This window comes from Bacillus sp. FSL R5-0286, assembly GCF_038593245.1.
In the GTDB taxonomy this organism is placed as follows: domain Bacteria; phylum Bacillota; class Bacilli; order Bacillales; family Bacillaceae; genus Bacillus; species Bacillus altitudinis.
Genome location: NZ_CP151977.1, coordinates 1955538 through 2069819 on the forward strand (window position 1 = coordinate 1955538; position 114282 = coordinate 2069819).

Here is a 114282-nt window from a genome sequence, read left to right on the forward strand (position 1 = left end):
ATTTGGGTTTTTGTTTAAGTTTACCCCTGTTGCAGTGATACCTGAGATGCCACCATCATTTGCTGTATAAGCCGTAGCCGTTACAGTCATTTCTTTTTGAACACTTTGACTAGCAGAAGATGATTCTGCTTTAGCTGTTTCCTTTTTAGGAGCAGCTTTTTTCGTTGTTTGCTCTTTTTGGACAGGTGCCTGTTTTTGAACAGGTTCTGAGCTTACCGGAGCTGAGCTTTGACCAGCAACACTTAATGTTGAACCAATCATAATTATATCTGAGTTTAAGTTATTCCAAGACTTAATATCGCTAATTGACACATTGAATTTTTGAGCGATTTTCCAGAGGCTGTCCCCCTTCTGGACTTTGTACTGCTCCTGAGTTTTCTCTTTTGAAGAGATTGTCAATTTATCTCCTACATAGATCATGTCTGTAGATAAATTGTTCCAACCCTTTAGGTCCTTTAGAGACACATCATTTTTTTGAGAGATTCCCCAAAGTGTATCACCTTTCTGTACAGTGATTTCCTTTGCAGAAGCTTGCTGTGCTCCTAATGCTGTTGTTGAGATTGCTGCAACAGCAACCAAGGACATAATAGTCTTCTTCATAAAGTAAATCCTCCCTTGTTAGCTTTTTATGGCGGCTAACGAGTGCTATCGTAACATATGTAAATGTCATTTCAATAACAAAACGATATGTTTTAGATTACAGTTCCTTTACATGAAACATCTCTCTCCATTGGTAAATCAGCCCACTAAATGGCTCAATTCCGCATCATATCAAGGTTTTGTAGGGATGGAAATCATCATGATGAAAACGCGTCCAAGTGAAACGAAAAAAATTTATTTTCCTTCTTCAAACTCTTTATTTTTTCTCTTTTTCTATAAATAAACGTATTTCTTCTAAAAAAACATCTCCATATTTCTCTCTTTTTTGTGCGCCGACACCTTTAATATTTAAAAGTTCTTCTTCTGTTTTAGGCTCTACTGCTGACATTTCCTTCAATGTTTGATCAGAAAAGACAACAAATGGCGGAACACCCTGCTCTCTTGCCAACTTCATTCTGACCATTCTTAACTGCTCAAATAATGCATCATTTTCTTGAATAGCCTCTGCCTTTATCGCCTGCTTTTTATAGACGGTCTCTTGCCCCACTAGCACTTTCTTTCCTTTTTGTGTCACTTTTAGTGTTGGAAAAGCTCCTTCAGACATGTGTAAATACTCTTCTGTAATTAAAAATTCAATGAAATCACTGATATGTTGGGCTGAATGCTGTTTCATTAAAGCATAAGTAGGCAGCCGGTCGAAACCAAAACCAAGCACTTTTTTATTTTTAGAGCCGGCTAATACTTGAGCTATCATCATTTTTCCGAATCGTTCGTTCATTCTAACGGTACACGACAAAACCATTTGTGCTTCTCTCGTGACGTCTTCACGCTCTCTCTCGTCTAGACAGTTGCTGCATTTTTGACAAGGGGCACTTGATGATTGGTCAAAGTAATCCATCACAAATTGCTGAAGGCACTGTTCCGTATGACAGTAGTCTACCATTTGTCTCAACTTGAGCAATTCATGCTGATACCGCAATTCATCTTCTGTTGATTGTTCAATGAGAAAGCGCTGCACGCGTACGCCTTGCGGTGAAAACAGTAAAATGCATTCACTTTCAAGCCCGTCTCTCCCGGCACGTCCTGCTTCTTGGTAGTAACTTTCAATATCTCTTGGAATTTGATGATGAATGACAAAACGTACATTAGACTTATTAATCCCCATACCAAATGCAGATGTAGCTACCATTACTTGAATATCATCATTTAAAAAAAGATTTTGCTGTTCTTCTCTCACTTCATCATCTAATCCTCCGTGATAAACACCCGCTTTGATCTTTTGCTTTATTAGACGATGATAAATTTGATCTGCTTCTTTTCGTGTGGCTGTATAAATAATGCCTGACTCAAGACTGTTTTTCTTCATATATTGTGTGATGAATTGGTCGCTGTTTTGCCCTTTCACCACTTGAAAAGACAAATTTTCTCTAGCAAAACCAGTAAAGATTGTTTCTTCTTCGTCCATTCCAAGTTGCTCACATATATCCTGTTGGACCTTCTTTGTAGCAGTGGCTGTTAATGCTACAATAACAGGCCTTTTTGAAAGCTTATTTACACATTCTTGTATAAAGCGATAGCTCGGTCTAAAATCATGTCCCCACTCAGATATACAGTGCGCTTCATCAATAGCCATTAAAGGAATCGTCAATCGATCAAGCAGCTGAAAAAAACGTTCATTTTGTAAGCGTTCAGGGGTGATATAAAGCAAATCATACTCCCCCTGTTCACATTTTTTCAGCCTTGTATTCATTTCACCTGCTGAAAGTGTACTATTTAAAAAGGACGATCGTATTCCCATCTCATTTAACGCATCAACCTGATCTTTCATTAAAGAAATAAGCGGAGATACAACGATTGTCGTTCCTTCCATCATAAGGGCAGGAATCTGGTAGCAAACCGATTTCCCTCCGCCTGTCGGCATAATGCAGACCGTATCCTTCCGTTTATTCACAATCGATTCAATGGCTTGTTTTTGTCCTTGTCTAAAAGCATCAAAGCCATAATATTGTTTAAGAAGTGCTTCTGCTTGTTGTAACATCCAATTCCCTCTCCGTCGTTTGTTTTGTCTATTTTAACATACATTTGTACATCCACATTCGGTCTGTTCAAAATCGTATTTCGGACAAAATAAAAAGCCATTTTCCAAAAATGGAAAATGGCTTGAATCATCCTAGGAAAAGCTGCAGATGCCGTAATCTAAGTAAGAAAGTTTTAAACCACCACTCCTCAAAGTGGGTGTTTGCAGAAACGTTCCTGTCTTCCTCTCGAAGGAGGCGTGACATTCCGGCTTCAATATAAAACTCCCTATTACAGCTTAAAGGTTAAAACTTAATTAACATTACGCGCATCGCAGCCTTTAAACTATACTACACGAAAGTTTATTAAATTTCAAGATATGTTTTTTCTAAAAAAATACTCATGTATACAAGATTTTTGTCCATGTAGACGTGGGAAAACATTATGGTGAGAAAACATAAATTCCTCTCATCATGTTATTTTTCCTCATCTACATCAACATCTTGCTCTTCTTCTAGCCTTTCATACGTATCTGAATGTAATTGATCCATTGTTTCTCTATTTGTTAAATCACGCATTTGCTCAGAGAACGAACGGTCAAATTCATTTGGATCTTGATTGGTTTCTTCATTTATTTTTGCATCAATCGAATAACGAGTATAGGGTACTGCTTTCAAACGTTCATATGGAATGTCTTTTCCTGTTTTTTCACAAATTCCATATGTTCCGTCTTCCATCCGCTTAAGCGCCGCATCAATTTCACCTTCGATCTGATCATCGACTTGATCCAGCGTCTGTTCGGTCATGCGATCTAAATAGATGCTTCCGTGATCTGCGATATGGTTTCCAACACCATTTGAAATCTCATTCGATTCGACCAGCATGGATTCTTCTTTCTTTTTTGATCCTTTCACATCTTCTTTTAATTGAATAAGTCTTTCATATAAATCAGCTTTTTGCTCTTTCGTTAAGCTCACGGTCAATCACTCCTTTCTCTTTACCTTCCCGCTCCATGCGAAATGAAAACATCAAAAAAGCCGCCGCCTCTTTGGCAGCAGCTTTCTTCATTTAAAGATTGCGAAGTGCTTCTTCTACTGGTGTATCACCTTTGATTAAGTCAAAGGCTTTATTTTTCAAATTGGATTCCGTTAAGCTTTCCACTAAGACAGTGGCTACATCTTCTCTGGAAATCTCAATGTCACGATCGTCTGGAATATGAGCAGCCGCTTCTATTTTCCCTGTCTTCTCCTCATGCAGCAGTGCTCCTGGCCGCACAATGGTGTAAGAAAGACCAGACTGTTTTAAATGTTCATCGGCTTTTCTTTTCGCTTCATAATAAATCTCCATACTGCCTTGTCCTTTTCCTTGATGAGGATCGTCAGCATTATAAGAACTCAGCATCACAAAATGCTGAATATTTTCTTTTTTGGCTGTATCAACGAGGCGTTTTGCCCCCTCTTGATCAACAGCGATGGTTTTATCTGCACCTGTTTTTGAGCCTGAACCAGCTGCAAAGATGACAGCTTCTGCTTGCTTCACAGCATCTGTCAAATCCTTTTCAAGATCACCGATGACAGGCGCTGCCCCAAGTTCTTTTAGCGCATCTGCTTGTTTTTCATCTCGAATGAGAGCAAGCGGCTCATGTCCTTTTTCTTTTAAATATCGAATGACAAGTCTCCCTGTATGTCCGTTTGCTCCAGCAACTAATACTTTCATTGTTCATTCTCCTTTCTGTATCTGTTTCATCTTTATCCTTTTTTGTTGTGATTCAAACACATGAATAGAAAAAAGCCTTCCCCACTGTAGTGGGAAAAGCTCAAGAGATGTGCGATAGATAAAAATAAGAACAAAGAATGAGAAAAGTGCATGTGATCTATGTAATCGCATCGTTGATCAGCAAAGATGTTTTGTTAAAATGGCCTGCACGTCACTCAAATCTGTATCTTTAGAAAAATCGAGTTCAAATACTTTTGAGCTTGTAACAAGCAGCATACCAGTGTCCTGATCAAACACGCCAGCTTCTTGAATGGCAAAACTTTCAATTGATCGATACGGCAAGGAGACCCTGACTTTCTTTTTAGAAAATACGCGGTTATCGCCAAAGATCAGTCGTTTATTGGTGAAACAAATTTGGTCGTGACGCAGTCTGTAAACAGCCTCAATTCTTTCTCCTTCAATTAATAAGGATTCGAATTTTTTATGATCATTTTGTTTACTGACAGAAAAAATACCCACGTAAACCCCCTCTTCCTGCATCAAATTCCTTTATGACAAAACGGCCACACGGCTCTGTGGGTACGTTTTATTCTCACTTATAGAATACGCTATAAATCGTCGTTATTCCATTACGAATAGATTAAATTTCATTTAACTTTTTCTTTTTGATCCGATGCTCTTTCCTCTACTTATTTAGACTGTTAAAGCAGGAAAAAAGTTTCAGTTTTTTCAAGAAATCATTCGTTATGAGACCATAAAAAAACAGTGATTATGTAAAATCACTGTTTTAAATGACTATTCATCTTTCGGGGTATCAATCGTTCCTTCGGCATACACATCAGAAATCTGCTCAAGCGTAATCGCCATATCAGCATCTTCATTGTCATGCCAAGCATTTTGATGTTTCTGCTCTTCTTGCTGCTGCTTTTTCATCATCATCACCCTTTACTGTTTTTCTTAGTATGAGTGATGACCATCAAAATCATTCAGCAGAATTGTCTTCGAAATACTCTTTGTAATACCCGCCTACTTTACCCGTATTATCAACGACAAAGAGAAATTCCTCTGTTTCATTTTTCACATCATATGTGTGTCCAACCGTTAATGCCCGGTCAACCATATATTTTTTCGCATTTGTATGTACACATTTTACTTGTTTTACCGTTTCAGCCGTTTGCCAGTTTTGATGGATCATGATTTAAAAACTCCTTTTTTCATCTATACATTTATTGTAGCCAATTTTTCGTGAAATGCAATGAGTGTTATCGATTGCTTTCAAAGATGTCGTGTAATATGATAAATGTATACGTTTACATATGTGTGCGTATAAAATTGCTTCATGTCCACTTTTTCCACCTAGAACTCGCAGAACAACCCATATCTTTAAGGAGGTTTGTTTATTTATGAGCTCTACAACACTTCAAATCAGTTCAAAACTCGAATCTTTTCTCCAAGGGACGAAAAAACTCTACATTAACGGTCAGTTTGTCACAAGTCATGATAACAAAACATTCTCTACACCTAACCCTGCCACAGGAGAAACCCTTATTGATGTATATGAAGCAGGTGCAGCCGACATTGATGAGGCAGTAAAAGCTGCTAAAAAGGCGTTCCATGGACCTTGGCGTTCTATGTCTGCAGCCGAACGTGCCCGCTTGATGTTTAAGCTGGCAGATTTAATGGAAGAACACCAAGAAGAACTGGCTCAGCTGGAAACACTTGATAATGGAAAACCAATTAATGAAACAACCAATGCGGATATCCCTCTTGCCATTGAGCACATGCGCTATTATGCAGGGTGGACCACCAAAATGACTGGACAAACCCTTCCTGTCAGCCAGGGATATTTTAATTATACCCGCCATGAGCCTGTTGGCGTTGTGGGACAAATCATTCCTTGGAACTTCCCGCTGCTCATGGCCATGTGGAAAATGGGTGCTGCACTAGCAACAGGCTGCACCATCGTTTTAAAGCCAGCCGAACAAACGCCACTATCTGCTTTATATTTAGCTGAATTAGTGGATAAAGCCGGATTTCCAGAAGGCGTGATTAACATCGTTCCTGGATTCGGTGAAACAGCCGGTGAAGCATTAACCGATCACCCTGATGTCAATAAGCTGGCTTTCACTGGATCAACAAGTGTTGGGAAATTGATCATGGAGAAAGCAGCCAAATCCATCAAGCGTGTTACTTTAGAGCTTGGCGGAAAATCGCCGAATATTATTTTACCAGATGCCGATTTAAAGAAAGCCATTCCAGGTGCATTAAACGGCGTGATGTTTAACCAAGGCCAAGTGTGCTGTGCAGGATCAAGGGTCTTTGTGCACCGGAGCCAATATGATGAAGTCGTCGATCAAATGGCTAAATATGCGACATCATTAAAACAAGGAGCTGGTCTTCATCATGATACCCAGATTGGGCCTCTAGTGAGTAAAGAGCAGCATGAACGTGTGTTAGGTTATATCGAAAAAGGGAAGTCAGAAGGTGCAACAGCCGTAGTCGGTGGTGACTGCCCTTATGAAGCAGGCTATTTCGTCTCCCCTACTGTCTTTAGAGATGTAGAAGATGAAATGACAATCGCAAAAGAAGAGATCTTCGGTCCAGTTCTATCTGCGATTCCTTACGATTCCATTGATGAAGTGGTCGAACGGGCCAATCAATCTGACTATGGGTTAGCGGCAGGACTGTGGACAGAAAACTTAAAGCATGCTCACGATATCGCTGCACGCCTAGAAGCAGGAACCATTTGGGTCAACTGCTATAATGTCTTTGATGCCGCCTCCCCGTTTGGCGGATATAAACAGTCAGGCCTTGGCAGAGAAATGGGATCATATGCCCTTAACAACTATACAGAAGTCAAAAGCGTGTGGATTAATCTGCAAGACTAATCATTTAAGAAAGCCGATGACGATGTCATCGGCTCAGATTGTTGACAAAGGGCTAAAATGAACTTGATTTTAGCCTTTTGTCTTCTTTTCAGCGTGATAGAAAACCTTTGCAGTCTAGGAAGGACGAGTACTGGAGCGGAGCGAATTTGACATTCGTGAGCACCAGCACACAGGACTGACAACGAATGCGAGGGTTTGTCTACACGCTGAGCCGGTGACGATGTCATCGGCTTTTTTTGTGCTGGCATGTGACAGGCCGACTCCTGAATATAGTGATAAAGGAAAGGAGCATGGCCGAATGCAAGATTTTAAAACGAGAGTCAACGAATATATCTATGAACTTCACATGCAGGTAGAACGCAGACAAAGAGAAGATGGCGCATTTATTTTCTGCTTTGAAGGACCTATGATGACAAATGCTTTTTTCATTATGCTGTTAAAAGCCGTTGGTGACCCTGATCAGCAATTGATCCATCAATTGGCCGAAGCAATACATGCCAAACAAAATGAAGATGGTTCCTTTTCTTTGTATCATGACCAGTCGGGACATCTCACAGCTACAGTACAAGGTTATTGCGGCATGCTCGCATCTGGCAGATTTCAAAAAGACGAGCCCCATATGGAAAAAGCAGCACAATATATTCGCTCAAAAGGTGGACTAAAGAGCGTTCATTTTATGACAAAGTGGATGCTTGCCGTAAATGGCATGCACCCTTGGCCCTACTTCTATGCACCTCTTTCTCTTTTACTCATCCCTACGTCTTTTCCGCTGCACTTCTACCACCTTAGTGCCTATGCAAGGATTCATTTTGTACCCATGATGATCGCACTGAACAAACGGTACACCTCTCATGCTGCGTTTCCATCATTAGCCCATCTTGATGAAAACATGTCTAAAAATCCATTTGACTGGTTTATGGCAAGAGAAGAACGTTCGACTGATGACTTCCTCATGTATATGCGGTCATATACAGCCCTCGACAGCCGGCTCGACTTTTTCGGATATGAAGCGGCAAAGCGATACATGTTTGACCGTCTTGAAACAGATGGGACGCTGTACAGTTACTTAAGTGCAACCATCTTTATGGTCTATGCCCTCATGAGCCTTGGGTACTCCCCTGGACATCATCTCATCCAAAAAGCAGTCAGAGGTATGAAAAAGCTCGTCACCTCCTGTCAAGGCAAGATATATGCTGAGAATTCCACCTCGACTGTGTGGGATACAGCGCTTGTCAGTTACGCTTCTCAAAGAACAGGAAGAAAACGAGAAGATCCCATGATCATGAATTCCTTCACCTATTTGCTGGACCGGCAGCAAATGAAGAAAGCGGATTGGGCAGTTCATAACCGGCATGCTGCTCCCGGGGGCTTTGGTTTCTCACATATCAATACGAATAATCCTGATTGTGATGACACGCAAATTGTGTTAAAAGCGATCCCAAAAGAATACGCTCCACTTCAGTGGAAACGAGGATATGACTGGCTTCTCTCCATGCAAAACCGTGATGGCGGCTTTTCTGCTTTTGAAAAAAATCAAGATCACTTTCTACTTCGTCACCTTCCGCTTGAATCTGCGGAGGATGCAGCGATTGATCCGTCAACTCCTGATATTACTGGTCGTGTGCTCCATTTGATTGGTTTAGAAGAAAAAGATACTGCTTCACCCTCGATTCTCAGGCAAAAAGATCGATGTGTAAAATGGCTCATTGACCACCAAGAGAAAAACGGATCATGGTTTGGCAGATGGGGTGTTTGTTATATTTATGGAACTTGGGCAGCGTTAACAGGACTGAAAGCGGCCGGCGTTCCCTCCTCACACCCTGCTGTGCAAAAAGCGTGCCGTTTTCTAAAGCAGATTCAGCTTGAAGATGGCAGTTTCGGAGAATCGTGTAAAAGTGCAGAACTGAAAACCTATGTCCCGCTTCCCTTTGGCACAGTGGTTCAAACCGCATGGGCGACCGAGGCGCTCCTCCAATATGAGAAAGCAAATACCGCAGCCATTTTGAAAGCTGTCTCCTTTTTAGTGAACCATCACCATACTGAAGAAGCCATGTACTATCCAGTCGGCATTGGACTGCCAAAACAATTTTACATCACCTATCATAGCTACCCATTTGTGTTTCCGATGATGGCTTGTTCTACATTTTTAAACGAAATGAGGCGTATACATGAATAAAGAAGAATATCGCTCACAGCTCAAAGAGTGGCTTAGCACGATTCAACATGTGTGGCAAGATGATAAAATTCATCGAAAAGTGGAAAATTTACGACTCAAAATGGAGGATGATCATTCGAGTGAACAAGAATGGTACGAACTAGCCGAAAGGATTGCAGAAGACATGCAGCCACACGAAGAAGTGCGCGATGTAGCAGCTGGAAATCATCAGTTACCACCACTGCCTTACCGGTATGACGCGCTCGAACCTTATATTTCAAAAGAAATTATGTACTTGCACCATCAAAAGCATCATCAAACTTATGTTGATGGTCTAAATCAAGCTGAACTTGCGCTAAAAAAAGCAAGAAAAACCAATGACTTTACGATGATCAAGCATTGGGAACGTGAGCTTGCCTTTCATGGGGCAGGACACTATTTACATTGTATCTTTTGGTTTTCAATGAGCCCTTCAGGAAAAAGAAAACCTACTGGTCAAATGCTTCGTCTCATTGATCAATCATTTGGCAGCTATGAGGCGTTCAAGTCACATTTTTCAGCTGCTGCCAAACAAGTAGAAGGTGTGGGATGGGCGATTCTTGTATGGTCCCCGCGATCTCAGCGTTTAGACATTTTACAAGCAGAGCGCCATCAGTTCCTCTCGCAGTGGGACATCATCCCCCTTCTTGCTCTTGATGTGTGGGAGCATGCCTATTACCTCCAATATCGAAACGAAAAGACGCAATATGTAGACCAGTGGTGGAATGTCGTTGACTGGCGTGAGCCAGAAGCAAGACTAAAACAGGCTCAACAAGTGAAATGGACACCTTTTTGATCGCGTACTCCACATAGTTCATATACTATGTGGGTTTTTATTAGTTTACATAATAATATTATGAACACCCAATACAAAATCATAGGTTGTTTTTTCAGAAAATTCATTTAAAATAGAAAAGATATGAAAAGAAAGAGAGTTGAATCATAGTATGAACACCCTTTTACACATTAGTCACTTTGCAGGAAGAACATTTGCTATATGGGTCATTGTCTTTGCTTGTCTAGGTTTTACTTTTCCTGCGGCATTTTCTTTGATTGGACCTTATATCCCTTTTTTACTTGGCATTATTATGTTTGGCATGGGGCTGACGCTGTCTTCTGAAGATTTTAAAGAGCTTTTTAGAAAGCCTCTTTATGTATTGATCGGGGTTTTAGCGCAGTATACACTGATGCCACTCATTGCATTTTTATTGGCCTATGGGTTACATTTGCCTTCTGAAATCGCTGTCGGTGTCATTCTCGTCGGCTGCTGTCCAGGCGGGACTGCATCCAATGTAATGACCTTTTTGGCGAAAGGAAATACGGCCTTATCCCTTGCCGTGACAACGATCTCGACACTACTTGCTCCCATTTTGACCCCTGTTTTTATTTATATTTTTGCAAAATCTTGGTTATCTGTATCACCGGGTGCTTTGTTTTTGTCGATTGTCCAAGTTGTCTTAATTCCGATTATTTTAGGGGTCATCGTCAAATTGTTTTTTAAAAAACAAGTGACCTATGCTGTACAAGCACTCCCTCTTGTATCTGTTACTGGCATTGTCGCCATCATCGCAGCTGTTGTCAGCGCAAATAAAGAACAGATTCTGCAATCTGGACTGCTTATTTTTGCCGTTGTTGTTTTACATAATGCCCTCGGCCTATTATTGGGTTACCTCATTGCAAAATGGTGTAAAATGGACATTCCTTCTCAACGAGCAATTTCAATAGAAGTAGGGATGCAAAATTCTGGACTTGGCGCAGCCCTTGCAACCGCACATTTTTCTCCACTTGCCGCCGTTCCCAGTGCCATTTTTAGCGTATGGCATAATTTATCTGGCTCTTGGCTGGCAACATTTTGGTCAAAAAGAGGCTACCCAGAAAATAAAGACCAAAAAAGCTAGTACCCTCATCGGTACTAGCTTTTTCTTTCGATTATCCTTCAAGCAATAGCTGTTCAGGATCTTCAAGTAGATTTTTAATCGTGACAAGGAACCCAACAGCTTCTTTACCATCGACAATACGGTGGTCGTATGAAAGAGCTAAATACATCATTGGACGGTTTTCAAAGCGTTCTTCATCAATTGCAACAGGACGAAGCTGAATTTTATGCATACCTAAAATTCCAACTTGAGGACTGTTTAAAATTGGTGTTGAAAGCAGAGAACCAAATGTTCCTCCGTTTGTGATCGTGAATGATCCACCTTGTAATTCATTGAGCGATAATTTGTTATCTCTTGCTTTTTTCGCAAGATGACCGATTTCTTTTTCAATTCCAGCAAATGATAGTCTGTCTGCATCACGGACAACTGGTACCACAAGCCCTTCATTGGCGGCTACAGCAATACCGATGTCATAGAATTTTTTAATGACAAGCTCATCACCTTGAATTTCTGCGTTGAGAAGTGGATATTTTTTAAGTGCTGCTACCACTGCTTTTGTGAAGAAGGACATGAAGCCCAGTTTCACATCGTTTTGTTCAAGGAAGGCATCTTTGCGACGCTTTCTTAGATCCATGACAGCTGTCATATCGACTTCATTAAATGTTGTCAGCATCGCTGCCGTTTGTTGAACTTCAACTAAACGTTTTGCAATGGTTTGTCTGCGGCGTGACATTTTTTCACGCTCAACTGGTTTCCCTGCTTGATCATTTTGCACCGCAGCATTTGCTTTTGGCGCGGCTTTCGGTGCACTTGCAGGAGCTTCATTCTTTTGGTAAGAAGCTACATCCTGCTTTCGTACCCTGCCCAGCGGATCTGCGGTTGGAATCTCAGATAAGTCTAACCCCTTCTCTCTTGCTAGTTTTCTAGCTGCTGGAGAAGCGATCGTTCTGCCATTACCAGATTTCGGCTCTTCTTTTGCTGCCTCTTCTTTTTGTTCAGCTGCTGGTTCTTCTTTCGAAGCTGGTGCAGAATCTTGCTCAGGTGCTGGAGCTGCGGACTCGCTTCCGCCAGCTTCACCTGCTGCAATCGTTCCGATGACTTCTCCAACTTGGACAGTGTCACCAGAATCTTTCAGTACTTCTTTTAGAACACCAGATTCTTCAGCTGTCAATTCGACATTGACTTTATCTGTTTCAAGTTCTAACAGGTATTCCCCCTGCTCAACATAATCGCCCGGCTGTTTTAGCCACTGAGCAATTGTTCCTTCCGAGATTGATTCCGCTAGTTCAGGTACTTTAATTTCCGCCATTTTTCATTTCCCCCTTAGTTTTTGCGAGTCAAGCTATCAGATACAATTCGTTCTTGTTCTTTTTTATGAACAGTTGGATCACCCTCAGCCGTACTTGAACGTCTTCTGCGGCCGATGTAACGTACTTTTACTTTTTCAGATGCAATTTCACGTAAATATGGCTCAATATATCCCCAAGCGCCCATATTTTGCGGTTCTTCTTGCACCCATACGATTTCTTCTAAGTTCGTCAGTTTTGATAAAATGGCTTTAATATCTTTGGCCGGGAATGGATATAATTGTTCCACTCTCGCAATATGAAGCCAATCTTTTGAGTCTTCCATTTGAGTAAAACGATCACTAATATCGATCGATACCTTCCCGCTCGATAGCACAAGGCGTGTTACTTTTTCATGATCATGCACAAGGCCCGGCTGTTCAAGAACTGGACGGAACTGTCCATCTGTTAGTTCTTGGACTTCGGATAATGTGTTCGGGTTACGAAGCAGACTCTTCGGTGTCATGATGACAAGAGGACGAATCTCTTCACGAAGTAGCATTTTCGCCTGTCTTCTAAGAATATGGAAGTATTGAGCTGCACTTGTCAGGTTCGCAACTGTCCAGTTATTCTCAGCAGCTGATTGCAAGAAGCGTTCTGTTCTTCCACTAGAATGTTCTGGACCTTGTCCTTCATATCCATGTGGCAAGAGCATCACAAGCCCTGACTTTTGTCCCCACTTGGCGCGGCCTGCTGAAATAAATTGATCAAAATACACTTGAGCCGCATTTGCGAAGTCTCCAAATTGAGCTTCCCAAATCACTAATGTTTCAGGAGAATAGACATTATAACCATATTCAAACCCGATAACAGAGCCTTCTGACAGTGGACTATTATGGACTGTAAATGATGCATTTGCATCACTCAGTTCATGAAGAGCAATGAATTCATCTCCCGTTTGACTGTCGTGAAGAACAAGGTTTCTTTGAGCAAATGTGCCTCGCTCAGAATCCTGTCCGGTCATTCGAATCGGCGTACCGTCTTTTAATATAGATGCAAATGCCAGTGCTTCACCAAGTGACCATTCCACTTTGCGATCATCTGTAAACACTTTTGCACGTTTTTCAAGGATCCGCTTTAGCTTACCGAATACTTGGAAGTCTTTCGGCCAGCTAATTAATTCTTCATTCAGCTTTCTTAATACATCAAACTCTACAGATGTATCAACTGCAGGGAAGCCGTTAGATACAGGCTCTGGCAGTTCGATTTCTTGAATCGTATGTTCTTTCTTTGAAGGCACTTTTTTATAAGCTTCTTCAATTTTTGCCGTGACAGCCTGCTCAATTTCTTCTCTTTGTTCTTTTGACAGAAGGCCCTCAGTGACAAGCTTATCTGCGAAGATATTCTTGACCGTTTTGTGCTTTCTGACCGCATCGTACAGCATTGGCTGAGTAGTAGATGGCTCATCCATTTCGTTATGGCCATATCTGCGGTAGCCAATCAAATCAATTAAGAAATCCTTTTTAAACCGTTTACGGTATTCTACCGCCAGCTGAACAGCTGCTAAACAAGCTTCTGGATCGTCTGCATTGACGTGAACAATTGGAATCTCGAAACCTTTTGCAAGGTCACTAGCGTATTTCGTTGAACGAGATTCATTGCTTTCTGTGGTAAATCCAATCATATTGTTGGCAATGATATGGATCGTTCCTCCCACTTGATAGCCGACTAATTGACTTAAATTTAATGTTTCTGCGACAATTCCTTCACCAGGAAATGCAGCATCCCCATGAATTAAGATGGCTAACGCTTTTTCAACGTCTTGAACTGGATAGCCTTTTTGAGTACGCGATTCTTGAGCTGCACGAGTGCTTCCTTCAATAATCGGGTCAATAAATTCCAAGTGACTTGGGTTATTGGCAAGTGTGACTCTTGCACTCTTTGTATCTTCATCTTTGATTTGGCGGTCAGCACCGAGATGATATTTTACATCCCCTGTCCATCCGTAGCTGATGCCGATAGAGCCTTCTGATGGTACAAGCTCTTTATTAGGCGCATGCTGGAATTCTGAGAAAATGATCTCATATGGCTTTCCTAACACATGTGCTAATACATTTAAACGGCCTCTATGTGCCATTCCAATGTTAATATTTGAAGTCCCTTGTGTAACAGACTCGGATATAATTTCATCAAGTACTGGAACAAGTGCGTCTAATCCTTCAATAGAAAAACGCTTTTGTCCAACAAATGTTTTATGAAGGAACTGCTCAAATTGCTCGACTTCTGTTAATCTTTTGAATACAGAAACTAGTTTATCTGCTGGTTTTTTCTTAAATAATTCACCAGACTCAATAGATTTAGAGAGCCAGTTGCGCTCTTCGAAGTCATGTACGTGATCAAACTCAAATGAAATGGTACGCTTATACGTATTTCTCAAATGGTTAATGGCTTCTATGCCGTTTGAAATGTGTTTAGGTGCATCTGGACTAATAATTGATATTGGAATATTCTTAACGTCTTCTTCAGTTAAACCGTATTCCTTTAATGGAAACAGCTCTTGTAATTCCTTTTCTTTGCGAAGAGGATTGACGGAAGCATTTAAATGGCCATACGTTCTGATGTCTTCTGCCAGTTTAACGACTGATGCTATCTTTTGGATTTGTTCAGAAGTAACTACGCTATTTTCTTTTTTCCCAATTTCCTCCTTCATTTCACTCGGTGGTGCACCAAGTTCATCAAATATGCCTCTTATGTCTTCATCAACACTAGTAGGATCCTGGACATATTGATCGTAGAGCTCGAGCACGTAGCCGAGGTTCGGACCATGAAATTCTTCCCAACTCAACGGTTGTTTCACATCATTTTGAAACATTTTGAACACTACCCCCAACTTTGATCATCAAGTGATTGAACACTATCTCGATATAACTTCCAGAACACAATGACCAAATTTATGTAATAAAACGCTTCCAATCATATTCTACCACTGTTTCGGATTACTTTCTACATTCTTTGTTCAATTAAAGATAAAAAATTCAAAGAAAAACAAAAAATTTAAATCATTCCGAAAAATATTTTAAAGAAAGGGGCAAAACCTTATGCCCCAATGCTTTTATGCAGCAATTTCTTGAGTAATGGATATAGCACATCTGGCAATGTATCGACATCCGGTACAAAAATGCTGAACTTGCCATACATATCTTGGATCGTTTTCATCTGCGCCTCTTCAATCGGAGAATTGGATAAAAACACATTGATCACTTCAATTCCCTTTTTTCTCGCTTCGAGAACCGCTTCATGTGTATCCACGATCCCATTTTGTTCGTAGCTGAATGCAGCCGGCTCTCCGTCTGAGAAAACAATGAGGAACTTTTGCTCTTCTCTTCGTTTTAAAATCATTTTTGTCATTTGGCGAATCGCATAGCCGTCCCGGTTATCCTCTTCTGGCTCAAGTGACATAATGGATGGTCCTGCGTCAAATAAGGAATCTTTGAACGATACGACGGTGTTAAAGTAGTTCGGCTGACTTGTTTCAGTTGCATCATTTGTATCTTCCCAGAACCCTACAATTTGATGAGGTACCTGCACTGATTTTAAAGCTTCATGAAACAGAACAATCCCTTTTTTTGTCTCATCCATCTTGTCAAACATACTCGCAGAACAGTCAACTAATAAAGTGAACACAGCATCAATTTGAGAAGATGGCGCTTGTTTTTTATAAAATAGTCGAGGATTGGACTCTGTAAAATAACGAATGATCTTTTTACTGAGACGTCCTGCATGAAGATCTGTTTTTGGCCATGATTTTTTATGCTCAAGTGTTTTTTGAATCATTTGTTTTAAGCGTTTCTGATAAGGCTCGATTGCCTTTGCGTGCTGCTTGTACACATCTATTTGCTCTGGTGAAGGAGGTTCTGGTGAAATCATGACTGGAAACGCATATTTGTTTTCTTTTCCATTCTCATGCGCATCTGCCCCGCTTTCTTCTCCTTCTGCCTCTTCTAGTGCTTCAAGCTTTGAATAGTCTTTTCGATGGGTTTGTTTGGCTGAACCTTGAACCGTTCCAAGCGCCTGATCTCCATCGTCACCTTCTCTTGCCGCATCTTTACCGAGATCGCTTTTACCACCGTGTTCTAAATCAAATTGAAGGAAACTTTTAGATGGTGCTTCCGTTTCTCTATGCCATACTTCCATATATTCATTATGGATGTCTTCATCCCCCTCTTTTTCCCGATCGACTTTTATATCCTCACTTAATTTAGGCTTTCTTTTGAGGTCATGGAAAAGCGGTTCTTTTGCCGCTTTTTCATAGTCCAATTCTGGGAAGAAAAAGTATGTGTTCAGCATATCCTTTTCAAGGAGCTCATCGAAGCCTTCTGTCAATTCCTTCACAATGATGGCGATATCAGATGTCGAGCGTGCGTCATATACACGTTCAAGACTTGACTCAATAAACGGAATCATTGGATCTATCCGCTCATGAAGGGGTGGAATTTCTTCAAGCGGAGATTCGGCTGTCAGCTTCACGTATATCGCACAAAAGAGTGCATCTGTTAAAATACTGCGCTCTTGGTTAATCGTTAATTGTGTTTTAAAGTGACGTCTGTAAAGCTCTCTTCTCCGTTTAAACACCTTTTTTGTTCCTGGGCGGTCACGTTTAATCCGCTCTTCAATGCGGATATCTTCAAACAGCATAAACAATTGTTTGCACACATCAGGAATGGATAATGTGTGGGCATAGCGAATGATGTCTTCAAATACTGTAAGATCGCTATACACCGTCCCTACTGCTCGCAGGAACACATCACTTTTTAGGCCTGCCATCATATCCTCTTGATGACGATCATCCCAAAAATGGCTGATGAAAATTTTCTTTTCAAACGGTTCATAGTACGACTGAACACCGTATTCAAGCTCCACATCATCACTTTTGGCAAGTGTTTTGGCTAAATCCGTTAATTCCATAAATAGAAATGAATCGATTCTGCTGTCATTAAATTTGATGAATTTCAAAAGTCAGAACCTCACTCGAATAATGTTTGAGCGATATTTCTTACCGCTGCTTTTTCCCGGTCATCTTCTAGCTTCTCTACAATTCCTCGTTCAATTGCACGAAGCGGCGGGATATATTGCGCAAGATCACATGTATCTAACAGTGCGCGAATGGATGCGGCTTCTTCACTGACCTGTCCATTGTGTGCTTGGACGATGAGATCTGATGAGAGCTGTACGAATTGATCGATTAACCGCTCATCCTTTAATACGGATTGAGTGTGCAGTACTTCTTTTAAAATGCCACCGCCAATGTAAGGAACTTCAATGACGACAAAACGGTTTTTCAGCGCTTCATTGAGCGGCACTGTCCCCACATATCCCTCATTGATTGCTGCAATCACGCCAAAACCTTCTTCTGCTCTAACGACTTCACCTGTAAATGGGTTTGTCATCATTTTTCTGTAATCAAGCACACCGTTTAAAATAGGTAGTGTTTCTGGTTTTGCCATGTTGATTTCATCAATATATAAAAGGTGTCCTTTTTTCATTGCTTTTGTAACGGGTCCTTCAATGAATTCTATAGAAGCAACTTGTCCATCATTATGGATGGTTTTATAACCAATTAGACTTTCTGCATCAAGGTCAACTGAGCAGTTTACACTGTGCATCGGCTGTTGAAAGAACGCGGATAAAGTTTCTGCTAGTTTTGTTTTACCTGAGCCCGTCGGTCCTTTTAACAGAACATTTTTTCCTAGGGCAAGTGCAATCATGGCATCTTGAATAATAGACGTATCTTGTGATTCATAGCCGCCTGTTCCGATAAGCGGACGAAATTCTTCTTCGAGAACTTTTCCTTTTGCTTCGATCATTGCTTGAATTTCTTCTGGGAGTGCTGGTTGGTTAAACATATATGATTAATTCCTCTCTTCGATCATTTTCCTCACCAAGTATACTAAAAAAACCTTTATGCACTCAATACATAAAGGTTCGTCTTCTGTTATTTTACCATTTCTTTTGTGATGGCTCCGCAAGCAATGCGTTTCCCTGAGTTGCCAGAAGGGTTGCTTAAGTAATCATCTGCTTCTGCATGGATGATGAAACTTCGCCCGTTTTGATCAACCAATTGATTCGGGCCTCCTTTGACCGTCACATTCGGAACATTCACAACGACGTCAATTTGACCATCTGCCCCTACTTCTAAATTAGGCATATCTCCAGCATGATGCCCTTTTGGGTTGTCGAAGCCATGCTCTCTATGGGTCGGATTAAAGTGAGCCCCCGCCGTTTCAAAATCTGGCGTTTCACATATTCCTGTTTCATGAATATGAAAGCCGTGAGGACCTGGCGGCAGCCCTTTCGCTTTCACATGCAGATCCAGCCCATTTTCTGAGGACTCTCTTATTTCAATGCTCCCTATTTTTTGCCCGCTTTCGTTTATGAGTGACGTTGTGACTGGTGCTTGTTTAGGTGCGGCAACTTCTCTTGTTTCTTCTGTCGTTTCTTTTTTCGGCGGTGCATGACATGCTGATGCGGTAAAGATCAAACATATCATGATCATCCACACTGACTTTTTCATTTATGACTGCCCCCTTTTGCTATCAGTATGGACAAACTGATGAGAAGGCAAACAAAAAAAGCCGAAAATCGGCTTTTTTAGAAGAAACGTTTCGCACCTAGGTAGGCTTTTTTCCAATAAGGATTGCTTAAGTTTGAAATTCCTACTCCACTGTCACTTGCATGAAGGAAATCTCCTCCACCTAGGTATAGTCCCATATGAGAAGGACCTGCTTTGTACGTTGTGAAATAAACAAAATCTCCAACTTGTGGTGTGCTGACAGGCGTCATCATATTCCAGTATCCTGCTGTACTCAATCTAGATACTGATGAAACCTTATTAATGAGATAGTAAACAAAGCCGCTACAATCAAATCCAGCTGGTGTATTGCCGCCCCATCTGTAAGGTATGCCTGTGAGCTTTTTACCTTCTTGAATCATTGTCGTGATTTTTGCATTCATTGGAACGTCATTTTTATTATTGTTGACCGGTGTTGTTGAACCATTTGACGTAGAACCATTAGATCCAGTTGAACCGGAAGCTGTTCCGTTGATTTTTAATACTTGTCCAATTCTCAGCACATCACTTTTCAAGCTGTTTGCTGTGCGGATTGATTGAACCTGCACCTTAAACTGATTCGCAATTTTCCATAATGAATCACCTGATTTAACCGTATAAGATGTGGTTTTACTACTTGAAGACTGATTGCTGTTTGAAGGCGTGCTAGGTTGAGCAGGTGCTTTCGGCTGACTTGGTTTTGACGTCACCGTTCCTTTTACCTTCAATACTTGATTTGGATAAATCGTATCAGATTTTAGCGAGTTCAATGTTTTAATTTCACCAATCGACATATTTAACGAATTGGCAATTTTCCAAAGTGAATCGCCTAATTTCACTTTATATGTACTAGATGCTGACGACGAACTATTAGAATTCGTTGATTTGTTACTTGAGCTAGAATTAGATGTTGAGTTTGAGGACTGGCTGCCGCTCGTTTTCGCTGTTCCAGACACTTTCAGCTTTTGTCCAGGACGAATGAGGTCACTGTTTAAGCTGTTCAAACTTTTCAAACTTGCAACTGACATTTTGTGATTCTTCGCAATCAGCCATAATGAATCCCCAAGCTTGACTGTATAGCTAGATATTGTTGAAGCACTTGATTTCGTTGCTTTTGAACTTGTTGATGAGCTGGATTTTGAACTTTTTGCACCAGGAATCTTTAAGCTTTGTCCTGCAAAAATCATCGTCGTTTTTAATTGATTAAGAGATTGAAGTTCCGAAATACTTGTGTTGTACTGTTCGGCAATCTTCCAAAGTGAGTCACCGCTTTTCACCTTGATCGTCTGTGCTTCTGCCGGTGCAGCAATAACAGCTGAGCCTGCGATCGCTGAAACTGTGAGGCCGGTTACTACTTTTTTCTTCATAGATGAATCTCCGCCTTTCATGATTTCGTGCCATAAGACTTATGTACTAGTTTTGAGTTTAGCATTTAATGGTTCTGCTTCTCTTGCACTATTTTATCTTTATTTCTATTATATTACTCGACATGAAGACGTTGGGCAATACTAAATAGGTTAGAGCAGCAAACTCAAAATGCTAAAACAAAGCCATATCGTTTCTATCGGCTGTTTGCTGTATTTATAAACATTCTTTAAGGAATTTTTAAGTTGACGTTTAGAAATTTGTCAAAACAAGCACGTTGCTAGTTTCATAGTTCTATTCTACATGACAAATTTTTCTGTATCAAATGACTTTTTACTTAATTGCCTGTTTTTTCTCCTCAATAAAAAAAGCACCCTTCCCAATGAAGAATGCTGTGTTCATGCTTACTTTCTGATTTCTTGATCTTTTACAGTTAACGGATAGAGGACGCCTTCTTTTGCAAACGACATTTTCCCTGTTTCTTCTGATACCACAAGAACAAGGGCATCAGTCATGCCAGAAAGTCCAATGGCTGCCCGGTGTCTTGTGCCTAGAGAAGGGCTGACTTTTTTTGAGGTGAGCGGTAGGACGTTTGCAGCGGAAACAAGCGTATTTTCTTTTACTAAAAGGGCGCCATCATGAAGTGGGTTTCCAGGATAGAAAATGCTTTCTATTAATGATGCGCTAATTTTCGCATGGAGGTTTGTCCCTTTTTGTATATAATCCTCCACCTCATCTCTCCTTTGAATCACAATCAGTGCGCCATGCTTTTGTTTTGATAAGTTCTCAATGGCTAAAGAAAATTGAGCAAAACCTGGTGTGAATTCTTCCATATATGCTTGTAAATAAAATGAGGAAGCCTCTGCATGCATTTCATTAAACTGATCATGCAATGATTCGAGTTCACAAAGAAGGCATTGTTCCGTCTGGTCAAGCGAATCGACGATTTTCCTTGCATCCATCATAATTTGCGTTAAATGAGATTTCATTTCTAACTTAAACATCGCTTCTTCATTTGTGCGATTGATCATCTCACCATGTCCCTCCTTCATTCGCTTGTGTCATAAAATAACAAATTGTGCACATTCTATTTGTATGGAGGTGAATTCAATATGACCATTCAAAAAGTGATTCAATATGCTTGCAGCATTTTAGGTGTTGTCAGTCTTTCTTTTATTTATGCCCAAATGTTCAAAAAAACGAAGCCCTCAAAGAAAAATAATCCGACGGAGAATTGATTTTTTTACATAGCGTGATATAATTCCTCTCGTTATTTCTGTTCAGAGAGGAACTTATGATGAGAGAAACGAATAGCATTCGAGCAAAGTTGGCACAATTTTTAACCATATTGATTCCGATTTTAATTACACAAGCAGGTCTTTCGCTCATCACATTTTTAGACACGGTGATGTCTGGAAAAGTGAGTGCAGAAGACCTGGCAGGTGTAGCGATCGGTTCGAGCATTTGGACACCTGTTTATACTGGTCTCGCTGGTATTTTAATGGCTGTTACCCCTATAGTGGCTCAGCTGATGGGCGGCGGCCGCAGGGAAGACGTTCCTCGTGCAGTCTTCCAGGCCATTTATTTATCTTTTCTTTTAAGTATCGTGGTGATTGTCATTGGATCGTTGTGTGTTCCTTTTATTTTAGGGAGACTTGGGCTTGAACCATCCGTAGAAATCATTGCCCGTCATTTTCTCAGCTTCCTTGCTATTGGAATCATCCCGCTTTTTGGTTATTCAGTCATGAGATCGTTCATTGATGCATTAGGAAAAACACGTGTGACGATGTTCATTACGTTAACCGCACTTCCTATTAATTTTGTTTTAAATTATCTCTTTATTTTTGGAAACTTTGGGTTTCCAAAGCTAGGCGGTGCAGGGGCAGGTCTTGCATCTGCGCTGACGTATTGGGCGATTTTCATCATGAGTATTTGTATTGTCATCAAAGCCGAACCGTTTGCGTCCTTTCGGTTGTTTCAGACATTACCTCGCTTTAACGTCTCCCGAATGGGTCAAATACTGAAAATCGGTATCCCTATAGGGTTTGCGATCTTTTTTGAAACAAGTATTTTTGCAGCTGTCACGCTCTTAATGGGTCACTTTGATACCGTGACAATCGCCAGTCACCAAGCAGCGATGAACTTTGCTTCTATTTTATATATCCTGCCGCTTAGTATCTCAATGGCTTTAACGATTGTTGTAGGTTTTGAAGCCGGTGCCATGCGGTATAAAGACGCAAAAAGCTACAGCTATATTGGCATTGCAACAGCTGTTTTGTTCTCATTATGTACCGCAGCCCTCATCTTGTTATTTAGACCTGAGATCGCTAGTTTATATACAACTGAATCAGCTGTTTTACAAATGACACAGCACTTTTTGATGTATGCGATCTTTTTCCAGCTGTCAGATGCGATCGCCGCACCAATTCAGGGAGCTCTACGCGGGTATAAAGATGTGAATTATACACTGATTGCTGCGTTTGTCTCTTACTGGGTCATCGGCCTTCCAGCTGGCTACTTGATTGGCACGTATACCTCATTTGGAGCGTTTGGTTATTGGATTGGGCTGATTACTGGGCTTGCGGCAGGTGCCATCGTCCTATTTGTTCGTCTTAGGTTGATTGAAAGACGTATGCATTCTGATACAACAGGAAAAGGCAGCTGACTGAAGTCAGCTGCCTTTCATTTAGTCATTCCATTGATACGTCCAAAAAATTTCTTCATCAAACCATTTTTGAACGACTGGTTCTTTGTTTTTCAGCTTTTGTTCAAGCTCTCTTAGCATGCCTTCTGTTTGTGTTCTATGCGCTCTTAGTGCATTTAATTTGATACCGGCTACATCCGTAATATCAATCACAATATCGGCATTTCCTAGCACTTCTTCTCGATTTTTCGTAATGGCCATACAGTATGTGACGGGACGGTCTTCTTTTTTCTTTCGGTATAGAGCACGAATGACCGCTTCACCTGTCGCGTCATGATCAGGGTGTACACCATGACCTGGATAAAATGTGACAATAAGGGTTGGTTTCACTTCATCAATAATACTTTCCATCACATCCGCTAAATACTCATCATCTTCAAATTCCAACGTTTTATCCCGAAGACCAAGCATTCGCAAGTCTGTGACATCCATTTCTTTACATGCATTGATTAATTCCTGTTTTCTTAATTCAGGAAGTGTCTCACGGTTAGCATATGTTGGACTTCCCATATTTCTTCCCATTTCTCCAAGTGTCCCGCATGCATACGTCACTGGAATTCCACGTTTTCTGCTTTGCGCGATGAGCCCTGCGACCCCGAAGGATTCATCGTCGGGGTGAGGCAGCATCACAAGTACATGTTCGTTCATCACTGTTCCCCTCTCTCCTACACCTGAAATGGTGTTTCACTAATTTGTAATGAGATCGCTAGTTTTCCGTCTGGCAGGTGTCCTGCTAACAGCAGGCGGCCTTGTTCATCAAACACGTAATCGGTTAAACCTTCTGCGTAAATCCAGCCATCTTCTGTTTTCATCCCGACACGGTATGGACCTTGTCCTTTTATTTTTGCCTGTGAATAGACGACTTTTGCGTTGCGGATATACGCCACGACCGTCATATTTTGCTCATTCACATGAGCTGAATAAGAACCAGTTGTCGTTTCAAGATGAACGAAGACTGGCCGATTTAAAAACGATTCAAGATGCGCTGTGACATCTTCCGTTTGAATTGGTTTCATGAGTGGTTCCTTCCTCCATTTTGAATTAGTTCTCGCAGCTTTTTTGTATGTAAGCTGATCAGCTGTAGTTGATGACCCTGTTCAATCGTGCTTTCTAAAATTCTTTCCACAGCGAGTACATACTTTTGATGTAATGACTTTCTTGCGCGAGGATGGGTGCGTGCATCAAGCAAATCATCTTGTATCGCCTCGTGTAATGAAGTCATATCCACTACATCAAGCTGCCGATTTTTCCATAAAGATTGATAAGCGTGTGCAAGCTCATCGACTGATGACATGTGATCACCTCTACAGTTTTGGTAACAACTTATTATGACATGATCCGCCTGCAAAAAAAAGCAAACTGCTTCGTCTCTTTAATGAGAATTCGCTGTTTTTTTCATACGGAGTTGAGAGGTTGTAAATAGTAAAATCGCCACCCAAATACAGAGGAATGTCACGATTTTTGCTGCAGATAAGTGTTCGTGATACACAAACAGCCCCAAAAAGAGTGTAATGGTCGGTGCAATATACTGCAAAATACCAACTTGGTATAAAGGAATTCTTTTGGCCCCTTCAGAAAATAAAAGAAGCGGTACAGCTGTAAAGACACCTGCAAAAAATAATAGCCCAAGAGAGCCGAAGCTGCTCGGATTCATCGTGACAACAGGTTCTTTTAAGAAGAAGAATAAGTAAACAAGTGCAGCTGGTGCAAGAAGCAGTGTTTCAATGGTTAATCCAATGGCACTCGTAAAACTCATTCTTTTTTTAATCAGTCCATAAAACCCAAAACTAAAAGCCAATACGAAAGCCACGACAGGAAATGAGCCGTACTGAACAGTTGAGATGATGACCCCAGCGGCGGCAATGAGAATGGCGGTGGTTTGCATTTTATTCAGTCGTTCTTTTAAGAAAATGATGCCTAGTAAAACTGATACAAGCGGATTAATATAATACCCTAAACTCGCTTCCAGCATAAGATCGTGATTTACCGCCCAAATGTATACATACCAATTGACCGAAATTAAAATAGCCGATAAAAGTAATGAAAAAAGTGCTTTTCCATCTATCATCAGACCTTTCACAGTCTGCATCGCTGGACGGACTTGCTTTAAATATAAAAGAATACCGCACATAAAAACAAAGGACCATACTATTCTGTGCGCTAAAATTTCGCCTGACGAAATATGCTCCATCAGTTTCCAATATAATGGGAACAATCCCCATAATGTAAAAGATGCAGCCGTATATAAGACACCTTTTGATTGTTGTTCGTTCAATCTAACCATTCCTTTCTAAACCTATCGTATATTATAGCACGCACATCACTTTATGGGCATATACTAATTCAGGGCATTTAGAAAGGATGATTTGCATGTTTGACTGGAACCGATTATTCCCTTTTCAAAAGCAATTTTCAAAAGAAGCGTTAAAAAATTCAGATCCCAAAGACGTTGAGCAATATGTCAATCAAGTCATGGAAAGTGTTTTCGGCTCCAATTATTCTGCTCAATTCCCCTTTCAGGATCCGCTGTCTCAGCAGCAGAAAACAAGAAAGACAGACGATAAAAAAAAGAAAGAGCCGAATGTTGAAGTATTTGAGACGACAGATCACGTGTTTGTCAAAATAGAGCTCGATCGTCCGAACACGGAAAAAGTAAAAATCAAACATACAGCCAATCTGCTGTTTATTGATCATTTTCCTGAAGAGAATAAACAAAAGAAGGTTGTCCTGCCTGCTGCTGTGAAAAGAAAAGGAACGAAGGCTTCGTATCAAGATGGTATTTTAGAAATTATGTTTTTAAAGCATGATGATCCAGGCATTTCTGAAATTGATATCCCATTATAAAAAGCCTGCTTTGAAATGGAAGCAGGCTTACTCTTTTTTCTTAATAATATGGTGGATATCCGCCGCCATAAGGTGGTGGAACAGGCGGTGGTGGTGGCGGGTAATATGGACGAGGATAATTAAAAATCGCACTTCCTAGAAATCCGCCAAGCAGTCCGCCGACTAAAGGAGCGCCAAAACCAAAAAACAAAGGGACTCTAGATTCATATGGCGGAATACCAGGGGCACCGCCTCGAAAATACGGAGTATGAGGGTACATGCTTTTCTCCTCCTTTGTCATGTGCCTAACATCAGCATATTCATTAGGAGACAAAACGTTTGGGCAAACCTAAAACTAGGCTTGCTCCTTTTTTACATGAGATCCAGCATACTCCCCTGCCCAGCGCGATACTTCTCCGAACACACCATGTAATGCACTCCCTTTTTCGGTTAGACAATAGATGACTTTGACTGGCGTTTCAGGAAGTACAGTGCGCTTTATGATTCCTTCTTGCTCAAGCTCTTTTAAGCGTTCTGCGAGCATTTTTTGACTGATGGATGGAATAATGTCCGTCAGGTCTTTAAACCGCTTCGGACCATCAAGCAATACATGAATGATGAGACCATTCCATCTTTTGCCAAGAAGCAAAAAAGCTTGCTGAATGTTTGGACATAATTGAAATTCCATATATTTCAGCCTTTCTTTTCATAATCGTTTGACAAACTAACGGTATACAATTTAAAATATATCTCTAGTTACAATAAGTAAGTTTCTCACTTTTTTATTTATTGTACCATACTATTTGCAAAAACGGGAGGAAATATCCATATGGCGAGCGATCAAAAAACGATTGACATTTTAAAAGAAAGAGCTTCAGTAAAAGAGTATGATACAACTCATGAAATGACAAAAGAAGAGTTAAAAGAGCTTCTTGATATCACAACAAAAGCACCATCTGCTTGGAACCTTCAGCATTGGCATTTCACTGTTTTCCATAGTGCTGAATCAAAAGCAAAGCTTCTTCCAATTGCTTACAACCAAAAACAAGTCTCTCAAGCATCAGCTGTGATTGCTGTGCTAGGTGACCTTGAAGCCAATCTAAAGGGTGAAAAAATCTACAGTGAGCTAGCAGAACAAGGCTTCATCACAGAAGATATTAAAGAAACACTGATGACGCAAATCAATGGTGCTTACCAAAGCGAGCAATATGCACGTGAAGCTGCGTATTCAAACGCTTCGTTAGCTGCTATGCAGTTAATGATTGCGGCTAAAGCAATGGGATATGATACATGCGCAATGGGCGGTTTCAGCAAAGAAGCGTACGTGAAAGAATTCAATGTGAGTGGTCGATACGAACCAGTGATGTTGATTTCTGTCGGGAAAGCAGCAAAAGAAGCTCACAAAAGCAATCGTTTTGACATCGAAGAAGTATCTGATTTTCTATAAAAAACGGCACAGTCTCAGCGTCATGCTGGGGCTTTTTTATTTGCTCTAAATATTATTTTTCCATACTTATTTTCAAGTCTTCCTTTCTCATTCATCAGTATTTACCTCTTTTTAAAAATGAAAGCGTTATATTAGTATGATATTCATAAAAATGATTGTTTTTTCTGAAAATGGTCTTGTGATCTAATCTGACAACTGCTATTATTATGAAATTACAAAATATTAGAGGAGGAAAACATGAACAAAAAACTGATACTGGCGCTACTCATCGCGATTCCATTCATAGGACAGCTTGCACTGCTCCCCTTTGTGAATCGTATTCATCCATTTGTCATCGGGCTGCCTTTTTTCCACTTCTGGCTCTTACTATGGATTGTACTCACACCCGTTTGCACATTTATCATTTACAGGATGCAACATTCAAATGGAGGAACTGACGAATGCAAGGAAACTTAACAGCTTTATTGATTACTGCAAGTATCATTTTCATCGTCGTGGTCATCGGTTTTGCCGCTGGTCGTGATAAATCATCAAGACAATCAGTAGAAGAATGGTCTGTTGGCGGGAGAAAATTTGGCGGGCTTCTCGTCTGGTTCCTTGTTGGCGCAGACTTATATACTGCTTATACCTTTTTAGGGCTCACAAGTACAGCTTATACAGCAGGAAGTGTTGCTTTTTTCGCTATCCCCTATTCCGTTCTTGCTTATTTTATTGCGTATTTCTTCTTACCAAAACTTTGGACGGTTGCAAAAAATCACAAGCTGACAACACTTGCTGATTATGCACGTGAGCGATTTGACAGTAAACTGTTATCTAGTTTGATTGCCATTGTTGGTGTACTCATGCTCATTCCATACATTTGTCTTCAGCTAAGCGGGATTCAAGATACGTTAACTGTCGCTGGAACGAGTTATATCAATGTGAATGCAGTTGTTATGATTTCATTTATTTTAGTTGCACTTTATACATTTTTCAGTGGTATTAAAGGTCCTACATATACAGCCATTATTAAAGATATTCTTGTTTGGGTGATCATGCTCTTTATGGTCGTTTCCCTCCCGATTATTCATTTTAACGGCTGGACACCAATGATGAATACGCTAGCTAAGGAAGCCCCACAGCTTCTGACGATTCCTGAAAGCGGCCCTAAAGGCATTTTGTGGTTTATTACCGCATCAGGTGTTTCTGCACTCGCATTATTTATGTGGGCTCATGCAGCAACTGGTGTTTTCACAGCCAAAAGCGCAGATGCCATCCGTAAAAACAGTATGTTTTTACCTCTTTACAACATTGTATTGATTTTGGTCATCTTCCTTGGCTTCATTGCCTTTTTAGTCTTACCGGAAGATACAAATCCAAGATTTGCTCTTCTTCATTTAATTCAGACGTCATATGGCGGCGTGATGCAGGGGCTTGCGTATTCGACGATTGCACTTGCTTCTCTCATTCCATGTTCGATCATGGCCATTGGGGCATCGAATTTATTTGCCAATAATTTGTACCGTGATTTAATCCATCCAAATGTGTCACCTAAACGGTTAACGATCATTACACGTTCGATGGTATTTATCGTGATCGGGCTTGCTCTTTTATTCGGTATGCTGTTCCCGACTGCGCTTGTCACGCTTCAGCTGATCGGTGTTTCTGGAATGGTTCAAATTTTCCCAGCCATTGCCATCAGCTTGTTCTGGAAAAAACAATCGAGAGAAGCAACGATTGCGGGGCTCATCGTAGGAATTATCGTGACCTTTACAGCGAATATGACACAAATGACATTCGGCCTTTATGAAGGCTTTCTCGGTTTACTAGCAAACGTTGTGGTCATCTTGATATTGAATCCATTCTTCCAGAAAAATGTCACATCTAATTCTGTGACAAGTGATTTGTTTGAAAAGAATGGGAAAACAACGGAACCTGTGGCTAACAAAGCGTAACACAAGAAAAAAAGCAGTCCCCTGATGAGGACTGCTTTTTCTATTTCATTTCTTTTTTCAACACTTCAATGGCTTTTTTCATTTGCGTATCATTTTTCTTGAGCTTATCTTGGATGTTTGTCATCAGTACCGTCGTTGTGTCCCCTGTCAGAATACCATCAGCCTTTAGATCGTGATCTGATTGGAACCTTTTCACGACCGACTGGAATGCTTGATCATATTCTCCATTGGCTTTTGCTTTGTAGCCAAGCGCTTGGAACATTTTTTGAGCCGCTTTGACTTCATCTCCATCATCATTCAGTTGATACGTCTTTTTCGGACTTAAGTATGGCAGCTTCGCATAACTCGGCAGAGATGCTTTCACCTGTGGCTCAATTCCTTTTTTGTGAATCCAAGATCCGTCTGGTGTCAGCCACTTGGCAATGGTTAATTTCACACTAGAACCATCATTGTAGCTTTGGGCATTTTGAACAGTCCCTTTACCAAATGTCTTTTCTCCAACAAGTTGAATGCTAGAGGATTGGTGCAGAGCTGCCGCCATGATTTCAGCAGCACTCGCTGAACCGCCGTTTACAAGAACAACTGCCGGCTGATGAACTTTGCGTTCTTTTTCCGCTTTGTACACTTGTTTCTTTCCTTTTTCCTCAACCTGCATAATGACTTTTCCTTTATCGATAAAGTCATTGCTCATTTCAATTGCTTCTGTCATAATGCCGCCTGGATTATCTCTCAGATCAATGACAAAACCTTTTGCCCCTTTTTTCTCGAGGTCATCAATCGCTTTATCTAACTCTTTAGACGTCGTTTCAGCAAAAGACGTGATTTGGATTTCGCCAATTTTATCTTTTGTTAATTTAGCATACACCGTTTCAAGCGGGATGGTATCTCTTGTGATTGTCACATCCACATTTCCAACACCTTGTCGGTTCAAATGCAGTTTGACATCCGTTCCTTTTTTCCCTCTGATAAGAGAAACGGCTTTATTCACTGACATGCCTTTTGTACTTTTACCATCCACTTTTAAAATACGATCATGAGGTTTCAAACCAGCTTTTTCAGCAGGAGAGCCTTTAATCGGTGCGACAATTAAAATTTGTCCATCCTTCTCTTCTACTTGTGCACCAATTCCTTCAAATGAAGATGAAATGGTGTTGTTAAACCCTTCGGCTTCCTCCTGATCCATATATGTAGAGTATGGATCATCAAGTGATGTGATCATGCCTTGAATCGCACCGTCTACTAGTTTTTGATCATCCGTTTTTTCGTAATACTCGTTTTTTACCTTCGTATATGCAGCCATGAGTTTACTAAACTTCTCATCTCCTGAAACGCTAACAGCACCTTGTTTTGTGATCACAAATGTAATCGCTGAGGAAAGCGCTGCTGTCACCAGAATGGCTATCACGAACTTGAATTGTTTTTTCAAAAAAACACCACCTTTATCTCCTTTCATTATTATCAAGGACGATTCTTCATCCGTCAACCAAAGGATCAAACTTCTATTTGAAAAGATAAGCCATTTAGCCCTGCAATGCATAATCTTTAGAGAGAAACATGATAAAGAAAGAAGGGATTCCATGAGTGACTATGTAGAAATGCTTGCCTATTTTGGTGTATCAGGTGCCCATCCTGGTGGAATTGAGCTAACTAAAACGATGATTGAGCATCTCAACCTGGCGTCTGACGATCGTATACTGGATGTTGGATGCGGCACAGGTCAAACAGCAGCCTATTTAGGACATTTAGGTTATGAAGTAGAGGCGATTGATACACACCCTTTGATGATTGAAAAAGCCAATCTGCGATTCGAGCGGGAACAACTACCTTTCCGTGCACAGCAAGCATCGATTGAACACCTGCCATTTGCAGATGACTCGTTCTCTCTACTGATCAGTGAATCTGTTTTAAGCTTCACCCATTTACCTGCTGCGATTGCTGAGATAAAACGGGTGCTTGCTCCTGGAAAACAATTGATCGCAAATGAGCCTGTGTTAAAAGTGCCGCTTTCCTCAGAAGAACAGGCAGCCATTCGGGAGTTTTATGGGTTTCACTCCCTCTTTTCATTTTCTGAATGGAAAAAACAGTTAGCGTCCGCAGGATTCCGTGACATTCAGATTCTCTCATTCGATGAGCACATGGTGCAGGAGGAGCCGACCGAAATGGAATTATCAGATCAAATACCACCTTCTCTTTATGATACATTGCAGACACACTATGACCTAATTCAAACACACCGAGAACATCTGAGTCACCTTGTATTTGAATGTACAGTATAAAATGAGCGAATCTCCTATATGTTTTGTCCAAACTCTATGAAGTCTTTCGCATAGGATAAGAGTGAAAAGAGTTTGTCATAAGGAGGAAAAACATGGAGCGCTACTACAAACTTTGTCAGCAGCATATGGGGAAAGTAGCTAGAATTACTGATCGTCATGGCAGAGTACATGTTGGACGTATTGAGCGGGTGACAAACCGCAAAGTTTATATCCGACCAGTCGGCGGGTCCCGCGGGGGCTTAGGATTTGGCTATTACGGAGGTTATTACGGAGGTTATTACGGAGGTTATTATGGCTGGGGTCCAGCTTATGGCATTGGACTCGGTTTTATTACCGGCTTCGCATTAGCAGGTTTGCTCTTTTTTTAAAACGGCGTATAAAAGAAGGCCTCCCAGCTTCGGGAGGCCTTTTATTTGTTTATATTTTCTTCACTTTGTTCATGTACTCTTCGAATGTTAAATCATGATCATGCATCGCTTTTGCAGCTTCTTTCCCTACATAGCGCAGGTGCCACGGCTCATATTCATATTTCGTGATGTCTTCTTTCCCTTTTGGATAACGGATGATAAAGCCATATTTGTAAGCATTTTTGGCTACCCATTTACCATCAGGTGTTTCACCAAATTTTTCAGAGATTTCAAAGCCGGCACTTTTTGAGGAAATATCCATAGCTAGACCTGTTTGATGTTCACTTTCGCCTGGTAAGGCTACGGCTTCTTGGGCTTTTTCTTTCCCTTTTAGTTTCACTTCACTATCAAAAATGACTTTTTGACGATCATAGGAACGATAGCCAGATACTGCAGCAAGCTCAAAGTTTTCCTTTTTAGCACCTTTGAATAACTTCGCAAGTGCCTCCGCTGCTTCTTTTCGAATATATCGTTTTTCAATATCCTCTGAAAAAGAGAATTCCACTTTTGGTACAACGAGATCAGAAGGTTTATAGGTTCCTGGCAGTGCATATTCTTTGTTCACTAAAGCAAGCACATTTTCAGGGTTTTGAATGGTCTTCAGTCCGCTCACTACCTTGATGTCATTGAAATATTCACTCTTTAACGTCAGCTCTTGATTAGATGAATCTGCCGTATCGTTTGAGTTTTGCTGGGGTGATGAACTTGCTGCGTTCTTTTGTTCGTTTGTTTTGTTAGATTCAGTGGTACCGCTTTTCTGATCCAGCAACTGGCAGCCTGATAATGCGGCCGTCAAACCAAGAATCGATGCGATTGAGAGTATTTTATAGCTTTTCTTCATGACATACCTTCCTTTTGCTCTACTAAAAAAATAAAGATGCGCTACATCGTAGCACACCCATTATACTATTATAAAACAGAATCTAGTGCAATTAAGATCATTTCGTCAAATGTCGTTTGACGCTCTTCAGCAGTTGTTTCTTCTCCTGTTAGCACATGATCACTCACTGTCAGAATCGACAACGCTTTTCTGCCAAATTTTGCAGCAAGCGTATAAAGAGCCGTTGTCTCCATTTCGATCGCTAGAATTCCATATTGGTCCATCAGCTCAAGTGGTTTTTCATTATAAAATTGGTCTGCTGTAAATACATTCCCAACACGCACAGCTACATTTTTCGCTTCTGCTGTGTCGTAGGCTTTTTTCAGTAAACCAAAATCAGCACATGGTGCGTAATCAATCGGTCCAAATGCCACACGGTTCATTTGAGAATCTGTTGATGATGTTTGAGCTAAGATGACGTCACGTACATTGACATCTTTTTTGATCGCTCCGCAAGAACCGACACGGATTAAGTTTTGAACATCATAGCTTTGGATCAGCTCATTCACATAGATCGAAATAGACGGTACGCCCATTCCAGTACCTTGTACAGAAATGCGTTTTCCTTTATATGTTCCAGTATAACCATACATGCCGCGCACTTCGTTATAGCACACAACATCTTCTAAATATGTATCTGCAATATATTTCGCACGAAGCGGATCGCCTGGCAGCAATACCGTTTCTGCAATTTGTCCTTTTTCTGCTCCAATATGTACACTCATTGTTTAGCCTCCACTTACGTTTAACATGTGTTTAGTCCCATTTATTATAAACGATTGAGATCAAAAAAGAAAATACCAGCTGAAAGTAAAGCTGGCATCGTCGTTTATATTTAACTCATCGTCATTAGGCGTTCACTGCGTTTCCATCCTGCCGGAAAGAGCTGGTAGTAGCACTTCCCTTTTTTCTGGTCATCAATCACAACGATATCCCCTGTTGTGATAAACCGTGCATTGTAATCATTAGGGACTGTATCTTGTACATTAAATGTCGAGAATGCTTTTTCCAGTACATCAAGGTGTGTCCTGCCGCCAATCTTTGTCCGGTATACAGGTTGATGTCCGCTTTCTGCACCATATTCAGGTGTTTGATAAATGGTTAAGTGATAAGCTGAAGGTTTCTTTTGAAAAAATCTCAACGTCAATTGCATTCAAATCCCTCCCCTTTTATATAAAATTGGCTGGGATCTATAAATTTCCTTCTTCTATTTTTGTCGAATGACGGACAATTTTTCGTCAATCTTTTTACATATGAGAAATAAAGCTAGTCCTATCGCAAAGCCCCCTGCTACATCAGTGACATAATGAACACCGATATACATCCTGCTGATGCCGATCACCAGCACACAACATCCTGTCACCATGTAGACTGCTTTTTGTCTCTTTTTCAGCCACGGAAACATTTCAATTAATAGATAGGCGATAAATGGATAGATCGTTGCTGCATTCATAGAATGACCGCTTGGAAAGCTGTAATAGGTCTCATTCACTAGATGATCAAAGGCTGGACGCTCTCTAGCAAACAGTCCTTTCAGTTCATGATTGACCGTTTTTTCTGCTATATATAGTAGAAAAAGCAGCATAATAGAGTGGTAGCGTTTATACATAAACAGCACCACGCTAAAGATGAGCATGATTGGGACAAGCAGCGCACTGATACCAAAGTCAGTCAAAGTCAGCATGACATCATTTAAAAAAGGAAGTCTGATGTTTTCAAACGATAAGATGATCTGGTTGTCCAACTCCTGGAACATGCCAGACACCATAAGCGCTGCGATGGCGCCAAACAAAAGGAAAAAAATGATGACATACACGCGAAACAATTCCCCTCCCTTTCTACTCAGAATCTCTTCAAAGTATAGTGCCTACCGCGCCTCTTCTTCAACTATCATTGCTTTCCTCAGCATATATTCAAATGTAATATCGGCAAGCTCAAACGTTTCCAGCTCAGATGGTATGTACCCTCTTTTGACCAGCTCCGTGTAGAAGAATTCTGCAATTTCCTCTGTATCAATCACCAAATCTGCTTCTTTCATTGCTTTCCGCCTCCTTTTTTATGATGTATGAACGCTGCCTTATTTTTATTACAGTTTGTCATAATGGCTCATTCCATACATATAAATGCAGTAAACGAAAAGAAAAGGGGCATGAGGCAATGAAATGGTTAAGCATTTTAGATGGACATACTTTTGATCAGGTGATGGGCCGTATCTTGAGGGGATGGTTTTATGTGATTGCTTTTTTCTGTGTTCCTTACTTTTTATTCGTGTTAGGACAAGTCTTCTTTTAACCAAAATGCTCGTTTAAACTTTCCAAAATAAAGTCCATCATATCCTTATATTCTGGGTCTTTGAAAAATTCATAGAGAATTTTATAATCATTGTAAATATCAAGAAGCTCATCCACTATAGATACAGCGAGAAATTCTAGTGATGCTTCGCTTTCTTGTTTCTCTTCTAACTGTAATAGAGCGGTTTGCACCATATCTTCCTCTATTTCTTTTGAGGTTTCTCCAACGTAATGCACAAAAAGAAGCTGATGAACAAACTGATCCATCTCATATTTCCTTAGGACAAGCGTCAAGTCTTCTTCTTCTGTTTCCAGCCATTCTCCGTCTTTTAACCTTGTCAGTTCATAAATGACATCTTCCCAGCCATCTTCAAGGTAGCGCCATATCTCAGTCCGATGGCCAATGATTTTAAATAGCTCTTTCCCGTAATCCTTTACATATACAACATCGCCAATGAGGAACTCATATTCAATGTCCAGCTTTTCTGTATCTACAATCACCCCGTCGTACTCATCGTAAAGCTGAAGTGATGTTTCAAAATAAAGCACCTCATTATGATTGACCTCATATAGATAATGTTGGTCAATTTGATGGACTTTTGTTATCGTTCCAACTGTGCCGTACATGACAACGACGACAATATCCCCTACTTTATATTTTGGTGCTTTCGCCTTCATTCTGTCTCCCCCTTGCCCGACTTTTGGTCTTAACGTATCGTATGCCGGCGCAAGGAATTCTGCATGGGCAACCACACCATGCAAAACGCCATTTTATTTCTTCATGAAAAAACCGCTTCTTCCATACGGAACAAGCGGTTGTGTGTGTTATTTTTTTTTGACTTCTACTTCGTATTGCTCAAAAGCCTCATCAAATGTCGTCATGGAGCTTAAATAGTCCCCATTTAACTCTAAATAGGCACATAGCTCATGATAATCAGTGGATGCTTTAGGAAAGCTGTGATCTTCATAAGCAGCATTTGCAAAATGACTGATTTCATCCTTCGGTTTTGGATGTCTGTACTTCATTAAATAATGGTAAAACGACTTCACCTGTTTTTCCCTCCGCGACACTCTATTTTGTTGTTATATTATACAGGAATTTGATGACTTGTATAGGCGGAGGTACAACTTATGAAGAAAAATCAAAGTAATTACGCTTTAATAACCGCTCCATGCTCATTAATTCTTCATATGAGATTTTTTCTGGAAGTTTTGTTTGATCGACTAAAATTAATTGATCTTCTATCTCTTTTACTGTCTCATCCTTCTGATACGTCATCCCGCAATGCGTGCAAGAAATCGAAGGCGTTTCCAAAATCTCAATCGATTGTGTGCCCGTGATGAGTTCCCAATAGACTGTGGTCTGTCCTGCGTTCGCTTTCTTCTCCTCACACCAATCACATGTCAGCAACGTTATTTCTCCTCCTTTACGGTTTGTTCTTTTTTGAGCTGGGCTTGATATTTCTTCTCTTTTAATTCATCTCGTTTTTCACGTTTGTTTTTGAGCGTATCATGTTCAGGATTCGTTTCATAAGACTCTCTTCGTTTCATTCGGCTTAAATTTTCAGGCGTAAAGGATCTTGCTTCATCCTCAAATAGTGCTGTTATGCCAATGGCGGGTTCTTTCTTTTCTTCATAGATTTCATTAAAATACGCATCTGCTTGGCCTGCGACGTAATGTTCCGGCTCTGGATAAGAGGTGATCACACCTTCAAAGTTACGCAGGACCACTTTCTCTGGGCTTTGAGATAATAAATAATTTGGCTGTAAGGTGATCTTACCTCCTCCGCCTGGTGCATCTACAACAAAGCTTGGCACAGCATAACCACTCGTATGTCCTCTTAAGCCTTCAATGATTTCAAGGCCTTTTGAAACCGGTGTTCTAAAGTGGCCGATCCCCTCAGATAAATCACATTGATAAATATAATAAGGTCTGACGCGAATCATGACGAGATCATGCATCAGCTTCTTCATAATTGGAACACTGTCGTTAATTCCTGCTAGGATCACTGCCTGATTACCAACAGGCACGCCAGCATTGACAAGTCGCTCACACGCTTCTTTCGCTTCTTTTGTGATTTCAATGCTTGTATTAAAGTGAGTGTTCAGCCAAACCGGATGATATTTTTTTAAAATCTCACACAATTCATCTGTAATTCGCTGCGGAAACACGACCGGTGCACGTGTTCCAATTCGAATGATTTCAACGTGAGGAATGTCTCGTAAGTTTTTCAAAATGTATTCAAGCACTTGATCATTAATTAACAGCCCGTCACCGCCTGAAATTAACACATCCCGCACTTCAGGGGTTTCTCTAATATATCCAATGGCGGCATCTAATTGCTTTTTCGGCACGCCCATCCCAATCTGACCGGAAAAACGCCTTCTCGTACAATAGCGGCAGTACATGGAGCACTGATTTGTGACAAGAAACAGCACACGATCTGGGTAGCGGTGCGTTAAACCTGGAACAGGTGAATCCTCATCTTCATGGAGCGGATCTTCGAGGTCATATTTTGTTTTATGAAGCTCCTCTGCAATCGGTACAGACTGCATACGAATTGGGCATCTTGGATCGTCTGGATTCATCAGTGAGGCATAGTAGGGTGTTATGTTGAGTGGAATGGTTTTCGTAGAAATCTTCACCCCTTCTTTTTCCTCTTCTGTTAAGTTCACGACTTTTTCTAAATCTTCAAGCGTTTTGACCGTATGCGTCAGCTGCCAAATCCAGTCGTTCCACTTTTCCTCGGGTACGTCCTTCCAAAGTTCAATGTCCTTCCAATGTCGCGCAGGTTGATACAGTTTTTGATTCATATCCATTCCCCCTATCAGCATTCACTTTATACTATGCAAGTTATGTGCCAACATGGGAAAATGCCCCTATTCTTTACAAAAGGAGCTTTTCCGTCACATTCACATGTTTGAAGTGCCTACTTTTCGGCATCTGTATATTTTTTTAGTTTATACTGCAATGTTTGTCGAGGAATTTTTAAAGCGGCTGCCGTTTGCTTAATATTCCCTGCGTGCTGTCTTAAAGCTTCTTGAATCAGCGTTTGTTCAAATGACGTCACTTGACTTTTTAATGAGGACTCTGGCGGATGACTTTCTATCTGATGCGTCCGCAAATGGGCAGGGAGATATGCTGGGGTGATTTCTTCTGCTTCCTTTGGCATCATCAAGACGGCATGCTCGATCGTATGTTTTAATTCTCTGACATTCCCTGGCCACTGATGGGCCATAAATACTTGAACGGTTTCTTCAGAAAGGCGGTTGACGTTTTTAGAAAATTGCTGATGATACGTTTGAATAAAGTGGCGGGATAACAGCTGGATATCATGCTTCCTTGTGCGAAGCGGCGGGATATGAAATGATGACACATGCAGTCTATAAAATAAGTCTTCTCTTAACATTTGTTTTTTAACGGCTTCAAATGGGTCGATATTGAGGGCAGTAATCACTCTGACATTTACTTGAACCGCCTTTGCATCACCTATCCGGCGGACAACACCATCCTCTAACACACGCAGTAATTTTGTTTGAAGCGTAAGCGGCATCGCTTGCAGCTCATCAAGAAAAAGCGTACCGCCATCTGCTAACTCAAACAGCCCCTTGCGATCTATTGCGCCCGTATAACTTCCTTTGACAGACCCGAATAAAAGACTTTCAAGCAGCGATTCTGGAAGAGCAGCGCAGTTTTGCGGGATAAAGACTTGATCTTTCCGATCAGATGCATGAACAATCGCTTGTACGAGTACCTCTTTTCCTGTCCCAGTTTCCCCGAAGACCATAACCGATGAAGGATATGCAGCAGCTTTTTTCGCTTTCTCCAGCATCTCTTTTAAGTGTGGATCATTTGTTAAAAATGAAGAAAAATCGAGCATTTGAGTGGTTTCTGCGGCACCATCCGTTCGTTTTTTTTGATCTAAACGATTCGAAAGCGCCGACAGCTTCGACACATCCTTCGCTACTTCTACCGCCCCAATTAACTTGCTGCCTTCCATAATGGGCAGTGTGGTGTTGACAGTCTCAATTTTTTCTCCATTTTTATTCAAATAGGTTTGCAACGAATGATAAATGGGTTTTCCTGTTCTAAGTACATGCATGAGTGTACTTGTCTTTTCAGTTAATGAAGGATACACATCCAGTATGTACTTGCCAATCACCTCTTCTTTCGCTAAACAGTCGAACTTCGCTGCATTATGATTATAAAAGATGGTGACCCCTTGATCGTCTACAACGTGAATCGCTTCATCGATGGCTTCTAAAATTAATTCAAACCAATCCGCTCTTTCGACAACCTTCCCCACTATTTCCCCCTCACTTTCTATGCCGAAAATCCGGCACAGTATTGCCCAATTTTCAGCGGTTTGATGATATTCAACGTGTTCCCCTATCCTTTTCACGTTTCGCTTTTTCCTTTCGATCTCCTGCTTTTTTCGTCAATTCTAAAAAAAAGCACCCCTCTTATGAGGAGTGCTTTCGTCCTGACATCTGATAAAGAGACAAGTCAAATTCCTGAAGAGACTCCATATACAGCGGCACAATTGGCTTTCCTTCTTGAAAAAATGCAAATTGAGAAGGTTGTAGTTTGATTGGCTGATGGTAAAACGCAAATATTTTCACTACCTCAGGGACAATTCGGCAAAAGGTATCATGCACAAATAAATAGACATCTTGTTTCCATTTAAACAGCCGTCTATTTGGTGGGCTGAATATAGGAGATACTTGAATGATCTTGCCATCCTCAAACGTCTCCAGCTGCTGTTTTGTGACCGTGTATATCTCCTTTTGATGAAACTGAAAATATTGCACATCACGTTTTGAATCAAACCGTCTTTTTGTCTGATGTTCAATATAATAAAATGTTCTGCCGTTATCTGCGGTGACGACTGTATAATTTGGGACTGTCAGCGGCTCGTTCATTTCATATTTCATCGCACATAACGAGGGAACACGAATCGCACGCCTGTTCTTTTCATTCACCCAGCGCCTGTCAATGCGATGAAGATATCCGCTAGCGATTTGATAATAAGCGCCTTCTCTTTCAATCACAGCTCCGTCAATTAAATCGTAGGGCATACTCGCAAACATATGATGGAATGATTGTGGCGTTTTATATGTGGTATCAAGTACTTCTTTTAATGGAAAGAACGCAGCAAAATGATTCAGTCTCATCCAAAACACAGAGTCAGCATGATGCCAATGTTTTGGTTCGTCGGCCCAGTATTGTCCGTATTTTTCATGAATAAGCGGAAGCAGCCGGCTTCTATGCATAACAGAGCAATGGTCGACTTGAAAGGATGCATGCTCCAACACTTGATCTGCTTCTCGAACGAAGCTCGCCGTTTCCACCAAATGCTGATTCACATGCACGACACGCTGCGAGGAATAGACGATATCTATGTGAGGCTTCGATTGAAAAACCTCGACCATTTTCTCTAAACGATCTTTTCTGTAGACTGTATCATCAGTTACATAACAAACCAGCTCACCTGTTATACGTGTTAATGCTTCATTAATTAGCGTTGCATAACGTACAGTCTTCAGCCGGTTTGCAGGATGAATTTGATGAGAATACAATTGAATGCGCTTATCCACTAAATAAGGCTGCATCTTTTGGATCGTTTCTTGTTCAGAGCCATCATCCATGATCAAAAGCTCCCAATGCTGATACGTTTGTTCTACCACACTCTTTAGCACACGTTCAATGAAATCAGGTTTGTTGTAGCTTGTTAATATCACTGATACTTTCATGACCATTATCCTTTTTTAAATAGATTAAAAAGCCCCCCAGCTGACAATGTTCACATAAGGAACACTTACTCTTAGTTGATTTGTCGCATTTTTAAAGACTGCTACTGAGTCAAACAATTGTACGACAACCACGTTTTGCAGCACATCTCCATTGACTAAATGAACACGCGGCAGCGGAATGCCGAGCTCAAGCCACGGGCGCAGCAATTCTTTAATCTCTGACGCACTCCCTTCCTCACTTTCCTCTAAAAGATGAAGAAGAAGTATAATCAACACAACTTCAAGTATTCCTTCTGTTTCTAGTAATTCTTCGTTCCAGCCATTTAATAGTTGTTCAAATTCCATTCAGATTCCCTCTTTCTTCTCGTTTGATCTTTACTAGAGTATGAGGATCACTTCATTTAGCATCAGCATTTGAAAACATTTTTCAAAAATGTGTGAAGTCATTAAATGAAAAAAAGAACAAGGAATGAGCATTCTGCTTATACCAAAAAAAGAGAACGGCATATACATAGTGGTGTGTTTGAATGGATGAAGAAAGGATGGGGAAAACATGAGCGAAAAGCGTGCCGAATTAAAAAAAGAGCTATTAAAGCTGTTTTTCAAACCGCTTAGTCATGCGTTAACAGTTAATCTCGAAGAAGGAGGAGTTCAAGTGGAAGAAAAATTGAACGATTTATTTAGTGAGGTAGCTGCTGAAGCATCACCTTCAGATTCTGCTACAACACTCGACGTATCTCAACCAGCAAGATGGATTTTCGCAAGACTTGCACCTGGAACAGTCATTAGCATTGTCATGGACTCAGGTGACTTAATCGGACCCGTTCAATTCGTATCATTCGATGCTTCAACAGGTGTTGTTTTCGTCACACAAGAAAGCTCTGTGACACCTACAGGCTCTGCAACGACTCTATTAGATGTAGATAAAGTAGAAAGTGTTACGTTCACATCTTAATGTGAGAGGGCCATCATGAAGCTTCTTTATATCAGCTCTGGCTACGGTGGAATCTATCGGATGTTCGATCAATGGATAGAAGATAGCTTCATTGATTCCCCCTTTTCATGCGTCAAGGTGGATAGGGAAACTCTACCCGCTCATATGCACAAAATCCGGACATTTTCTCCGGATTTTGTTTTCATGATGATCGGTGATCATATTCCAACAGAACTGCTTCATCAATTCAAACAAGAAAAGATCCCCGTTGTACTGTGGATGACAGAAGACCCTTTTTATATAGATGTGTCAGCTGCATGTGCAAGTGATGCACAGCTGATCTTAACGATTGACGAAGGTGCTTTGTCATTTTACAAACAACTAGGCGCTAATCACACGCACTACTTTCCCATTCCGACCAATACACACGTATTTCAGAAAAAAGAATCACCACATGAGTCGTGCATCTATGACATTGCACTCATTGGCTACCCTTATCCAAACCGCATTAAAGCCATCGATACACTCTTACATCAAAACAAATGGCGCATTCTCGTAGCAGGAAAAGAGTGGCATCGCATGTTGAATAAATCACGCAGACGATATCGTGATCTCTCACTGATGACCCACTGGCTGAGTCCCGAGCAGATGGCAAACATCTATCAAACATCAGCCATTGTTCTGAATCCGCACAGGCCCGCGCAATTTGCCTATAATCAAAACAAAGCCAATGTTCAAAATATGAGCCTCAACAACAGAGCATTTGATATCGCTGCAAGCGGAGGCTTTCAGTTGACAGATCTACAACCGTCACAGGCATTTTCAAGCTTCGCTTTTTACACACATGAAAACGATTTGATTAAGCAGGTCGAGCACTATGTAACAAACCCTCAACAAAGACAATCGGTTGCAGAGAACAATTACGAGCAAGTCGTTCGCTGGAACACATTTGATACGCTGCCTTACAGACTTTATGAAATAGTCAAAAGCGCCCTATGACCGGGCGCTTTTTCTAATTGCCATCATCTTATGCCGTTCCTTCTGCATCTTGTCGAGCCAATAAAATCTTCTCTGCCTTTTTCCGATCTTCCTCACTTTTCACAACAAGCGATTGCGCATGATCCATCATATATGCACCAACAGATCCTTCTAAAAAGGAATGAATGCATTCTTTTGCATATGGAACATGAAACGCATAGACAGCTCCATTTAAACGTCCATACGTATAAGGGTGCTCCTGAGTTGGTACAAAAAAATAATGATTGTCCTTATACAGGCTGGCTTCATTGGTGTCATGAAGTGTCCAAGTTTCATTTGGATTTTCTAACGCCTCTGTAAAAGAAGCCGCACAATCATATCCCCCCTCTACTAGAAGCTGTAAGCAGTTCTCAATATCTGCCGTCTGCCTTAGTGGTGATGATGGATGCAAATACAAAACAATATCAAACGTCTTTCCCTCACGTTCTAAATAAGCAAGTGCATGCTTCACAGCTACTAAAGAAGGTGTTTGTTCCGTCACATGTGTGCTTGGCAGTTCAATCACATTTGCTCCATAGTGGGACGAAATGATTTGAGTATTCACATCCTCTGAAGATACGATGACTTCATCTAATTCAATCATTTGTAATAATGGCTGAATGGTCCAATAGATCAGCGGCCGCTCCGCCAATACGCGAATGTGTTCAGCATGATGTCCCTGCTTGCTGCTAAAAGCTGGTATCATAGCTAAAATACGATTTCCCCTATACATGTATGATCTTCTCCCCTCGCGCAGCTCAGTATCAGAGAATAAATTCTGAGAGCTGAACTGATCACCGTACTGAAGTTCTTCAGGTGCCTCGCTATTCTACTTAATCTTCTATCTCTACATATTCTATTAAGTCGTCAAGCAGATGGTTATAATTGGTTCACCTAATTTATGCATGAAGTGGTTCTTTTCCTCAAACGTCTTCCACTCTTTCACATATGATGCAAAGTAGAGAAATGAGAGTTGGGGGATTAGATATGTCCAAACAAATAGAAACGAGTTTGAAGACCTTTTTTCGTGACAAAATCATCTTGGTCACAGGCGGTACGGGTTCGATTGGCCGGCAGATTGTGAAAAAATTAACAGCCTGCTCTCCTAAAAAGGTCATTGTCTTCAGTAAAGATGACAGTAAACAATACATGATGAAAAATGAATATGCGGCAAATCCAGAGGTTGTATTTGCACTTGGAGATGTGAGGGATGCAAGCCGCGTCAGGCAGCTTGTCAAAGGAGTAGATATCATCTTCCATGCAGCTGCGCTCAAACAAGTACCCACCTGCGAAGATAATCCGTTTGAAGCTGTCCAAACCAACATCATCGGCGGACAACATGTCATCGAAGCAGCACTTGAACATGAAGTGAGTCATGTTGTCAACATTTCAACCGACAAAGCGGTTTCTCCGACAAATGCCATGGGAGCTACAAAATTAATTTCAGAAAAATTGTTTTTTCAAGCGAATGAAAGTATTTCAAATCAGAAAACGAGGTTTTGCTCTGTCCGGTTTGGCAATGTGCTTGGATCAAGGGGTTCCGTCATCCCCATCATGCTTCAACAGTTGTTAAATGAACAACCTCTAACTGTAACTGATCCTAAGATGACACGCTTTTTTATGTCTATCGAAGAAGCTGTATCTCTCACGCTTGAAGCAGCTATCATGATGAAAGGCGGCGAAACATTCATCCTCAAGATGGAGTCATTACAGCTGGCTGATCTATTGAAAGCATTTCATGAATATGCCGGTCAGATCAACGTTCCTTCTCCTGATATTCTTGTTGTCGGAAAAAGACCTGGAGAAAAACTTCACGAGGAACTCACATTCCCTCACGAGGCAGATGCACTATTTGAACATGAACAATTTTATGCCATTTTACCAAGACCACATCTTCACCCTCATTTTCAAAAAGTCCATTTGACCCATTACACATCAAACGAAGCACCGCTCATTACAAAAGAGAAACTGTTTCACATCATTGAACAATTACATCATACCCATCATAAAAAATAAAAAAATCGTCACACGGAAGCAGCTGACTTCCATGTGACGATTTTTAAATCAATTATTGAAAGATGTGTTTCAAATGACCATAGCCTTCTTTTTCAAGATCATCCTTCGGGATAAACTTTAAAGCGGCAGAATTAATACAATACCGAAGACCGTTTGGCCCTGGGCCGTCAGGGAATACATGACCAAGGTGAGAGTCGGCCGTCTTGCTGCGAACTTCAGTCCGCACCATGCCATGGCTCGTATCTACTTTCTCTTCTACCTCTTGATCTTCAATCGGTTTTGTAAAACTTGGCCAGCCGCAATGGGCATCAAATTTATCTAAAGAAGAAAACAATGGTTTGCCTGAAATGATATCTACATATATGCCCTCTTCCTTATGATCCCAAAATTCATTTTGAAATGGCGGCTCAGTGCCATTATTTTGCGTCACTTCGTACTGCATTCGGTTTAATTCTTTGATGCGCTGCTCTTTTTCGTTAGCCATTATTTATCACTCCAATGAGATTGAATAAAACCTGCTCTGCCCGAACCGACATGGTATCGTTCGTAGTGCATTTTGTTCTTTTTATAATAATGCTGATGATATTCCTCAGCAGGATAAAAAGGACCAGCCTCTAAAATTTCTGTCACGATTGGCTTTTGGAAAATTCCGCTTTGGCTCAGCTGCTCTTTTGATGTTTCTGCAAGTTGCCTTTGTTTTTCATTGTGGACATAAATCCCTGTACGGTAGGACTCTCCTCTATCACCAAATTGTCCTCCATCATCTGTTGGGTCTATTTGCTGCCAATATAGTTCTAATAGCTTCTCATACGGAAAAACGTCTGGATCAAAGGTAATTTGAACGGCTTCTCTATGGCCTGTTGTATTTGTACATACTTCCTCATAGGTTGGATTCACTGTATGTCCGCCAGTATACCCTGATTCAACTTTGATAATGCCTGGCTGTTCATCAAAAGGTTTAACCATACACCAGAAACAGCCTCCAGCAAATGTGGCTAATTCTTGTTTTTCAGACATATTAGTGCCCCCTTCATTTAAAAAATGGTATCATCATATTATAACATGATAAAAAATAATGAAAATGATACGACTTGTATACCTAAAAACAAATGAAAGCATTCTGTCGTATCTTAAAATATAATGGGGGTTTAATGATTGGAACAAAGAAAACAAATGATGTATGAAATGGATACTTTACTGAGAACCGTATTTAAGCAAATACGTTATGAAATTAACAGCTTGCTTGAAAACGAATTATCTCGGAATGAATTTCTCATTTTAAATCTGCTGCGTGAACAAGGCGCAAAAAAAGTAACGGAATTCGCCTCAATTCTCGGTGTATCAGCAAGCCATATTACAGCTGTAACCGACACACTTGTAGAAAAAGGCTGGATCACTCGTATCCGTTCAAAAGAGGATCGACGCATCATCAAAATCCACTTAACCGATAAGGGTAAGGAAATTACTGAGCATTTTGAGAAAAAGAAAACAGAATACTTCATGGAACGATTTGAATCATTTGATGATGAAGAACTGAAAACGATGATCAAGTTATTTAAAAAGCTGGATAAAAGTCAAAAGGATTAAGCATAGATTTTAGCGTGGAGGACATGCTACGGATAAAAAGGTGGAATGAACCATGACAAGTCCATATCTTTGTCCGAACTGCAAAACCAACAGAACGCGTTTTAACCTCATCGAGCAGCATTCAGAACCTGTGAAACTTGATCCAGCAACTGGAGCTATTGTCGAAACATATGAAGGAGATCAGCTTTCTCCTTTTCACATGAACTATCAAGGACCGAAAATCAAAGTCCAGTGCGGCGTTTGCGGATTAATTGAGGATGAAAAAACGTTCATTAAGCTGGCTGAATATCATCAATATTCATCTCCTTCTTAATACGAGAGCCTGACACTTTTTGTCAGGCTTTTTTCTATGTTTCTTTTGCCTATACAGATCGTCCCTTTCTTGCATACGCTACAAAAAACACATTGTAGAGAAAGAAGGGATAAAGACGTGCAGCAGCTCTACGAGATGAATCAATTTCTATATCGTCCATTAGCTACCTTTCCCCCATACCATCCGAGAAACACCATTTCCAAAGCTGTTATTCGATTATTTCACGCTGCACCGGATTTAAGTGAGCTTGCTGTATTGGTAAATCAGCAGCCAATCCAAAAAAAGCTGCCATACGGTCAGCTGTCTGCTTATATGGAATGGGATGAGGGTGTTTATGAGATAGAAGTATTCAAGCTGGCTACAAAAGAAAGAATTCTTTCTTCTCGTATGATGATTAATGGAAACGAGACTTACACGCTATGTATCACAGGAGCTCATACCGGCTTTGCGCTGCTCACAGAAAAGCAAGACTCGCTGATTAAGCAAGATGAGCTATCAGCACTCACGTTTATCCAGCTGTCACCAGACCTCCCTTTCATTGATATATATGAACGAGATCAAGGCATGTTATCAAAGGAGCTCGGATATGTAAACGGCACCCAAACCCACCACTTCTCTCCGAATAAGTATCACTTTGAATTAAAAGCTGCCGGTACTCAAAGTGTACTGCTAGATATTCCGAAAGTTCACCTGCAAACAAAGCGGGCCTATCTTATTTTACTTCATGGATTTGCAAACGGAGAGCCAGAGCTAATGGCAAAAGTCGTCTTGTCTCACCAAATGTAAAAAGAGCCTTTCCAAATGGAAAAGGCTCTTAGCGTGTAGACAAACCCTCGCATTCGGTGTCAGTCCTGCGTGCCGGTGCTCACGAATGTCACATTCACTCTGCGCCGGTACTCGTCCTTCCTAGAATGCAAAGGTTTTCTATTCCGCTGAAAAGAAGACAAATAGCCTTTCCAAATGGAAAAGGCTATTTACGAGACATCTTCAGCTTTTTCTTGTTTTTGAAAATCAAAAGCAAGAATCATGGTACCTAAAAATAATGCACAATAGGCGATATTTAAGTAAAACTGGTCGATATTTTCTGCTTTTAAATGAGAGGCAGCTGTCATGCCAAAGTATGCAGCAAATAAGAGCGACAGTAAACTAAAATATTGATAGACTCGCTTCATAGTTTCACTCCTGACTTACACGTTCTATTGCTTTGGATGATAATATGAGAATTCAATTTCATCATTCTCAAGATCAATTTTGTTCGCTTTGACATACATATCATTCGTCAGCGGCATTTCTGAAAGGCGCACTTCCACCGTTTTTTGGTCTGGTTTCACATGAACGAAATCAGGCAGTTCATAGAATTGACCCATGTAGCTTAAAACAAAACTGATTGGGATGCTTAATTGTCCAATTGAAAAGTCATCTACTTTCAGCAGAACATCCCCGTTATCTTCAACAGTTGGTGTAAATGATACATTTGCATTAATCGTTGAAGAAAAAGCTTTGATTGCACCTGTTACTTTCACATCTTGGTCAATCGCAACATGAAAGTCGGGCATATCGCTTGATCCTTGGTTTTTTAAATAATCATTGACAAAGCTGGTGAGCGATTCTTTTGAACTAGAAATGTTAAAAGCATACTCGCTGTTCACTTCTTTTTTCGAAGCGGATTGATCGCTCGGCAGCAGCATAAAAATACCGCATACAAGAACAATCAATAGATTAATTGACAGTAAAATAAAAAATAAACTCTTCCATTTTTTCATCTTTTCACCCTATTCCTTCGGCAGTCCTTCTTTTTTCACTTCTGAGAATAAACGATTTGCCATAAGAGAGTACCCCTTTTGGTTTGGGTGGAAATCATCATCTGCCAGTAATTTTTCATCTTTATCATCTTCAAATAAATCTGCTACATCGATCATATCAGCATTGCCGTCTTTTTTTAGTTCTTTTTCGGCAGCAGCATTCCAGTCTTTGACGACCTCATCAATATCTCTCAGCTCAGACAAGCTGAATTTAAAAGGATTGTACATACTGACATACATGATCTTTGCATGGTCATTATGCTCTCTTAATTGAGCAAGAATGGTCTTAAAACGCTCTTCAAAAGGACCTTGCTCTTTTTGAAAAGGAGCAAATGTCAAGTTGAGCACATTTTGACGGACGACATGCATTAAGTCATTTCCGCCGATCGTAAAGAAAATATAATCAGCGTCTTTCAGTCCATCCTGCACTTTTTTTTCTTTTAATCTTTTTAATAAATCTACCGTTCTACTGCCTTTAATGGCATAGTTTTTTAATGTAACAGACTGTACACCGTCCACCGCTTCTATCTTGTCACGGGTGATGCCGGCATACCCTTTTTTATTTTGATCTCCGATTCCTTCTGTTAAGGAATCTCCAACCGCTGCGATCGTAATATGTTCTTTTACGTTTTGTGTGTCTTCTAGTTTATCCTTTATGCCAGCCTCTTGCGCGGAACATGCAGAAAGAACAAAAGCTAGAGACATCACAATCAAAATCAAACGAGCCTTCAAACGATGATGTCCCTCCTTTTTCTGATTAAAAAAGTGTATCATGTTTTCGCTCATTTGAACATCCTTATGCTAGCTTCGATTCAGTGTTTTGATGTCCTTGATGATTTCATCATATGGCGTATTTTGAACACCATCATAGTTTTTCATCACTTTTCCTTCTTGATCAACGAGGAAAAACAGAGATTGGTGTATCACTTGGTCTTCGTCTTCAGGTTTTTTCACAATCGTCTTAAAGCTTTTCATTGCAAATTTTTCAATCGCTGACTGCGAGTAACCAGTGAGAAAATCCCAATTTTTAAAGGATAATGGATATGCTTTTGCAAATTCCTTTAGCTTTTTCGGTGAATCCACCTCTGGGTCGACGCTAAATGAAATGATGTGCGCATCCAATTTTTCTTCTTTTAACCGTTTTTGTAACTCTGTCATATGTGCGGTCATCGGCGGGCAAATCGTTTCACAGCTTGTGAAAATAAAATCTGCCACCCAGACTTTCCCCTTTAAATCGTCGAGCGACACCTTTTGACCATCCTGGTTTTGATACTCAAACGGCTGGATTTGATAATTTAACGCATCCTTGATTTGTCCATTTGAACATGAGACTAAAAGAAGCACGCTTATGATCGTAAGCGCACCAAATAAGGCTCCCCTTTTTGTATACATGACAATTACATCCCCTTTTCAATCAATCGGTATAAAAAGTAAAGCCTATAGCGCCCTTACCAGTATGACAGGAAATAATCGGTGTTGTATAAGCGATGTCAACTAGTGCATCAGGTGTGTGATCAAGCAGTGCTGCTTTAAGCTTTTCTGCAAGTTCTAATGCGTCTGCATGTGCAATCCCAATGGCCTGAACGGTTTTCCCTTTCACCGCCTGTACATACTGTTTTGTCAAAAAGCGGACAAGAGCGGAGTAACTTCTCACATTCGCTTCTGGTGTGTATATGCCGTCTGTTAAGCTGGCAATTGGTTTAATATGAAGAAGTGAACCGATCAGCGCCTTTCCTCTTCCAATTCGTCCACCTTTCACGAGATTTTCTAATGTATCGATTGTGACAAATAGCTTTGTTTTAAGACGAATTTTGTCCATTTCTTTGAGGATGTCATCACGGCTTGCCCCTTTTTTTGCAAGCTCTGCTGCTTTGGTGACTTGAAACCCTAAACCATAGGAAATAAAATTCGAATCGATGACAGTGATATGTCCGTCTACCATTTTAGAAGCGCTTTCAGCAGTTTGAACCGTACCACTCATCCCACCAGTTAAATGGATACTAATGACTTCGCTTCCATCTGCCGTCAGTTTTTCATATAATTCGACGAATTGACCGATGGCAGGTTGAGACGTTTTCGGCAGTTCCTCAGCGGCCTCCATTTTTTCAATAAATTCATCTGGCTGTATGTTCACTCGGTCAATATAATCAACCCCAGAAATGGAGATATTGAGCGGAATGACATGAATGGAAAGATCATTGATTTTTTCTTGCGGAAGGTCCACGGTTGAATCTGTTACAATTTTAATTTGTTTCACTATCGTCTCATCCTTGCTGTCTTAGTCTTTACATATGATATTACCTTATTTCGTGCATACTTGAAAACAACTGTCAGAACGTTTTTGAAATTGTCACATTTTCTTCTTTTCATGTAAAAAATCCTTGCCAAGATGAGTAGCCCCCATTTGAAAATGGCCGCTCACTCTCTTTGGCAAAGATTCCAATTTACGCATTGTGTTTTAGTGTAGGCTCTTGATAGATCTGTTCATATGTGCTCCACTTGACGTTACGTTTCACATCCTCCCTGAAAGAGTACACATGCCTCTTTCCCTTAGATACATAGACTTTTTTCAAGAAAGCTTCAAGTCTAAAGGTGAGCATGAAACCATAGGATTCATCCCCCTTTAAAACAGGGACTTCTGTTACCTTGATCTGAGCTCCATCCATCCGTCTAAAACATATTGTTTTGAGCAGCACAAACGATCAATCCTCTTTTCCAATTATCTGTTAAGCCTAAATAAATAGGTGGAATAAATCTTGATCTTTATTCACTTCAACATAGTGGAAGCCTTTTTTATTCATTCGGTCAATCAGCGCTGCATAGTCATCTCTTTCTTTCAATTCGATCCCAACAAGCGCAGGTCCTTTGCTTCGGTTATTCTTTTTCGTATATTCAAAGCGTGAGATATCATCATTTGGCCCTAACACTTCATCTAAAAATTCCCTGAGAGCACCTGCTCTTTGCGGAAAATTAACGATGAAATAATGCTGGAGTCCTTCATAAATCATGGAGCGTTCTTTGATTTCTTGCATTCGGCCAATGTCATTATTGCCTCCGCTGACAATACAAACGACATTTTTCCCTTTAATCTCCTCACGATGTGCATCTAAAGCCGCGATCGGTAACGCACCCGCTGGCTCAGCTACAATTGCACATTGATTATACAGCTCTAAAATGGTTGTACATACTTTTCCTTCTGGTACAAGACTAATCTTATCGACAACAGACTGAAGCGACGTAAACGTCTTTTCGCCAATCCGCTGAACCGCTGCTCCATCTACAAACTTATCTATTGAATCAAGTGTGACAACCTCCCCTTTCTCGTGGGAAGCATGCAGTGAAGCTGCGCCAAGCGGTTCGACTGCAATAATTTCGGTTTCTGGTGAGATATTTTTGATATATGTACCTACACCAGATAACAGACCTCCGCCTCCGACACTTGCAAATAAAAAGTGAGGTTCCACTTCGATATCATTTAATATTTCTACAGCAGTTGTTCCTTGTCCTGCCATGACATCTAAATCATCAAACGGATGGATAAATTCCCGCTTTTCCTTATCTCCGCATTTGACTGCTTCATGATACGAATCATCAAAGGTATCTCCGGTTAAGATAATGTCAACATATTCTTTTCCGAAAAGCTCCACTTGAGATACTTTTTGCCTTGGTGTGGTAGCAGGCATAAAGATTTTCCCGTGGATACCTAAATATTTGCAAGAATAGGCAACGCCTTGTGCGTGATTTCCTGCACTGGCACAAACAATGCCGTTTTCTAGTTTTTCTTTTGGCAACTGGCTCATTTTATTAAAAGCGCCTCTTAATTTAAAAGAACGAACAACTTGCAGGTCCTCTCTTTTTAAGTAGACATTACATTCATATCGTTCAGAAAGTCGCTCATTTTTTTGAAGTGGTGTATGAATCACTACATCCTTCAAATTTTGATGGGCTTTTAAGATGTCTTTCACTTGAATTAGCGTGTTTTCTTTGAGCAACGGTTTCATGTACAAGATCCTTTCTCTTTAACCTTATTTAATTTGTCATTATAACATGAATATTCAAAAAATAAACCAATAGATCATGGATCGGAGATAAATTTCATGAACTTTTTCGTTTTTCTATACATTTGTTCTAATTGGGTGTTATAATAAAACCAATTAGAACCAAAAGAAAGGAATCACTCGATGACCACACATCCGTTTGCTTCTATATATGGAGAACACCAAGATATAAAACACGCCATTCATTTGGCAAAACAATTCACGAAAAACGATCAGCCTGTGTTGATCACAGGTGAAATTGGAACAGGCAAATCACGCTTTGCACAAGAAATGGCCCATTCATTTGCTGCGCAGGCTTCGATGAAATATATCTATTGCCCCATTGTAGATGAAGTGACTTTGCAGGAAGCATTTACTCATGCGGCAAATCATGTGCTTTATTTAGACGAAGTCAGCGCATTTAGTATTCCTATGCAGCATCAGGTCATTCGTTTTCTCGAAGATTCTCCTGCAACAAAAATCATTGCTTCTTCGTCTTTATCATTAGAGGCGATGAGCGTTTCGTCCAGTTTTTTACCTGAGCTGTTTTATCGGCTCAATGTGCTTCATATCCCTCTCCCGCCTTTAGAAGATCGAAAAACAGATATTCCTATTTTAACCGCTGCTTTCTTTCAAGAACTGAACATGACGCCTGACATCGACTCAAGTGTGTGGGAAGTCTTACAGCAATATTCGTTTGAAGGGAATGTCCAGGAGCTCAAAAATATCGTTCATTATGCAGCCGCGATTCTCGAAGGGCAAACAGTTTTCTTGCATCACTTGCCACCTTTTGTATTATTACCTCAACAAACAGCTGGTAAAGGAAAAAAAGAAGAACACCAGCTAACGCTTATGGAGAAACAAGAATTTGTTTTCTTACTCGAAGCCATTAAGTCTCTAAATGAAAAAGGAGAAGCAGCCAGCAGACGTATCTTGTCTGAGTTAAGCAAACAAGGCGACATCCCACTGACCCCTCAGCAAGTCAGGAGTCGATTAGATGATCTTGAGAAAAAAGCCTATGTGACAAAAGGGAAAGGCAGAGCTGGAACGAAGATTACACTTGAAGGTCTCTCATTTCTGAAGTCGCTTGATGGTTATATACCGGTTCAATAAAGGAGGACATCCATTGTTTACTGTAAAAGAAGAAATTGCCAACGCGATTACACATGGCATTGGCGTCATTTTATCCATTCCCGCCATTGTTTTTCTCGTTTTATTCGCTGTTCAATACGGCACTGTCACTGACATTATTAGCTTTTCGATATTTGGCGCGTCGATGCTGCTGCTTTATTTAAGCTCTACTTTGCTTCATAGCATTCGGCACAAAAAAACAAAAGATATATTTGAAATCCTTGACCACTCTGCGATTTATGTATTGATTGCTGGTACATATACGCCATTTTTGCTTGGCCCATTAAAAGGCGCACTTGGCTATACTCTTCTTGCAATTGTATGGGCGCTTGCTGCAGGCGGTATCGTTTTTAAAATCTTTTTCGTCAAACGGTTTATCATTGTATCCACCCTTGTTTATTTATTAATGGGCTGGATGATTATCATCGCAATTAAACCTCTGTACATTCAATTAACAGGAGCTGGATTCAGCCTCTTACTATTAGGCGGTATTTTGTATTCAGTCGGAACGATCTTTTATATTTGGCGGAAAATTCCCTATCATCATGCGATTTGGCACAGCTTTGTTCTCGGCGGAAGTGCATCCATGTTCTTCTGCATTCTATTTTATTGCGTCAACATCCCAGCATGATCAAAAAACCAGCATCCACACTCGGATGCTGGTTTTTTCTATGCGCGCTTTTGTGCGTAATCACTCATCTTGACCGGTGCTTTGATATGGATATCGACATTAACTGGACGAAGTCTTTTGACGATCTTCCCTGTTAAAAGACGGTCTGTGCCGCTTGTTTCAACCGGAACAAGTGAGCAGTTACATTCTTCAGCAAGCGTTTCTGCCATGACACGATACTGTTCAGAAAGCAACAGACTCTGGCCAGATAGAACTCTTTCTCTTGCTTCTTCTAATAACGCCTCATCAGATTGATTCTGCTTGATCACCGCCATCTTCTTCAACCATTGTTTTAAGATGGGATAGCGAAACAGATGCGGTTTTGTCATAAAAGCAAATGGCTTCTCTAAGTGACCAATCAGCAATGTCGTCGTCACTAGATGATGTGCTTCTGTGACATAAATAACAGGACCATCTGGCAGCTTTTTTTGCTGATGAATGGTCATGACCGATCCTGATTGATCAATACACCCTCTAGCAAACCTTTTTGCATGCTCATGGATGAGATGCATTCGTTTCGTATAGGAAATGCGTGGATCCGTTAATTCATGGTCATACAAATGCCTTATACTTTTAAAAAAGGATACAACAACATAAATCGTTAAAAACCAATAACGAAACAACCGTACTCCTCCTACTCACTTATCCTTCTTTTCTGTCATAGACGACAAATTCATAATTGTAGGGGTTCTTTTCGTCACGATGGCCTTTTTCACGTGATACAACCGTCCAATTATCTTCATCGTAATAAGGGAAGAAACGGTCGCCTTCAAATGAATGATGAATGTGCGTGATATATAAACGATCTGCATATGGCATCATTTCCTCATACAGCTTAGCCCCGCCAATGATCAATAATTCTTCCTCGGTCTTCGCAATGGTTAAAATATCATCGATTGAATGGACCACCTCGCATCCTTCAGCTTGAAAAGAAAAACTTGTGGTCAACACGATATTCCGGCGGTTAGGCAGTGCTCGTCCAATTGATTCAAACGTTTTTCTGCCCATGACAATGGTATGGCCACTTGTGACTTTTTTAAAATACGCTAAATCAGCGGGTAAATGCCAAGGCATTTGATTATCTTTGCCAATGACTCTGTCTTTTCCTGTCGCCACTATCATGGAAATCATACACTGACTTCTCCTTTAATATGCGGATGTGGATCATAGTTCTCAAGCACAAAATCATCAAACGTAAAATCAAAAATACTTTTGACATCTCTAGTGATGCGAAGCTGCGGAAGTGTGCGCTCCTCACGCTCTAACTGCATTTTGACCTGCGGAAGATGATTTTGATAAATATGAGCATCTCCTAGCGTATGAATAAACTCTCCTGGCTCAAGGTTGGTCACTTTGGCAATCATCATCGTTAGAAGTGCATACGAAGCAATATTAAAAGGCACACCTAAAAAGATATCTGCCGAACGTTGATAGAGCTGGCACGATAATTTACCGTTTGATACGTAAAATTGAAACAAGCAATGACAAGGAGGCAGCGCCATCTGATCAATTTCTCCTGGATTCCACGCACTGACAATCAATCTTCTCGAATTAGGATGATTCTCAATATCATGGATCAGCTTGCTGATCTGATCTACTGTCTCTCCGTCTCCACTCGCCCATGATCTCCACTGCGCACCATACACACGCCCTAGCTCTCCATTTTCATCTGCCCATTCATTCCAAATACGGACACCATTTTCTTGAAGATATTTGACATTTGTATCACCTTTTAAAAACCACAGTAACTCATGAATGATTGATTTCAGGTGTAATTTCTTTGTTGTTAATAAAGGAAACCCTTCCTGTAAATCAAATCTCATTTGGTAACCGAACGTGCTGATAGTGCCTGTTCCTGTTCTGTCACCTTTTTCATCCCCGTGCTGTAATACATGACGGCATAACTCTTTGTATTGTTTCATTTTTTTCATCCTTTATTTATGTTCTTGTTGTAGTTTACCTTATTTCTGCTTTTGTTGAAACCAATTGAAACCAAAAAAACATGTCTGCATGATGAGCAGACATGTTTTTCTTTTTATGCTTGATTCACTCGATCCTGCTCTTCGTCCTTAATATCTTGGTGAGAGTGAGCTATGCGGCTTGCTGCTGCTGCGGCAAGCGCAGCGACAAGGTCATCAAGGAAGGTGTGTACTTCACCAGGACGACCTTCATCTAATTCTCTAATAATACCAAATTTCTCTTTGTCTAGGTAACCGAAGTTGGTCAAACCGATTGATCCATATACATTGACAATGGAAAGCGGAATAATCTCATCAATTCCATATAGCGGTTCATCTGTTTCAACTAAATGCTGCAAAGGTTCTGGCAAAAGCTTTTTTTCTGCCAGCTGATCAAGAGCAAGTCCTGTCAAAACTGCGTGGACAATTTCCCTTTTATTCAGCACTTTTTCAACATTTTCAATGCAGACACTAAGTGGAAGATTTGGGTTGTATTTCTCTTGGAGTTTCAGCACAATGTGTGCAATATCTTCTATTTTCACTCCACGCCCGTTTAACATCTGTTTTGTAATGCGAACCATTTCGTTCATTGTATACTTTTTCAATTGGCATGACATCTCCTTCTAGTGGCTCATCCAGCTCGGCGGGGTGTTTTTATCCCAGTAAATATTACCGAGTTCATGATGCGTCTGGAATCCATCTTCTGCTGTATGGTAGTGAAAGTTAAACCAATATCCGCTGTGAGGTGGCTGATCTCTCCTGACATGAAAACGAAGCAAATCTTCTCCAGTCTTTCTATTATAAATGTGGAAGATTTTTTCCCCATTTCCGCTTGAAGGCTGATCAGTTAAAACAACATCTTGAAATTTTTCGTCATCTTTGAAATTTGTTAAAAAGTCGGTTAACACTTGTTCAATTTTTGGTTGAATCTCTTCTCTATACTCGTCCTCAATGACAGGTGTGATTTTACGACCAAATTTGAGAAAGGATTGGTTTTCTGCACTTGATAGAACCTCTTGCTTATATTGCTCAAAGGGGTCTACCCGCTCTTTGTTGTCTTCTTGCGATAATTCCCAGCTGCGCGTATCATCTGATGTATCATAAACTGCTGTATAAGGTGATTTATCAGATGAAGAAAGTTCAGATGGCTTGTCTGTCATCAAAGCTGATGGAGGAGAGATTAAACCAAAAGTCGCAATCGTAAAGAGTGCAACAAGCGTTTTTCTCATCCACATTTTCATGATATCTAATTCCTTCCATAAGTTATCATACTGCTATTCTAGCATATAATGAATTTTCAGTCATTCAATTTGGTCATTGAGTTGAGACTTTCTTTTTCATGATAAAACGTTTACAATGACAGTAACGACGACTAAAATTTGGGAGGAATGGTTATGCTTGAAGGGTTTTTCATCACAGCTTCCTTGCTGACGTTATTTTATTTTGTCTATATGGAGATCACCGATTAAAAGCCCTGAAATAGGGCTTTTTTAATTGTTAAGAGTGATTAAAGTTTTGTTGATTTGTCTTCTTCTATTGAGATATATCCGTAATGGAATTGGGCGGTTTTACGTTTCATCACCTGAAATTGATAGGAATCAGTGGTAAATCGTGTGCTTTTCCAATGATCTTTTAAAACCACTCTTTTTCTAGCCACTCTCATTGCTTCTTTCACAGCGGTTTCATGGTCAAAATGATGCTCAGCTGCATGACGAAGCGGCATCATACTAGCAGACTCTTGTATGGTTTCTTCAAACATCGGGTCAAAATAGACGATATCATAGGATCGATCAGGGAGCTTCTTTAACTGCTCAATACTATCCCCGCTGATGACAGATATCCGTTTCATCGCTTCGTCTGCCTCTTTCACACCCGTTTCCCATGTGCTGAGTCCTTCTCGAACAAGCAATGCCGTCATTGGATTTTTTTCAATACCGGACACTTTTCCATTGGCTCCTGTAGCGCAGCTTGCGGTAATCGCATCAGATCCTAAGCCAAGCGTACAATCTAAAAAGGAATCGCCCGGCTTTAATTGTGCTGCTTCTATTAATGGATCTTTTTCCCCTCGCAGAACCCGCTTCACCCTAAACATCGCTGAGCTTGGATGGAAAAAGAACTTTTCACCATTTGGCTGATACCATTCAAATCGTTCTTTCCCAACAACCAGTACATCCCCCCGCTTGATCGCAAGCTGTTTGACAGATTGTTTGCGCCGCTCGATGTACTCACCATGCAAGTCCTTTGCGAGGGCCTTTGCCGTTTCAATTGTTTGTTCATTTGCTCTAAAGCTTGTTGTAATGAGCATGACGTTCCTCCACCATAATCAAGAAAAAATGCCCTGATGGATCACAGGACATTTCAACATTTGTATTAGCAATGTTTTTCAAATGCAGATAAGACGTTCTTCATAATATCTTCCATTTTATGACCCTCAATTTCGTCACGCGGGATAAAATGAACAAGTTCATTTCCTTTTAAAAGTGCCATAGATGGAGAAGATGGCTCCTCACCTTTGAAGTATTCTCTCATTTTAGCCGTTGCTTCCCGGTCCTGACCAGCAAAGACCGTCACCATTCGATCTGGTGCTTTTTCTGCTTTCATGACAGCTTGAGTAGCAGCAGGGCGTGCTAAACCGGCAGCACATCCGCATACGGAATTGACGACAACAAATGTTGTTCCTTCTGCTTCCTGCATCGTTTTTTCTACTTCTTCTTCAGTCGTCAATTCTTGAAACCCTGCACTTGTCAGTTCTTGGCGCATTGGTACGACGAGCTGACGCATATATTCTTCATATGCCATTGACATAAAAAAGCCCCCTCTATAATCCTTATGTTGTGAATAAAGGATACTATAGAGAGAGCCAATTTTCAAATGTTCAATTTCACATTAAATTTTCATGATTCCGCCTGTATTGGCTGATGTCACAAGTTTTGAGTATCTGGCAAGGTAACCTGTTTTTACTTTTGGCTCAAAGCCTTTCCAGTTTGCTTTTCTTTTTTCCCATTCTTCTTTCGGGACATCTACGCTTAAAATGCGTTTTTCGATATCGACAACGACATGATCACCATTTTCAACAAAGGCAAGCGGGCCACCTTCTGCTGCCTCTGGAGAAACGTGTCCAATAGACAATCCGCGAGAGGCACCGGAGAATCGTCCGTCTGTAATTAAAGCAACCTTTGGACCAAGTCCCATTCCAACAATTTGTGAAGTTGGTGCAAGCATTTCAGGCATGCCTGGACCGCCTTTAGGTCCTTCATAACGAATAATAACAACATGTCCTGCTTCTACTTTTCGATTAATGATTCCTTCAAGTGCTTCCTCTTGGGATTCAAATACGATCGCAGGTCCTTCATGACGTGTGATGCCGTCTTGTACACCGCCTGTTTTAATGATCGCTCCATCTGGCGCAAGGTTTCCAAATAAAACGGCTAAACCGCCCTTTTCAGTAAATGGCTTGTCAATTGGATAAATGACGTTATAATCTTTTACCTCATGCCCCGCGATGTTCTCGCCTAACGTTTTCGCTGTGACGGTCATGGTATCTAAATGAAGAGCCCCCTCTTTTTTGGACAATTCATTTAGTGCAGCGGTCACTCCGCCAGCTTCATGTAAATCTTCAATATAAACATCTGAAGCTGGAGCAAGTTTCGATAAATGAGGCACTCGTTCTGCGACTTCATTGATACGCTCAAGTGAATATTCAACGCCTGCTTCATTTGCAATCGCCAATGTATGAAGAACTGTATTGGTTGAACCACCAAGTGCCATATCTAAAGCAAATGCGTTATCAATCGCTTTTTCGGTGACAATATCACGTGGTTTAATGTCTTTTTTGATCAGCTCCATCAATTGTTTTGCTGACTTCTTCGCAAATTCTCTTCGTTCTGGTGAAGTCGCCAAAATGGTTCCATTTCCAGGAAGAGCAATCCCTAGCGCCTCTGCTAAACAGTTCATTGAGTTTGCTGTAAACATACCAGAGCAAGATCCGCATGTTGGACAGCCAAATTGCTCTAATTCGTTTAATTCCTCTTCATTAATTTTCCCTGATTGGTATGCGCCTACGCCTTCAAAGACAGAAGAAAGAGAAATTTTTCTGCCATCACTTGTTCTCCCAGCTTCCATCGGTCCACCACTGACAAATACAGTTGGGATATTCACACGCATGGCAGCCATCATCATACCTGGCGTGATTTTATCACAGTTAGGAATACAAACCATGCCATCAAACCAGTGTGCAGACACCACGGTCTCTACTGAATCAGCAATGATTTCACGGCTTGGCAATGAATATCTCATCCCAATATGCCCCATCGCAATACCATCATCTACCCCAATTGTATTGAATTCAAATGGAACACCGCCAGCTTCACGAATGGCTTCTTTCACAATTTTTCCGAATTCCTGAAGATGGACATGCCCTGGGACAATATCAATATAGGAATTACATACAGCAATAAACGGTTTGCCAAAATCCTCATCTTTTACCCCAGCTGCTCTTAGTAAGCTTCGGTGAGGTGCTCTGTCAATTCCTTGTTTAATCATATTACTGCGAAGTTCTGCCATCTGTTTAAAAAGCCTCCTATACTACTAGTCTTGTTGACTGTATGATTTTGAGTTCATTTTATTTTACAAATTTTCTGTTTATTTAGCCACCTATAATAGATAGTGACTGATTTCTCTGCTGAAGCAAGTGTCCAGCAAGGATTGTGTCATAAAATCTGACCTCCAATATTCTATATTGGTACTACTATATAGAGTTTTTTCTCATATTTCAACAATATTCAAAATAATTTTTCTAAAAAAATTTTTCTGCCAATAAAAAAGCCATTTTCAGAAAACAAGCTGCCTTTTATTGGCAGCCTGCTCGTCTTTCTTATGATTCTGATGCATTTTTTCTACTTTCTGTCATTTGCTTCCACACAGAGCCTTTTGCTTCTTCTCCGTGCTCAATTCGTTCGATGGCCATTTTCACTTGAAGACTGACTTCAAATTCAGGGTCCTGCTCCGCTTCTTTTAAAGATTCTAGTGCTGTTTCGTCACCTTCTTCATAAAGGAACATGGCCGCACGCCAGCGGACAAGCTTACTTGGGTCCTTTAAGGCTTGGATCATCGCTTCAATCGCACTAGGATCACCAAGATCCGAAATACAATCTCCTGCAGTTCTTCTAACTGTCACTGTTTTATCTTCAAGCCCTTTATACAAAATAGGCAAAATGGCTGGATCTTCAATCATTCCAGCATTCACAACAGCTTGTCTGCGAATCGATGTTTTTGGATCCTCCATCGCTTTCATTAAAACAGGTATATCTTTTTTCTCTGGCTGCATTTGCTCTAAATGAGCAAAACGTTTCTTCCAATCTTCATCGCGCAGCATCTCTTCTGTCACATCATATGCTTTTCGGTTCACTTGTTTATCTACAGCCTCTTGACCTTCCTTCACTGCCTCTGTTAAACGGGATAAACGCTCGTCGTCATATGCAGCTTGCAGCTCTTCTGTGACTTCTTGACCGATATCAGCAAATTCTCCAAAACGTACGCCATGTTCTTTCCACACACGTTCAAATACAACATTATCTGAACTGCTTCTTAGCTTTAAAATCGCTGCATGGAAACGTTCAGGCATTCCAAATCGTTCTTCTCTTTCACCGTCTGTCAGCTTCACCTGCATCGGAATCCCATTAAACATTTGAACAAACACTTTGACTTCTCCAAATGTGTCATCACCTGACTGCGATTCTCCCTGAAGACCTTCTGTTTCTTGTCCAAAGGCTTCTCTGACTTGCTGTAAAATACCTTGCCAGTCAAATTTCGCATTGCGCTCAACCGCTAAGAAATCGGCTACATGGTAAACACCTTTTACACCTTCAATGGTTAAAATGCGCTTAATCATCTCTGGCGCTTCGTCTTTTTGATCTTTTTTGTAGTTATTGCTTTTACCGCCTGCAAGCGCTTCTGTCAAAATGACTTTCATTGTATTCGGGCTTGGCGTTGGTTCTATGGCAGTTATTTTCATCTATACATCCTCCTTACACACATAAAGACCCTACTCATCTGTAAGGCCGCATTCTTCTTTCCATGTCTTAATAAATAGACACATAAACTCATGTCGCTCATGAGCCAGCTGCTTTCCAGCACGTGTGTTCATCAAGTCTTTTAATTGAAGCAGCTTTTCTTGCATATGCAAAAGTACTGTGCCTTGGTGAGCACCCTCTGTATAGTGAGGCTCCCCTTTTGCACCGGCATATGTAAACACCCTTGCAATCCCAGTTGCACCTATTGCATCCAGTCGATCTGCATCTTGAAAAATGGCCCCTTCTAATGTCACTGGCTTATGTTGCATATGCCGGTGACGAAAAGACATCGTTGTAATGATATCCATGATATAGCGAATAACTCGCGTGTCCACTTCCCACAAAAGGAGCTGCTGCTTGAGATCATGCGGTGAAAGCTTCCATTCACTAGACAGCTTGTCATCAATTACATCATGGACAATCGCTGCCATTTCAATGACAAAAAGCGACCCGCCCTCCTGTTGTGCAATATGGACGGCAAGCTGGCGCACACGATTGATATGAGCTTCATCGTGTCCAGTCGGTTCATTCTTTAGCTGTTTTGAAACAAAGGAGGCAGCTGCCTCCAATTGTTCTTGCTGCTTACTCGAATACATGCTTATTTCTCCAAAAGAGCGATAATGGAGCTTTCTAATTCTTTTGGTGGTGTTTTAGGAGAGAATCGTTCAGTCACTTCTCCGTTTTGGTCAACGATAAATTTTGTGAAATTCCATTTCACCGTTTTTGTACCAAGCACACCTTTCGCATGACTCGTTAAGTATTTGAAAAGCGGATGCGCATTGTCACCATTGACATCTACTTTTGCAAACATCGGGAAGGTCACACCATAGTTTAACGAACAGAATTCTTGAATTGCTTCTTCCCCTTCTGGCTCTTGATTCATGAATTGATTGCACGGAAATCCTAAAATTTCAAGGCCCTTTTCATGATATTGATCGTATAACTCTTGTAATTGTTTAAATTGAGGGGTCAGTCCACATTTGCTCGCTGTGTTCACGATGATCAGTACTTTCCCTTTGTAATCTGCCATTGATTTTTCCTGACCGTTAATGGTCTTGACCTGAATATCATAAATTGACATCTCATAGCCTCCTAGGATTCACTTTTTCCTATCGTAACATGCTTCTTTTAGAAAATCGCTTTTTATGCTTCCTGCTAAAAGAGTCCAGTCACACTGCCGTCTTCTAATAAATCCATCTCAAGTGCCGCAGGTTTTTTAGGGAGACCTGGCATGGTCAGAATGCTTCCCGTTAGTGCAACGATAAAACCTGCTCCTACAGATGGTTTTAACTCTCGAATCGTAACGGTGAAGCCTTTTGGTCTGCCGATTAAAGCCGGATCATCCGATAGTGAATATTGCGTTTTTGCCATACAAACTGGCAAATGGGCCCAGCCATTTTTCTCAATTGCAGCTAGCTGCTTTCTTGCTTTTGATGTAAGGTTGACGCCGTCTGCACCATAAACCACTTTGGCGACTTTTGACAATTTTTCTTCAATGGAATCTTGCTCCTCATATAAATAAGAAAAGCTGTTTTCATTCTTTTCAATGAGTGTCGTGAGCTCTTCGGCAAGTGCTACGCCGCCAGCTCCTCCTTCTTCCCATACATTGACGGCTTTGACTGGATGTCCATTCGTTTCGCACCAGTTTTCTATTGCTTGAATTTCTTCTTTTGTATCGGTAATAAAACGGTTCACTGCAACGATGTATGGTAGACCGAAGGCTTGCACTGTTTCAATATGCTTCTCTAAATTATGTATACCTTCTAATACAGCCTGTGCATTTGCTTCCTTGAGCTCTGTTTTCTGCATTCCGCCATGCATTTTTAGCGCCCTGACAGTTGCTACAATGACAACAGCGCCTGGTTTAAAATCACCGGCTCTTGTTTTGATGTGAAGAAATTTTTCCGCGCCGAGGTCTGCACCAAATCCCGCTTCTGTTACGACGTAATCTGCTAGTTTTGCCGCCATTTTTGTGGCAATTAAACTATTGCATCCATGTGCAATATTGGCAAAAGGACCACCATGAACAAGGGCTGGAGTTCCTTCAATCGTTTGAACAAGGTTTGGTTTCAGCGCATCTTTTAAAAGCAAGGTTAATACGCCTTCATATCCTAGATTTCCAACTGTGACCGGTTCACCTTCTTGATTGTAGGCAACAACAATAGAAGAAAGACGTTTTTTTAGATCGTTTAAGTCGTCTGCTAAACAGAGGATGGCCATCATTTCGGATGCAACCGTAATATCAAACCCATCTTCTCTAGGGTACCCATTTAATTGACCGCCAAGTCCTACGACCACTTGTCTTAGAGCACGATCGTTTAAGTCTAACACTCGTTTCCATACAATTCGGCGTGCGTCGATCCCAAGCTCATTTCCGTGATGGATATGATTATCAATAAAAGCAGATAAAGCGTTATGTGCAGATGTAATCGCATGAAAATCCCCTGTGAAATGAAGATTGATTTCTTCCATAGGCAACACCTGTGAATATCCGCCGCCAGCTGCACCACCTTTAATACCCATTGTGGGACCTAGTGAAGGTTCACGCATGGCAATGATCGCTTTTTTCCCAATTTTCTCGAAGGCTTGACCGAGGCCAACTGTTACGGTGGACTTCCCCTCACCTGCTGGCGTTGGGTTGATCGAAGTCACAAGAATCACATTTCCTTCTTTTTGTTCCTTTAAACGGTCAAAAATAGTCAAAGATATTTTTGCTTTTGTGAAACCATAGCATTCTAATTCTTCGTCATGTATTTGTAATTTTGCTGCGATGTCTTGAATCGGTCTCAGCTTTGCCTTTTGGGCAATGTCAATATCTGATAAATGCTTTGTGATCATGATTAATGGCCTCCTTTTTTGACAGAAACAGCTTTCTTTTTTGCTCTATTTTTCATTGTAACATAATTGAAACATTGAAATATCGCCAGAAAGTTCCTATAATGAAGTGAAATTAGCTTTGGTTCAGGGGGTGGCGAGTTGCCTATTAACATACCAGTTCATCTACCGGCAAAACAAATACTAGAGAGCGAAAACATTTTCGTCATGGATGAGACAAGGGCATTCAAACAAGATATCCGTCCTTTGAATATCGTGATCTTAAATTTAATGCCAAAAAAAATACAAACTGAAACGCAGCTGCTGAGAATGCTCGGAAATTCTCCTTTGCAAGTGTATTTTACATTTTTGATTCCAAGTACACATACACCGAAGAATACATCGAGAGAGCATCTAGATGAATTTTATACGACCTTTGACTCGATTCGCCATAAAAAATTTGATGGCATGATCATTACAGGTGCACCAATTGAGCATTTAGCTTTCGAAGAAGTTTCCTATTGGAAAGAACTGCAGGACATTTTGGACTGGAGTAAAACGAATGTGACGTCTACTCTCCATATATGCTGGGGGGCACAGGCTGGTCTATATCATCATTATGGCATTGAAAAAATCAAGCTTCCAGAGAAAAAATTCGGTGTTTTTGAGCATCTTGTCAAAGAGAAAAAAGAAAGATTAGTAAGAGGTTTCGATGAAGTATACTATGTCCCACATTCTAGGCATACAGATATTAATACAGAACAATTAAAAAACACGCCGAATCTAAAAGTTTTGAGCACGTCTGAGGAAGCTGGTGTTTGTTTAATTGTTTCAGATGATGATAAACAAGTATTTTTAACTGGACATCCTGAATACGATACAGATACATTGAAGCAGGAATATGAAAGAGATTTGTTGAAACATGATACAGTCAAAAAACCCGTCCACTATTTCATAGAAGATGGAGACACATTAGTTCCAGTGAACCGCTGGAAAGCCCATGCTACTTTGCTGTTTATGAATTGGCTTAATTACTATGTTTATCAAGAAACACCATATGTGTGGGAATAAAATAGACTGTAGTCTGATGATAAATGCTTAAAATGTGTTAAAATACAAATGGCTCTGTCTTCCATTATCAATTTAGTCTGTTTGTTTTTTAAAATTAGTTTAATTCTTTCGTAACGAATGATATGCTCTCGCTGTTTATATGTTATCTTTATGTATATGTAGACCTATGAGATTTATAGTTTTCGTACGAAGTTTTGTTGTTGTTGATTACATTTGAGGTGAATATTCTTGAATACCAATAAAAAAATATTAATCTTGACCGCAAATTATGGAAATGGACATATGCAGGTTGCAAAAACACTGTATGATGAATGCAAATCCCAAGGGTTTGAACATGTGATAGTTTCTAATTTGTATCAAGAATCAAATCCCATTGTGTCCGAAGTGACTCAATATTTATATTTAAAGAGCTTCTCCATTGGGAAACAATTTTATCGCTTGTTTTATTACGGTGTAGATAAAATTTACAATAAACGCAAATTTAACATTTATTTAAAGATGGGAAATAAGCGTCTTGATGAATTAATTCAATTACACAATCCGGATATCATCATCATTACATTCCCGATGATTGTTGTACCTGAATACCGAAACAAAACAGGTAAAGTCATTCCAACATTTAATGTGATGACAGACTTTTGTCTTCATAAAATTTGGGTACATGAAAACATTGACCGATACTATGTTGCAACCGATTATGTGAAACAAAAGCTAGTAGAAATCGGCACACATCCAAGCGATGTCAAGGTAACAGGCATTCCGATTAGACCACAATTTGAAGTAGACGTGCCTAAATCGATCATCTATAAAAAATATGGATTATCATCAGACAAAAAAGTCCTTCTCATTATGGCGGGTGCCCATGGTGTACTAAAAAATGTGAAGGAACTGTGTGAAGCACTACTTCTTGACAGTGAAGTACAAATTGTTGTTGTGTGCGGTAAGAATGCAGCGCTGAAGCAATCGCTTAGCGAACTTGAACAAGCACACCCAAATCAATTGAAGGCGCTTGGATATGTGGAACAAATTGATGAATTGTTCAGAGTAACGGACTGTATGATTACAAAACCGGGCGGAATTACATTAACAGAAGCAACAGCAATTGGTGTCCCAGTTATTCTTTACAAACCTGTTCCAGGACAAGAAAAAGAAAATGCTCTTTTCTTTGAAGATTACGGCGCTGCCATTGTCATCAACAGACACGAAGACATTTTAGAATCTGTCACCAACTTGTTGCAAGACGAAGAAAAATTAGAATCCATGAAACAAAACATCAAAAAATTACACCTAAAACAGTCTTCTCAAACCATTTTAGAAGATATCGTCGAACAATCAGATCTGATCATGAGCAACAAATCGTATGCTCAAGCATTATCATAAAAAGGTGTCCGTCAATGACGGACACCTTTCTTCTTTTAACCTTGATTCCCATTCGTTGTATAAACTTCTTCAAACGGCTGCACGACAACAAAGCCGCTTCCGCTAAACTTCATTTGAATAGACTCTCCGCTTCCCCTGCCAATAAACGTTTTGAACGATACATCTGTCACAAATTCAGTCTGCAAATCTCCTGACCATGCGACCGTCGCATTCGGATCTGTATAAACAGAATCACCTGGCTGAACAATCAGCGTCAGCGGTTCGTAATGACTTGTGATTGCCACAAGACCTGGTCCTTCAAGTTTGACATTAAATAATCCGCCTGCAAGCATGCCAGACACCTTTTTCATTAATTTAATATCCCACCGAACAGACGGTTCAAATGCGAGCAAGTCGTTTCCATTAACGAAAATAGACTCCCCTTGAGCCAATCGAAGAATCGAAATTTTTTTCCCTTGGTCTGCTACATATAATTTCCCATCACCTGTGGCCTTCATCAAAGAAGTTCCTTCTCCTGATAACATTTTTTTGAACATCTTTGACACACCGTGTTCAAACACACCTTCACGTTCAAACTTTATTTTCCCGCGATATGAAACCATGGAGCCTGTTTTTGCCCAAATGGTATCCGTTAAATTAATTTCTAACAATCTTGGTGTTTCAAGTTCAAAGACCCCTTCCCCTTTGTCTTCTTGCTGCGTATTCTGAACAAACTCCTCAATTGTGTAACGATTCATGACGCACCTCTTTCTGTATTTTTACTATATACGGACAAGTTATACGTTAGGTTTCATGAGATTAGGACGTTTTATAGATAAATGTCATTCACTAAAAAAACAAAAAAATCAAACATTCTGCTCAAAATTTGGCTTGCCTGCTTGACGCTTTACTTTTGATGGTGTATAGTGGAACCATCATTTAACAACTTCTTAAGTCGTTAGGTGATGAAAAATTTTTTTTAGTATGCCGAAAGGTGTGCTACAGTACTAGGAGGAAAAAGCAATATGCAAAACGGTAAAGTAAAATGGTTCAATAATGAAAAAGGTTTCGGCTTCATTGAAGTTGAAGGCGGAGACGACGTATTCGTTCACTTCACAGCTATCGAAGGTGACGGTTACAAATCTCTAGAAGAAGGACAAGAAGTTTCTTTTGAAATCGTTGAAGGTAATCGTGGACCTCAAGCTGCAAACGTAACAAAAATCTAATCAATTCAATCAATGATGAAACGACAAAATAAAGAGAGGCGTATGCCTCTCTTATTTGATTTTCAGCTGAATTTCAATCGCTAAAATATTTTGCTTTAATCTTTGTTCAATTTCAGAGATATCTTTTTCGAGAAAAGGTCTTCCCTTCTTTGCTACATCTACCAGTTGCTCTAGATCACTGTACACCTCTTGAAATGTCCGATGTAATACCGTTTCAAAATCCTTATTATCCATGCCGGCCTTCCCCTTTTCCTCTATTATCCGTCACTTAGTCAAAAAGTAACTCAACCAAAACTTTCTATAGTTATATCGGCTCATTTTTCAGAATATGTTCTTTTTTTACACATTCTATTCGTTTTTTTTTTCGTGAACGCGTGATACATCTAGGGGAAAACCGGAGTGTACGCTTATTTTTTGAGTAATTCATTTCCGTATTGTTTGATCTTCTCTCCTACCGTGCATTGCTGTATACAAAAGGAGTGCGCGTATTTTTTGCCAAATTCTTTACGAAAGTGCTTCTTAATCAAGCAATCTGAACAATACGTGTCTTGAAGATCTGTTAATTCTTTTACTGCTGTTTTTTTATCCACTTTATTCAGCTCCGTCTGCTTCTAATTTCAACTTACTTTCGATAGGGACGTCTGCAAGTATCTGTCTGGCAAGCTGATCTGCTTCTGCATTTTGTTTACGATCGATGACTTCATATGTTGGCGTGAGCTTCAGCTCTTTGATCGCAGCCTCAATTCGGTCGAGCCATTTGTTATGTATATCATCATAACAAGGCCATTCCCCTTTGAGCTGATTCATCACCACAAGAGAATCTCCTCTAATCGTAACAGAGTTTCTGCTGGCTCCCAGTTCTTTTAAAGCTTTTACCGCTTCAAATAAAGCCGCATACTCTGCCTCATTGTTCGTAGTGCTCTGAAAAGGCTGATTCTTCCTTAACCGGTATGCATCCTGTCCGAGCTGATAATACACGACAATTCCAAGCCCAGCATCACCTGTTTCTTTGCGAAAACTCGCATCAAAATAGACCTGAAGCTGATCGGGTTCAAGCCTAAGTTCTTCGTTTAGCTTTTCAAGTTCTTTCATCGACCACATCGCACCCTTTTCATCTTCAAATGATAGAAGTGACTGCGGTTCTTTTTTGTCTATATGTTTTGCTAAAAGCAAGGCCTCTTTGAGCTCCATCCAATCTTCTTGGAAAAAAGCAATGGACCCAATCGATTTCACTTTCATTGTATAGTGCGCTCTTAGTTTCATTGATCACATCGCCTTCCCATACTTTTAAGGTAAACGTTCGTTATGCTATAATCAAAAAGTTACATTTTACATTTAGAAAGGAAGTTCATGTCACTTGTTTAATGAAGGTATTTGGATCTTATTTGCGATCATTAATTTTATCATTGTTCTTCTATTTTATAAAGGATTTGGCAAGATGGGGCTTTTCGTCTGGATTGGTTTTGCAACAGTTGCTGCCAATTTACAAGTGGTCAAAACCGTTGAATTATTTGGCTTAACGGCAACACTTGGCAACATTTTATACGGCAGTGTGTTCTTTGCAACGGACGTCCTAAATGAAAAATATGGACAAACCGAAGCGAAAAAAGCTGTCTGGATTGGCTTTGCCACCCTTTTAACATTAACTGTTGTCATGCAGGAGGCTTTGCTTTTCCATCCCGCTCCATCTGACATTTCCCAATCATCATTAGAAACGATATTTGGCTTTATGCCAAGGGTCGCTCTTGGTAGTCTTGCTGCTTATATCATCAGTCAAATGTTAGATGTTTATGTATATTCGTTTATTCGCCGGATATTTCCTTCAGACGGTGCGCTCTGGCTGCGAAATGCGGGGAGTACAATGATTAGCCAGCTACTTGATACACTCGTTTTCACAACCATTGCCTTTCTTGGGACCTACCCATTCCATATATGGATCGAAATTTTCATCACGACTTATGTGATTAAATTTATCGTCGCTGCCATTGGCACACCTTATGCCTATGCGGCGAAAAAAATGGTTCCGATTGATGAAAGGGGGAAATAAATTGCCAGCTGAAATATATATTGACGGTGCTAGTGCCGGAAACCCAGGTCCATCTGGCATCGGCATTTTCTTGAAATATGACGGAAAAGCTGAGTCTTTCTCCATTCCTCTTGGCATCATGAGCAATCATGAAGCAGAGTTTTCCGCGCTCATTGAAGGCATGAAAATTTGCGTAGAAAAAGGATTACGGACCGTTTCATTCCGCACTGATTCACAAGTGGTAGATCGTGCAGCCAATGCAGGATTTGCTAAAAATCCATCTTTTCGTCATTTTATCGAAGAAATGCTGCAGCTTCAAAGCGAATTTGATTTATTTTTCATTAAGTGGATTCCGAGCAAGGAAAATCAAGTGGCTGATCAGCTCGCTAGAAAAGCGATTCACCTTTCAAAAGGATGAATCGCTTTTCTTTTGGTTATGCTAATGTGTGAGGTGATACGAATTGGATAAAGAGAACAGAGGCCGTGTCACAAACGGAACGACTCCTCAAGGTGATGCGCAAACAAAAGATAAACAGCCAATATCGCAATTAGAAAATAAGGCGAAAAAAAGCAACACAAAGGGCTAATACATGTAGCCCTTTGTTTCTTTTCTGCGTAAGAACAACCTTAACTGATTCCTAATTGACTTAAGCGGTTAACCATTGGTTCGATCCCTTTGATTTGATGCAAGCGAAGCATTGTCGCTGCCCGCTCTGGGTCCATTTTTATTTTTGTTTCGTCAATCGGACAGCTGAGTGGTACATCACATTTAATTTCTGCCAGTATACGAGAAAGCTTCAAATCTTCTAATCCTGCTTGCATTTTCTTTTGCTGAGCTGCCGTTAATGCATGAACATTTTCTAACAGTCGATCAATCGTTTGATACGTTTGAATAAATTTCAATGCTGTTTTTTCGCCGATTCCTTTTACACCAGGGTAATTATCGCTAGCATCACCCATCAGCGCTTTCATATCAATCAGCGCCTTTGGAGATATGCCCATTTCCTCTTCAAAAAGGGCTTTTGTATAATGCTTATAATTCCCGATGCCTTTTTGCATCAAAGCCACGGTCACTTGTTCATTCAAGATCTGCAGCAAATCTTTATCTCCTGTTAAGACGGTCACATGTGCTTCGTTTTGATAGATTGATGCAAGCGTTCCAATACAATCATCTGCTTCAAAACCTTTCACACCAATGTTCATGATCCCCAGTCCTTCTGTCGCCTCTTTTGCTAAATCAAACTGTGGGATAAGCTCAACAGGCGCCTCGCCTCGATTGGCTTTATAATCTTGAAACAATTCATTCCGGTATGTTTGGCTCCCCATATCCCAGCAGCATACGATATGAGTCGGCTCAAATGTTTGGACAGCTGTTAACAAATGCTTCAAATAACCATTCACTCCATTTGTCGGCACACCACGATCATTTATCATAAAATTGCGATGGACAGCCGTCGCATAAAACGACCTAAAAAGAAGTGCCATGCCATCTACAAGTAAGACGTGTTTATTCATTCATCTAAACTCCCTTTTTATAAACAATACTCCTATTCTATCATAGAACATCGAAACGAACATAAAAAAGGCGCCTTCTTCTTTTGATAAAGAAGAGGCAGCCCGATTACTTTTTACCATATTGCATTTTTTTCGTTTCCGCTTCTGCGTAGGATGGCATGCCTTTTTCCTTCGGCATGCGCTCCTCCTGCTGCTTTACGTTTTGCTTTTTTGCCATGATCATTCCCCTTTCTGGTTCATTTGTTAAGATGACCAAAAATGAGAAAGTTACTCTTTATTTCTGTTTACGCTGGGTGTATTCCTCCACCATCTCAATCGTGACATGTTTACGAAGGGGAACAATTCCGCCTCGGGCAAGCTCATTCATTTTAGACGTAATGGCGTTGATCTCATCTGTTGAAAATGGTTCATTGTGTTCACATTTTTTCACAGCCGATTCAATCGCCTGCTCTCTTTTTTGTTCAAGTGCAAGAAAAGATTGGATGTGGGCATGTTGTTTCTGTGAATGTGCAGAAATTTCTTCGTGTACGCTCGTCATCGTCTATCAACTGCTTTCTTTTTTATATAGTCTATCATGAATCATATCGTTTTCAACTGGTTCTTCCATTCATTTGTTTGTTCATAAACTTGTTCAATGATCGCCTGTTTTTCAGCATCTGTTGTAAGGCTTGTCATAAATGTCTGTTTTTGCTCATTGAGCTGTTGGAGAGCATCTTGTTCGTACCTTTCCGTATAGGTCTTCACTAGCTTTTCATATCTGCTCAGCAGCTCTTTTTTTTCGTTATCTGCCCAACGTGTTGTCATTTGATGTAGAACATCTCGAATGGCTTCAATAAACGTAGCCTTTTCATTTTGTTCAAAGAAGGCTTTCGCTGATTTTTGTTTCTTTAAAAGCGGCTCAAATGGTGCAATCTCTGCTTCGACTTCAATTTGTTTTAGCTCAGCATTTTTCTCCTCAGGGGCTGACAGGCTGAGAGAAAAGTAAGGATCTTCCGCACATGCAGCCTGCATCCCTTTTTCCCACTCCTCCTGGAAATAATGATGGATAAACGATTCCATTCGGATATCAAGTGCCTTGAGCTCCTGCACAAATTCAAATTCATACTCCTTTAACGCTTTCTCAAGTGCCTTTTTTAACTGCTGACCAAAATTCCCTTGAGATATGCCAGGATAAAAAGCCGACTTTAATAGATCATTCGCAAATAATGAAAGCCGCTGTACAATATGATAGAGCTGTTCATGCACGTCTTTTTTTACGCTTTCGGTCACAAGTTTAGACCGTTTCACATCTTGCATTTTTTCGAGAATGGCTTCATAGGATGTCTTGATGTTTTTCTTTTCAGCTTCTTTCTCATCTTCTGATTGATGCAAGGTCGCACGTAGTCTATCGACCGTTGTACATAATGTATTAGCTTCAAAATGCAAAAGTTCAATGGCATCTTTCGTTAATTCTTCCTCAATAAAATAGTCGAGCTGTTTTCTCAGTGTTGCATATTGATTATAAGATGTCGGCTCTTTCCCTTCGATCTCTTCCTTACTAGACACATGATGCAGGTTTGGATTGCGGATGCCTTCTTTTGTGAGCTCGCTTCGTACATAGTCAAATACGGTTTCAAGCTCTGCTTGATCCTTAGCCAAATCAGCTGCATTGATGATAAAGAACATTTTATCCATGCTAAAGGAATCTTTTACGAGTCCAAGCTTCCGTAAAAATGAGCGATCAGCTTTTGAGAAAGAATGCTGATAATACGTTAAATAAAGAAGGGCGTCTGCATCCTTCATATACTGGAAGGCGATTTCTGTATGACGCTTATTCATACTGCTTGCACCTGGTGTATCGACAATCGTCAGCCCTTTATCTGTCAGAGGTGTACTTAAATACACCGTCACTTCCTTCACCACACAAGAAACAGATTCTTCCGCTACATAAGGCTTTAATTCTTGAAGTGTGACATGTAAATTGGTTTGGTTGTCAATGTCATCATGAAACTTGGCATAGGCTTGTAGAAAATGTTCTACAATGATTCGGTGATCCTGTTCGAGCTGCCGTTTTTTCAGCACTCTTTCCAGCTTTGCCTTAAACGAATCTCCTTTTTCTGTTGTGATCGAAAATCCAAGAATCTGATCGAGTTCCTCTAGAATGTCCTGCTTGGTTTTAAACACCACTTTGACACTTTCATGAGGATGATCTTCCGTAGGTCGTGTCAGTTTGTTAATTGTTGCAGTTGTTGGCGTAGGAGATGATGGTAACACCTTCCGTCCAACAAGCGCATTGGCAAAAGAAGATTTTCCAGAACTAAAAGCGCCAAATAAAGCGAGTGTAAATTCTTTTGCCTGTAGCCGTTCTGTTCGTTTTTCAAAGGAATCTCTTTGAGACTTTAGAATATCTAAAGGCGATAAAATGCGGGAAAGCTCTTTAAATTGTGCAATCGATTGTGCTGTTGTTAAATGCTGCGATTGACGGTATTGATCGCGCTTTGTCCGTTCAGCAGCTTGATCGCTCTCTTCAACATGAATTGATGCGCGATTCTTCTCCAGTTGGTCGTGCTGCATCCATTGCTTTTTCGCATAAAACCAGTCGCCTGGGATATGCTCATCCGTTCCGTTTTGCCAAATATCCCATAAATGCTGAATATCCTGTCTTATTTGTTCATTTTTTTCGTTATACCCCTCAAGGCTCTGAAGCTCTTGTTTCGCTTGCTCCCATTTTTCCTCTTGCTTCTCCTGTTCATTCTTGAGCTGGTCTTTCAAGGTTTCAATCATCTGTTCAATCAATTGAAGTGCTTGCTGTTTCGCCTGTCTTTTCAATGCTTCACCAGCATCTTTCGCATATTGAAGAACATATTCGTTAGAAAAAGTTGCCCCTTGGTGAATGACCTTTTCAAGCAGGGATTCTTCAATAGGTGTCTCAAATGCCATGGCTTTGTCTAATAACACTTCCCCAAGCTGATGCTGTTTTATTTCTTTTTTGAGGAGATCGGCAATGTGCCAGTCAACTTCCGCTTTCATTCTCTTTTTTACATCTGCTAAGAAATCATTTGCCCGCTTTTTCTTTTCCTGCTCGGTTTTATTTTTGGCAAAAAGTAAACCCACTTTAAAGCCAGGTGCTTTCGATTCGATATAGTCACTTGCAAGCTCTCGCATCTTAAATGGCGTGAGGTTTGCATTTTTTAAGATGTTCTCTACTTCAGAAGACACTTCATCTTCTACCTGCTTTGCTCCATTTTCAATAAATCGGCGTTTCTCTTCTAGTTCTTGCACTTCATTCCTTTTTTCTTGCAGCTGCTTATCAAGGTCCTCTTCATGCAGTTCTTCTTTTAACGAGTCTATATGTTCTTTTAAAACATGTTCGATTTTCTGCTCTGTATAGGCTCGAAGTGATGCTTTAGGCATGGTTTGTAATTCTTGTAGTTTCTTCACTAAACGGATCATTTCGTTTTTTGGGTGTGCCTCATCAGTCACAGAAGTAAAATATAGATGTTCTTCTTCAATGCCTTCTTTTAAAAGCATCTCAACGACTTGTTTTTTGTAGTTTTCAAAAGTTGTCTCTTGTTCATCATGCCGATCCACTTGATTGACGATGAAATAAAGATTGGGCACTTTCTCTTTAATCGAGCGAATGAAGCGAATGTTTTCTTCAGAATGGACATGGTTATAATGAACGACATAAAAAAGAGCATCCGCTTGATGAAGAATAGAAGCAGCGGATAAAAAGTGCGCATGATCCGTTGAATCAATTCCCGGCGTATCAATGAGTGCCACTTTTTCTTCAAGTCCACTATAATCACCGCTAATTTCCACCATCTCAATTTGTTCCCCATCTTTACAAAAACGCTGCACCGCTTCTTTATCATAAGAACCGCTCATTTTTGCAAAACGTCCATCAGACGTATGGAGCTGAACTTCACTGACCCCTTTCCTGACAACAACCAAGTTTGCACTCGTTGGAATTGGGCTTGTGGGCAGGATGTGATCATGAAGAAGATGATTCACTAGTGATGACTTACCAGCAGAATAGTGGCCGGTAAATGCGATATATACTTCTTCTTCAGCTGCCTTTTTCATAATAGATGCAAGTTTGGCTGCGCGCTCGTGATCATCCCTTTTCAGAAGGCTTTGATATAAAGCACCTGTAGTTTGAACGAGCGAATCTCGAATAGACAAGTCTTTCATGACGATAAACCCCTTTGTTTTTAGAAAAGTCAGTTATGTATGTGTACCATTTTACACAAAATAAAGAGATTTTTCTTCTCATCTGAGGAAATAAAAAAATCTGCTGCCCGATCAGTCGCAATGGACTGCAATCAGGAAGCAGATTTTTTTGAAACACCTTTTAATACGAAGCCAATCAATAAGCTGTATACACAGACCGTACCGAGTAAGAAAATCATTGTCATGTGATCACCGTCCATCCTTCATGATTGAGAATGTTTATCATTAATGAAAGTGTAGCACAATTGATAATGATTTTCAATATTAATTTAGTAAATACTGATTCAGTGCTTTTTCTTCTGTTTGTATTCTGACCATCATCATCCATCCATTTAAACACGTAAACAAAATGGCAGTAATAAATGCGTTAAATAGCAGCGGAATGAACATCAGTTCAATCGCCACCACCACATAGTTAGGGTGCTTTAACCAGCGATACGGCCCCTTTTTCACAATCATCGCATTTGGAACGACTAAGATTTTTGTATTCCAAAACGTCCCAAGTGAACATAGTGCCCAGTACCGAATCACCTGGGTCGCAAACAGAAACACAAGCAGCAATAGGAAAAAACGAGACGGTTGACGATGCAGCAGCCATGTCTCTCCAATAAGCGAGAGGAAAAAAGCTGCATGCATAGCGACCATATAAGGATAATGGCTTGCACCAAATTCAATCGCTCCGAGCGCCTTCACCTTCTTTTCATTTCTTTTCGCCACAAGCATTTCAATGAGACGCTGACAAATGAAAATGCCAATCACTATCCAGAAAATCATCACGAGAGCCCCTCCCATTTCATGAGCAATAATTCTGACGAAAAGCCTGGACCAAGTGCTCCGCAAAGCCCCACCTGTCCTGCATCTAGTGACTGATGTTCAAGAAAATGCTTCATGACATATAAAACGGTGGCAGAGGACATGTTTCCATGCTGTTTCAGAACCTCTTTTGAAGAAAATAGCTGATGCTCTTGTAAAGATAGGCTTTCAAGATAGGCATCAATCACTTTTTTTCCTCCAGGGTGAGCAAGAAAAACGGATACATCCTCTGTTGAAAACCCTAGCTGATGTAAAAATTGATCCACTTGCTCTTTTAACCACCCAGAAATGATGGACGGAATGTCACGTGAGAAGATGACCCGAAATCCGTCGGCGGTAAAATCCCATCCCATCACATCCTCAGAATCTTTCATGGTCACTGACTGCGTGCCAAGCACTTTAGGTACTGTTTTTAACCGCGTATACTTAGAGGCAGCCTTTTCTCCAGTTAAAAGAACGGCTGCAGTCCCGTCACCGAAAAGCGAGGTTCCAATTAAATTGCTTTTTGATTGATCTTGCGGCTGAAAAGTGAGGCTGCAAAGCTCGCAGGCAACAACGAGCACTTTCGCTTCTGGATACGCCCTGATGTATTCATAAGCTCGAGATAAGCCTGCCGCCCCGCCCCCGCATCCTAACCCCCAAATTGGCACTCGTTTCGTATAAGGAGAAAATGGAAGAACATTCATCAGCTTGGCATCAAGACTTGGTGTTGATAACCCTGTACTGGAGATGAAAAACAAAGCATCAATCTCATCAAAAGGAACTGGCTTTGTAAGGAACGCTGTTTCATGCAGACAGTGAAAAACGGCTTCTTTCGCATGAGCCAATGCTTTTTCGACATAGAGATTATTTTTCTCTTCAAAAGAGTGATGTTCTTGATACCAATCAATAGGCTGTACAAACTGCCTGCTCTCTATTTCGCCATTATTAAAAGCTTTTAATAGCCGATCAATATCTTTAAAGGATCGTTTAAATTGAGACCTTGCAAATTGAGCAGCTGCTTGCTGATCCACATGATGTTTTGGCAGACTTGTTCCAACTGAAAGAATGTATGCCATCGGCTTCACCTCTTTTTTCGGTTAATATCCCCAATCAAAAAAAGGATATACATGCCAAAACGACACAATTCAGTCAAAATATTTTCCTCCGTCTAACTTTTTGTCTTGACGACAATTGATAAATATTGGATAATATAGGTGAAAACATGATGTAGTTTTCCTCCTTCACAGGTTCGTTCCAAGCCAAGCGAACCTGCTTTTTTTTATGCAATTTATGTTCAAAAATAATGGTGATTTAATGAAAAAAAAAAAGAACTCCGTTATGGGAGTTCCTCTGTGAATGACATCTCTTATGAACATCTAAAGAGCAAACCCTCACCTAAACCTTTTCAAGGATTGACTTAATAAAATCAGTTTTTTAATGTGCGTATTTGTGTTTGTCACTTCCGTGTAATCTTGATAATTTAAGTTTAAGCTGTTGGTACTCACTTCTAGCTTGCTCATTATTTCTCAAGTAATCTCTGAAATTTAACTGTTCAAGTAAATACTTATTATGTCTTTGGTACATATGGATTTGATGTGTTCGTGGTTCTCCTTTATTAAATCTTTCAGGTAATACGTCTGTTCCTTTATATGAGTAACCGAGTGCTTCCAACGCTATTACACATTTTTCTCCATCAAAAAAATGTTCTATTTCAATTGCAATATCAATAATTGGCTTAGCGCTTAAACCTTTTACTGCCGTACTTCCAATATGGTGTACATTGATTATGTATTGACCAATATCACCTATTATCTTTCGCTTTTCACTTTCAAATTCTTTTGTCCACTCAATAGACCAAGGAACTAAAAAGACTTCCCCTCTTGGTAATCCTAACATTTACTTATCCCACCTTTTAACACCCATTTGGAGAATGTTAATAAACCAACTTTATCATAAGTCCCATATGGAGAGAGCAGACAGATTTCAGCAATCATCCTATTCGTTTAGATCTATTTCTTAGTTGATGTCATTCAATACGATTCTTAACAATTCACTCTCATCTAAGTGCTGTATGAAAGGAATAAGAATGACTTTTCACATTCACCTTTTACATAGTAGCCAATCTCTGATTCAGTTGTACTGACTTTGCTTTTTTTGTTTCTTCTTTATTTTGTAGGGTAAGAGCTTTTCTCTATGTATTTCGCGATAGTTAGCCTCTATCTCCAATATCCACATGAGCATCCTTTTCTCAATGAAATCGTCATTTTACAACACTTTCATACGGAATCTCCTTTCACTTCGCATTAATGGTTAAATCTGTTGCTATCTTAGCGTATAAATACCAACTTTTCGATCACTATTCAGAATTATTTCATTTAAACATGAATGGATCACCTTTTTTTCTGATCAACACAAATAAATAACCATAAAATACTAATTTATTTGATGATTATATATGAAAAGGGGTTTTTTTCCTGTATACTTAATCAATATGAACACCATGAAAAACAGTGAAAAAAGACAGAATCTACTACATGATTCGGCACAAAATTTAATTGACTGGAGTGATTGTCATGAAAAAGGTGTCCAAAAAACAGACACCCTACAACACGATATTTCTCTCGAAGATAATTGGTTTAGTGCTTCTTACACTGTTTCTCGTTTTTATCTGGGATATGTCTAAACCCCATTTGCAGGCGACAAATGGGCAAGCAAAAATTGTTACTAGCAGTGACTTCCGAGACACAAGTATCAGTCTGAAAGCAAAAGATCATTCTACAAGAACATTGGATCAACAATTTAAGACCAATCCAAACCAACAGGCAACGAATAAAACGGTCTTTTTAACATTTGATGATGGCCCTTCTGCTACATCAAATCAGCTGTTAAATGTCTTAAAAGCACATCAAGTGAAGGCGACATTCTTCATGCTTGGACCGCAAATCCAAGCTCACCAAGCAGCGGTGAAAAGACTTTATCAAGAAGGACATCAATTAGGGCTTCATGGCATGACGCATGATATAAACCGCTTTTATCAGAACAGTGAGTCTCCCGCAAATGAAATGAGAGAAGCTCAGCTCATTCTTGCTTCTGTTACAGGCGTTTACACCCGTCTTGTGAGAACACCTTATGGCAGTGTTCCAAATTTAACATATGATCAAAAAGTACGTTTAAACCAAAATGGCTTTATTTACTGGGATTGGACGATTGATAGCCTTGACTGGAGATATAAAAATTCACAATATGTTCCAGAGGTATTGAATCAACTGCAAATGTTTGAGAAAAATAAACCATGGGAACCAAAAGTTATTTTAATGCATGATCAACCCTCTACCACGAACTATTTAGATAGCCTGATTACACAACTAAAAGCAAGGGGCTATACTTTTGCAGTCATTAACGAAACAATGCCGCCGGTACAACATTAATAGCGCTAATCACAACAAGCCCGTATCTAAAAGATGCGGGCTTTCACCTCTCCAAGAGAAGTGTTTACATAACAGATTGCTTAGGTTCTTCCATTAGCTCCTGCTCTGTTTCTTTTTTAAAAGGAATCATGTGATAAATAATATGAAGCAAAATAGCGGTAAAGCTTCCGGCGACAATTCCGTTACTTGTTAACAATTTAATCGATTCTGGCAAATGATCAAACATTTGCGGTACCACCGTTACTCCGAGCCCGATGCCAACTGAGCATGCGACAATGAGTAAGTTTTCCTGTTTGGCAAAATCGACGCGTGAGAGCATTTTAATCCCGTACGCAATGACCATGCCAAACATGGCGACCATTGCACCGCCTAGAACGGATTTAGGAATAATCGTTGTAAATGCCGCGATTTTAGGAAAAAGGCCAAATACCATTAATAATACACCTGTCACCACAATGACCTGATTTTTCTTCACACCTGTTAATTGGATCAATCCAACGTTTTGGGAGTAGGCTGTGTATGGAAAAGCGTTGAAGATACCGCCTAATAAGACGGCAATTCCCTCTGCACGATATCCCTTTGCTAAATCCTTCTCTTTTAATGAACGATTCGTTAAATCTCCGAGCGCAAAGTATACACCCGTTGATTCGACTAATGACACAATGGCAACTAATGTCATCGTCATGATTGGTGCAAACTCAAAAGTAGGCAACCCAAAGTAAAAAGGCTCAATGATGCGGAAAACTTGTGCATTCGCCACTTCTGCCGTCTCCACCTTCCCTAAGAAAGCAGCAACTGCTGTCCCAAGTAGAATGCCGATTAAGATGGCAATGGCTTTCATGAATCCCTTTGTAAATCGATAGAGAAGGACAATAATAAACAACACTAGAAAAGCAAGTCCAAGATTCTCAAAAGAACCATAGTCTGCACTTCCTTCACCACCTGCCATATTGTTCATGGCTACCGGAATTAAGGTAATTCCAATGATCGTGACGACGGAACCTGTGACAACGGGCGGGAAGAATTTCACAAGCTTCCCAAAGAAAAATGAAAGAGCAATGACAATACACCCTGCGGCGATAATACTTCCATATATAGACGAAATTCCATATTTAGAGCCAATCGCAATCATAGGAGATACCGCAGTAAATGTACAGCCTAGTACAACAGGCAAACCGATGCCAAAAAAGCGGTTTTTCCATACTTGAAGCAGTGTGGCGGCGCCGCACATGAAAATATCTGCCGAAATTAAGTACGTCAGCTGGGCTGGCGTGAGCCCAAGCGCATCTCCAACAATGAGCGGGACAAGAACCGCACCTGCATACATCGCCAGTACATGCTGTATCCCTAGCGAAAGGGTTTTGGCTTTTTTAGCGGCACTCATGATTGTACCTCGCGTACAAACGTGACTTTTCCTTCCTCAAGCGATTCGATACGTGCGAGTGACTCGACTCTATAGCCCATTTGCACAAGCTCTTTTCTTCCAGGCTGGAATGATTTCTCGATAACAATTCCAAAACCAGCTACTTTTGCTTTCGCTTGCTTTGCGATTGCAGCTAGTCCCTTAGCGGCTTCTCCATTTGCTAAAAAGTCGTCGATGATTAACACACAATCATCCTCACTAAGGTGCGTGTTAGAGACAGCGATCGTACTTTCTACTTTTTTGGTAAAAGAATACACACTTGCTGTCAAAAGGTTATCCGTTAAAGTCAGTGATTGCCGCTTTCGGGCAAAAACAACTGGCACATGAAGGGCAAGTCCAGCCATGACAGCAGGTGCAATACCAGAAGATTCGATTGTGATAATTTTAGTAATTCCATCATGCTTAAATAATCTAGCAAACTCTTGACCGATCTCATGCATTAACACAGGATCAATTTGATGATTTAAAAAAGCATCTACCTTTAGCACTTGATTTGACAGAACGATTCCTTCGTTCTCGATCTTTTGACGTAACAATTCCATCATTCTTCCTCCCAGCATATTAGCAACTTTCATTTTTTTGCATAAAAAAAGCATTGCTGTCCATTAAGGAGCAAGCAATGCGAAAACGATCCACGGGATCTTCAGCTCATACAAAAGCTGTTTCATTTTGCTCACTCATAGTCGGACGGTATCGGTGTCCGGTAGAAACTTGCGTGCCTTCATCACGCGATTATATGAGTGTTTCATAGTGTTCAAATTATAACAAGATTTCAGACGCTTGGAAAGCACTTTTCTAGAAAAATACCGAACTTAAATAATCATTAAGCTTTAAACGTTCGTTTTTAGAATATTCAACCAGCAAAAAAGCACCCTTCTGATTAAAGGGTGCCTCAGATTGTTGACAAAGGGCTAAAATGAACTTTATTTTAGCCCTTTGTCTTCTTTTCAGCGTGATAGAAAACCTTTGCAGTCTAGGAGGGGCGAGCACCGGAGCAGAGCGAATTTAACATTCGTGAGCACCGGCGCGCAGACCCTGACAACGAATGCGAGGGTTTGTCTACACGCTGAAGCACCCTTCTGATCAAAGGGTGCCTTTCATTTATGATAAATACAGTTTCGTGTACTTATCTGTTAAATAATCAATTAAGTATTGAACATTTAATTCTTCACCAGTTGCGTCTTGAATGATCTCAGATGGCTTTTTCCGTTTTCCATGCTTGTGGACATGTTCAGTTAGCCATTCTTTTATTGGTGCAAAAGACCCATTTTGAATCAGTTCATCAAAATTCGGTAAATCTTTGATCATTTGCTGCTTTAATTGCGCCGCATACATATAACCAAGTGCATATGAAGGGAAATAACCAAAACTACCATCAGACCAGTGAACATCCTGCAAAATACCAAGCGCATCGTTAGGCGGCGTAATGCCAAGATATGCTTTATATTTTTCATTCCATAACGCTGGCAGATCTTCAACTGCTACTTCTTCATTGAAAATGGCTTTTTCAATTTCATAGCGAATAATAATGTGAAGCGGATACGTGAGTTCATCTGCTTCAATTCGAATGTAAGTCGGCTTCGATTCATTCACCGCATGCACAAATTCTTCTAAAGTGACATCTTTAAATTGTTCAGGAGATGCTTCTTGCAGTTTTTGATAATACGTTTTCCAGAAATCTTCATGTCTGCCGATAAAGTTCTCAAAGAAAAGAGACTGTGATTCATGAATACCCATTGATGTGCCGTCACATAAGAGCGTTCCGCTCAGCGCCTCATCAATATTTTGTTCATAAATGGCATGGCCGCATTCGTGAATGGTGCCAAAGATCGCCATGCGAAAATCGTGCTCATCATAACGCGTCGTCACACGTACATCCCCTCTGCTTAATGTCACAGCAAATGGATGAACCGTTGTATCAAGTCGTCCTGCGTCAAAGTCATACCCTAACTCTTTTAAGAAAAAGAGACTCAGCTCTTTTTGTTTGTCGATCGGGAAGCTTTTCGATAAAAACGAAGTATCTGGTTTATTTGGCGAAGCTTCAATTTTTTTCACGAGAGGAACGATGGCGTCTCGGAGTGCACCGAATTTTTGATCGAGTTGTTCAACCGTCATATCCGGCTCATAATTATTGAGCAGCACATCATATGGTGTTTTTTTCACGCCCCAGTATTGAATGAAACGCTTGTTAAAATCAATCAGCTGTTTTAAATAGGGTGCAAAGAGTGAAAAATCTGATTTCTCCCTTGCTTCTACCCAAACATGTTCTGCTTTTGATTGAAGAATGGAGTATTCTTTAAATTCTTCTTTTGGAATTTTACTGTTTTCTTCATATTCTTTTTGCGATAATTCGAGTGCCTTCTGCGTGTCTTTTGACAGCTTTTCTTTCTCTTTATTTAATGCATCAAGAAGATCTCTCATTTCATCAGAAGTCTTCATATTAAAGATATCGCTGGATAATTGACCGATGGTTTCTGCTCTGAAATCAGCACTTTTTTTAGGCGCTTGTGTTCGAGAGTCCCAATAAAGTAAATGAAGCGCCTCTGTATAATGGGCGATTTTTCCTAGTAATTGATAAAACGCTTTCTCTTTTGATTCAAGACTCATGCGTTCGTTCCCCCAATCAATAAAATATGTATGTACGTTTCAAGGCTACTTCAATAAATGTTCTTTTGTCAATGAAAAAGGAGGATACGCTGATCGTATCCTCCTTTTATTGAATGGTTTTCTATCATTAAGAGATCACTGGCCTTACTGGAAGAACGGATTCAATTTTACTTTGCAGCTCAATATCTTTCTGACTGCCAAAGTAAATATGAATGCTGCCAGCATCTTGGCTTGTCCGAATCAGTCTCCCAATGCCCTGCCTTAGACGAAGCAGCATGTACGGAAGGTCCACTTCAGTAAATGCATCTTTCGCTTCATTCCGTTTTGCTTCAAATACTGGGTCATGCGGTGGATATGGAAGTCCCCAAATGACCACATTTGTTAGAGACTGTCCTGGAATATCCAGCCCTTCCCACAAGTGAACGGAACATAGCACAGATGTTTCATCCGCTTGGAACTTTTGAACAATGGTACTGATCTCCTCGTCTCCTTCAAAATACACATGGAAAGGCAGTGATTCATTTGATGCATCGAGCTGCTTTCTAAATACATGCAGTTCATCAAATGAAGGGAATAAAATAAGAGATCGACCGCCATTTTCTTTTACTTGAGACAGCACGTGCTGACCTTTTACAGCTGACTCTGTCATTGGCTGCTGAATTCCGTGGAAATACATTTGCATTTGCTCCTCATAATCATACGGCGAAGCCACACTCATGGATAAATAATCTTTAATCCCAAGGCTTTCAGCTAAATAATCAAATGATTGATTTTCAGATAACGTAGCAGATGAGAAAATATAAGGGATTTTTTGCGAAAATACCTTTTCACCGAGAACTTCTGCTACCGTTTTTGGCATGACGACAAAGGTGGTATCTAATTCCTGCTTCTCCAGCCAGCTAATGGCATTTTTCTGATAAAGCGACAGAGAATACGCCATCTGCTCAATGTACTCTTCTACAACAGACAATTCGTACTGATCAATTGTGTACATCTCTGATTCAAATACGAGCGCTTCTCCAATCTTCTCAAGCAAATCACATAATTCACTTGCTGAACGCTTTACCTCATCTACACGACCAATTTCAAGACGGTGTGATCCTTTGATTTCTTTGGCATTCGTTTTTAAGAGATAAAAGAACTGATCGTTTGTTGCAAGTGCATCTTCAACAAGCTCTGCAAACTCTTCACGAATATCATTTTGCAAAAGACGCTCCAAAAACGTCTCTAGTGTTGATTGTTTCACTCGGTATGTTAGCGCTTTTTGTGCTGCAAATTCAAGAAGATGTCCTTCATCAAATACAACAGAGCTATGCTCAGGAAGGAGCGGCAGCTGTCCTTCACGTTTACGTGACTCCTTTGTCCATACATGCTCCATGTAAAAGTCATGAGAACAAATGATGAGGTCTGTTGCTTTTCGGTAATGGTCTCTTGATAAATTCAAGCCACAGCGGTGCCGCATGTCGCATGTTAAGCAGTCCTGAAAAGAGTCATAACCAATTCTTGACCACTCATCATTTGTTAATTCTGGATACTCTTTTCGATCACCATACGGATAAAATGTCTGCATCCCATGAGATTCATGAACAAATGAAGGAAGCGATTCATAAATATCGAGCCACTTCTCATCATCTTCACGTTGCATCGTTTTCTCTAGTTTCTTTAAGCATAAATATTGATCATGCGATTTACTTAATCTCGCATCTATTTGAATATCAAGGTGATTGGCAATTTTATAGATATCACCTTCTTGTTTGACCAGCTGTTCAATTAACGTTTCATCTGCACATGCAATGATCGCAGGTTTCCCTGTATATCTTGCATATGTGACCGCAAATAAAAGATAAACGATTGTTTTGCCTGTGCCTACCCCAGCTTCGGCAAACATCACACTTTTTTCTTTAAAGGCCCTTTCTAACTGAAAAGCCATGAATATTTGTTCATCTCGAAGATCAAAGCCCTTTTCTGGCAAAATGTCATAAAACACATCACCAATCCAGTTGCCCAGTTCTTCGTAAAAATTATGTTCTTTTGTTAATGAAAAAGGCAAACGAGATGCTGTCACCTGCTTCAACCCCCAACTTTTGAATCATTCAGACATTCAATAGTAACATTTATGCTGGGGTATGACAATCTTTTTTTTAAGAGCGCAGGCGATGCTGGTAGCTTTCCTTCATTAAAAATGCGTGCTCTGAATGGTCTATGTAGTTTTGAGCCATTGCTAAGTTCTCGATGGCTGCCGTAAGTTTAGCAGATTGTCCCATTTCAATCCCCTCTATTTCTCGGGCTGTTGAAGCGAGTGCTTTTTGAATTAACTGAAATTGATCATAATGAATCATGAAGACACCTCTTTTTTTAAAATCAAGTTCAGTTTATTCCGTCCCGTGAAGACTTATACCTTTTTAGCATAAAAAATCCACACCTTCTCGTGGTGTGGACATTTGTTACGATTCAGTTGTTTGCTTTCTAGGCCGGCGTTTTCCCCAGTATTGATAATAGTCTGTTTTAATAAATCCATTAAACAGTTTTCTCTTTTTCGTCGCTTTTCTTCCGAAACACTCTTCGAATTTTTCATGTGACGTTAAAATGTAAATAGACCACGTATCTAGGTTTTTCAATGCTTCGCCCATGCCTTGATACATTTTTTCCACAGCTGGCTTATCGCTCAGACGTTCACCGTAAGGCGGATTTCCGACAATCACACCATACTCATCTTTTGTTTGAAAGTCTTTCACTTGCATTTGCTTAAATTGAATCAGTTCACTAAGACCAGCTTCTTCTGCGTTCAGTTTCGCAATCTCTACCATACGATGATCAATATCGCTCGCGATAATGTGAAGCGGCTGATCATAGTTCGCCTTTTCTTCTACTTCAAGGCGTGCTTTGTTCCAAACGTCCTCACCGATCCATTCCCATGATTCAGATGCGAACTCACGGTTAAATCCAGGGGCAATGTTTTGTCCAATCATCGCTGCTTCAATAGCAATTGTTCCTGATCCGCAAAAAGGATCGACAAACGGACGGTCAGGTGTCCAGTTCGTTAATAAGACAAGCGCCGCTGCAAGGGTTTCTTTAATCGGCGCCCCGCCTTGATCTGCACGGTATCCACGTTTATGAAGACCCACACCAGACGTATCAAGCGTCAGCAATACTTTATCTTTTAAAAGCGCTACCTCGATTTTGTATTCAGGGCCCGTCTCTTCTAGCCATTCAGACTGTATGTTGTAAGATGATCTAAGTTTTTGCGCGATAGCCTTTTTGACGATGCGCTGACAATCCGGCACACTGGCAAGCTGAGATTTAACAGATTTACCAATGACGGGAAATGTGCTATTTTTCGGTAAAAATGCGGCCCAGTCAATGGCTTTAGTCTGCTCAAAAAGCTCGTCGAATGTTCTAGCCGAAAATTCAGCAACTTGGACCTTGATTCGGTCTGCTGTACGCAGCCATAGATTCGCACGGCAAATGGCAAGCGCATCTCCTTGAAAAATAACTTTTCCGTTATCTACGGTGCACTCATACCCAAGGTCTCTTACTTCTTTTGCAACAATCGCTTCAATTCCCATTGGCGCTGTTGCGATGAGTGTATAGGTTTTCATTTGTTTATCACCTGTTTTCTCGTTCTTTTCTTAATCAAGATAAAAGCTCTCCATATGTAGAAATAGGAGAGCTTTGATTTCATCATGTTTATGATAACGGATATAACGTTCTGTAAGCCATGTTTTGTTCCATCGTACTGCAAACGGCAAAAGCCTCGTACTCAGGTGGTAATCATCTATCTACAGAATTCTCTGTCCTTCTCTCCGTTTGGTTCCTTTGAGAAAGTTCCCCTACCAAGTTTGGGTTTCTCGCTCGAGGGGTTTACCGCGTTCCACTCTCACCATTTCTAGTGAGACTTCGTCACTGTGGCACTTTCAAGGATACTTTGCCATATCCTACAAAGACGTAGGCATTTTTCCTGCCGTCAGCCTTTCCCAGGCTGCCCTGGCTTATTTTTTCGCCAGGCACGAACACTACGGGCATCTCAGCACCGTGCGAGCATGGACTTTCCTCTGCAATGTCAAAGCATTACAGCGATTACCCGAACGTTAATCAACATGCGTTATTATAAACGACAATGTCATCTGACACAAGCTTTTTTGGTATTACTCAATCATAAAGTTTGCTGCCGAAAACGTGTTTCTCAAGATTAGATAGTCTTTTTAAAATATCAAAGTTTGTTGTATTGGACTGTGCAGGCTGTCTTTTCCCTTGCTCAACCGCTTCTTCAAGCTGTTTTGACAAGTGAAGGTTTTCTTGTTGGAGTTTTTCAATTTCTTGATGGAATGTCTCATAGTCTTTAATGACCATATCTAGAAATTTATCGACTTCTTCTTGTTTATACCCTCGGACACCTGTTTTAAATTCTTTTTCTAAAATTTCTTTCGCAGAAAGCTTTACTTTATCAGCAAGCATCTTTTTCACCTCATATCGTGAATTCATAGTATATTTTTTCAGAAATACGTGACGTTGTCAAATTTTCTCTTGCTTTTAGTCAAAAAACGGATCTTCCGCCTCAACCTGTGCTCTTAAATCATCCATTGTGATATACATAATTGGGTAGTCGGTATAGGTTTCAGCTTCTTTAATCATATATTTTGGCGAGCCTTCGTGCTCGGGATCATATAAGACGAGAAGGCCGTCCGTTTTTTCAATAAAAAAGCGGTTCTTTTGTTTAAATTGTGCCGGACTTTCATACGGTCTATGCGTGACACTTTCTACAAAATCAGCTTGTGCAAGAACGCCTTCATACAGCTCTTTATTTTGTTCATTCCAGCGCTCTTCCTGTTCATAAAATGGTGTAATGACAGCAAGTTTTAAATCTGGAAACTCCTCTTGAAGCTCAAAGACCACTTCAGCTGTCCATATTTCTGCCCCTAACTGGCCTGAAATGAGCACCCATTCCAGCCCGTCTTCAATGAGTGCCGTCAGCCTTTTCCGAAGTTCCGCTTTTATGTATTGAAGTGCAGGCTCGTCTTGTTTGAAGATCCCAAGCTCAAATGGCTTGTACCCTGTGACAGCAATAATTTTCATTTTTTCACCTGCTTTTAAAAAAAGGGACTTATAAAAGTCCCATTTCACTTTATCTGTTACAGCAAGGTCCACCGCAGTTAAAGTGTTGATGTGTTGCCGGGTCCACCTGAGAAAACGTATGCGGGAAGTAGTGAACATGTTGGAAATTTTGGTGATGAACATTTGTTACATGCTGCGGGTGGATGTGCGGCACAATTGTAGTTGACTCACTATGCGTACAGCAGTGATTCGTTGGATGTACAATTGGCTGTGTAACATTTGGATTGCAATGATGATGATGGTACATGTAGCATTCCCCTCTCCTTAATTTTCTTACATTAATAATGTATGAATCAAGAGGTGTACATGTACTAATGCATTAACCTATTTTAAAAGTTTGCAAGAAAAACATCTTTATAGTTTGAAAACACAAAAGCGACCAATATGACAACAAGAAAAAACAAGTAGAAAAGACCCTTATACATGCTCTACGCTCCTCATTCAATATCTAACGTTATTTTACAGGATTCGTGACTTTTCTACAATAAAAGTGCTAAACAATTTTTATTTTCGGCCGAGAGCCGAACGTTGTCTTTTTTTGCGCTTTCCCAGGCAATAATTTCATTGCCCAGCTTTTCTTAAGAGCCGCTTTTCTCGCTTGTCAAGTTCCACAATGTCTCGTTCACTTAAAGACGATCGTGATAACAATGTTTGGGTAATGGAAAGGGCTGCTTTTGGATCTTTTTGACGGTGTTCTTCATACTTTGCAAGCTCTACACCCGCTTTTAATCTTAAATGAACATCACTTGATTCAAATAGACGTCTCCATATGCATGCCGCTTCATCCCATTGTTTTAATCGCTTGTACTGTAACGATAGGTCATAAGCTGCTTGATCCGCATGCTCAAACGCTGCTCCCGTTAATTCTTGCAGGTGCTTTGTTGCTTCCTGCACATCACGGTGAGCAAGATGCCACTTAGCTAATGCATATTTCTCATCGTCTTCCTTCACCGCATCTTTGGATAAGATTTTTTTAGACAAATGAATGTAGAGACTGATTAACGATAAGACATCAAGTTCATTGTGAGTCAAAATTCCTTCAATCAGTTTCGGGTTTTGTTCCTTTAAAAAGTGAAAATAGATCATTGGTGCGAGGAACCCCGGTGTATCTCCCTCTCGATTGACGTGCAGTTCCTCTTTTTCTACAACCGAAAGAGCCATACGCTCATATTTATGTTTCCACAATCTCCTTGACCCATGCAGAAGGTCAAAATGACCAAATTCAGGTAGAGCAGGTATTTGATCGCGTAATAATGTATGCCTCGTTTTGACTTGAGGCCAGTCAAACGATTTCCCATTATATGTCACGAGTGATTCGACATCCACCTCACTAAGAAAGCTTTTGTAAAGTGCCGCTTCATTTCCTGGATTCGAGAGCAGATGTTGTTTTACCACCACTTTATCTGAATAAACTCTCGCATGCCCAAGTAGAAAAATCATATTTCCCGTTCCGCCAGATAGTCCTGTTGTTTCTGTATCGAAGAAAAATAGCTCGTGAGGCTTGTAGCCTTTTGCAGAAAGAGAATGCTGAATCTCACTTTTGTTCCATGCACTCACCATCTCCGGCAGTTCTGCAAATGAATATCGCCCATGCTGATGGTCAAGTGGATAGGTCACTTCCCGAATGAGGCAAAAAGAGTCTTCAAAGTAGTAAGGAGCTGCACCTAATTCCCCCCACTCTTTTAGAAATGGAATGGTTTCAGCCGTCACAGTGTGCGTTTGTCCCTCTTTTACTGCCCCACGCTTTTCATCTGACTGATTGTGCGACAGGTGTTTTTTCATTCTGTTTAATTTTCCTTTTAATGACATGAGTACGTCTTTTCCCCCTTTCCTTAAAATCCTGCCATCACTTGAATGATACTGCTTTTTCCATCGATCTCTTTCATTTCCATGCCAATACAAGATGGACAGCCGTTCTCGCAGCTGCATCGCTCAATCAGCTGAGTGGCTGCACGGGCAATTTCATCAAAGCGAGCCTGGACCTCTTTACTTAAACCGATTCCACCTGGGTAATGATCATATAAAAATACAGTCGGTTTCCCGGTATGGGCTGCCTTTATTTGAGAAATGACATGAATGTCTGAACGGTCACACATGACAAACGCCGGAACAATATGCTGAAGAACATTGGCAATACCGAGCAAGAGCTGTTCAAGTATTTTTTCTTCAAATGTCCGCTCTGCTTCATGTAATTCAAACCAAGCAGCACTCGTATGAATCTCTTCTTCAGGTAAGTGAATCGGGCCGGAACCGATATTTTCCCCGGTTGATAATCGAATTTTTTTGAAAATAGTCGGCATTGCATTGACGGTCACATCACCGTAGTGAACAGATACCGCCTCTTTCTCTGTTGTTTGATCAATTTCAAGCACCTTGAGCTGAACTGCTAAATTCGCATCTGTATAATATTCTACATCGACTTGTTTCACATAAGCCTTAAGATGTTCATAATCTAGCTTTTCCACTTGATACTGAACCCCTTCATGTAAATAAATCGCTTCATCATGAAGTAAGGTCATCGCACTGAATCGATCCATCTCCCCAATAATTCGAACGTTCGCTACATCGGATTGATCGACAATGACGACATTTTCCTGACTTGCAGATCTCAGACTGATGCCATGAGCCGGGAACGATTGATCTGACCAATAATAACGGTTCCCGCTGAAATGAAGAACCCCTTCTTCATGTAAGTATTGCAAAATTTCTTCTACTTCCATACCGCCAAACTGTTCATCTTCTCGAAACGGTAGCTCGTAGGACGCACATTTTAGATGATCGACTAGGATGATAAGGTTCTCAGGATTGATTCTTGCCGATTCAGGTGGTCTGTTAAAGAAGTATTCAGGGTGTCTGACAATATATTGGTCAAGTGGCGATGAGCTTGCGACCATGATAATGAGTGCTTCCTCATGACGCCTTCCAGCTCGTCCAGCCTGCTGCCATGTACTCGCTACACTGCCAGGATATCCGGTCATGATACAGACTTTTAGCTGTCCAATATCTACTCCTAATTCTAGTGCGTTTGTGCTGACTACACCGAGAATGTCTCCTTCCCTTAAGCCTTTTTCAATCATGCGCCGCTCTTTCGGCAAATAGCCCCCGCGATAACCACGGATCGATTTAGGACCAATTTCTTTTTTCACTAGTTCTTGAATATGACTTAGGATGACTTCAACTCTTACCCTACTTCTAGCAAAAACAATCGTTTGAATTTTTTCTTTTAAAAATGTTTTAGCGAGCTGATTCACAACAGTGGCCGCACTTTGTCTAATATTTAAAGGCTTATTGACGACTGGCGGGTTGTAAAAGACAAAATTCTTTTTACCGCTAGGTGCTCCGTTTCGTTCAATGAGATGCACCTTGCTTCCGGTCAGCTGCTCTGCAAGCTCTTTCGGATTCGCAATGGTCGCTGATGTACAAATAAAGGTCGGGTCACTTCCGTAAAATGCACAAATTCGCTTTAGTCTTCGAATGACATTGGCGACATGACTGCCAAACACGCCTCGGTATGTATGAAGTTCATCAATGACAATATACTTTAAGTTCTCAAATAAACTGACCCATTTCGTATGATGAGGCAAAATCGCTGAGTGCAGCATATCTGGATTTGTGATGACAATATGTCCTGCCTGTCTGACGCGCTGGCGAATCGCTGGGGAGGTGTCCCCGTCATAGGTTTCACTGTGAATTGGAACATCCATCTCATGAATGATTTCGTTTAATTCACTTTTTTGATCTTGCGCAAGTGCTTTTGTTGGAAATAAATAGAGGGAGCGGCTTGTCTGATCTTCTGCGATCGACTGAAGAACTGGCAGATTGTAGCAAAGCGTTTTACCTGAAGCTGTAGGTGTCACAGTCACCACATTCTCACCATCCATCACACGTTTAAAGGCTTCCTTTTGATGAATGTATAGTTCGCTAACACCTCTTTTTTCAAGCGCCACTTTGAGCCTGTCATTTACTCTTTCAGGAATTGGAGAAGTCAGTGCAGGCTTCGCTTCAATTTCATGCCAATGCTCGATCTGTTCGTCTTTTTTTAAATCTTCTATGAGTTCGTTCATTGTTTTCTTCTTCATCTGGTATCCACCTCTCATTCTAGTGTACCGAATATTTGTTTGCATGACTAGGCGGCAATTTTTTGATGCACCGCTTGTGAGCAAATATTTTGATGTGTTGTAACAATATCTATTACACTTCTATAGTGAAATGATTTTATCAAGGAAGAAGATGATCAGATTGAAAAACGAATTTAAGCCTTTATTTGAGCCTTTTACATTCCCAGGGGGTGCCTCTATTGATGGCCGTTTAGTCGTTGCACCAATGACACACTTCGGTTCTCATGAGGATGGCACGATCTCAAAGGAAGAAATTGATTTTATTACCGCTAGATCAAGCGAAATGGGCATGGTCATCACCGCATGTGCAAACGTAACGCCAGATGGTAAGGCGTTTGAAGGACAGCCTTCTATTTCAAGGGATGAAGATATACCTGGCCTTCAAAAGCTTGCTTCTGCGATTCAAGCGAAAGGAACAAAAGCCATTATGCAAATTCATCATGGCGGCTCTCAGGCTCTCCCTCATTTAGTCCCAAACGGTGATGTCGTTGCGCCAAGTGATGTATTTAAAGATGGAAAACAAATTGCGAGAGCTTTGACAGAAGAAGAAATTCCTCACATCATCGACTCATTTAAAGAAGCAGCAAGGCGCGCAATCCAAGCAGGATTTGATGGGATCGAAATCCATGGAGCGAACGGATATTTATTACAGCAATTCTACTCCCCGCATAGTAATCAGCGTACAGATCAATGGGGCGGAAGCGAAGAAAAACGTCTCGCATTTCCAATTGCAGTAGTAGATGCAGTGAAAGAAGCAATCAAAGAGCATGTAACAAAACCATTTATCTTTGGGTATCGATTATCACCTGAAGAACCAGAAACACCTGGTTTAACCATGACAGAAACATTTACTTTAGTGGACGTACTTAAGACGAAAAACCTTGATTACTTGCATATTTCTTTAATGGAGATTGACGCTAAAGCAAGACGTGGTGCTGATACAAGTAAGACGCGGATGGAGTTATTAAAAGAGCGCTGTGGTGACATGCTTCCACTCATCGGCGTCGGCAGCGTCATTACAGCTGAGGATGCACTGAATGCATACAATCAAGGGATTCCACTCATCGCTGTTGCAAGAGAAGTCATTGTTGATCCCGATTGGGCAGTAAAGATTAAAGAAGGCAGAGAAAACGAGATTGAGACCGTCATTAAACGTAGTCAAAAAGACAAGTACATGATTCCAGAGGGTTTATGGACTGTCATGGAAGCAAGTAAAGGCTGGGTTCCAATGGAGGATTAATCTCCTCAATAAAAAAACTACCCTATCAACTCAGGGTAGTTTTTTTGGATTATTTCATTTTCACTGTAAAAAGCTTGGACGTCTGCTTTTCTACAGAGCCCTTAGGTTCTTTGTCAAGATGTTCTACTAAATCACCATTCATGATGACAATTGGTGTCACTGTGCTTGCCGCTTTTTCTTCAATCAGCGCTAAATCACACGTAATGAGAGGATCACCTGCTTTCACTTTATCCCCTTCTTTTATGTGTGCTTCAAAGCCTTCACCATTTAATCCAACCGTTTCAAGTCCGATATGAATCAGAAGCTCAAGCCCCGAGAGTGTTCGAATCCCAATTGCATGTTTTGTATGGAAGAGTTGAATAACTTCACCATCTACTGGCGACACAATGGTTCCGTTTTTTGGTTTTACAGCTACGCCGTCTCCCATCATCTTTTGAGAAAAAACGGGATCTGGTACATCGGTCATATCCATTAACTCTCCATCAACTGGAGAATAAATGACTTCTTCCTTTACATCATCTTGGTTTTTTCCGAAACCGAATAATTTTTTCAGCAATGTTCATTTGCTCCCTTCAAGCTTTGCTTCTAGATCTATTCAGCGTATAAACTTTCACGCCCATACACCTTGCTTCATTCAACACTATTTAATCATAATTTTTTCCTCTCATCAATTGATAACCGCCTGAGCCCCTTTTGCATAGGCTGTAGATGAGAGGTGATTCAAATGAAACATGAAAGTGAAAAGAAACACGAGTTGTTAGCAAATGAAGACATTCTATATGAAGCGATTGAACAATTTTTTGCATCATCACCGTTTCACGACATTTTAAATAGTGCAGAGGCGCTGATGACCACGAGCCATTCACTTGCATCCATTACAACCGATGTGACAGAAGATGATCAATATGTATATATTGAGATTCGATTTCCAGACCATTTTGTCGAAGGTGATATCGCACTAGAAGTGAAAGCGCAATATTTACACTTATCGGTACAGGAAAAAATCAAAACAGACACGACTTCCTCCTATTCAAGCTTTACCAAAACCATTTTAATGCCTGCAAAAATAGATGAAACCAATATGAAGAGCGTTTGGAAAGATCAATCACTTCGTGTGACTGCGCCAAAACAAACAACCCAATAGATGTATATCTATTGGGTTTTGCTATGCTTTAAAAATACTAGTAAATCCTTTCGCCAATGAGCCCACTTGATTCATTGTACTCATCATTTGTCCAGCAGTATCAAACATTTTATTAAAATCGTATTGCCCATTCGTTTTTTTAAATTGTGACAGCACACTTTTAAATTGAGATGATTGCTGTTTTTGCGGCCTTGGCAAAGGATAAGGGTTCATAGGCTGCTGCATAGGCATCATGCCCGGCGGCTGCATTTGCGGCTGATTCATTGCTTCAGGCTGCGGCTGATAAGGCTGGAAGTTTTCCTGATATCCAAAAGGCGGCTGATAACCTGCAGACGGCGGCTGGTTCATTTCACCTTGATATGGAGGCATGAAATATTCTGGAGGCTGCGGAGGCTGCTGCATATCTGGATACGGAAAAGGTGGTTGCTGAAATTGATTCATTTCATAAGATGGCTGGTTTGAATAAGGGAACATGTATCTCGCTCCTCTCGCTCTGAAAACATATTGAAGTCAATGATATATTATGTTCAGGAAGCAGAAGATGTGCCTACAGCAGCCATAAGAAAAACGCAGGCTGTTTCATCAGCTGCGTTTGTTGATTTCTTCTATTAAAAGGTTCAGTGTATAAATCACTGACTCAACTAAATTTTTCACACGAGGTGCATGCTGTTTGCCAAAAAAAGATTGCAGCACAACCTCTTTTCCATTTTCTTGGACGGCTTCAAGCTGTTCTTGATGTAAGTATCTAGGTTTGGCCTGATGAATAAATGAGGTAGCAGCAGTAAGCCACTCTTCCATTTGCTGATCAAATTTGACAACGGCCGGTTGAATATCGTTGTAAAAATCATAAACTGGGTATTCCTCTTCTGCCTTTCCCTTTAGGTACTGCTCGTATGCTTCTTCGATCCACGTGATCAACTCTTGTGTATGTTTAAGTAATGTTTGATTATCCAAAGTGTTCACCTCTATGAACCATCCTATCAAACGTTTACTTATTGCTCAAATAGAAAAGCTATCCGGCGTGATATGCGGGTCTTGCCTGCAGCTTATACTCTGCTGCATGAATTTTCAATTCACATTCCTTCACTTCAGATTCAAGACGGTCAATGATTTGTTCTTGCTCCTCTACGGCAGCGTTTTTTGTTTTTTTGACAGCTAAAGACAGTTCTTCTTCCACCGCATCAATCTTTCGCTCAATTTCCTCTAACAACTGCATAATGGATTCTTTTGATACAAATTCGCTCATCATCAGATTCCTCCTTTATCATCTCTCGTTACATTCTCTTTTCTTTTGCTCCCTCCTTCATACATGACAAAACTAGAACTAAATCGCCAATCTAAGTGAAGATAAGCGCAATTTCTTCCATTTCGACATGTGCTTGTCCTTCTTTGTATGATCGCGTCCGATTGTGTAAATTCTAAGGACAAAGGAGGTAGATGTCATGAAAAAGCAGCAAGCACCAAAAGAGCAAAAAACAAAAGGGAAAGAAAATAATACAGATCAGCTTGATAAAAAGCTCGGCGGCCCTAACCGTCCATCCACGTAAAAAAAGCAGGTACCCCCTGCTTTTTATTTATGCAAAAAATAGTGTTCTAATGAGAAAAGAAAACGAAGCTGCCTTTTTTTATGAAAATACCAGTCGGTCAGCTCAATTTGTTTTGGTAAACGCTCTGCTTCAAACAAGGATGGACTCAATTTCTTTTGAAACCAATCTTCCCTTTGATCGTCTAATGAATGTGTCATGACTGGATACACCGTTCTGAGGAAAGGGCTTGACCTTCGCGCAATCCCTAAAAACGGTTCAAAATCAAATCGAGATCCCGTATGCGGCACGGTATGCAAAAAATGATAAAAATCCGAAAACAAATCGGCTCGAAACAATAATTTTGCTAGTTTTTTCCCTAACGTAATGCGCTCTTTTACTTGGGAAAACTTTCGTATGGTTAACCCGTACAAACGCCCGTCTACTGTCGGAAAAACGACGGTTTGAAAATGTGCCCACTCGCTGAAAAGATATTGAATCGAGTGAAAAACATTCTTTTTCAGGAGAGGATTTTGTATAATAGGAGATTGTATAGTATATTGTTCATTTATGATGAGTGCATGCAGCAGTCGCTCTGTGTCACGCGTTTGCCAAAATCGTTCCCACTCAGCGCTCATAAAACGAGACACACCGAAATGGGGCAGCAGATGAAATAAAGGTTTGCGGCACCTTTTTGACCATTCATACACGAGAAGCTGCGGGTAAGCATCTGAAAAGATCAGCCAATTCGCTCTTTCATATGCTGTAAAGAACAGATGCCCTTGCTGATCCGTTAAACCCGGATGAAAAAGCTCGCCTTTTAAATCTGTCATCGACCATCCAGCATTTCTGGAGACAAAAGAAGCAAGCAGAGACCATTTCATCTCTGGATGACGGTCATAAAAGCGCTTGTACGCATTTGTCCTTGTCAGGTTGTCCTTATTTTTCGCTTTCGTTTCATGTAAAATATGCTGGGTAATCATGTGCTCTTGTTGTGACAACATGGTGATCTCTCCAATACAAAATGCATTAAAAGGAGGCTGAAACTTGATGATTCGGTATCCTAACGGAAAATCGTATCAGCCCATTCAACAAATTGGGACAAAAAAAAGAATCAGCGGCGAATCATCTTATAGTAACCGCGGGATGACGCTTGAAGCTGACTTAAATGAAACGAACCAGTACTATTTGGTCAACGGGATCGCAGTCATTCATAAAAAGCCTACCCCTGTTCAAATTGTCAATGTGGATTATCCAAAAAGAAGCGCTGCTGTCATTAAAGAAGCCTATTTTAAACAATCCTCCACAACAGACTACAACGGGGTATACAAAGGGCGTTATATCGATTTTGAAGCAAAGGAAACCAAAAGCACCACCTCGTTTCCGCTCAAAAATTTCCACGACCATCAAATTGAGCATATGAAACAGGTTGAAAAGCAAGGCGGTATTTGTTTTGTTATTATATCCGCATTTGGTTCCGTTTATTATTTGTCCGCTACTGACCTCTTCTTCTTTTGGGAGCGGCAGCAGCAAAACGGCCGAAAATCCATTAGCAAAGATGAATTAATGGAAGCAGGTCACCTCATGACACTTGGATATTCGCCAAGAATTGATTATATTAAAGTAGTGGAGACACTTCATTTTTCGGATGACAGCAAGCAACATTTACGTTCGAAAAAGGTTTAACACGAAAGGTTGAGATGTGATGTCTGATCAATTTACAAGTCGTGAACAGCGACGTAAAGCAAGTCAAGAAAACAATAAGAAGCAAAAGAACAAAAAAGGCAAAAAGAAAGCAGGTCTATTTAAAAAAATATTTTTATCTTTACTCGTGATCGGTCTTCTTTGTTTAGTAGCCGGAATCACAACTTTTGCCGTTTTTGCATCAAGCGCTCCTTCTATTGATGATAGCAAGCTAAAAACGCCGTATTCTTCAAAACTTTACGATAAAGACAAAAAAGTCTTTGCAGAAGTCGGGGCGGAAAAAAGAACGTATGTCTCGATTAAAGATATACCCGACGTGGTAAAAGACGCGTTTATTGCAACTGAAGATGCACGTTTTTATAAACACCACGGGATTGATCCTATCCGTATTGGCGGTGCTCTTGTCGCAAACGTCGAGGACGGTTTTGGAGCAGAAGGTGGAAGTACGATTACACAGCAGGTTGTGAAGAACTCCCTGCTTAACAATCAAAAGACGTTAAAACGTAAAGTACAGGAAGTATGGCTCTCGATTCAGCTTGAGCAAAAATACTCTAAAGATGAAATTTTAGAAATGTATTTAAACCGTATTTTCTTCTCTCCTTATGCTTATGGTGTTGGGAAAGCGGCTGAACAATTTTTCGGAGTGACAGATTTAAATAAACTAACTGTTGCACAGGCTGCCACACTTGCAGGTATGCCGCAAAGTCCATCTGCCTATAACCCAGTGAAACATCCAGAGGCAGCGGAAAAACGCCGTAATATCGTTTTAGGCCTAATGAAAAAACAAGGCTATATTTCAGAGAAAGAGTATGAGGAAGCAAAAGCAACGCCTGTCAGCAAAACAGTTGTTTCAGCTGATAAATATAAGAGTCAAAACTCAAGTAAGTACTCTGCTTATATTGAAGAAGTCATGGAAGAAGTACAGAAAAAAGCCAAAGTAGATGTATCAACAGATGGATTAAAAATCTATACTTCTCTTGATCGAAAAGCTCAGGATCATCTGGATGACATCATCAATGGGGATTCAGCCGGATTTACGAAAGGTATGCAAGCTGGAGTCACCCTGCTGGATACAAAAAATGGTGAAATTCGTGCCATTGGTGGTGGTCGTGATGTGCCAGCCGGCGGCTTTAACTATGCCACTGATGCAAAACGCCAGCCGGGATCTACAATTAAACCAATTTTAGATTACGGTCCTGTAATTGAAAACAAAAAATGGTCAACATATCAGCAAATTGATGATGCGCCTTATACGTACTCTAACGGTACACCAATTAACAACTTTGACAGAAGACACTTAGGGAAAATGTCGATGAGAAGTGCTTTGGCACAATCACGAAACATCCCTGCTTTAAAAGCTTTCCAAGAAGCTGGTACAGATAATGCTGTTCAATTCGCCAATAACTTAGGTTTGGACTTACCTTCTGACATTCCTGAGTCTTACTCAATCGGCGGATTTGACGAAGGTGTCTCTTCTCTTAAAATGGCTGGTGCATTTAGTGCATTCGGTAACAACGGATACTATAATGAACCGCATGCCGTAACGTCTGTTGAATTTAATGACGGAACAAAGCTTGACTTAACGCCAGACTCTAAAGCAGCCATGAGTGATTACACTGCATTTATGATCACAGATATGCTGAAAACTGCTGTACAATCTGGAACAGGTACACTCGCACAAGTACCGAATGTTCAAGTAGCTGGTAAAACAGGTACAACCAACTTTACACAAGATGATATTAATAAATACAACATCCCTTCTGGCGGGGCGAAAGATTCATGGTTTGTCGGTTACACGCCGCAATACACAGCAGCTGTGTGGACCGGAATCGGCAACTCAAAAGATGCAGACGGCAAAATGTGGCTCACGGATTATGAACAACGTGTTGCCAAAGTTGTCTTTCAGAAATTAATTTCTCAAATTGATGATGGAAGCGGCTCATTTGAAAAGCCAGACAGTGTCGTTGAAGCAACGGTTGAAAAAGGATCAGATCCAGCGAAGTTAGCTGGACCAAACACACCAAGTGATAAGAAGACAACGGAATACTTCGTCAAAGGAACTGTCCCAACAAAAGTTTCTGACACATATGAAAAGAAAGAAGCTGACAAACCATCTGACTTAAAAGCGGTGTATGATGAAGAGAAAAAGTCGATTACACTCACTTGGGGTTATGATGACGATGCAGATGCAACATTTAATGTGAAGCAAGCGGTCGATGATGGCGGCTATAAAGACATTCAAAACAGCTCTTCTAAAGAAGCCGTCATCTCTGATGTGAAGCCAGGATCCACCTATAAATTCCAAGTGACAGCGACTGTAGACGATGTCACAAGTAAAGCTGCTTCTACCTTCCTCACCATTAAAGATGACGAAGAAGAGGAAGAAAAAGCAGATGATGAGAACAAAGAAGAAGAAGAGCCACAGCAACCTGATGATGAGCAAACAGATCAAACAGATGATAATCAAAACCAAGGCGGCACTGATGAGCAGAAGCCTGATGATAAAAAAGATCAAGGCGGAAATACCGAAAATGGTGATGGCTCAGACAGTACAAATGGAAACAGCAACTCACAGAGCGATGCCAATAAAGATAAAAAGAAAGACGACGAGAAAGCCAATTCTCAAAGCTCAAATACTCAGTCAAATTCTACTTCTCGCAAAGAAGACGAATAACAAAAAAGCACTTGCCCTATGTGGCAAGTGCTTTTTTAACGATTTTGTTTTAACTTTCTGAGTGCTTCATATTTTCCATACTGCTTTTTGAGCTCTGTGTATAACTCGTCCAATTGAATAAAGCAATGATATTGGGTAGGTTTAAGCAAAATAAACTCTAATCGTTCTGTCCAGTTAATGGGGGCTACTGGAAACGTCTGTTGTTTAATTTCCTCCCAATCAACGGTTTGAAGCTTCTCTCCTTTGATCCAGTAAAACATTGCAATCATACTGACAATGCCTTGCAGCATATCATCCTCTTCACACCGAGATTTTCTCGTTTGAAAGCGAGGAAGCATGTTGTCTTTTAATTCATTCCACAGATCAAACATCAAAGGAACAAATTCTTCCGTTTTCTCCCACGGTTGCTCATCTAGTAAAGGTTCTGAAGATAGATCAAATGCGAGTGGATTGATTCTTAATATATCCTTTTTTTCGCCGCTTATCTCTACCTTTTTCTCTTTTAGCTTTTCGACATATGAGGTGAAAACAGCTGCTCCGCTCATGCCAGCTTCACCAGCCCTTTTTTCAGCCTCTTCTGCCCTTCTCTGCACATATCAAGAAGTGGACAAGATTCACACTGTGGCCGCTGCGCCTTACAGTGATATCTGCCGAAAAAGATGAGACGATGATGGGTCACGGACCAATCCTCTTTTGGCACCTTCTTCATTAAGGTTTGCTCTACCTCAAGAACAGAATCCTTCCAGCGGCAAATCCCAAGTCGTTTGCTGACGCGCTCGACATGTGTATCTACTGCAATGGCGGGAATTCCAAAAGCGACAGACACAACGACATTTGCTGTTTTCCGTCCAACCCCTGGGAGCTTGATTAGCTCATCTCGATCTCTTGGCACTTCACCGCCATAATCTTCAATCAGCATTTGGCTTAATTTTTGAATGTTTTTTGCCTTATTACGATAAAGACCGATCGAACGAATATCCTGCTGCAACTCTTCAAGCGGCACACTTAAATAGTCTTCTGGTGTTTTATATTTTTGAAATAGATGTTTGGTCACTTTGTTCACTAGAACATCTGTACATTGCGCTGAGAGTGCGACAGCAATCACTAGTTCAAATGGATTGGAATGAACAAGCTCACACTCAGCTTCTGGAAACATATCTCCTATAATATCTAAACATTCATTGATTTGTTTTTTTGATAACATGCCTTCTCCTTTATTGGTTATTGTTCCAGCCAATTATAAAAAGGAACTTGTCTTTTATATGAAGATGTTTCTTCTTTTGAAGGTGGGGCTTTTTGCTGCGAACGGAAATGCTGGCTATGCTCTTTCGCTTCTTCCGCTGTTTTCAGCCCTTTCTTTTTCCACTCAAACAATATTCGATCGATATAGCGAAAATTTAATTTTCCTGATAAAACGGCTTCTCTTAGAGCAAGACGAATCATCTCAGCATCATGATGGTCTTGGTCCATCCAGATCGAGAGTGTTTCCCCTTCAAGAGGAGAAAGTGGTCTGCCAAACTCATCTTCAAATAGCGCATATAAAGATTTTTCAGCCTGCACATGATTCTTTTGCAGGTCTTTCGCCTGTTTTGCTTCTAAAAAGTCATACAGCACACCCCATAAGGGTTCTACCGAGTACCGGTCATGCTGAATACCAGACCTGTCTTCAAACGGCTGGATCGAAATAAACCCTTTTTGAATCAAATACTGCACCATATAAGCACATTCTTCGGCCGAAATGGTCATACCATGTGAAAGCTCTTCAAATGTCTGAAAAAAGACGCCTTGTTCTTCATTCATTTTAATCTTTAACATGACCATCATTTGTGATTCATTCAGTCCTAATTGCTCATAATGGGCAATCAGCAAATTAGGCAAACTGGTCGAACCCATTTTCTGCATATCTATAAATTGCTGCCTTTTCATCGGATACACCTCTTCACTTTCAGTATATCACGTTTTCTCATACGTGCTGCCCTTAAGACGTTTGAAAAAGCCTCCATATGTTGGAGGCTTTCACGTCTTAAGGATATAAACGGTTTAATAATCTTGGGAATGGAATTGTTTCACGCACATGCGGCGCTCCGCTAATCCAAGCAACTGTTCGTTCAAGTCCAAGACCAAAACCTGAATGTGGTACAGAACCATACTGTCTTAATTCTGTGTACCATTTGTACGTTTCTTGATCTAACCCATGTTCTTTTAGTCTTGCTTCAAGCAGATCTAAATCATGAACACGTTCAGAACCGCCGATAATCTCTCCATAGCCTTCTGGCGCAATTAAATCTGCACAAAGGACGACATCATCACGGTCTGGTGCAGGCTGCATATAAAATGGTTTTAATGAGGTTGGGTAATGAGTGATAAAGACTGGTTTATCATAGCTTTCGGCGATCGCTGTTTCATGCGGCGCACCGAAGTCATCTCCCCATTCAATGTCATCAAATCCTTTATCCTGCAAAAATTTAATCGCTTCATCATATGTGATGCGCGGGAATGGTGCTTTGATGTTTTCTAATTTTGCTGTATCACGGCCAAGTGTGTGCAGTTCTACTTTACAATTTTCAAGTACACTTTGAACAACGTGAGACACATAATTTTCTTGGTACTCAAGGTTCTCATTAAATTCAACAAATGCCATCTCAGGCTCGATCATCCAGAACTCGATTAAATGACGTTTTGTTTTCGATTTTTCTGCTCTAAATGTTGGACCGAATGAGAATACTTTTCCGAGTGCCATTGCAGCAGCTTCCATGTAAAGCTGTCCACTTTGAGAAAGGTACGCATCTTCATCAAAATATTTAGTAGCAAACAGCTCTGTTGTTCCTTCTGGAGCACTTCCTGTTAAAATTGGCGGATCCACTTTCACGAAGCCTTCTTGATGGAAAAACTCATATGTAGCACGAATAATTTCGTTACGGATTTTCATAATGGCATGCTGTTTTTTAGAACGCAGCCATAAATGACGGTGATCCATTAAGAATTCTGTTCCATGTTCTTTTGGTGTAATTGGGTAATCTGTTGCTTCGTGAATCACTTCAATGGATTTCACTTGTAATTCAAAACCAAGTGGTGAACGTTCGTCTTTTGTTACTTGTCCTGTGACATAGACCGATGTCTCTTGTGTCACTGATTTCGCAAGCTTAAAGACTTCCTCTTCCACCTCTGCTTTTACAACGACTCCTTGAATAAAGCCTGTCCCGTCGCGAAGCTGCAAGAATGCAATTTTCCCGCTTGAACGTTTATTGGCAATCCATGCGCCGATTGTTATTTCTTCATCGACGTGTTTGAACACTTGATTAATAGTTGTTTTCAACATATTTCCCTCCAAAGCCAGAAAGAAACTCACCTTGTTAAATAGGTGTGATTCTTTTTTCATACATTTTATTATAACCGTTCTAAATCAGCATGGTCAACGCAAGACAGAAGAAACTACGGTGTTAAATTTTTTTCCACTCGTCCTGTCGTAAAATCAACATAGCTGAAACTATATTGGTCGTTCTCATTTAAGTACGTTACTTCCCAAAGGAGGACGTCACCTTCTCGTGCTAATTGAACATTTTTCAGCTTAGAAATGGTGTTCTCCTTTTGAACGGCTTGTACTGCTTGGGTTGAAGTAATGCCTTCTTTTGCTTTTTTAGCAATGACTTTTTCTTTTTTGGTGGCAGGTACCCACACATAGATCGCTTCGTTTTGTTTGTTTTTACCTTCCACAATAAATTGCTTTTCTTTCCCAACAAAGGTATCCACTTGCTCTACTTGTTCTATTGATGCTTGCTTTTTTGCTCGTTCAATCGCTGCCTCATGACCTTCTTCTTTTTGTCCCATGGCAATTTGATAAATCCACGAAAAGCTAATGATGCCAATGAGTAAAACGAGCGCAGCAATGGATGAAATAATCCAAACTATTTTTTTCATGTCAAGCTTCCCCTATGTGCGATATATGGTAAATATCGCTTGATTTTGATCTTCTTGATCTAATGCTAATCCAAACATAAGATCTTCCCTTTTAAGCGTTCTGTTCAGCAAATCGACGATTTTGTATAGGTCTTCTGAATGCTTAATTTGAACAGTTGAAAGTACCTCTATTTTACTTTCCACTTCTAATTCCTCCTCGGTACGTAAATATTGTTAGTCATACTTTTCAATGTGAGAACCGATACTATTTTTACAACGGAACATAAAAAGCCGTTACGATAAATTAACTCCAAACCCACACCAGTGAAAGGCCGCTTATGACAGCGGCTTTTCGTTGTTAAGCTTTTCTATATACGCCTCAAGCGACTCTTTGGACATCTCGTGAACTGGCGCATGATGAAGTGATTCTAAAAATAGTTTTCCATACGAAGCGGTTTTCACTCGGCGGTCTAAAATCAGCAATGTTCCGATGTCTTTTTCCGAGCGCAGCAAGCGGCCTGCTCCTTGCTTAAACGTTAACACAGCTTCCGGGAGAGCGACGGCTTTAAACGGATTCTTCCCCTGTTTTTTTGCCGCTTCGCATTTTGCTTCAATGAGCGGTGAATCGGGCGGGCGGAAAGGAAGCCTTGCCATAATGACGGTCGTTAGCTCTGAGCCAGGAAAATCCACACCTTCCCAGAAACTCCCTGTTCCTAGCAAGATGGCCTGCTTAGCCAATTTGAACATTTTCGTCAATTTTACAGGGCTCCCGCCTGTCAAACCTTGAGCAAACAATGCCGATTGCATACCTTCTGATTTCAGCTCTTCATACACTGCTTTTAACATCTCATGTGAATTAAATAATACCAATATTTTCGCTTGATCCTGCTTTTCCATGATCTTAATATAATTTGCAGCTTGCTTCACATATTCGCGTTCATCACGGTTTGTGATCGGCGGCATGTCAGCCGGTACAACGACCTTAAGCTGTTTTTCAAGTTCAAAAGGTGAATCAATTTGGACAAGGTGTGGGTAAAAATCTTGCAGGCCAAATCGTTCCAAGCAATAATCAAAGCGTTGATTGATGGTAAGCGTCCCTGATGTGAGGACAACGCTTTTTTTGTTCATGAAGAACCGATCAGCTAGCAACTCCCCTGTATCTAGCGGCTGCGCGTGCATAAAGACAGCATTCTTGGCACCCTTTGCATCAATCTCAATCCAAACGGTTTCATCATTGTTTGGTTCAAAGATAAACCGGTACAGCGTACTGCAGAATGTCTGCATAAATGACATCACTTGATCGTATTCTTCTGCTTCAAATGCAAACTGCTCTATGAACTGATCACTTTTGTGAAGCAACTCATTTTTTTGCTGCTCATACAGTTTCTCACAAGCAATCAATAACGAACAAAGCTTACTCGCTGATTCTTTAATTCGGACCCACTGAGCATGTTTTGAATGATGACGGACTCTATGAATGAGACGATTGATGTCCGCTTTTGGTTTTGTCCTTTTGACAAAAGAATGTACGGTACTAAAAAATGCGTCACTTTCCATCTGAAGCTGCTGAAGATACTCGTCCATTTCAATAAAGGTGTCAGTTGATAAACCTGCCCCATGAAATCTCTTTTTCAATTTCTTAAGCAGCCCGCCATGCAAAGAGCCAAGCTGCGTTAATTTCGCATGAAGCTGGAGATAAGACGCACTGTCACCTAGCGTTTCATTGGCTGTTTTTTCAAATTGGTGGGCCTCATCAATCACATAGACATCTGCATGTTGAAAGATAGAAGCTCCTTCCGTTTGAGATAAAAGCAGACGATGATTCGTCAAAATTAAATCAGCGGTTTGAGCCTTTCGTTTAGCCCGTTCATAAAAACAATGTTCTTTAAAACGGCGTTTTTTCGATGTAAATGGCATGTGCACACAAGAGATACGGTCTTTTATATTTGCAGCTCCTGACGGTAAATTCAGTTCAGACAAATCACCTGTTTCAGTGACAAGAAGCCACATTAAAATTTGCGCTTTTGTTAAGACAACATCATAGTTATCATCTTCCTCATGCAGGACATGCTCAAACTTATCTAAACAAATATAATGTGCCCGCCCTTTAAACACACAGGCGGCTGGCTCAAATGGGAGCAATTGCTTGAGTAGCGGAACATCGCGCTGAAGCATTTGCTGCTGCAGTAAAATTGAATATGTACTGATAATGACAGGTTTTCCTGATTTCTTTGCTTCTAAAGCAGCTGGTATAAGATAAGCGAGTGTTTTACCGATTCCTGGCGCCGCTTCAATTAACGCATAAGCTCTTTCATGGAACGCATCTCTTACTTTGTTCATCATCGTGAGCTGGCCTTCTCTTACTTCATAGCCTTCTAATGTTTGAGGAAGCTTTTCTTTTATCTCCTCAAACAGTTGCTCGTCGTCAGCGCCTACTGCATATGTCGATTCAGTGATAGGATTGGTCACATCTTTCACAGCAAAAGATCCTACTTCTACAAGCGAATCATCCTGACTAGAGTGATTGGTTTCAAGCTGCTTAATTAAAAGTCCTATATCACTTAGAAGATAAGAGGATAATCTGCGCAGCTGTTTTAACACATTTGGCGGTGTATTCCTTAATTGATGTAATAAGGTTAAAAATAACATGGCAGTAACTTCCGCATCACTATCCGCCCTGTGCGGGTGGTCATGTGGAAGCATGAGCTCTTCGCTTAATTCAGTTAGCTTATAACCTTCAAGCTCAGGATAAAGAATTCTAGAAATTTCAACCGTATCAATCGCTAGCACATCCAGCTCATTTTTCCCGCATGCTTTTAGTTCATCGTTTAAAAAGTTCAAATCAAAATGAACATTGTGCGCAACAAAATAAGCGCCCTGTATGAGATCATACACCTCTTGGGCAATGTCCTCAAAAAACACCGCGTCATCAACCATGTGCTGCTTAATACCTGTCAGCTGTTCAATAAATCCAGGAATCGTTTTCCCTGGGTTCACATATTTTGAATACCGTTCGACAATTTGTCCATTTTCAATGACCACCGCAGCAATTTGAATGATTTTATCACCTTTTTTTGGTGAATTCCCGGTGGTTTCAATATCAACGACAACAAACCTTTGATCGGTCATAAAATGGACACCTCAATTCCTCGTTCCACTCATAGTGAAACACACTCTGGGCAATATAGCTGAAACAGAACAGCTTCCTTATGATGAAACTGTTCTGTTTCCATGTGAGCGTGCGTTATAAAATCGTTCTCGCAGGCTCTTGCCCAATCATTTGTTCAATTTGATTTTGTTTATTTAACACGACCACTTTAGGTGTGTGCGATTGCGCTTCTTCCTCTGACAACATCCCATAAGCGATAATAATGACTTCATCTCCTGGCTGAACCAATCTTGCTGCCGCACCATTTAAACAAATGACACCGCTCTTTCTTTCTCCAGGGATGATATATGTTTCAAGTCTAGCACCATTGTGATTATTAACAATTTGCACTTTCTCATTTGCCATCATGCCTGCCGCATCAAGCAAATCTTCGTCGATGGTAATACTACCTACATAGTGTAAGTTTGCTTCAGTCACTGTCGCTTTATGAAGTTTCGAGGTCATAAAAGTTCTATACATGTTTTTCACCGCTTTCAGGAACATGGAAAATCACATTATCAATCAGTCTTGCCCGGGAGAACTTCACAGCAATGGCAATGATCACTTGGCCCGTTAAGTGCTGAAGGGGTTCAAGTTCTGGGTAGGAGTAAATGTCAATATAATCGATTTCTCCACTCGTTTGAAGAATCTCCTCTTCCACTAATTGATAAATACGATTTACATCATGTTCACCATTTTCTACAGCTGTCTGTCCTTTTTTTAATGCCCGGTATAAAGCAGGTGCTTCTTGCCTTTCTGTTTCAGACAGATACACGTTCCTTGAACTTTTCGCTAAACCGTCTTCTTCTCGAACAGTAGGAACAGACACAAGGTGAAGATCAAAAAAGAAATCCTTGATCATCGCATCGATAACAGCGACTTGCTGTGCATCCTTTAGACCAAAGTATACATTGGTTGGTGCGACAAGGTGAAACAGCTTTGTCAGCACCGTGACAACGCCGTCGAAGTGTCCTGGGCGTTTCTTCCCGCATAAGACGTCTGTACGCTTTTGGACAGTCATCGTAATCGATGGCTCGTCTTTGTACATTTCCTTCACATCAGGTGTAAATAATATATCTACTCCAGTTTCTTCGGCAAGACGCTGGTCTCTTTTCATATCTCTTGGATAGGATTCAAAGTCTTCATTCGGTCCAAATTGCAATGGATTAACAAAGATGCTCATCACCACAATGTCATTTTGATCTCTTGCTTCTTTTGCAAGCGTAAGATGTCCTTCATGAAGGAAACCCATTGTAGGGACAAATCCAATGGAATGCTGCTTCTTTTGATGCTGCTTGATCATGTCTTTTAGTTCATGAATATGGGAGACAACCTTCATTCCTTGATCCCCCCATATAAACCATCAAGGACTTCTTCTTTCATATGAAAGGTATGAGCATCCTCTGGGAATGTGCGTGCTTTTACTTCTTTTGTATATTGTATGAGCGCTTCTTCTAATACAGCATCGATTTGCACGTATTGTTTCACAAATTTAGGTGTTCTAGACACGCCGTATCCTACTACATCATGGTAAACAAGAACTTGTCCATCTGCTTCAGCCCCTGCCCCAATTCCGATCACAGGAATCTTTAGCATGTCAGTAATCCGTTTTGTCAGCTCACCAGGTACACACTCTAACACAAGAGCGATGGCGCCTGCTTCCTCACATTTCAGACTATCTTCAATCAATTTCTGTGCACTCTCTTTGTCTTTTCCTTGCACTTTATAGCCGCCAAGGACACCGACTGATTGAGGGGTGAGCCCTAAATGGCTTACAACAGGAATACCGCCTCTTGTAAGTGCTTGGATGGATTCAAATACTCCGTCTCCACCTTCAAGCTTTAAGGCATCAGCACCGCTTTCTTGCATAATGCGTGCTGCATTTTTCATCGTTTCTTCTAATGAATAATGATAAGACATAAATGGCATATCCGTCACAACAAATGTGTCTTTTGCGCCTCTTTTGACTGCTTTTGTGTGATGAATCATATCATCCATCGTCACTTGCACTGTGGAATCAAGTCCAAGGACAACCATCCCAAGTGAGTCACCAACTAAGATCATGTCGACTTCCGCTTTTTCCGCTTGCTTTGCAGCTGGATAGTCGTATGCTGTCAGCATCACGATAGGTTCGTTTTGTTCTTTCATTTTGAAAAAATCTAACTTTGTCTTCATTTGTTCCTCCTCATTCTGGAGAGGAGATGGCTTGTCTGATCTCACACGCTTTTATCTCTCATGTGCAGACGAATCATCCCTCTGTCCAAGTCCCTTAGGATCAAGGCAGAAATTTATCGAATTTTTCTTCCTAACAGGTACAGTTCTTTTTCAGATACTGCCCACACGAAGTATATCAAAAATGTGCCGGGTGTTCCACTTAAGTTGACTTGATCTCAATGTCAGCGGAGTAGATGTTTTGGATTCCGCCCTCCGTTTCGAGTAAAAGAACGCCTTCATCATTAATCCCAAGCGCCGTTCCAGCATATTGTCCATTGACGGTGCGTGCGATGATGCGCTTTCCAATGGTCATCGCATACGATTCCCATAATTGTTTGATCGGAGCAAAACCATAAGTCATATATTCATCATACCTTTTTTCAAAGGTGGACATGATGGTTTGAATCAATGCCGCTCTGTCTATCTTTTCACCCAGCTCCATTTGCAAACTCGTCGCAACATCCTTTAATTCTTCAGGAAAATCATTTGCCGTCTGATTCACGTTAATGCCTGGACCAATAATGACTGCGTGAACTTGGTCAGCTTCTGCTTTTAATTCAGTCAAAATACCAACGACCTTTTTTCCGTTTAGCAAAATATCGTTTGGCCATTTGATTGATGGACTGAGACCCGTTTGCTGCGCTATGGCTTCAGCGATGGCGACAGATGCTAAAAGCGTCATTTGCGGCGCTTTGTGCAGCGGTATTTCCGGCCGGAGAATCAAACTCATCCAAATGCCTGTCCCATTTGGTGAATGCCACGTTCTTTGAAGGCGGCCTTTTCCGTTTGTCTGATGATCACTGACAACAAGCGAGCCGTGTGGGGCTCCTTTATTGACGAGGTCATGGGCAATGAGCTGAGTTGAGGCGACTTCTTCTTGAAAGTAAATATGCCTGCCAAACAGCTCTGTTTCCAAACCAAACAGAATTTCGTCTTCACTAATTTTGTCCGGTTTACGAAGCAGCCGGTATCCTTTTCTTCTGACCGCTTCGACCTCATATCCCTCTTTTCGCAAATCCTCTATATGCTTCCATACTGCCGTTCGGGAGCAGCCAAGCTCATCACATATTTGCTGGCTTGAGACAAAATCTTGCTCAGATGCTGTAAATAGTTCAATTAATCGTTTTCTAATCGCTGATCGCACGCTATGAGCCACTCCTCTATGGCTTCTTTTCGGTTTTCAAGCTGGTTTTGCAAAACGGCTTTTTTTACAGAAGAAAGCTCTTCTGCAATCCATTTACCAGCTGGCTTTTGCCGAAAGGCCATTAAATCTTTTCCTGACACTGCAAGGTCTTGAAGCTGTTTAATCGGCAACGCATCATATGAACGTTTCGCCGCCTCCAGCTCATCAAAGAAAATGCGGCGCTCATGTTTGAGTTGCGTGATTTTCATACTAGAAAGCAGGACATGTTCACCAGCTTCAAACATTTTTTCCGCATCCCAGTCACAATCAACATATTTGCTAATGGCAACGGCTTCTTTTAAAAGTTTCGTTGATAACTTCCATTCTTTTAAAAAGGACACCGCCTCCGCCTCATCTAGACCAAGTAAATGGATAAAGGCTCCCCACACCTCATCTAACCCATCCAATAAATAATACGGGAAAGCTTGGAACGTTTCATTCAGTTGATCTTTTTTGAGGCCGGGCAATTCTTCATACAATTTGGTGGAGATGAGCACCTTGATGGCTTGCTCACAGTAGCGGCCTTTTAAAAGTTTTTCCATTTCGATTTTTTTGCGTTCAACAGATATGTTAGCAAGCAGATGTTTATCTTTTTTCATTGCTTCTTCCGTCTCTTTAGAAAGCTCAAACCCGAGCTGGCTTAAAAACCGCACCGCTCTCATCATCCGAAGCGCATCTTCTTGAAAGCGGCATGCAGGATCTCCAACCGTTTGAATTCGTCTTCGCTTCATATCCCGCTTGCCGCCTACATGGTCAATGATGTCACCATGAATATCCATGGCCACTGCATTGATCGTTAAATCTCTTCTTAAAAGATCTTCTTTTAGTGATGAAATAAACGCCACTTCTTTAGGCCGGCGAAAGTCTTCATATTCTGATTCAGTCCGAAACGTAGTGACCTCATAGCTGACTCCGTCAAGTAACACAATAACAGTGCCATGCTCTTTGCCGACATCTACTGTTTTATCAAATAAAGACTCCACCACATCAGGTGTGGCATCTGTCGCAATATCGATATCCCCAATTTCCCTGCCTAAAAGGACATCTCTCACCGCACCGCCGACAAAATAAGCTTGATACCCATGTTCGTGCAGTGTATGTAAAATAGGGATCGCATGTGTGAATGGTTCATTCATCTTCAACATCACCTTCGATCAATTCTAAGTAAAGCTCTTCATACTCTCTCACAATTTTGTCAGAAGAGAAATTGGCTTCAACACTAGACTTGGCTGCCATCGATATTTGCTT

129 protein-coding genes, 2 other RNA genes and 1 riboswitch (2 of these 132 running past the window's edge) are annotated in these 114282 nt (G+C 40.6%); of the genes, 33 read left to right on the top strand and 98 right to left on the bottom strand.

The annotated features are described in order from the left end of the window. The 8 genes from NST24_RS09840 to NST24_RS09875 form a co-directional block, all read right to left on the bottom strand. A protein-coding gene (locus tag NST24_RS09840; RefSeq protein ID WP_007500712.1) for a 3D domain-containing protein crosses the window boundary here: on the bottom strand, positions 1-600 show its 5' portion. Its footprint begins 192 nt before the window's first position; the window shows 600 of its 792 coding nt (coding positions 1-600); its start codon is at positions 598-600; its stop codon lies off the left edge, out of view. Positions 601-856: 256 nt separating this feature from the next. Beyond that, positions 857-2638 (bottom strand): DNA helicase RecQ, encoded by a 1782-nt coding sequence (gene recQ, locus NST24_RS09845; protein WP_342461708.1) that lies wholly within the window; start codon positions 2636-2638, stop codon positions 857-859. Between the two features lie 135 nt (positions 2639-2773). Continuing rightward, positions 2774-2959: non-coding RNA, 6S RNA (ssrS, locus tag NST24_RS09850), on the bottom strand. A gap of 133 nt (positions 2960-3092) precedes the next feature. After that, on the bottom strand, positions 3093-3593 hold the full coding sequence (locus NST24_RS09855) for a TraR/DksA C4-type zinc finger protein (protein ID WP_178930264.1): 501 nt from the start codon (positions 3591-3593) through the stop codon (positions 3093-3095). A gap of 91 nt (positions 3594-3684) precedes the next feature. Beyond that, positions 3685-4332 carry an SDR family oxidoreductase gene (locus NST24_RS09860; RefSeq protein WP_342461709.1) on the bottom strand — a complete coding sequence of 216 codons (648 nt, stop codon included), beginning with the start codon at positions 4330-4332 and terminating at the stop codon, positions 3685-3687. Positions 4333-4509: 177 nt separating this feature from the next. After that, complete coding sequence (locus NST24_RS09865; RefSeq protein ID WP_008346505.1) at positions 4510-4851, bottom strand: PH domain-containing protein; 342 nt, start codon at positions 4849-4851, stop codon at positions 4510-4512. A gap of 276 nt (positions 4852-5127) precedes the next feature. Beyond that, positions 5128-5265, bottom strand: coding sequence for a YozQ family protein (locus NST24_RS09870; RefSeq protein WP_017359491.1), 138 nt, complete (start codon positions 5263-5265; stop codon positions 5128-5130). A gap of 49 nt (positions 5266-5314) precedes the next feature. Next, complete coding sequence (locus NST24_RS09875; protein WP_017367443.1) at positions 5315-5527, bottom strand: DUF6501 family protein; 213 nt, start codon at positions 5525-5527, stop codon at positions 5315-5317. A gap of 208 nt (positions 5528-5735) precedes the next feature. On the opposite strand from NST24_RS09875, the gene NST24_RS09880 reads away from it, so the two are divergent. Beyond that, positions 5736-7220 (top strand): aldehyde dehydrogenase family protein, encoded by a 1485-nt coding sequence (locus NST24_RS09880; RefSeq protein WP_017359492.1) that lies wholly within the window; start codon positions 5736-5738, stop codon positions 7218-7220. On the opposite strand, the gene NST24_RS09885 is transcribed toward NST24_RS09880, so the two are convergent. Further along, positions 7217-7468 carry a hypothetical protein gene (locus NST24_RS09885; protein WP_342461710.1) on the bottom strand — a complete coding sequence of 84 codons (252 nt, stop codon included), beginning with the start codon at positions 7466-7468 and terminating at the stop codon, positions 7217-7219. The two genes, NST24_RS09880 and NST24_RS09885, sit on opposite strands and share 4 nt — an antisense overlap. 50 nt (positions 7469-7518) lie before the next feature. On the opposite strand from NST24_RS09885, the gene NST24_RS09890 reads away from it, so the two are divergent. The 3 genes from NST24_RS09890 (at position 7519) to NST24_RS09900 (ending at position 11312) form a co-directional block, all read left to right on the top strand. Beyond that, positions 7519-9396, top strand: a complete 1878-nt coding sequence (locus NST24_RS09890) for a prenyltransferase/squalene oxidase repeat-containing protein (protein ID WP_342461711.1) — start codon at positions 7519-7521, stop codon at positions 9394-9396. Then, positions 9389-10210 carry a superoxide dismutase gene (locus NST24_RS09895; protein WP_342461712.1) on the top strand — a complete coding sequence of 274 codons (822 nt, stop codon included), beginning with the start codon at positions 9389-9391 and terminating at the stop codon, positions 10208-10210. The genes NST24_RS09890 and NST24_RS09895 overlap by 8 nt, the downstream gene beginning before the upstream one ends. A 151-nt stretch (positions 10211-10361) precedes the next feature. Continuing rightward, positions 10362-11312: a bile acid:sodium symporter family protein gene (locus tag NST24_RS09900; RefSeq protein WP_041091269.1), complete on the top strand. Its 951-nt coding sequence runs from the start codon at positions 10362-10364 to the stop codon at positions 11310-11312. Positions 11313-11343: 31 nt separating this feature from the next. Here the strand turns inward: NST24_RS09900 and odhB are convergent, their stop codons facing one another. The 7 genes from odhB to cdaS form a co-directional block, all read right to left on the bottom strand. Then, on the bottom strand, positions 11344-12600 hold the full coding sequence (gene odhB, locus NST24_RS09905; protein ID WP_007500721.1) for a 2-oxoglutarate dehydrogenase complex dihydrolipoyllysine-residue succinyltransferase: 1257 nt from the start codon (positions 12598-12600) through the stop codon (positions 11344-11346). 14 nt (positions 12601-12614) lie between these two features. Beyond that, complete coding sequence (sucA, locus tag NST24_RS09910) at positions 12615-15449, bottom strand: 2-oxoglutarate dehydrogenase E1 component (RefSeq protein ID WP_017359494.1); 2835 nt, start codon at positions 15447-15449, stop codon at positions 12615-12617. Positions 15450-15673: 224 nt separating this feature from the next. Beyond that, on the bottom strand, positions 15674-17590 hold the full coding sequence (locus NST24_RS09915; protein ID WP_342461713.1) for a VWA domain-containing protein: 1917 nt from the start codon (positions 17588-17590) through the stop codon (positions 15674-15676). 11 nt (positions 17591-17601) lie between these two features. After that, positions 17602-18480: a MoxR family ATPase gene (locus NST24_RS09920; protein ID WP_017359496.1), complete on the bottom strand. Its 879-nt coding sequence runs from the start codon at positions 18478-18480 to the stop codon at positions 17602-17604. An 89-nt stretch (positions 18481-18569) separates the two neighbouring features. Next, complete coding sequence (locus NST24_RS09925; RefSeq protein WP_008346485.1) at positions 18570-19148, bottom strand: superoxide dismutase family protein; 579 nt, start codon at positions 19146-19148, stop codon at positions 18570-18572. A 77-nt stretch (positions 19149-19225) separates the two neighbouring features. Continuing rightward, on the bottom strand, positions 19226-20551 hold the full coding sequence (locus NST24_RS09930; protein ID WP_342461714.1) for a LysM peptidoglycan-binding domain-containing protein: 1326 nt from the start codon (positions 20549-20551) through the stop codon (positions 19226-19228). Positions 20552-20953: 402 nt separating this feature from the next. After that, positions 20954-21580 carry a sporulation-specific diadenylate cyclase CdaS gene (cdaS, locus tag NST24_RS09935; protein WP_024718575.1) on the bottom strand — a complete coding sequence of 209 codons (627 nt, stop codon included), beginning with the start codon at positions 21578-21580 and terminating at the stop codon, positions 20954-20956. Between the two features lie 81 nt (positions 21581-21661). On the opposite strand from cdaS, the gene NST24_RS09940 reads away from it, so the two are divergent. Further along, positions 21662-21787: a hypothetical protein gene (locus NST24_RS09940; RefSeq protein WP_003215647.1), complete on the top strand. Its 126-nt coding sequence runs from the start codon at positions 21662-21664 to the stop codon at positions 21785-21787. A gap of 59 nt (positions 21788-21846) precedes the next feature. Beyond that, entirely contained in the window at positions 21847-23214 is a 1368-nt protein-coding gene (locus NST24_RS09945) for an MATE family efflux transporter (protein ID WP_342461715.1), read from the top strand. Positions 23215-23235: 21 nt separating this feature from the next. On the opposite strand, the gene bshB2 is transcribed toward NST24_RS09945, so the two are convergent. The 4 genes from bshB2 to rarD form a co-directional block, all read right to left on the bottom strand. Next, positions 23236-23901, bottom strand: coding sequence for a bacillithiol biosynthesis deacetylase BshB2 (bshB2, locus tag NST24_RS09950; RefSeq protein ID WP_342461716.1), 666 nt, complete (start codon positions 23899-23901; stop codon positions 23236-23238). A 17-nt stretch (positions 23902-23918) separates the two neighbouring features. Beyond that, positions 23919-24269, bottom strand: coding sequence for a YojF family protein (locus NST24_RS09955; protein ID WP_008346474.1), 351 nt, complete (start codon positions 24267-24269; stop codon positions 23919-23921). After that, on the bottom strand, positions 24266-24547 hold the full coding sequence (locus tag NST24_RS09960) for a hypothetical protein (protein ID WP_342461717.1): 282 nt from the start codon (positions 24545-24547) through the stop codon (positions 24266-24268). The genes NST24_RS09955 and NST24_RS09960 overlap by 4 nt, the downstream gene beginning before the upstream one ends. A 78-nt stretch (positions 24548-24625) precedes the next feature. Continuing rightward, positions 24626-25528 carry an EamA family transporter RarD gene (gene rarD / locus NST24_RS09965; protein WP_024718571.1) on the bottom strand — a complete coding sequence of 301 codons (903 nt, stop codon included), beginning with the start codon at positions 25526-25528 and terminating at the stop codon, positions 24626-24628. 95 nt (positions 25529-25623) lie between these two features. On the opposite strand from rarD, the gene NST24_RS09970 reads away from it, so the two are divergent. Beyond that, a complete protein-coding gene (locus NST24_RS09970; protein ID WP_342461718.1) occupies positions 25624-26097 on the top strand; it encodes a spore gernimation protein GerT in 474 nt (157 codons plus the stop codon). A gap of 40 nt (positions 26098-26137) precedes the next feature. Here the strand turns inward: NST24_RS09970 and NST24_RS09975 are convergent, their stop codons facing one another. Both NST24_RS09975 and NST24_RS09980 read right to left on the bottom strand, forming a co-directional pair. Further along, a complete protein-coding gene (locus tag NST24_RS09975) occupies positions 26138-26356 on the bottom strand; it encodes a hypothetical protein (RefSeq protein ID WP_003215921.1) in 219 nt (72 codons plus the stop codon). Positions 26357-26431: 75 nt separating this feature from the next. Further along, positions 26432-26764: a winged helix-turn-helix transcriptional regulator gene (locus tag NST24_RS09980; protein ID WP_008346466.1), complete on the bottom strand. Its 333-nt coding sequence runs from the start codon at positions 26762-26764 to the stop codon at positions 26432-26434. A 141-nt stretch (positions 26765-26905) separates the two neighbouring features. Here NST24_RS09980 and NST24_RS09985 point away from each other — a divergent pair, with 141 nt between their 5' ends. The 3 genes from NST24_RS09985 to NST24_RS09995 all read left to right on the top strand — a co-directional run bounded on the left by NST24_RS09985 (position 26906) and on the right by NST24_RS09995 (position 29457). Continuing rightward, on the top strand, positions 26906-27523 hold the full coding sequence (locus NST24_RS09985) for a nitroreductase family protein (RefSeq protein WP_008346464.1): 618 nt from the start codon (positions 26906-26908) through the stop codon (positions 27521-27523). Positions 27524-27760: 237 nt separating this feature from the next. After that, a complete protein-coding gene (locus tag NST24_RS09990) occupies positions 27761-27979 on the top strand; it encodes a DUF3311 domain-containing protein (RefSeq protein WP_017359680.1) in 219 nt (72 codons plus the stop codon). After that, on the top strand, positions 27964-29457 hold the full coding sequence (locus NST24_RS09995; RefSeq protein ID WP_041507073.1) for a sodium:solute symporter: 1494 nt from the start codon (positions 27964-27966) through the stop codon (positions 29455-29457). The genes NST24_RS09990 and NST24_RS09995 overlap by 16 nt, the downstream gene beginning before the upstream one ends. 40 nt (positions 29458-29497) lie before the next feature. Here NST24_RS09995 and NST24_RS10000 read toward each other — a convergent pair whose 3' ends face one another. Continuing rightward, positions 29498-30883 (bottom strand): S41 family peptidase, encoded by a 1386-nt coding sequence (locus tag NST24_RS10000; RefSeq protein ID WP_342461719.1) that lies wholly within the window; start codon positions 30881-30883, stop codon positions 29498-29500. A 151-nt stretch (positions 30884-31034) separates the two neighbouring features. Here NST24_RS10000 and NST24_RS10005 point away from each other — a divergent pair, with 151 nt between their 5' ends. Next, a complete protein-coding gene (locus NST24_RS10005) occupies positions 31035-31733 on the top strand; it encodes a class I SAM-dependent methyltransferase (protein ID WP_342461720.1) in 699 nt (232 codons plus the stop codon). 92 nt (positions 31734-31825) lie between these two features. Next, positions 31826-32101, top strand: coding sequence for a hypothetical protein (locus tag NST24_RS10010; protein ID WP_342461721.1), 276 nt, complete (start codon positions 31826-31828; stop codon positions 32099-32101). A 49-nt stretch (positions 32102-32150) separates the two neighbouring features. On the opposite strand, the gene NST24_RS10015 is transcribed toward NST24_RS10010, so the two are convergent. From NST24_RS10015 to NST24_RS10035, 5 genes are all read right to left on the bottom strand, one after another. Then, positions 32151-32981: a M15 family metallopeptidase gene (locus NST24_RS10015; RefSeq protein WP_017367458.1), complete on the bottom strand. Its 831-nt coding sequence runs from the start codon at positions 32979-32981 to the stop codon at positions 32151-32153. Positions 32982-33049: 68 nt separating this feature from the next. Then, positions 33050-33745 carry a purine-nucleoside phosphorylase gene (deoD, locus tag NST24_RS10020; RefSeq protein WP_007500754.1) on the bottom strand — a complete coding sequence of 232 codons (696 nt, stop codon included), beginning with the start codon at positions 33743-33745 and terminating at the stop codon, positions 33050-33052. 110 nt (positions 33746-33855) lie between these two features. Further along, the gene (locus NST24_RS10025) at positions 33856-34173 is read right to left on the bottom strand and encodes a hypothetical protein (RefSeq protein WP_007500756.1); all 318 of its coding nucleotides are present in this window, start codon (positions 34171-34173) and stop codon (positions 33856-33858) included. A 54-nt stretch (positions 34174-34227) separates the two neighbouring features. Next, on the bottom strand, positions 34228-34836 hold the full coding sequence (locus NST24_RS10030; protein WP_342461722.1) for a phosphatase PAP2 family protein: 609 nt from the start codon (positions 34834-34836) through the stop codon (positions 34228-34230). Between the two features lie 51 nt (positions 34837-34887). Beyond that, positions 34888-35058, bottom strand: coding sequence for a YozD family protein (locus NST24_RS10035; protein WP_008346445.1), 171 nt, complete (start codon positions 35056-35058; stop codon positions 34888-34890). A 119-nt stretch (positions 35059-35177) separates the two neighbouring features. On the opposite strand from NST24_RS10035, the gene NST24_RS10040 reads away from it, so the two are divergent. Then, positions 35178-35312, top strand: coding sequence for a hypothetical protein (locus NST24_RS10040; RefSeq protein ID WP_017359686.1), 135 nt, complete (start codon positions 35178-35180; stop codon positions 35310-35312). On the opposite strand, the gene NST24_RS10045 is transcribed toward NST24_RS10040, so the two are convergent. From NST24_RS10045 to cgeC, 7 genes are all read right to left on the bottom strand, one after another. Then, positions 35309-35989: a hypothetical protein gene (locus NST24_RS10045; protein ID WP_008346441.1), complete on the bottom strand. Its 681-nt coding sequence runs from the start codon at positions 35987-35989 to the stop codon at positions 35309-35311. The genes NST24_RS10040 and NST24_RS10045 overlap by 4 nt on opposite strands. 147 nt (positions 35990-36136) lie before the next feature. Continuing rightward, a complete protein-coding gene (locus tag NST24_RS10050) occupies positions 36137-36361 on the bottom strand; it encodes a YozE family protein (RefSeq protein ID WP_003215834.1) in 225 nt (74 codons plus the stop codon). 79 nt (positions 36362-36440) lie between these two features. Further along, positions 36441-36722, bottom strand: coding sequence for a YokU family protein (locus tag NST24_RS10055; RefSeq protein ID WP_024718564.1), 282 nt, complete (start codon positions 36720-36722; stop codon positions 36441-36443). Positions 36723-36724: 2 nt separating this feature from the next. Next, a complete protein-coding gene (gene ablA, locus NST24_RS10060; RefSeq protein WP_008346434.1) occupies positions 36725-38125 on the bottom strand; it encodes a lysine 2,3-aminomutase in 1401 nt (466 codons plus the stop codon). 116 nt (positions 38126-38241) lie between these two features. Then, the gene (locus tag NST24_RS10065) at positions 38242-39618 is read right to left on the bottom strand and encodes a sigma-54-dependent Fis family transcriptional regulator (protein WP_024718563.1); all 1377 of its coding nucleotides are present in this window, start codon (positions 39616-39618) and stop codon (positions 38242-38244) included. A gap of 157 nt (positions 39619-39775) precedes the next feature. Next, on the bottom strand, positions 39776-41071 hold the full coding sequence (locus NST24_RS10070; RefSeq protein ID WP_342461723.1) for a glycosyltransferase family 2 protein: 1296 nt from the start codon (positions 41069-41071) through the stop codon (positions 39776-39778). An 18-nt stretch (positions 41072-41089) separates the two neighbouring features. Then, on the bottom strand, positions 41090-41410 hold the full coding sequence (cgeC, locus tag NST24_RS10075) for a spore maturation protein CgeC (RefSeq protein ID WP_007500768.1): 321 nt from the start codon (positions 41408-41410) through the stop codon (positions 41090-41092). 208 nt (positions 41411-41618) lie between these two features. Between cgeC and NST24_RS10080 the strand changes: the two genes are divergently transcribed. Together NST24_RS10080 and NST24_RS10085 are read left to right on the top strand one after the other, a co-directional pair. Continuing rightward, positions 41619-42020 (top strand): hypothetical protein, encoded by a 402-nt coding sequence (locus NST24_RS10080; protein ID WP_007500770.1) that lies wholly within the window; start codon positions 41619-41621, stop codon positions 42018-42020. A gap of 183 nt (positions 42021-42203) precedes the next feature. Next, positions 42204-42998, top strand: a complete 795-nt coding sequence (locus NST24_RS10085; RefSeq protein ID WP_342461724.1) for a DUF3880 domain-containing protein — start codon at positions 42204-42206, stop codon at positions 42996-42998. A gap of 28 nt (positions 42999-43026) precedes the next feature. Here NST24_RS10085 and NST24_RS10090 read toward each other — a convergent pair whose 3' ends face one another. Beyond that, entirely contained in the window at positions 43027-43749 is a 723-nt protein-coding gene (locus tag NST24_RS10090; RefSeq protein ID WP_048002264.1) for an acylneuraminate cytidylyltransferase, read from the bottom strand. Between the two features lie 254 nt (positions 43750-44003). Between NST24_RS10090 and NST24_RS10095 the strand changes: the two genes are divergently transcribed. Further along, positions 44004-45032, top strand: coding sequence for an SDR family NAD(P)-dependent oxidoreductase (locus NST24_RS10095; protein ID WP_035703287.1), 1029 nt, complete (start codon positions 44004-44006; stop codon positions 45030-45032). A 52-nt stretch (positions 45033-45084) separates the two neighbouring features. On the opposite strand, the gene msrB is transcribed toward NST24_RS10095, so the two are convergent. Both msrB and msrA read right to left on the bottom strand, forming a co-directional pair. Further along, the gene (msrB, locus tag NST24_RS10100) at positions 45085-45516 is read right to left on the bottom strand and encodes a peptide-methionine (R)-S-oxide reductase MsrB (protein WP_007500777.1); all 432 of its coding nucleotides are present in this window, start codon (positions 45514-45516) and stop codon (positions 45085-45087) included. Then, the gene (gene msrA / locus NST24_RS10105) at positions 45516-46049 is read right to left on the bottom strand and encodes a peptide-methionine (S)-S-oxide reductase MsrA (RefSeq protein WP_017367464.1); all 534 of its coding nucleotides are present in this window, start codon (positions 46047-46049) and stop codon (positions 45516-45518) included. Before msrA ends, msrB begins: the two co-directional genes overlap by 1 nt. A 138-nt stretch (positions 46050-46187) precedes the next feature. Between msrA and NST24_RS10110 the strand changes: the two genes are divergently transcribed. The 3 genes from NST24_RS10110 (at position 46188) to NST24_RS10120 (ending at position 47718) form a co-directional block, all read left to right on the top strand. Continuing rightward, positions 46188-46619, top strand: coding sequence for a MarR family transcriptional regulator (locus NST24_RS10110; protein WP_007500780.1), 432 nt, complete (start codon positions 46188-46190; stop codon positions 46617-46619). 52 nt (positions 46620-46671) lie between these two features. After that, positions 46672-46932 (top strand): hypothetical protein, encoded by a 261-nt coding sequence (locus tag NST24_RS10115; RefSeq protein WP_008346413.1) that lies wholly within the window; start codon positions 46672-46674, stop codon positions 46930-46932. A 117-nt stretch (positions 46933-47049) separates the two neighbouring features. Further along, positions 47050-47718, top strand: coding sequence for a DUF4397 domain-containing protein (locus NST24_RS10120; RefSeq protein ID WP_342461725.1), 669 nt, complete (start codon positions 47050-47052; stop codon positions 47716-47718). 188 nt (positions 47719-47906) lie between these two features. Here NST24_RS10120 and ypmT read toward each other — a convergent pair whose 3' ends face one another. The 7 genes from ypmT to ilvA form a co-directional block, all read right to left on the bottom strand. Further along, entirely contained in the window at positions 47907-48104 is a 198-nt protein-coding gene (ypmT, locus tag NST24_RS10125) for a protein YpmT (RefSeq protein WP_008346409.1), read from the bottom strand. A gap of 24 nt (positions 48105-48128) precedes the next feature. Then, the gene (locus NST24_RS10130; protein ID WP_007500787.1) at positions 48129-48695 is read right to left on the bottom strand and encodes a YpmS family protein; all 567 of its coding nucleotides are present in this window, start codon (positions 48693-48695) and stop codon (positions 48129-48131) included. Positions 48696-48704: 9 nt separating this feature from the next. Then, positions 48705-49466: an SGNH/GDSL hydrolase family protein gene (locus NST24_RS10135; RefSeq protein WP_017359696.1), complete on the bottom strand. Its 762-nt coding sequence runs from the start codon at positions 49464-49466 to the stop codon at positions 48705-48707. A gap of 69 nt (positions 49467-49535) precedes the next feature. After that, complete coding sequence (locus NST24_RS10140; protein ID WP_007500791.1) at positions 49536-50126, bottom strand: cytochrome c oxidase assembly protein; 591 nt, start codon at positions 50124-50126, stop codon at positions 49536-49538. A 22-nt stretch (positions 50127-50148) separates the two neighbouring features. Next, positions 50149-50991 (bottom strand): DegV family protein, encoded by an 843-nt coding sequence (locus tag NST24_RS10145; RefSeq protein ID WP_342461726.1) that lies wholly within the window; start codon positions 50989-50991, stop codon positions 50149-50151. A gap of 187 nt (positions 50992-51178) precedes the next feature. Then, positions 51179-51430 (bottom strand): YpmP family protein, encoded by a 252-nt coding sequence (locus NST24_RS10150; RefSeq protein ID WP_008346400.1) that lies wholly within the window; start codon positions 51428-51430, stop codon positions 51179-51181. 36 nt (positions 51431-51466) lie between these two features. Then, positions 51467-52735, bottom strand: a complete 1269-nt coding sequence (gene ilvA, locus NST24_RS10155; protein ID WP_047946671.1) for a threonine ammonia-lyase IlvA — start codon at positions 52733-52735, stop codon at positions 51467-51469. A 180-nt stretch (positions 52736-52915) separates the two neighbouring features. Here ilvA and NST24_RS10160 point away from each other — a divergent pair, with 180 nt between their 5' ends. Beyond that, the gene (locus tag NST24_RS10160) at positions 52916-53884 is read left to right on the top strand and encodes a sigma 54-interacting transcriptional regulator (protein WP_342461727.1); all 969 of its coding nucleotides are present in this window, start codon (positions 52916-52918) and stop codon (positions 53882-53884) included. A gap of 13 nt (positions 53885-53897) precedes the next feature. Continuing rightward, the gene (locus tag NST24_RS10165; RefSeq protein WP_025207512.1) at positions 53898-54533 is read left to right on the top strand and encodes a hemolysin III family protein; all 636 of its coding nucleotides are present in this window, start codon (positions 53898-53900) and stop codon (positions 54531-54533) included. Between the two features lie 38 nt (positions 54534-54571). Here NST24_RS10165 and NST24_RS10170 read toward each other — a convergent pair whose 3' ends face one another. From NST24_RS10170 to NST24_RS10225, 12 genes are all read right to left on the bottom strand, one after another. Continuing rightward, positions 54572-55195 carry a 1-acyl-sn-glycerol-3-phosphate acyltransferase gene (locus NST24_RS10170; RefSeq protein ID WP_342461728.1) on the bottom strand — a complete coding sequence of 208 codons (624 nt, stop codon included), beginning with the start codon at positions 55193-55195 and terminating at the stop codon, positions 54572-54574. A 19-nt stretch (positions 55196-55214) separates the two neighbouring features. Continuing rightward, positions 55215-55703: a type 3 dihydrofolate reductase gene (folA, locus tag NST24_RS10175; protein WP_342461729.1), complete on the bottom strand. Its 489-nt coding sequence runs from the start codon at positions 55701-55703 to the stop codon at positions 55215-55217. Beyond that, the gene (locus NST24_RS10180) at positions 55700-56494 is read right to left on the bottom strand and encodes a thymidylate synthase (protein ID WP_017367468.1); all 795 of its coding nucleotides are present in this window, start codon (positions 56492-56494) and stop codon (positions 55700-55702) included. The genes folA and NST24_RS10180 overlap by 4 nt, the downstream gene beginning before the upstream one ends. A 113-nt stretch (positions 56495-56607) precedes the next feature. Next, positions 56608-57135 carry a phosphatidylglycerophosphatase A gene (locus tag NST24_RS10185; RefSeq protein WP_342461730.1) on the bottom strand — a complete coding sequence of 176 codons (528 nt, stop codon included), beginning with the start codon at positions 57133-57135 and terminating at the stop codon, positions 56608-56610. 18 nt (positions 57136-57153) lie between these two features. Continuing rightward, positions 57154-57771 carry a YpjP family protein gene (locus NST24_RS10190; RefSeq protein WP_024718552.1) on the bottom strand — a complete coding sequence of 206 codons (618 nt, stop codon included), beginning with the start codon at positions 57769-57771 and terminating at the stop codon, positions 57154-57156. 266 nt (positions 57772-58037) lie between these two features. Continuing rightward, positions 58038-58835: a class I SAM-dependent methyltransferase gene (locus NST24_RS10195; RefSeq protein ID WP_268360915.1), complete on the bottom strand. Its 798-nt coding sequence runs from the start codon at positions 58833-58835 to the stop codon at positions 58038-58040. Between the two features lie 65 nt (positions 58836-58900). Beyond that, positions 58901-59335, bottom strand: coding sequence for a BrxA/BrxB family bacilliredoxin (locus tag NST24_RS10200; protein WP_342461731.1), 435 nt, complete (start codon positions 59333-59335; stop codon positions 58901-58903). Between the two features lie 81 nt (positions 59336-59416). Further along, entirely contained in the window at positions 59417-61093 is a 1677-nt protein-coding gene (ilvD, locus tag NST24_RS10205) for a dihydroxy-acid dehydratase (RefSeq protein WP_342461732.1), read from the bottom strand. A gap of 310 nt (positions 61094-61403) precedes the next feature. Next, positions 61404-62543 carry a conserved virulence factor C family protein gene (locus tag NST24_RS10210; protein WP_342461733.1) on the bottom strand — a complete coding sequence of 380 codons (1140 nt, stop codon included), beginning with the start codon at positions 62541-62543 and terminating at the stop codon, positions 61404-61406. Positions 62544-62573: 30 nt separating this feature from the next. After that, positions 62574-63197 (bottom strand): HD domain-containing protein, encoded by a 624-nt coding sequence (locus tag NST24_RS10215; RefSeq protein ID WP_342461734.1) that lies wholly within the window; start codon positions 63195-63197, stop codon positions 62574-62576. Between the two features lie 2 nt (positions 63198-63199). Beyond that, positions 63200-63682: a glutathione peroxidase gene (locus tag NST24_RS10220; RefSeq protein ID WP_007500827.1), complete on the bottom strand. Its 483-nt coding sequence runs from the start codon at positions 63680-63682 to the stop codon at positions 63200-63202. Between the two features lie 74 nt (positions 63683-63756). Next, a complete protein-coding gene (locus tag NST24_RS10225) occupies positions 63757-65439 on the bottom strand; it encodes a formate--tetrahydrofolate ligase (protein ID WP_017359707.1) in 1683 nt (560 codons plus the stop codon). A gap of 138 nt (positions 65440-65577) precedes the next feature. Between NST24_RS10225 and metA the strand changes: the two genes are divergently transcribed. Next, on the top strand, positions 65578-66486 hold the full coding sequence (metA, locus tag NST24_RS10230; protein WP_008346374.1) for a homoserine O-succinyltransferase: 909 nt from the start codon (positions 65578-65580) through the stop codon (positions 66484-66486). Positions 66487-66714: 228 nt separating this feature from the next. Next, complete coding sequence (locus NST24_RS10235) at positions 66715-67866, top strand: diglucosyl diacylglycerol synthase (RefSeq protein WP_007500831.1); 1152 nt, start codon at positions 66715-66717, stop codon at positions 67864-67866. A gap of 35 nt (positions 67867-67901) precedes the next feature. Here the strand turns inward: NST24_RS10235 and NST24_RS10240 are convergent, their stop codons facing one another. Further along, on the bottom strand, positions 67902-68603 hold the full coding sequence (locus tag NST24_RS10240; RefSeq protein WP_007500832.1) for an AIM24 family protein: 702 nt from the start codon (positions 68601-68603) through the stop codon (positions 67902-67904). 267 nt (positions 68604-68870) lie between these two features. Between NST24_RS10240 and cspD the strand changes: the two genes are divergently transcribed. Next, positions 68871-69071 carry a cold-shock protein CspD gene (cspD, locus tag NST24_RS10245; protein WP_003215784.1) on the top strand — a complete coding sequence of 67 codons (201 nt, stop codon included), beginning with the start codon at positions 68871-68873 and terminating at the stop codon, positions 69069-69071. 51 nt (positions 69072-69122) lie between these two features. On the opposite strand, the gene NST24_RS10250 is transcribed toward cspD, so the two are convergent. The 3 genes from NST24_RS10250 to NST24_RS10260 all read right to left on the bottom strand — a co-directional run bounded on the left by NST24_RS10250 (position 69123) and on the right by NST24_RS10260 (position 70334). Continuing rightward, complete coding sequence (locus tag NST24_RS10250; protein ID WP_008346368.1) at positions 69123-69305, bottom strand: hypothetical protein; 183 nt, start codon at positions 69303-69305, stop codon at positions 69123-69125. Between the two features lie 173 nt (positions 69306-69478). Next, entirely contained in the window at positions 69479-69661 is a 183-nt protein-coding gene (locus NST24_RS10255; RefSeq protein WP_008346366.1) for a zinc-finger domain-containing protein, read from the bottom strand. Position 69662: 1 nt separating this feature from the next. Then, positions 69663-70334 carry a ribonuclease H family protein gene (locus NST24_RS10260; protein ID WP_017367474.1) on the bottom strand — a complete coding sequence of 224 codons (672 nt, stop codon included), beginning with the start codon at positions 70332-70334 and terminating at the stop codon, positions 69663-69665. Positions 70335-70428: 94 nt separating this feature from the next. Between NST24_RS10260 and NST24_RS10265 the strand changes: the two genes are divergently transcribed. The 3 genes from NST24_RS10265 to NST24_RS10275 are packed head-to-tail and all read left to right on the top strand — an operon-like array spanning position 70429 to position 71684. Then, entirely contained in the window at positions 70429-71118 is a 690-nt protein-coding gene (locus NST24_RS10265) for a queuosine precursor transporter (RefSeq protein ID WP_007500834.1), read from the top strand. A gap of 1 nt (position 71119) precedes the next feature. Further along, complete coding sequence (locus NST24_RS10270; RefSeq protein ID WP_017359712.1) at positions 71120-71515, top strand: reverse transcriptase-like protein; 396 nt, start codon at positions 71120-71122, stop codon at positions 71513-71515. Positions 71516-71558: 43 nt separating this feature from the next. Beyond that, complete coding sequence (locus NST24_RS10275) at positions 71559-71684, top strand: hypothetical protein (RefSeq protein WP_008346357.1); 126 nt, start codon at positions 71559-71561, stop codon at positions 71682-71684. A gap of 40 nt (positions 71685-71724) precedes the next feature. On the opposite strand, the gene NST24_RS10280 is transcribed toward NST24_RS10275, so the two are convergent. From NST24_RS10280 to NST24_RS10310, 7 genes are all read right to left on the bottom strand, one after another. Then, positions 71725-72612 carry a 5'-3' exonuclease gene (locus NST24_RS10280; protein WP_342461736.1) on the bottom strand — a complete coding sequence of 296 codons (888 nt, stop codon included), beginning with the start codon at positions 72610-72612 and terminating at the stop codon, positions 71725-71727. 274 nt (positions 72613-72886) lie between these two features. Next, entirely contained in the window at positions 72887-73150 is a 264-nt protein-coding gene (locus NST24_RS10285) for a YpbS family protein (RefSeq protein ID WP_008346351.1), read from the bottom strand. Positions 73151-73191: 41 nt separating this feature from the next. Beyond that, on the bottom strand, positions 73192-76785 hold the full coding sequence (locus NST24_RS10290; RefSeq protein ID WP_342461737.1) for a dynamin family protein: 3594 nt from the start codon (positions 76783-76785) through the stop codon (positions 73192-73194). Between the two features lie 131 nt (positions 76786-76916). Continuing rightward, positions 76917-77024, bottom strand: a complete 108-nt coding sequence (gene fbpC, locus NST24_RS10295; RefSeq protein WP_306172627.1) for a Fur-regulated basic protein FbpC — start codon at positions 77022-77024, stop codon at positions 76917-76919. A gap of 64 nt (positions 77025-77088) precedes the next feature. After that, positions 77089-77598 carry an isoprenylcysteine carboxylmethyltransferase family protein gene (locus NST24_RS10300; RefSeq protein WP_045035049.1) on the bottom strand — a complete coding sequence of 170 codons (510 nt, stop codon included), beginning with the start codon at positions 77596-77598 and terminating at the stop codon, positions 77089-77091. Beyond that, positions 77598-78695, bottom strand: a complete 1098-nt coding sequence (locus NST24_RS10305) for a 3-oxoacyl-[acyl-carrier-protein] synthase III C-terminal domain-containing protein (RefSeq protein ID WP_025207522.1) — start codon at positions 78693-78695, stop codon at positions 77598-77600. The genes NST24_RS10300 and NST24_RS10305 overlap by 1 nt, the downstream gene beginning before the upstream one ends. A 358-nt stretch (positions 78696-79053) precedes the next feature. Continuing rightward, the gene (locus tag NST24_RS10310; RefSeq protein ID WP_342461738.1) at positions 79054-79515 is read right to left on the bottom strand and encodes a GrpB family protein; all 462 of its coding nucleotides are present in this window, start codon (positions 79513-79515) and stop codon (positions 79054-79056) included. Positions 79516-80192: 677 nt separating this feature from the next. Here NST24_RS10310 and NST24_RS10315 point away from each other — a divergent pair. After that, positions 80193-81047 carry a polysaccharide deacetylase family protein gene (locus NST24_RS10315; protein WP_342461739.1) on the top strand — a complete coding sequence of 285 codons (855 nt, stop codon included), beginning with the start codon at positions 80193-80195 and terminating at the stop codon, positions 81045-81047. Positions 81048-81111: 64 nt separating this feature from the next. Here the strand turns inward: NST24_RS10315 and pbuX are convergent, their stop codons facing one another. From pbuX to NST24_RS10375, 12 genes are all read right to left on the bottom strand, one after another. After that, entirely contained in the window at positions 81112-82431 is a 1320-nt protein-coding gene (gene pbuX / locus NST24_RS10320) for a xanthine permease PbuX (RefSeq protein WP_039165638.1), read from the bottom strand. After that, positions 82428-83012 (bottom strand): xanthine phosphoribosyltransferase, encoded by a 585-nt coding sequence (xpt, locus tag NST24_RS10325; protein ID WP_008346333.1) that lies wholly within the window; start codon positions 83010-83012, stop codon positions 82428-82430. The genes pbuX and xpt overlap by 4 nt, the downstream gene beginning before the upstream one ends. A gap of 118 nt (positions 83013-83130) precedes the next feature. Further along, positions 83131-83230: riboswitch (purine riboswitch) on the bottom strand. A 341-nt stretch (positions 83231-83571) separates the two neighbouring features. Then, the gene (locus tag NST24_RS10330) at positions 83572-85077 is read right to left on the bottom strand and encodes a carboxypeptidase M32 (RefSeq protein WP_342461740.1); all 1506 of its coding nucleotides are present in this window, start codon (positions 85075-85077) and stop codon (positions 83572-83574) included. Between the two features lie 127 nt (positions 85078-85204). Next, the gene (locus NST24_RS10335) at positions 85205-87142 is read right to left on the bottom strand and encodes an ATP-dependent DNA helicase (RefSeq protein ID WP_045035048.1); all 1938 of its coding nucleotides are present in this window, start codon (positions 87140-87142) and stop codon (positions 85205-85207) included. Positions 87143-87218: 76 nt separating this feature from the next. After that, positions 87219-87416: a hypothetical protein gene (locus NST24_RS10340; RefSeq protein ID WP_041507043.1), complete on the bottom strand. Its 198-nt coding sequence runs from the start codon at positions 87414-87416 to the stop codon at positions 87219-87221. A gap of 105 nt (positions 87417-87521) precedes the next feature. Beyond that, entirely contained in the window at positions 87522-88676 is a 1155-nt protein-coding gene (locus NST24_RS10345) for a class I SAM-dependent RNA methyltransferase (protein WP_039165648.1), read from the bottom strand. 108 nt (positions 88677-88784) lie between these two features. Then, positions 88785-89166, bottom strand: an RNA gene (gene rnpB, locus NST24_RS10350) — RNase P RNA component class B. 60 nt (positions 89167-89226) lie between these two features. Next, positions 89227-89532 carry a cell division regulator GpsB gene (gene gpsB, locus NST24_RS10355; protein WP_008344631.1) on the bottom strand — a complete coding sequence of 102 codons (306 nt, stop codon included), beginning with the start codon at positions 89530-89532 and terminating at the stop codon, positions 89227-89229. Positions 89533-89607: 75 nt separating this feature from the next. Further along, on the bottom strand, positions 89608-90150 hold the full coding sequence (locus NST24_RS10360) for a DUF1273 domain-containing protein (RefSeq protein WP_202394241.1): 543 nt from the start codon (positions 90148-90150) through the stop codon (positions 89608-89610). 49 nt (positions 90151-90199) lie between these two features. After that, the gene (cotD, locus tag NST24_RS10365) at positions 90200-90436 is read right to left on the bottom strand and encodes a spore coat protein CotD (protein ID WP_072368252.1); all 237 of its coding nucleotides are present in this window, start codon (positions 90434-90436) and stop codon (positions 90200-90202) included. Positions 90437-90750: 314 nt separating this feature from the next. Next, positions 90751-91998: a ribonuclease H-like domain-containing protein gene (locus NST24_RS10370; RefSeq protein WP_342461741.1), complete on the bottom strand. Its 1248-nt coding sequence runs from the start codon at positions 91996-91998 to the stop codon at positions 90751-90753. Positions 91999-92021: 23 nt separating this feature from the next. Continuing rightward, complete coding sequence (locus tag NST24_RS10375) at positions 92022-94268, bottom strand: DEAD/DEAH box helicase (protein ID WP_342461742.1); 2247 nt, start codon at positions 94266-94268, stop codon at positions 92022-92024. 160 nt (positions 94269-94428) lie between these two features. Between NST24_RS10375 and NST24_RS10380 the strand changes: the two genes are divergently transcribed. Then, on the top strand, positions 94429-95547 hold the full coding sequence (locus NST24_RS10380) for an NADH-dependent flavin oxidoreductase (protein WP_342461743.1): 1119 nt from the start codon (positions 94429-94431) through the stop codon (positions 95545-95547). Positions 95548-95596: 49 nt separating this feature from the next. On the opposite strand, the gene NST24_RS10385 is transcribed toward NST24_RS10380, so the two are convergent. After that, on the bottom strand, positions 95597-96103 hold the full coding sequence (locus tag NST24_RS10385; RefSeq protein WP_058336717.1) for a PTS glucose transporter subunit IIA: 507 nt from the start codon (positions 96101-96103) through the stop codon (positions 95597-95599). 168 nt (positions 96104-96271) lie between these two features. Here NST24_RS10385 and NST24_RS10390 point away from each other — a divergent pair, with 168 nt between their 5' ends. Continuing rightward, positions 96272-96691 carry an Hsp20/alpha crystallin family protein gene (locus NST24_RS10390; protein ID WP_007500867.1) on the top strand — a complete coding sequence of 140 codons (420 nt, stop codon included), beginning with the start codon at positions 96272-96274 and terminating at the stop codon, positions 96689-96691. Between the two features lie 21 nt (positions 96692-96712). Here the strand turns inward: NST24_RS10390 and NST24_RS10395 are convergent, their stop codons facing one another. From NST24_RS10395 to NST24_RS10405, 3 genes are all read right to left on the bottom strand, one after another. Further along, a complete protein-coding gene (locus tag NST24_RS10395) occupies positions 96713-97165 on the bottom strand; it encodes a YppG family protein (protein ID WP_342461744.1) in 453 nt (150 codons plus the stop codon). A 108-nt stretch (positions 97166-97273) separates the two neighbouring features. Then, entirely contained in the window at positions 97274-97654 is a 381-nt protein-coding gene (locus tag NST24_RS10400; RefSeq protein WP_342461745.1) for a YppE family protein, read from the bottom strand. Positions 97655-97703: 49 nt separating this feature from the next. Beyond that, the gene (locus NST24_RS10405) at positions 97704-97937 is read right to left on the bottom strand and encodes a DUF5446 family protein (protein WP_224558417.1); all 234 of its coding nucleotides are present in this window, start codon (positions 97935-97937) and stop codon (positions 97704-97706) included. Between the two features lie 196 nt (positions 97938-98133). Here NST24_RS10405 and sspM point away from each other — a divergent pair, with 196 nt between their 5' ends. Continuing rightward, the gene (gene sspM / locus NST24_RS10410; RefSeq protein WP_342461746.1) at positions 98134-98238 is read left to right on the top strand and encodes an acid-soluble spore protein SspM; all 105 of its coding nucleotides are present in this window, start codon (positions 98134-98136) and stop codon (positions 98236-98238) included. A gap of 23 nt (positions 98239-98261) precedes the next feature. Here the strand turns inward: sspM and NST24_RS10415 are convergent, their stop codons facing one another. Further along, complete coding sequence (locus NST24_RS10415; RefSeq protein WP_342461747.1) at positions 98262-99218, bottom strand: DUF2515 domain-containing protein; 957 nt, start codon at positions 99216-99218, stop codon at positions 98262-98264. Positions 99219-99264: 46 nt separating this feature from the next. Between NST24_RS10415 and recU the strand changes: the two genes are divergently transcribed. Both recU and NST24_RS10425 read left to right on the top strand, forming a co-directional pair. Further along, positions 99265-99900: a Holliday junction resolvase RecU gene (recU, locus tag NST24_RS10420; RefSeq protein WP_017359733.1), complete on the top strand. Its 636-nt coding sequence runs from the start codon at positions 99265-99267 to the stop codon at positions 99898-99900. A 19-nt stretch (positions 99901-99919) separates the two neighbouring features. Then, on the top strand, positions 99920-102592 hold the full coding sequence (locus NST24_RS10425) for a PBP1A family penicillin-binding protein (RefSeq protein ID WP_035702944.1): 2673 nt from the start codon (positions 99920-99922) through the stop codon (positions 102590-102592). A 35-nt stretch (positions 102593-102627) separates the two neighbouring features. Here the strand turns inward: NST24_RS10425 and NST24_RS10430 are convergent, their stop codons facing one another. The 13 genes from NST24_RS10430 to bshA form a co-directional block, all read right to left on the bottom strand. Further along, positions 102628-103137 (bottom strand): YpoC family protein, encoded by a 510-nt coding sequence (locus NST24_RS10430; protein WP_342461748.1) that lies wholly within the window; start codon positions 103135-103137, stop codon positions 102628-102630. Continuing rightward, positions 103134-103796, bottom strand: a complete 663-nt coding sequence (gene nth, locus NST24_RS10435) for an endonuclease III (RefSeq protein ID WP_008344602.1) — start codon at positions 103794-103796, stop codon at positions 103134-103136. The genes NST24_RS10430 and nth overlap by 4 nt, the downstream gene beginning before the upstream one ends. Positions 103797-103813: 17 nt before the next feature. Continuing rightward, a complete protein-coding gene (locus tag NST24_RS10440) occupies positions 103814-104518 on the bottom strand; it encodes a DnaD domain-containing protein (RefSeq protein WP_007500879.1) in 705 nt (234 codons plus the stop codon). A gap of 97 nt (positions 104519-104615) precedes the next feature. Continuing rightward, positions 104616-105908 carry an asparagine--tRNA ligase gene (gene asnS / locus NST24_RS10445; protein WP_342461749.1) on the bottom strand — a complete coding sequence of 431 codons (1293 nt, stop codon included), beginning with the start codon at positions 105906-105908 and terminating at the stop codon, positions 104616-104618. A 116-nt stretch (positions 105909-106024) separates the two neighbouring features. Then, positions 106025-106510 (bottom strand): cell wall elongation/penicillin-binding protein regulator TseB, encoded by a 486-nt coding sequence (gene tseB / locus NST24_RS10450; RefSeq protein ID WP_342461750.1) that lies wholly within the window; start codon positions 106508-106510, stop codon positions 106025-106027. A 12-nt stretch (positions 106511-106522) separates the two neighbouring features. Next, positions 106523-106693, bottom strand: coding sequence for a YpmA family protein (locus tag NST24_RS10455; RefSeq protein ID WP_008344594.1), 171 nt, complete (start codon positions 106691-106693; stop codon positions 106523-106525). 132 nt (positions 106694-106825) lie between these two features. Then, a complete protein-coding gene (gene dinG, locus NST24_RS10460) occupies positions 106826-109618 on the bottom strand; it encodes an ATP-dependent DNA helicase DinG (RefSeq protein ID WP_342461751.1) in 2793 nt (930 codons plus the stop codon). 115 nt (positions 109619-109733) lie between these two features. Next, a complete protein-coding gene (gene panD, locus NST24_RS10465) occupies positions 109734-110117 on the bottom strand; it encodes an aspartate 1-decarboxylase (RefSeq protein ID WP_058336709.1) in 384 nt (127 codons plus the stop codon). Further along, positions 110110-110976: a pantoate--beta-alanine ligase gene (gene panC, locus NST24_RS10470; RefSeq protein WP_342461752.1), complete on the bottom strand. Its 867-nt coding sequence runs from the start codon at positions 110974-110976 to the stop codon at positions 110110-110112. The genes panD and panC overlap by 8 nt, the downstream gene beginning before the upstream one ends. Beyond that, complete coding sequence (gene panB, locus NST24_RS10475) at positions 110973-111812, bottom strand: 3-methyl-2-oxobutanoate hydroxymethyltransferase (protein WP_342461753.1); 840 nt, start codon at positions 111810-111812, stop codon at positions 110973-110975. Before panB ends, panC begins: the two co-directional genes overlap by 4 nt. Before the next feature lie 199 nt (positions 111813-112011). Further along, entirely contained in the window at positions 112012-112995 is a 984-nt protein-coding gene (locus NST24_RS10480; protein WP_159145777.1) for a biotin--[acetyl-CoA-carboxylase] ligase, read from the bottom strand. Further along, positions 112968-114170, bottom strand: coding sequence for a CCA tRNA nucleotidyltransferase (locus tag NST24_RS10485; RefSeq protein ID WP_047945931.1), 1203 nt, complete (start codon positions 114168-114170; stop codon positions 112968-112970). The genes NST24_RS10480 and NST24_RS10485 overlap by 28 nt, the downstream gene beginning before the upstream one ends. Beyond that, a protein-coding gene (bshA, locus tag NST24_RS10490) for an N-acetyl-alpha-D-glucosaminyl L-malate synthase BshA (RefSeq protein ID WP_135009193.1) crosses the window boundary here: on the bottom strand, positions 114163-114282 show its end. The gene runs 1026 nt beyond the window's last position; the window shows 120 of its 1146 coding nt (coding positions 1027-1146); its start codon lies beyond the right edge, outside the window; it ends in the stop codon at positions 114163-114165. Before bshA ends, NST24_RS10485 begins: the two co-directional genes overlap by 8 nt.

Excerpts from the sequence above, each read along its gene's own strand:
- recQ (WP_342461708.1), bottom strand. The coding sequence starts at position 2,638 with ATGTTACAACAAGCAGAAGCACTTCTTAAACAATATTATGGCTTTGAT.
- NST24_RS09860 (WP_342461709.1), bottom strand. The coding sequence starts at position 4,332 with ATGAAAGTATTAGTTGCTGGAGCAAACGGACATACAGGGAGACTTGTC.
- NST24_RS09870 (WP_017359491.1), bottom strand. The coding sequence starts at position 5,265 with ATGAAAAAGCAGCAGCAAGAAGAGCAGAAACATCAAAATGCTTGGCAT.
- NST24_RS09875 (WP_017367443.1), bottom strand. The coding sequence starts at position 5,527 with ATGATCCATCAAAACTGGCAAACGGCTGAAACGGTAAAACAAGTAAAA.
- NST24_RS09880 (WP_017359492.1), top strand. The coding sequence starts at position 5,736 with ATGAGCTCTACAACACTTCAAATCAGTTCAAAACTCGAATCTTTTCTC.
- NST24_RS09885 (WP_342461710.1), bottom strand. The coding sequence starts at position 7,468 with ATGCCAGCACAAAAAAAGCCGATGACATCGTCACCGGCTCAGCGTGTA.
- NST24_RS09890 (WP_342461711.1), top strand. The coding sequence starts at position 7,519 with ATGCAAGATTTTAAAACGAGAGTCAACGAATATATCTATGAACTTCAC.
- NST24_RS09895 (WP_342461712.1), top strand. The coding sequence starts at position 9,389 with ATGAATAAAGAAGAATATCGCTCACAGCTCAAAGAGTGGCTTAGCACG.
- NST24_RS09900 (WP_041091269.1), top strand. The coding sequence starts at position 10,362 with ATGAACACCCTTTTACACATTAGTCACTTTGCAGGAAGAACATTTGCT.
- odhB (WP_007500721.1), bottom strand. The coding sequence starts at position 12,600 with ATGGCGGAAATTAAAGTACCTGAACTAGCGGAATCAATCTCGGAAGGA.
- sucA (WP_017359494.1), bottom strand. The coding sequence starts at position 15,449 with ATGTTTCAAAATGATGTGAAACAACCGTTGAGTTGGGAAGAATTTCAT.
- NST24_RS09920 (WP_017359496.1), bottom strand. The coding sequence starts at position 18,480 with ATGTTTAACCAACCAGCACTCCCAGAAGAAATTCAAGCAATGATCGAA.
- NST24_RS09925 (WP_008346485.1), bottom strand. The coding sequence starts at position 19,148 with ATGAAAAAGTCAGTGTGGATGATCATGATATGTTTGATCTTTACCGCA.
- NST24_RS09930 (WP_342461714.1), bottom strand. The coding sequence starts at position 20,551 with ATGAAGAAAAAAGTAGTAACCGGCCTCACAGTTTCAGCGATCGCAGGC.
- cdaS (WP_024718575.1), bottom strand. The coding sequence starts at position 21,580 with ATGATCAATCGCACAAATGAAGAAGCGATGTTTAAGTTAGAAATGAAA.
- NST24_RS09940 (WP_003215647.1), top strand. The coding sequence starts at position 21,662 with ATGACCATTCAAAAAGTGATTCAATATGCTTGCAGCATTTTAGGTGTT.
- NST24_RS09945 (WP_342461715.1), top strand. The coding sequence starts at position 21,847 with ATGAGAGAAACGAATAGCATTCGAGCAAAGTTGGCACAATTTTTAACC.
- bshB2 (WP_342461716.1), bottom strand. The coding sequence starts at position 23,901 with ATGAACGAACATGTACTTGTGATGCTGCCTCACCCCGACGATGAATCC.
- NST24_RS09955 (WP_008346474.1), bottom strand. The coding sequence starts at position 24,269 with ATGAAACCAATTCAAACGGAAGATGTCACAGCGCATCTTGAATCGTTT.
- NST24_RS09960 (WP_342461717.1), bottom strand. The coding sequence starts at position 24,547 with ATGTCATCAGTCGATGAGCTTGCACACGCTTATCAATCTTTATGGAAA.
- NST24_RS09970 (WP_342461718.1), top strand. The coding sequence starts at position 25,624 with ATGTTTGACTGGAACCGATTATTCCCTTTTCAAAAGCAATTTTCAAAA.
- NST24_RS09975 (WP_003215921.1), bottom strand. The coding sequence starts at position 26,356 with ATGTACCCTCATACTCCGTATTTTCGAGGCGGTGCCCCTGGTATTCCG.
- NST24_RS09980 (WP_008346466.1), bottom strand. The coding sequence starts at position 26,764 with ATGGAATTTCAATTATGTCCAAACATTCAGCAAGCTTTTTTGCTTCTT.
- NST24_RS09985 (WP_008346464.1), top strand. The coding sequence starts at position 26,906 with ATGGCGAGCGATCAAAAAACGATTGACATTTTAAAAGAAAGAGCTTCA.
- NST24_RS09990 (WP_017359680.1), top strand. The coding sequence starts at position 27,761 with ATGAACAAAAAACTGATACTGGCGCTACTCATCGCGATTCCATTCATA.
- NST24_RS09995 (WP_041507073.1), top strand. The coding sequence starts at position 27,964 with ATGCAAGGAAACTTAACAGCTTTATTGATTACTGCAAGTATCATTTTC.
- NST24_RS10005 (WP_342461720.1), top strand. The coding sequence starts at position 31,035 with ATGAGTGACTATGTAGAAATGCTTGCCTATTTTGGTGTATCAGGTGCC.
- NST24_RS10010 (WP_342461721.1), top strand. The coding sequence starts at position 31,826 with ATGGAGCGCTACTACAAACTTTGTCAGCAGCATATGGGGAAAGTAGCT.
- NST24_RS10015 (WP_017367458.1), bottom strand. The coding sequence starts at position 32,981 with ATGAAGAAAAGCTATAAAATACTCTCAATCGCATCGATTCTTGGTTTG.
- deoD (WP_007500754.1), bottom strand. The coding sequence starts at position 33,745 with ATGAGTGTACATATTGGAGCAGAAAAAGGACAAATTGCAGAAACGGTA.
- NST24_RS10025 (WP_007500756.1), bottom strand. The coding sequence starts at position 34,173 with ATGCAATTGACGTTGAGATTTTTTCAAAAGAAACCTTCAGCTTATCAC.
- NST24_RS10035 (WP_008346445.1), bottom strand. The coding sequence starts at position 35,058 with ATGAAAGAAGCAGATTTGGTGATTGATACAGAGGAAATTGCAGAATTC.
- NST24_RS10040 (WP_017359686.1), top strand. The coding sequence starts at position 35,178 with ATGAAATGGTTAAGCATTTTAGATGGACATACTTTTGATCAGGTGATG.
- NST24_RS10045 (WP_008346441.1), bottom strand. The coding sequence starts at position 35,989 with ATGAAGGCGAAAGCACCAAAATATAAAGTAGGGGATATTGTCGTCGTT.
- ablA (WP_008346434.1), bottom strand. The coding sequence starts at position 38,125 with ATGAATCAAAAACTGTATCAACCTGCGCGACATTGGAAGGACATTGAA.
- NST24_RS10070 (WP_342461723.1), bottom strand. The coding sequence starts at position 41,071 with ATGGTCATGAAAGTATCAGTGATATTAACAAGCTACAACAAACCTGAT.
- cgeC (WP_007500768.1), bottom strand. The coding sequence starts at position 41,410 with ATGGAATTTGAACAACTATTAAATGGCTGGAACGAAGAATTACTAGAA.
- NST24_RS10080 (WP_007500770.1), top strand. The coding sequence starts at position 41,619 with ATGAGCGAAAAGCGTGCCGAATTAAAAAAAGAGCTATTAAAGCTGTTT.
- NST24_RS10085 (WP_342461724.1), top strand. The coding sequence starts at position 42,204 with ATGATGATCGGTGATCATATTCCAACAGAACTGCTTCATCAATTCAAA.
- NST24_RS10090 (WP_048002264.1), bottom strand. The coding sequence starts at position 43,749 with ATGTATAGGGGAAATCGTATTTTAGCTATGATACCAGCTTTTAGCAGC.
- NST24_RS10095 (WP_035703287.1), top strand. The coding sequence starts at position 44,004 with ATGTCCAAACAAATAGAAACGAGTTTGAAGACCTTTTTTCGTGACAAA.
- msrB (WP_007500777.1), bottom strand. The coding sequence starts at position 45,516 with ATGGCTAACGAAAAAGAGCAGCGCATCAAAGAATTAAACCGAATGCAG.
- msrA (WP_017367464.1), bottom strand. The coding sequence starts at position 46,049 with ATGTCTGAAAAACAAGAATTAGCCACATTTGCTGGAGGCTGTTTCTGG.
- NST24_RS10115 (WP_008346413.1), top strand. The coding sequence starts at position 46,672 with ATGACAAGTCCATATCTTTGTCCGAACTGCAAAACCAACAGAACGCGT.
- ypmT (WP_008346409.1), bottom strand. The coding sequence starts at position 48,104 with ATGAAGCGAGTCTATCAATATTTTAGTTTACTGTCGCTCTTATTTGCT.
- NST24_RS10130 (WP_007500787.1), bottom strand. The coding sequence starts at position 48,695 with ATGAAAAAATGGAAGAGTTTATTTTTTATTTTACTGTCAATTAATCTA.
- NST24_RS10140 (WP_007500791.1), bottom strand. The coding sequence starts at position 50,126 with ATGTATACAAAAAGGGGAGCCTTATTTGGTGCGCTTACGATCATAAGC.
- ilvA (WP_047946671.1), bottom strand. The coding sequence starts at position 52,735 with ATGAAACCGTTGCTCAAAGAAAACACGCTAATTCAAGTGAAAGACATC.
- NST24_RS10160 (WP_342461727.1), top strand. The coding sequence starts at position 52,916 with ATGACCACACATCCGTTTGCTTCTATATATGGAGAACACCAAGATATA.
- folA (WP_342461729.1), bottom strand. The coding sequence starts at position 55,703 with ATGATTTCCATGATAGTGGCGACAGGAAAAGACAGAGTCATTGGCAAA.
- NST24_RS10180 (WP_017367468.1), bottom strand. The coding sequence starts at position 56,494 with ATGAAACAATACAAAGAGTTATGCCGTCATGTATTACAGCACGGGGAT.
- NST24_RS10190 (WP_024718552.1), bottom strand. The coding sequence starts at position 57,771 with ATGAAAATGTGGATGAGAAAAACGCTTGTTGCACTCTTTACGATTGCG.
- NST24_RS10195 (WP_268360915.1), bottom strand. The coding sequence starts at position 58,835 with ATGCTCATTACAACAAGCTTTAGAGCAAATGAACAAACAATTGAAACG.
- NST24_RS10200 (WP_342461731.1), bottom strand. The coding sequence starts at position 59,335 with ATGTCAATGGCATATGAAGAATATATGCGTCAGCTCGTCGTACCAATG.
- ilvD (WP_342461732.1), bottom strand. The coding sequence starts at position 61,093 with ATGGCAGAACTTCGCAGTAATATGATTAAACAAGGAATTGACAGAGCA.
- NST24_RS10210 (WP_342461733.1), bottom strand. The coding sequence starts at position 62,543 with ATGAAAATAACTGCCATAGAACCAACGCCAAGCCCGAATACAATGAAA.
- NST24_RS10215 (WP_342461734.1), bottom strand. The coding sequence starts at position 63,197 with ATGTATTCGAGTAAGCAGCAAGAACAATTGGAGGCAGCTGCCTCCTTT.
- NST24_RS10220 (WP_007500827.1), bottom strand. The coding sequence starts at position 63,682 with ATGTCAATTTATGATATTCAGGTCAAGACCATTAACGGTCAGGAAAAA.
- NST24_RS10225 (WP_017359707.1), bottom strand. The coding sequence starts at position 65,439 with ATGATCACAAAGCATTTATCAGATATTGACATTGCCCAAAAGGCAAAG.
- NST24_RS10240 (WP_007500832.1), bottom strand. The coding sequence starts at position 68,603 with ATGAATCGTTACACAATTGAGGAGTTTGTTCAGAATACGCAGCAAGAA.
- cspD (WP_003215784.1), top strand. The coding sequence starts at position 68,871 with ATGCAAAACGGTAAAGTAAAATGGTTCAATAATGAAAAAGGTTTCGGC.
- NST24_RS10250 (WP_008346368.1), bottom strand. The coding sequence starts at position 69,305 with ATGGATAATAAGGATTTTGAAACGGTATTACATCGGACATTTCAAGAG.
- NST24_RS10260 (WP_017367474.1), bottom strand. The coding sequence starts at position 70,334 with ATGAAACTAAGAGCGCACTATACAATGAAAGTGAAATCGATTGGGTCC.
- NST24_RS10280 (WP_342461736.1), bottom strand. The coding sequence starts at position 72,612 with ATGAATAAACACGTCTTACTTGTAGATGGCATGGCACTTCTTTTTAGG.
- NST24_RS10285 (WP_008346351.1), bottom strand. The coding sequence starts at position 73,150 with ATGACGAGCGTACACGAAGAAATTTCTGCACATTCACAGAAACAACAT.
- NST24_RS10290 (WP_342461737.1), bottom strand. The coding sequence starts at position 76,785 with ATGAAAGACTTGTCTATTCGAGATTCGCTCGTTCAAACTACAGGTGCT.
- fbpC (WP_306172627.1), bottom strand. The coding sequence starts at position 77,024 with ATGGACGGTGATCACATGACAATGATTTTCTTACTCGGTACGGTCTGT.
- NST24_RS10300 (WP_045035049.1), bottom strand. The coding sequence starts at position 77,598 with ATGATTTTCTGGATAGTGATTGGCATTTTCATTTGTCAGCGTCTCATT.
- NST24_RS10305 (WP_025207522.1), bottom strand. The coding sequence starts at position 78,695 with ATGGCATACATTCTTTCAGTTGGAACAAGTCTGCCAAAACATCATGTG.
- NST24_RS10310 (WP_342461738.1), bottom strand. The coding sequence starts at position 79,515 with ATGTTAGGATTACCAAGAGGGGAAGTCTTTTTAGTTCCTTGGTCTATT.
- NST24_RS10315 (WP_342461739.1), top strand. The coding sequence starts at position 80,193 with ATGAAAAAGGTGTCCAAAAAACAGACACCCTACAACACGATATTTCTC.
- pbuX (WP_039165638.1), bottom strand. The coding sequence starts at position 82,431 with ATGAGTGCCGCTAAAAAAGCCAAAACCCTTTCGCTAGGGATACAGCAT.
- xpt (WP_008346333.1), bottom strand. The coding sequence starts at position 83,012 with ATGGAATTGTTACGTCAAAAGATCGAGAACGAAGGAATCGTTCTGTCA.
- NST24_RS10330 (WP_342461740.1), bottom strand. The coding sequence starts at position 85,077 with ATGAGTCTTGAATCAAAAGAGAAAGCGTTTTATCAATTACTAGGAAAA.
- NST24_RS10340 (WP_041507043.1), bottom strand. The coding sequence starts at position 87,416 with ATGATTCATTATGATCAATTTCAGTTAATTCAAAAAGCACTCGCTTCA.
- NST24_RS10345 (WP_039165648.1), bottom strand. The coding sequence starts at position 88,676 with ATGAAAACCTATACACTCATCGCAACAGCGCCAATGGGAATTGAAGCG.
- gpsB (WP_008344631.1), bottom strand. The coding sequence starts at position 89,532 with ATGCTTGCTGATAAAGTAAAGCTTTCTGCGAAAGAAATTTTAGAAAAA.
- NST24_RS10360 (WP_202394241.1), bottom strand. The coding sequence starts at position 90,150 with ATGAAAATTATTGCTGTCACAGGGTACAAGCCATTTGAGCTTGGGATC.
- cotD (WP_072368252.1), bottom strand. The coding sequence starts at position 90,436 with ATGTACCATCATCATCATTGCAATCCAAATGTTACACAGCCAATTGTA.
- NST24_RS10370 (WP_342461741.1), bottom strand. The coding sequence starts at position 91,998 with ATGTCATTAAAAGGAAAATTAAACAGAATGAAAAAACACCTGTCGCAC.
- NST24_RS10375 (WP_342461742.1), bottom strand. The coding sequence starts at position 94,268 with ATGAAGAAGAAAACAATGAACGAACTCATAGAAGATTTAAAAAAAGAC.
- NST24_RS10390 (WP_007500867.1), top strand. The coding sequence starts at position 96,272 with ATGAAACATGAAAGTGAAAAGAAACACGAGTTGTTAGCAAATGAAGAC.
- NST24_RS10395 (WP_342461744.1), bottom strand. The coding sequence starts at position 97,165 with ATGTTCCCTTATTCAAACCAGCCATCTTATGAAATGAATCAATTTCAG.
- NST24_RS10405 (WP_224558417.1), bottom strand. The coding sequence starts at position 97,937 with ATGAGCGAATTTGTATCAAAAGAATCCATTATGCAGTTGTTAGAGGAA.
- sspM (WP_342461746.1), top strand. The coding sequence starts at position 98,134 with ATGAAAAAGCAGCAAGCACCAAAAGAGCAAAAAACAAAAGGGAAAGAA.
- NST24_RS10415 (WP_342461747.1), bottom strand. The coding sequence starts at position 99,218 with ATGTTGTCACAACAAGAGCACATGATTACCCAGCATATTTTACATGAA.
- recU (WP_017359733.1), top strand. The coding sequence starts at position 99,265 with ATGATTCGGTATCCTAACGGAAAATCGTATCAGCCCATTCAACAAATT.
- NST24_RS10425 (WP_035702944.1), top strand. The coding sequence starts at position 99,920 with ATGTCTGATCAATTTACAAGTCGTGAACAGCGACGTAAAGCAAGTCAA.
- NST24_RS10430 (WP_342461748.1), bottom strand. The coding sequence starts at position 103,137 with ATGAGCGGAGCAGCTGTTTTCACCTCATATGTCGAAAAGCTAAAAGAG.
- nth (WP_008344602.1), bottom strand. The coding sequence starts at position 103,796 with ATGTTATCAAAAAAACAAATCAATGAATGTTTAGATATTATAGGAGAT.
- NST24_RS10440 (WP_007500879.1), bottom strand. The coding sequence starts at position 104,518 with ATGAAAAGGCAGCAATTTATAGATATGCAGAAAATGGGTTCGACCAGT.
- tseB (WP_342461750.1), bottom strand. The coding sequence starts at position 106,510 with ATGAAAAAAATAGTTTGGATTATTTCATCCATTGCTGCGCTCGTTTTA.
- dinG (WP_342461751.1), bottom strand. The coding sequence starts at position 109,618 with ATGACCGATCAAAGGTTTGTTGTCGTTGATATTGAAACCACCGGGAAT.
- panD (WP_058336709.1), bottom strand. The coding sequence starts at position 110,117 with ATGTATAGAACTTTTATGACCTCGAAACTTCATAAAGCGACAGTGACT.
- panC (WP_342461752.1), bottom strand. The coding sequence starts at position 110,976 with ATGAAGGTTGTCTCCCATATTCATGAACTAAAAGACATGATCAAGCAG.
- panB (WP_342461753.1), bottom strand. The coding sequence starts at position 111,812 with ATGAAGACAAAGTTAGATTTTTTCAAAATGAAAGAACAAAACGAACCT.
- NST24_RS10485 (WP_047945931.1), bottom strand. The coding sequence starts at position 114,170 with ATGAATGAACCATTCACACATGCGATCCCTATTTTACATACACTGCAC.